Here is an 81,711-nt window from a genome sequence, read left to right as displayed (position 1 = left end):
GCCCCCTGCAACGCTTGACAACTATAGAAGGGTCAACAACTGCGAGTCAGTTGGGTCGTGACGTAACCGACAGCGGCCGGGAGCCGCGAAAGTCTAGACTGGTTCAATGACTACAGCAGCTAATCCGTCCGTTGGACTGGTCGGTTGGCGTGGCATGGTCGGCTCCGTCCTGATGCAGCGCATGCAGGAAGAGGGCGACTTCGCCAACATCAACCCGGTATTTTTCTCCACCTCGAACGCGGGAGGTGCCGCGCCGTCATTCGCCGACGGCGCAGGCAAGCTCGAGAACGCGTTCGACATTGAGACTCTTGCCAAGCTGCCGATTATTGTCACTGCCCAGGGCGGCGACTACACGAAGCAGGTCCACGGCGAGCTTCGCAGCCGCGGCTGGGACGGGCTCTGGATCGATGCCGCGTCCACGCTGCGCATGAACGATGACTCCATCATCGTGCTGGACCCCATCAACCGGGACGTCATCGACGCCGGACTGTCCGGCGGCGTGAAGGACTACATCGGCGGCAACTGCACCGTCTCGTGCATGCTCATGGGGCTCGGCGGCCTCTTCAAGAACAACCTGGTCGAGTGGGGTACCTCCATGACCTACCAGGCGGCGTCGGGCGGCGGTGCCCGCCACATGCGCGAACTGCTCAACCAGTTCGGCACCCTCAACAACGAAGTCAGCAGCGAACTGGACGATCCCGCTTCCGCGATCCTGGAAATCGACCGCAAGGTCCTGGCGACCCAGCGCTCCGGCGTCGACGCCACCCAGTTCGGCGTGCCGCTGGCCGGCTCCCTGATCCCGTGGATCGACGCCGACCTCGGCAACGGCCAGTCCAAGGAAGAATGGAAGGCCGGGGTGGAAACCAACAAGATCCTCGGCACCGGCAACGGAAAGCCGGGCAAGGACCACGTTGTCATGGACGGGCTCTGCGTCCGTATCGGTGCCATGCGCTCCCACTCCCAGGCCCTGACGCTCAAGCTGCGCGAGGACTTGTCCGTCGCCGAAATCGAGAAGCTCCTGGACGCTGACAACGAGTGGGCCAAGGTTGTGCCGAACACCAAGGAAGCCTCCATGGCGGACCTCACCCCGGTTGCTGCCTCCGGCACTTTGGAGATCCCGGTCGGCCGCATCCGCAAGCTCGAGATGGGCCCCGAATACATCAGCGCCTTCACCGTGGGCGACCAGCTCCTCTGGGGCGCTGCCGAGCCGCTGCGCCGCATGCTGAAGATCGCTACCGGCACCCTCTAGTAGTCCTGCTTTCACCAACTAACTCGCAGTTGATGTCGTTTTGAACGCTCATAACGACATCAACTGCGAGTAAGTTGGGTGCCTCAACGCTCCATGAAGCGCATGTACTTGGCGGCCTGGAGCTCGAAGGACCGTTTGGCCGCTGGTGTCAGGCCTTCCGGGGCGAACGGTTCGGGAACGACGACGGCGGTCCGGCCAGTGCCGCTGCGGGACCAGGTGCCCACCACTTCGCCGCCGGACACAATCATGCGTTTGAAGACCCCGTTGCCGCCCGGAACGACCTTCTGGAAATGCTCCGGCGGCAGGACAAGGCTGCGGTCCGTATACCCGAGAAGGAATTCATCGAACCCCGGCAAGGCGAGGATGGTCCGCGAGCCGGGAACGCCGTCGTCGAGCAATGCGGCCGTCTCTGGCGACAGCCAATAGGACGTTGCACCAAAGACGAGCTCAACGAGTTGGCTGCGAATAGCCTCGTGGGCTGCCCGGACCTCGGATTTGGGGATCTGGGTCCACCACGCGAAGTCTTGGAGCGTGGCCGGTCCGTGACTGCGCAGATACCTGAGCAGAAATTCGGCAATCCCTTCTTCCCGCCCCAAGATCTTGGATTCCGGAATCCACTCGTCGAAAGCCACGAACAGTTGCTGTCCAAGGGCTTTGCCCGCCGTCCCCGCCGGAGGTCCTTGGACCAGCCACGCGTTCTGGCACAGGATCCAGAGCAAATGGATCCCCCGTTGGGCCGCGGTCACTTGGCCCGCGGATTCGAAGATCTTGAAAAGTTCCTCGCGCGTGGCGCCCGGGCTGCCAGCGACGCGTTCAAGGGCAAGGTCCCGGCAGGCGGCGATGTCTGCCTTTTCGATGCCGAGTTCCCGGTGCCGTGCGGCAACCGAACGCATGGACCGCTCCGTGGTGATGCCCAGGATCCAACGCAAGTCCTGCGGCGGAACCAGGTGCAGCGTGCCCCTCATGGGCCAGGACCGGACCACGGTGCCGTTCTCCAATGCTTCCAGCACTTTCGAGAGGCCGGAACCGGGGACGCGCTGGCCCACTGCCCAGAACGCCGAGGCAAGATCCTGGGCCTGCATGGCACCCATCGTGGAGACGCATTCCTCCGGGCTGCTGAATCCCCCAAGCAATCCTTGGCTAGCGAGGCGCAGCCTGCCCATGACTTTGGGAGTGACCCGGATCTTCGCCGAAGCTGACATGGCCCCATCATAGGACGCTTGGCGGACAGCTTCGGTCCTCATTAGGACGCCCCAGGAACTCCCATGCCGCTCACAGGGGCCTACCAGCGGGCCCTCCTACGCTAGGGGAATGCTGTTCGGTGAGTTAGGTCCGCTGCTGCGGCCGCTCAGCCGGCGGTTAGCAGCCGCTGGTTGGTGCGCCGCCGCCGTCGGGCTTGTCTGCGGCCTGGCAATAGCGGTTGGTGCGGGGGTTCGACTGTCCCCGTCGATGCAGGCTGTCCAAGAGGTGGGACTTGCCGCCACCGGCGCGGCAGCCCTCCTCCTAGGCCTTGCTGCCGCGTGCCAGCCATCGTCCGATCGGCACGTTGACGACCCCGAATCAGGGTTCCAGACAAGCGCCAATGATCAAGTGCGCAGCTTCCTGCTCGCCGCCGTCGTCATGCTCCTGGGCGTGGCAGGCTTCGCGGCAGCCGGCTGGATTTCGCCCGGCGGTCCGTCGCCGCAGAGCATAGCGTTCAGCCAGATCTTCCTCTTGGGGGCCGCCAGCTGCGGGCTGACGTTCCTGTTGCTCAACAAGGTCCTCCCGAGCGGAAAGCGCTGACGCGCATAGCCCTCGGGTTCCTACAGGGCGAGGCCGATCAGTAGCGGTTCCGGGTGCAGTTCAATGCCGAAGCGCTCGACGACGCCGCGGCGCACCTCGCGCGCGATCGCCACCATGTCCTCTGCGCTGGCTCCTCCCCTGTTGGTGATGGCCAGGGTGTGTTTGGTGGACAGCGAGGCGCGGCCTCCGGACACGCTGGATGGATCGAGTCCGAAGCCCTTTCCGAAGCCTGCCTGGTCGATCAGCCAGGCCGCCGACAGCTTGACGAGGCCATCGTTTCCAGCCGGGTACTTCGGCGCTCCCTCGGGCAGCGATGCGGCCGCTGCGGCCGGGACAATCGGATTGGTGAAGAAGGAACCCGTGGAATACGTGTCCCTGTCCGAAGCGTCCAGGACCATGCCCTTGGAGGCACGCAGCCGCAGGACTTCGCGCCGGACGTCGTTGGAATACGCGCGCTTCCCGGCCTCGACTCCGAGGGACCGGGCCAGCTCCGCGTAGCGGATAGGCGCGCTCATGCGTCCGAGCGGCAGCTGGAATTCAACCGTCAGCACCACGTAACGGGGTGAGCCCTCGGTGGTGGTCTGTTTGAGGATGGAGTCCCGGTAGCCGAACTTAAGCTCGGAGTTGGTGAAGGTTTGCACGGCGTTGCGTTCCCGGTCCCAGGTACGGACCGCTGCGATGGTCTGGGACACGTCGGCACCGTAGGCGCCCACATTCTGCACAGGAGTGGCGCCGGTGGCTCCGGGGATGCCAGAGAGGGCTTCCAGCCCGGACCACGCATGCAGCACCGAGTGCTCCACGAGGGTGTCCCAGTTGTGCCCCGCTTGGACCACCACGGAAACGCCCCCGCAACTATCCTCCGAGTTCATGGTGAAGCCTTGCGACGCGATCTTGAGCACAGTGCCCGGGTATCCGGTGTCCGAGATCAGAAGGTTGGATCCCCCGCCGATGATGAGCAATTTCTCGCCCGCGGCGTCCGCCGAACGGACGGCATCGATGATTTCCCCTTCGGTGCGGGCCTCCACAAAGGTGCCGGCAGGGCCGCCAACGGCGGCCGTGGTCAGTTCGGAAAGCATCGTCTGGGTCACCGAACAAGCCTAGCGGGGATTGCCTGCGCTGGCCGACTCAGGGACGGGCTTCCGCAAGGCGGGCCGGCTCAGGGACGGGCCGACTCAGGGACGGGCCGGCTCAGGCGCGCGCTTCCGCGAGATGGGCGCCAGGAAAAAGCTCGCGACGAGCAAGACCAGGACGGCGAGCAAGGAATGCAGGATGCCGAAGTGCTCCGCCAGCAAGCCCAAGAGCGGCGGACCGCAAAGGAAGGCCCCATAGCCGATCGTCGAGACGACCGATACCCGGGCAGCTGCGTGCGCCGGATCGTCCGCGGCGGCGGACATGCCCACCGGGAACCCCAAAGAAGCCCCCAGCCCCCAGATGGCCAGGGCCGCGAAGGCGAGCCACGGCACTGGGGCGAAGACGAAGAGCGCCAACCCCACCACGGCAGTGGCCGAGCACCAACGCATCACGGGCACCCTGCCGAAGCGGTCCAGGACCACGGTTCCGGCAAAGCGGCCTACGGTCATAAACGTCACGAAGATTCCATAGCCGATGGCGCCGGCAGCGTCGGATTGCCCGTGGCCATCGGCCAACGCCAAGGCCACCCAGTCCCCCGCGGCGCCCTCAGCCAGGGCGAGCCCCAGGACGAGCAATCCAAGCAGCAGGGTCCGGCGTTCGCGCCATGCCCGGGCCACCATGCGTTTGCTGTCCAAAGGTTCGGCCGGTCCCTGCTGGCCTGGTTGGATGACGGGCAAGGGGCCGGTTGAAGGATCTTCGAACGTGTCTGGCTTTTCGGGTTTGAAGGCCTTAGAGGTACCTCGTGCAGTGGAATGGCGGGTGATGTCCGCGCGGAACCAGGAAGCAGCTGTCACCACGGAGACGGCCACCACCAGGCCGGCCGCAGCCAGATGCCAGAAGACCGGCAGTCCCGCGGCAGCGGCCCACGCGCCGAGCCCCGCGCCCGCAACGGTGCCGAGGCTGAAGGATCCGTGGAGGCGGGGCATGATGTGCCGTTCAAGGGCGCGTTCCAGTGACGCTCCCTCTACATTGGACGCCGTGTTCCAGCTGGCCGTGCCGAGGCCGACCACCATGAGTCCAAGCGCCACGGCCACCGGGTTTGCCAGCACGGACGTGCCAAAACCGGCGACCGCCAGGCCGAGGCCCACCATGGCGCCGCCGATCCGCGTGGTCAACCGTGATCCGAGCCGGATCACGATCACCCCGGATGCGGACACGGAGAGGAACGATGCCACCGTCATGCACATCAGCAGGAGGCCTACCGTGCCGGGCGTCAGGTTCAGGCCATCGCGGATCGCCGGCAAGCGGGACACCCACGACGAGAAGGCCAGGCCACTGGCGCCGTACGCGGTCACCACAGCAGTACGCCACCGCGACAATTCCGCCGCGGTGGCGCGAGGTGCAGATTGTTGCAGCCGGCTCAAGCGAGCTTCACAACGGCCTGGGACTTCATGAGGACCTTCTGGCCGGCGAAGGTGACGGTCAGGTCGATGCGCGCGGTGCGGGCTTCGGCGTCGAGCGCTCCCACCACTCCGGCGACCTCGATCACGGCACCAGGCTCGCTGGTACCGGTGGTATCGGCGACCAGCACCGGTTTGGTGAAGCGCGTCTGGTAGTCGACGACGGCGGCGGGGTCGCCGGCCCAGTCGCTCACCAATTGCACGGCGGAGCCCATGGTGAACATACCGTGCGCGATGACTCCGGGAAGCTCAACGCCGGTGGCGAAGGATTCGTTCCAGTGGATCGGGTTGAAGTCGCCGGATGCGCCGGCGTACTTGACCAGGTCCTGGCGCGTGACCTCGATGCTGCGGGTGCCGATTTCCTGCCCGACAGTAAGTTCTTCAAGTTTCATGCTCATGGTTACTGTCCCTCTCTGCGGACCAGGATGGACGAGGTGGTGGTGGCGACCCTTTCGCCGTCCACCGTCGTGATTTCCGAACGAGTCGTGATCATGGCCCCGCCGCCCATGGCGCGGACGCCGTCAACGTGCAGTTCGGCCCGCAACTGATCTCCGGCGACGATCGGGCGGTGGTGGGTGAAGCGCTGGTCGGCGTGAACCACACGGCTGAAGTCAATCCCGGAATCGGGGTCCTCGATCAGCTGGGCATCGGCCCGCTGGGCGACGATGATCGCGAAGGTCGGCGGGGCCACGAGGTCGCTGTGGCCCAGGGCCTTGGCGGCTTCGACGTCGAAGTGGGCGGGGTGGGTGGCCTTCACGGCCCGGGCGAACTCCCGGATCTTTTCGCGGCCGACGTCGTACACCTCTGCGGCAGGGTAGCTGCGGCCCTGCAAGTCCGGGTTAATAGTCATGCTCCAACCCTATCGGCCCGGGAGCCGGTACGTAGAGCCGGACAGCTACCCCGAGGCAGGCGGTCCGAACCATCTGGTGAGCGCGTCGGCAAGGCCCGCTTGGGTGCCGTCTCCAACCCAGGCCACGTATCCATCGGGCCGGATCAACACGGCGGCAGGAGGACTGACCTCGCCGAGTGCCGGAAGCTCCCACGCACCAAGGTATGTGGCATCTATCAGCTGAACACGGTCTGCCCAGGGTGTGATGTCGATGGTGCCGGGTTCGCCGAGGTTGAGGAGCGCCGGCCGGGCATCGTGCAGCAGGCTGAAGGCGCGAATCGGCCCGTCCGCGGTGACGAGGTCAAGATCGGGCATGCGTCGTCCGAGCAGCGGGTGCCCATTGCCGACGTCGTAATGTACGTCGAGGCCGGATTGCATCGCGGCGAAGCGCTTGCGCGGTTCCTCCATGCCGAGCAGCTCGGCCATGACCTCGCCCACAGCCTTCGTGCGGTCGTCCGGGCGGCGAAGCGCGACACTCGCCATCGTATTGCGCAGCACGCGGGCGGCCACCGGATGGCGCTCGGCATGGTAGCTATCGAGGAGGCTTTCCGGCGATGTTCCCTTGACCACTTGAGCCAGCTTCCATCCCAGGTTCACGGCATCCTGCACGCCGGTGTTGAGGCCCTGTCCGCCGTCGGGCGCATGAACGTGCGACGCGTCGCCGGCGAGCAGGACCCGTCCGTCGCGGTAGCTTGCGGCCTGCCGGGTCATATCGGTGAACCTGGAGATCCAGATAGGACTGTGGACCCCGTAATCCGTCCCGCATACGGCGATGAGCGCGTTGCTCAGGTCTTGGAGGGTCGGTTCGGTGGTGGGTCCGATGTGCTCTTCGGTCACCATGACCCCCACGGGCCCGCCATCCGCGTAGACCACCTTGCCGTCGAGAATCTTGTAATCCAGCTTGCCGAAGGAGTGGATGCCGAAGGCATTGGTGTGGACGCCCAAGGGCGGCTGCTCGGCCATCTCGACCTGGGCGATCAGGGCACTGGTGGTCGGATCCCATCCGGGGAACTCGATGCCGGCTGCTTTGCGGACCAGGCTGCGGCCGCCGTCGCACCCGACGAGGTACTCCGCGCGCAACGGCCCGCCGTCGGACAACTCGACGTCGACGCCGGTAGCGTCCTGCGCGAACCCGGTCACCTCGCGTCCGTAATAGATCGGCACGGTCAGCTCGGCGACCCAGCCCGCCAGAATGCGCTCGATGTGGTTCTGCCACAGCCCGAGCCCGTAGTTGTGCCGGGTGGGAAAGTCGCTGATGTCGAAACGGACGCCGCCGAACCCCGCGACCTGGGCTATTTGCCCCTCGGACAGGAAGCGATCAGCGATTCCGCGCTGATCGAGGACCTCGATGGTGCGTGAGTGCAAACCGCCTGCACGGGATCCGGCGAGATCCTGGTTGGGACGTCGCTCGACGATCGCGACGTCGACGCCGGCCAACGCCAGTTCGCCCGCCAGCATCAACCCTGTGGGGCCTCCTCCGGCGATTACCACCGCATGCTTGGTCATCGCCATGTTCCGCCAGGCTACTTCTTCAAGCCCTTGCGGACCTGCTGTCCGCGGACCACCATGCCTACGACATGCAGGACCAGGCCGAGCCCGATCACGAACAATGACGTCAGCGCAAGGCCTTGGTTATGGGAGGTGTTGCCGATGATCGTCAGGATGATCCCGACGGCGATAAGCCCCATCGCGCTGAAAACCAGCGTCTTGTAGGCGGTAGAGGCCGTGGCCCAGAATTCGTTCAGCACCCCCCAAGTTTAGGGCACTTGTCAGAAGCGTCGAGTCAGCACCCAACACCAACGAACGCCCGCTCACAAATAAGCGGTTGCGGGCGGACGCCCGCTCACCTATGGCCGCCAATCCACCAACGCTCGCGCAGATCATCTGCAGGAGGGTTTCGGGAATTGCCGTCAAAAGTGAGCGAGCGTCCTGAAAAAACCGGATGTAAGTGAGCTAGCGTCGGAGGGAGCCCTAGGGTCGGCGGGAGCCCTTAGAGGGAGGGCTGGACCCCGAAGGCAACGGCAAGCTTCATGATCTTTTCGGCGCGGCCCAGGCGCGGGAGGTCGGAGCCGTCGCGGATGACCCTGCCGTTGGCTTCGAAGTCGTTCATGAAGTCGGTGGCCCAAGCGACGTCCGACGGTGTGGGGCTGATGACCTCGTTGATGACCGTGGTCTGGTCGATGGCCAGGCAGAGCTTGCCGGTCATGCCCATGGTCACCGTAATGCCGGTCTGCTCGCGCAGGATGGGATGGTTGGTGCCGACGGTGGGGCCGTCGATGGGGCCCGGCAGGTTGCCCACGCGGCTCGCGACGACGAGCTTGGCACGCGGGTAGGCCATCGCTTCCGGCGTGGCGGCCATGCCGGTGTCCCGGCGGAAGTCGCCCGAACCGAAGGCGAGGCGGAAGGCACCCTGTGCGCGGGCGATGTGGTTGGCCTCCTCGATGCCGAGGGCCGACTCCACGAGCGGGATGACCGGGGTCTTGCCGTCCATACGGTGGAAGGACTCGGTGACCTGGTCCGCGGACTCGGTCTTGGCCAGCATGACGCCCAGCAGGCCGGGCGTGCCACGCAGTCCGGCGAGGTCATCGGCCCAGAACGGGCTCGTGGCGTCGTTGATGCGGACCCATGCCTGGCCGCCGGCGGTCAGCCAGTTGATGACGTTCTCGCGGGCAATGTCCTTCTGGGACGGGTCCACGGCGTCTTCGATGTCAAGGATGATGGCGTCCGCACGCGATGAGGCCGACTGGTCGAAAAGCTCCGTCTTCATGGCGTTCACGAGGAGCCAGGAGCGTGCAATCTCGGCGGGAATGTTGCGGGTGGACCGAATGGACTCGGCGGCGGTGCTAGACGTCATGTATCTACCGTATCCGGCCAGCCGCCGGGAACGCTAAGAATCGGGCACCGGTGTGAGCATCAATACGAACAAAACGATTGTGACAGGAGGCCCCGCCCCCAACTAACTCGCAGTTGTTGTCCTTATGAGCCGTCAAAACGACATCTAATGCGAGTTAGTTGGGTTTGGCGCGCTTTGGGGACCCCGCAGCTCAAACCAGCTCAAACCAGCTCAACCCAGCTCAACCCAGCGACGCAGGGCGAAATGTGTCCCCCTGTTGCCCGGAGTTGCGCGGGGATTTCGCCGGATTGCCCCCGGTTTCCCGGCGTTTCCGAGGGTTACTGCCGGGCTTCCCCTGACCAGTGGACATGCGCTTACATCGTTCCCACCGGCAGTTCGGTCTACTCCAGACCAGGTCCGGACCCACGAATTCCACTCCCCAGAAAGTAGCTCCCATGAAACTGCACCAGCCCCTGCTAAGCGTCGCGGCCGCCGTCGTACTTGCGCTGACGGTGACCGGCTGCGGCGGCAATGCCCAAGCGGGAGACCAAACAGCCGGTCAAGCCGAAGTCAAAGAACTCCGCTACCAAGGCTCGGCCAACAACGTCGGCCTCCCTGAGCTGGCGGCGGACCTCGGCTACCTGGGCGACATCAAACTCAACTGGGTAGGCAACACCACCAGCGGCCCCCAGGACATCCAGTCGGCTGCCACCAACCAGACCGACTTCGGCGGCGCGTTCGCCGGGGCCGTCGTGAAGCTGATCGAGGCAGGTGCTCCCGTGACCGCCGTCGTGAACTATTACGGCGAAGATGCCAAGACGTTCAACGGCTTCTACGTCAAGGCGGACAGCCCCATCAAGACAGCCAGGGACCTCATCGGCAAGAAGATCGCCGTCAACACCCTGGGCGCACATTCGGAAGCCGTCATCAACACCTACCTCAGCAAGAACGGCCTCAGTCAGGACGAAATCAAGCAGGTACAGCTGGTAGTGCTCGCGCCCAACGACACCGAAGAAGCCGTACGCCGCGGCCAGGTTGATGTTGGAAGCTTGGGCGGGGTCCTGCAGGACCATGCCGTTGCCGCCGGTGGACTGCGCTCGCTCTTCAACGACTATGAACTCTTCGGCACCTTTGCCGGCGGGCAGTACGTGCTCCGCAACGACTTCATCGACAAGAACCCCAACACGGCCCGGATCTTCGCTACGGGCGTGGCCAAGGCCATCAAGTGGGAGACCGAGACGCCGCGCGACCAAGTGATCGCGCGCTTCAAGAAGATCATCGACGCCCGCGGACGCAATGAGAGCACCGCGAACCTGCAGTACTGGAAGAGCCCTGGCGTCCCCGACAACGGCGTGATCAAGGACGAGGACTTCACCCGCTGGTCCGCGTGGCTGAAGAGCTCGGGGATCGTCAAGAACGACCTCACACCGTCGAAGTACTACACGAACAAATTCAACGATCTCGCAGCAAGCGCCCCAACCCCAAGTACCGCGAAGGGATAGTGATGACCGCCAAAATCAGCCTCCGAAATGTCACCAAGCAATTCACCGTCCGCCCCGGAAAAGGCGGCAGTGCCGGAGCGACAGGCAACCCAGGCGCGAAAGAGCCCACCACACTGACCGCCATTAGTTCCCTCAGCTTGGACGTGCGCGACGGCGAATTCCTCACCTTGGTGGGGCCCAGCGGTTCCGGCAAGACCACCTTGCTGGACCTCCTGGCTGGCCTGTCCACGCCCACCTCCGGCGAGGTATTGGTGGACGGCCAGCCAGTGACGGGACCCGGAAAGGACCGTGCCGTGGTTTTCCAGCAGTACGCACTCTTCCCCTGGCGCACGGCGTCGGCCAACGTGTCGATCGGACTCGAAGGCAAGGGAACCGACGGGCGCAAGCTCAACCGCCGCGAACGTGCTGCCAGGGCAAGCGAATACCTCAAGCTGGTTGGCTTGGCGGGCTTCGAGGACCGTTTCCCGCATGAGCTTTCGGGCGGCATGAAGCAGCGGGTGGCCATTGCCCGGAGCCTCGCCTACGAGCCCGATGTGCTCCTCATGGATGAACCCTTCGCCGCCTTGGACGCCCAGACGCGTGAACAACTCCAGGACGAACTCCTGCGGATCTGGCGGGCCACGGGCAAGACAATCGTCTTCATCACCCACGGCATCGACGAGGCCGTGTACCTTGGGCAGCGCGTCGCCGTCCTCAGCGCCCGGCCCGGACAACTCAAGGAAATCGTGGACGTGGACATCCCGGACCGCGACGGCGGGGACGACATCCGTTCGCACCCCGCCTTCGTCGAACAACGGCACAAGGTCTGGACCCTGTTGCACGACGAAGTCCGCCTTGCCCAGGATGCCGGCCATCGCAAGATCCTGCCCGACGGCACGGCCCCGGATGAAGTCCCGGGAACAACTCTCGAAAGGAGCGCGGCCTGATGACCACGACTCTCACGCAACAGCCCGCGGCGAGCGCCGCACCCAAGCAAGCTCCCGCCGTCGGGCACTCCGGTCCGGCGGAGACGGTGCGTTGGAGCACGACGGCGACTCTCGCCCTTGTGCGGACCGCAGCCGCCCGCGCCGGTTCCGGCCTGTGGAAGGCCGCGGGGATCATCGCCTTCTTGGCTCTCTGGGAACTCGGGCCGACATATCTGGCCAGCCCCTCGACCCGGGTATTCCTGCCGCCATTGCATGTGGTCCTGGAAGCATGGGGGAAGCTGTTCGAATCCGGCACCATCCAGGGGCATTTGGCCGCGAGCCTCACCCGTTCGGTGACGGGATTCGGCGCAGCCCTCGTGGCTGGCGTTACCCTCGGTTTGCTGATCGCCTGGTACGGGCGGCTCAATGCGGTGCTGAACCCGCTCCTGGAACTGTTCCGGAACACAGCCGCGCTTGCCCTGCTGCCTGTGTTCACGCTGCTGCTCGGGATCGGCGAGGAGTCCAAGATCAGCATCGTGGCCTACGCGGCGTTCTTTCCGGTCCTGCTGAACACGATCGCCGGGGTGAAGACGGCGGACCCGCTGCTCATCCGGGCCGCGAAGTCGCTCGGCCTCTCAAGCCTTTCGCTCTTCCGCAAAGTGATCCTGCCTTCTGCGGTGCCCACCATTTTCACGGGAATCCGCATGGCCGGCACGGCGTCCATCCTGGTGTTGATCGCCGCGGAAATGGTGGGGGCGAAGGCCGGGCTCGGTTACCTGATCGTGAATGCCCAGAGCAGTTTCCTCATCCCGGACATGTACGCCGGCATCCTCACGGTGTCCCTTCTGGGCTTGGCCGTGAATTTCCTCCTTGTAGCCCTGGAACGGCATTTCTCCCGCTGGCGGACCGCCGTCGGGAGCGGGTCCTGACCGTCAATCCATCCATCTAGTCACAACCAAGTCACAACAGAAAAGGAACAAAAATGTCCATCATTACCGAAACCAAACTCGAATTCGCCAAGCTCGGATCCCGGATCGGCGCCGAAATCCGCGGCTTCGACCTCAGCGGCGATCTCTCCCCGGAAACCGTGGGGCAGATCCGGGCCGCGCTCAACGAACACAAAGCCCTCGTTTTCCGGGAGGCCAACATTCTCAGCGACGAGGCCCAGGTGAAATTCGCCAGCCATTTCGGCCCGCTCACCACTGCCCATCCGACCGTGGCCTCCGTGGAGGGCGAAGAGAACGTCCTGCCCGTGGACAGCGAGAACGGTTCCGCCAACAATTGGCACACCGACGTCACATTCGTGGTCAACCCGCCGCAGGCTTCCACTCTGCGCAGCATCGATCTTCCGTCCTATGGAGGCGAAACCCTGATTGCTTCTTCGGCGGGAGCGTACGCCGACTTGCCGGACGAGCTCCGGAACTTCGCGGACACGCTCTGGGCGGTCCACACCAACGACTACGACTACTCGGTGCCGAAGAACCTGGAACATGAGAACGCCGATGAGCGCCGCAAGGAATTCACCCGCATCAAGTTCGAAACCGCCCACCCCGTGGTGCGTGTCCATCCCCTGACCGGGGAGCGCGGATTGTTCATTGGGGGCTTCGCGCAGCGCCTTCGGATCGTGGGGCTGTCCAACACCGAGTCGAAGGACATCATCCGCTTGCTCCAGGCTTACGTCACCCGTCCGGAGAACGTGGTGCGCGTGAACTGGGAGCCGAACCAGCTGGTGCTCTTCGACAACCGCATCACCCAGCACTACGCGCCGGACAACTACGACGGCCAGCCGCGCAAGCTCAACCGAGTGACCATCGCCGGCGACATCCCGGTGGGCGTGGACGGCAAGCCGAGCCAGTCGATCCAAGGTGACTCGAGCACCTACTCAGTTGTCGCGCCGCTGTAGTAGCACGCATGTGCTGTTGTAGCTGCCTTAGCCCAACTAGCTCGCATTTAATGTCGTTTTCAGGGCTCATAACGACATCTAATGCGAGCTAGTTGGGTTTAACGCGCTTTAGGGGAGCTTGCTGCCCCGCGCAGCCACCCACAGGCCATACCACTCGGCGCGCGTCATGGCTGCGGCAACGGCGGCAGCGTCCGCGCAGGCAGCGATCCGCGCCGGGTTGGAACTGCCGAGCACCGGGGAAATGCGTGCCGGATGCTTCATGAGCCACCCCAACAACACGGCCTCGGGAGTGACAGCCTTTGCTTCCGCAAGCTCGGCGACAAGAGCGGAAGTCGCAGCGTCCGCGGCAGTCGGGGCATCCGGCGTCGAGCCCGTGTACCGGCCCTGGGCGAGGGAACCGTAGGCCTGCAGCTCAATCCCCTGCGCGACGCAGTGTTCCAAAGTGCCGTGCGGGAAACTGTAGCCGAGGGCATCATCATGGTTGACCAGGACCGTGCTCTCGAGCCATGCCCGCCGGTGCAAGCTCATTTCCAGCTGGTTGGCCACGATTGGCACCTCCAGCCGGTCCTGCAGGAATGCGATCTGCGCGCCCGACATGTTGGACACGCCCAATTGCCGCACCTTGCCTTCCGCCATGAGTTGCCCGACGGCGGACGCCACCTCCGCGGGTTCCATCAGGGGGTCGGGGCGGTGGAGAAGCAGCACGTCGACGTAGTCGGTCCTCAGCCGGTCCAGGCTTCCACTGACACGCTCCAGGATGGCGTCCTTGCTCAGGTCGTAGTGTCCGTCGACCCCAGGCCGGCTTAGCCGGATTCCGCACTTGGTCTGGAGCTGGATCTTATCCCGCAGCCCCGGCGTCTGAGCCAGGACTTCACCGAAGACGGCCTCGGACTTGCCGCTGCGGTAGATGTCGGCGTGGTCGAACAGGGTGATCCCGATGCCCATGGCGGCCTCGATCGCGGCCGCGGCCTGCTCGATCTCGGCAGCTCCGTATTCGCTGCCTTCCCAGGGACCTCCAAGGCCCATGCAGCCGTAGATGAGCCGGCCCGCGGCTGTTTCACTTTGTGCAGTCATTTTCCAACTCTTTCACGTGCAGCTGGCCCGCAGTTGTTGTCGTTTACAGCCTTCAAAACGACGTTAACTGCGGGCCAGTTGGGTAGGGGGGTGCGGGTTAGCGCTCGGGGGCTAGACGATCCAGGCGGTCGTGTTTGCCGGGAGCTTGCCGCCGTCGAGCGGTGCGCTGCTCACGACGACGGTGCCTTCCGGAAGTGCCACCGGCTCGGTGCCGAAGTTCGTCACCGACTGCCAGCCGTTGGGCCGCGCGAAGTGCAGCACCGACTCGTTGCCGGAGGGGATCCATTCAAGGTCCTCGGCCGCCCGCAGTTCCGAACGCAGTTCCAGGGCCTTGCGGTACAGCTCAAGCGTGGAGCCGGGAACGTTGTCCTGCGCCTCCACTGCGTAGCCCGCGAACCATTCAGGCTGCGGCAAGTGGGCATGTCCCTCGCCGAAACCGAACGAGGAACCTTCACTGGTCCACGGCAGCGGGACACGGCAGCCGTCCCGGCCGACGTCCACTCCCGGGTTGCGGAAGAACGCGGGGTCCTGGCGCTGGCCGGCCGCGATGTCGCCGACTTCCTGCAGGCCAAGTTCTTCGCCCTGGTACAGGTACGCGGAACCCGGCAGTGCGAACATGAGCAACGACGCTGCGCGGGCGCGGCGCAAGCCGAGTTCGGCATCGACCTCGGCGGCCGAACCGCCGTCGAGCAGCCATTGCTTGCCGTCCTGGCCCAGGCCGTCCCGGCCGCCGCCCGCGGGCAGGCCGTAGCGGGTGGCGTGCCGAACGACGTCGTGGTTGGAGAAAACCCAGGTGGACGAAGCACCGGATGCCGCGGCCTCGCCGAGGTTCTTGGTGATAATCGTGCGGAACTGTTCGGCGTCGAAATCGGCCTGGAGGAGGTCGAAGTTGAACGCCTGGCCCAGTCCTTCGGGGCTGGCGTAGCGGGCGCGGCGGTCCGCGTGGACCCACGCTTCGGCGACGGCCGTCCGGGGCGGGTTGTACTCGTTGAAGACCTTGCGCCACTCGGCGTAGATCTCGTGCACCTCATCGCGGTCCCAGAACGGGTGCTCACCCAAGGCGTTTTCGCCTTCCTTGGGCAGCTCGGTCTTGGAGGGCAGGACCTCCGGCAGGTCCTTCGTGAGGGCATGGGCGACGTCGATGCGGAAGCCGTCCACGCCACGGTCGGACCAGAAGCGGAGGGTCTTCAGGAAGTCTTCACGAACCTCGGGGTTGTCCCAGTTGAAGTCCGGCTGCTCCTTGGTGAAGATGTGCATGTACCACTGTCCCTGGGTGCCGTCCGGTTCGGTGATGCGCTCCCAGGCCGGGCCGCCGAAAATCGAGTCCCAGTCCGCCGGGGGCAGCTCGCCGTTCTCGCCCAGGCCGTCGCGGAAGATGTAGCGTTCACGGGCAGCAGAGCCCTTCGGTGACGCCAACGCTTCCTTGAACCATTCGTGCCTGTCCGAGGAGTGGTTCGGGACGATGTCCGCGATCAGCTTGATGCCCGCAGCGTGCAGTGCGGCCGCCATCTCATCGAAGTCTGCAAGGGTGCCCAGCTTGGGGTCCACGTTGCGGTAGTCATCGACGTCGTAACCACCGTCAGCCAGGGCCGAGGGGTAGAACGGGCTCAACCAGACGGCGTCAATGCCGAGGGATTTCAGGTAAGGAACCTTGGCGGTAATGCCCTTGATGTCGCCCAGTCCGTCGCCGTTCGCATCCGAAAAACTGCGCGGGTAGATCTGGTAGACAGCCGCTTGGCGCCACCAGTTGGGATCGGCCATGCGCTCGGAGTCGTTGTGAGTTGCCATGGTGGCGGTGGAGGACAAAGGGAATCCTGTTCTGTGTCGACGCTTCGATGGATGGGACATTTATTTAGAATCTAAATTTAGTACCTCAAGTATTATGTGACGCATACCTACAGAAGGTCAACAGCCATGCCTGATATCGCGACTGCCACTCCGCAGATGCTCCGGCGGTTCAACGCGGCCACCGTGCTCGGGGTCATCCGTTCCTCCAACGCAGTGACCGTTTCGGAGCTGATGGACGCTACCGGACTGACCCGCGCCACCACCCTTTCCGTGTGCGAAGACCTCATGGCCCGTGGCTGGATCCGCGAGTTGGAGAACCAGCGCGATTTCGGCGCGTACCAGAAGGGCCGCCCCGCGCGGCGCTTCGAACTCGACGAAAGTGCCGGTTGCGTCTTGGGAATCGACGTCGGCGTCCTCAAGACCACTGTGGTGGTGGCCGATCTGCGCGGAAGAACGGTCGGTCGGGCCAGCGAGCCATTCCGCGGAAGGGAGATCGAAGCGGAGGAACGGATCGGGGTGATCAGCCAAACCGCGCTGCTCGCCCTCGAGGCTGCCGGAGTGGCGCCGGACCAAGTCCTGGCGGTGACGGTGGGGCTCGCCGCCCCGGTGGGCCGCGACGGAAACATCCTCGTCAGCCAGCCGTTCTGGCGCCTGTTCGACGTCGGGCTGAAGAAGGCCCTGCACGATCTCCACGGATGGGAGGTAGTACTGGAGAACGATGCCAACTTGGCGGCACTGGGCGAATGTTGGCGCGGTGCGGGCGGCGGCGTCCAGGACCTGGCCGTACTCCTGGCCGGGGAGCGTTTCGGTGCGGGCCTGGTGGAATCCGGCCGTTTGCTGCACGGTACTGCCGGGGGCGCGGGTGAAATGGCCTATCTGGACATGGTGGAGGGCGTGGGCTCCGCCGACGGCCTCGCCGCGCTTGCCAGGCTATGGGCGGCAGAAGCCCTGGCGGGAGAGTCGAAAACGACGCTGCGGACCGCGGCCGCGTCGGGCGGCGAGGTGACGGCCCAACACGTGTTCGCCGCTGCGGCCCAGGGTGACAAGGTTGCGCTGGACATCCTGGACCGGCTCTCGGACCGGCTGGCCCGGGTGGTCTCGACGGTGGCCATTTTGCTCAACCCGGAACTCGTGGTGATCGGCGGCGCGGTGGCGGATTCGGCGTCGGTCCTTCTTGAGCCTGCCGCCCGGAAGCTGGCCAGTTACACAGCCACTCCCCCGCGGTTGGCCGCGTCCCCTTTGGGCGATGCGATTGTGGGTATCGGCGCGGTGCGCCATGCCCTGGACCGAGTGGAGAAGAACTCCTTGGATCTGGTGTTGCGGCGGGCCTAGGCTCTTCGACGGCTTGACCGGGTTTCCCGTCGGCGCACTCGTCGGCGTCCTAGGCGCCCGGGGCTATTCCGGCATCGCCATCGTGCGGAGGTCCAGCTGGCGCAGGACCCTGTCCGCGACCTCGGGATCCATGCCGGGCTCGCTCCGCGCGGCGACCACTTCCTGGCGCGCGGCGTCGAGGGCGATGGTCTGGACCGCGATCGCCAGTTCCCTGCCGCGCTGTCGCTTTTCGGCGTCCGACTCGTTCTTCAATGTCCCGTCAAGCAACTCGGCATGCAGGCGGGTCATCTTTTCCTTGACGAGGGCCACCTTGTCCGCCGGCAACTCCTTCATCAGATCGTGTTCCTTCAGTGCGGAGATGGCGGCGGTCTGGGCGCGCTTGGCCAGGAGCCGCGCGGCATCCTTTTCGTGCGAACCGTCTTCGGATGCCTTGAGCACGCGCATGAGCCACGGAAGGGTCAGCCCCGGCAGCACCAGGGTGGCCAGCAGTACCGCGCAGGCGATGACCAGGATCTCGTGGCGGGCAGGGAAGTCGCCGCCCTCTGCGATAGTCAGAGGAAGGGCCAAGGCGAGGGCCAGCGTCGCGAGGCCGCGCATGCCGCACCACGTCAGGATCAGGACCTCCTTGGGCGAGGCCGGCTGCAGCAGGTTTTTCCGCTTGCGGGCCGAGATTGCCAAAAGCCCGAGCCAAGCGAAGCGGACAACGAACACGAGCACGCACACCGCCACGGCGGGGCCGATCATGCCATATATGGCCGCCCCTTCGTCCCGGATCACATGCCGGATCTCCAGCCCCACAAGGCCGAACGCCAGGCCCGTGGCGAGAAGTTCCACCACGTCCCAGAAGGCGGTGCGGGTGACGCGCTCGGCGGCGTCCTGGGACCGCGCGTGCCGCTGCGTTTCGAGGGCGGTGACCACGACGGCGATCACTCCCGAGGCGTGCAGCTCTTCCGCAAGGATGTAGGCAGCGAAGGGAATCACCAGGGTCACGGCGCTGCGGGCCACCATGGAGGTGACCAGCTGGGTGATGAGCCTCGTCAACCAGCCCATCGCAATGCCGACAATGACAGCAAGGGCAGCACCGATGACGAATTGGAGCACGACGCCGGCACCCAGCTTGGTGCCGGAAACTGTCGCCGCCACCGCGGCCTGGAAGATCACGATCGCGGCGGCGTCGTTGAACAAGCCCTCGCTCTGCAGCACGGTGATGAGCCTGCGCGGCATGTGGACGCGTCCGGCAACGGATTCAACCGCGACGGGGTCCGGCGGGGCCACCATGGCACCGAGTGCGATCGCCGCAGGAATGCCGATCCCCGGAATCATGAGCCACGCGGCACCGGCAACAACCGCCGTCGATACCACGACGAGCGCCACAGCCATGAGCAGAAGCGTCCGCCACCGGACCCGGAAGACGGCCCAGGAACTCTTCTGGGCGGTTGCGAACAGCAGCGGCGGAAGGAAGATCGGGAGGATCAGTTCAGGCGCAAGATCAAAGTCCGGGAAGCCCGGAATGAAGGTCATAGCCGCAGCCAGCAAGAGCATCAGCACCGGGTACGGGAGCCGCAAGCGGTCCCCCAGGCCCACGGCCACGACCGTTGCAAGAAGCAGTCCAACAATGAGTGCCAACTGGTCCATGTTCCCGATTTCCCCAGACGTCGTAGCGGCGGCGTCCCGGGCGCCTGCCGAGGGACTAGCCCTACCAACATATCCCGGCGGGGCGCGTTTAGGACGCGGTGAGAGCCTCCACCACGGGCATTGAGCCGTCCCTGAACTCGATGGTGCGGCGGACAGTCTCGGGCAGTTCCAAGACGGCGGCAGCCACCAAGGCAACATTGGCCCGTGAAGTTTCCGTCCCGGTACTCGGGTCCGCGGGGCTTACCTCAATGAGCGCAGACCCAGGATTGCTGGTCAGCGCACCCGGGCCAAGGATCGTCCAGTCGAGATCAGTAGCGCGCAGGTACTCGTCCGCCGCGGCTTTGGCCTCCGCGTAGGCGTAGAAGCTGTTGTCCTCGGGAACGCCGTGGCTGGGTCCTGCGCCGAAGTAGGACACCATCACATAGCGGGCCACGCCGGATTGTGCCGCGGCATCCATCGACCGGATGGCGGCATCCCTGTCTACGGCATAGGTGCGTTCCGGATTGCCTCCGCCTGCCCCCGCGGACCACACCACGGCGTCGTGGCCGTCAAACGCCGACGCGATCTCCGCCGTCGTCGAATTCTCGACGTCGAGCACCACCGGGGCCGCACCCGTCACTTCGACCTCAGGCGCGTGTTCCGGATTGCGGATGAAGGAAGTGACCGCGTGGCCTTCGTTGCTCAGGATGCGGGACAGGTGCAAGGCCACCTTGCCGTGGCCGCCGATGATTGCGATTCGACTCATGGACCCATTCTGTCGCAGTGGTCAAGCGCAGTGGCCAAGCCCGCCCGCAGACGGTGGATGAATTCCCGGAAAATCGCCGCTCCGCATTTGCGGAGCCCATTGCTGAATTCGTCAGTTCTCCGGACAAATCTGACTACTAATTACTAAGTAGACTTAGTTTAAACAAAATCGCCACCCTGGCCGGAAGGCCGGAAGTCCGGGCCTTGGGGGCACCCCTCCCGACGCCGAAGAAGACTTGCGAGTGTTTGGTGGCCGGCCGGAAATAAAAGCAAGTGGCACCCACTCGTGTGGAGCGAATTACCCATTCCTACACTCAAATCACCTGCAGCAGGAAAAGGAATACCTCATTTCATAAATCTCATTGATGGACTTATCCAAATAACCGGGTTACATCCCGTTGATGGATCTATTCGAAATGGGCGGACATGAGGGCTTCCTCAGTGCTGCGCATTTAAGCAAAAGGGTCTCAACGAGCGCCATCCCCTGCGCCTGCGTATCACTTCCCGGGGCCGCCAACCGGCCGGCCCCAGAAACGATGAGCTACGGGGATTCGACATGTATCAGCAGGAGTACAGACACGGCGGGATCAGTGGAGGCAGCGTCCTCGCCCTGATATCCGCGGGGGTAAGAACTGTCACCAGGTACAAGGCATCAATAGCCACTTGGGCAATTGTCGCGGTGGTCGCCATTGCGGCCGTGACGATGCAGAACTACACACAGGTCCTTGCCCCAGGCGCGAGCGCCGCAAACGCCACGCACGTCGGTTCGGGAGCCGGGATTGCCGCACCTTCCCCGGCGGTTGCCAGTCCGACGCCGGTTGACAGTCCCACGCCGGCACCGGCACCAGCCGCCGTCGCGCCGTCAGCTCCTGCAGCGGCGCCGGTCGCAGCCGCTGCTCCACCCGCTCCTGCTCCTGCGCCTGCTCCGGCGCCCGACACGAACGCCTACACGGTGCTCAGCGGCGACACCGTTGGCTCGATAGCCGCCCGATTCGGCGTCGACGTCGATGCGATGCTGGCAGCCAATGGGCTCAGCGCGTATTCCGTGATCGTGCCCGGCCAGGTGCTGAAGCTGACCGGGCCGCCGGTTGACGCGGCTCCGGCACCCGCTCCTGCACCGGCCCCCGCTCCGGCGCCTGCGCCCGCGCCCGCTCCTGCTCCGGCTCCGGCTCCGGCTCCGGCTCCGGCGGTGCGGACCATCTATGTTGCGGGCTCCGGCGGCCAGGCGGCTGTGGACAGTTGCATTGGCCCGATCCATTTCACTCCGACGGACGCCTATTCGCTTTTCATTACAGAACATGATTTCTGCGGCGGGTGGGCACGATTCTCGGGCATCGGCGTCGGCGAGAAGGTGAGCATTCCCGGTTACGGCACATACACCGTGACAGCTCGCGGCCAGGTGCCCCAAGGCGGGACGACAAACAACGTCGCAGCAGTATTCGGCGGCTTCCCCCGGGCGATACTGCAGACGTGCATCCCGGGCACCAACCAGATGCTGGTCATCGCGCTGAACTAAGGGCGCTCCCGTCGGCGCGGGCTGGGCGAGCGCCCTTCCTGACCCTCTTTGAATTTTAGAAGGCCCCGTAGAGGGCGTGTCGTCGGGGTGTTGCGCGGGATCGCTTCTCAAAGAAGGTCAGGAAGGGAGGCACCCGGGCTCCCTTCTTGGCTGAAAAAGCAGGCCGGAAGCTGAACGCTTCCGGCCTGCTTCTGCAAGGGTGGGCTTTCGATCTTCCCCACAAGACCTCGCTCAACAACCTCCGGTTTGGGAGACTGGATCAAGACCTGAGATTGGGGCGAACTTGGACGGACAGCAATGGATCTGGGTTGCGACGGTGCTGGTCGTCGCGGCGATAGTAGCCATTGTCATGGCCTTTGGCCGCCACTGACAGTCGCCGGTTGGTCGCGAATGCGTGCCGGACCTGGCCTTTCCGGACGGGCTCCGGCATCGTGGCCCGGAAGTGCCCGTGGCTCCGGGCGCGAGAGCTTCCTGTACTTCCGCTTCGAGCGCCACAGCACGAGCAGGTGGAGCGAGCACATCAGCACAACTGTGATGCCAACGAAGACCACAAGGTCAATGAGAAAGCGGCCAAAATCCACGAGCAGGGATGCCTTTCGGTCCGGACAACCTCCTGATCGTAGCTTGAGATGGCCGACAGACGAAACCGGCCCACTACAGGGTGAACCTCAAGGAAACACTAAGAAAAGATCAAGATTTCACTAAGACTGTCAGCTCGCGCGCCAACTAGGCGCCAGATGCTTATGGAAGAATCTGTTTTGCTCAGGTAACTGAGGCCCTGGCCGTGATCTTCAAGAAGCGCCGCCACCTGAGGATTGGGGGACACCCAAGTGGCGGCGCTTCTAAAAACTATCGGCAGGCTGCGCGCGCTCTCAGCTTTTCAGCAGGATCTTTACGAAATCTTTACGGCAAGTGCCCAGCAAACTTGCGGGCTTCGCGAAGGCACAGGGCAGCCTTCACTGGCCGACGGATGGGCTCCGGAGCGGACGGCTTCATCACCAAGCCCTTCCGTGCGCGGGAGATGCGGGGCAGTATCGCGCGATGACGCGCCGGCCGCTGCGCCCTGCACGCCCACCCAATGGGTTTCGTTCGTCGCTGCCTGGCAGGAAACTCAATCGAGGAAGACACTGAAGGGCCACCGGCATCACGGCCGATGACCCTTCAGGTTGTCCTGTGATTTGGAGCTAGGCGGGGACGTCGAACCGCTGGCCTTCCGGCTTGGACGGCAGGATCGTGAAGACGAGCAGCGCCAGTCCACCGAGGAACGGGACGAGGCCGATCAAGATCATCCAGCCACTGAAGTTCACATCGTGGAGGCGGCGGACAGTGAGGGCCAGAGACGGGACGATGACTGCCAGACCCCAGATGACCAGGAGGATGACGCCGACCATCGCCCCGGGACCCGGGACCATAGCTCCGGAGTCATTGACGGTGGCACCCGCGGAGCCAGCTACGGACATGACGATGTTCAGCACGGTGGTGACGACAACCGAGATGAGGGTCCACCACCAGTACTCGCTACGGCTGGCCCGGCCGGTGAACGTGGCGTACTTCTTGAAGAACCGGCGTGCTGCCTCGCCGATCGGTGCACCATAGTACGGGGCCCAAAGCGGAATGGCGCTGCCAAACTGGGTGGTTTGTTGCTGCTGGTACGACAATGGATCTCCTAAATAGACGAGTAAGTTCGAGGGTGATCGCGAGTTACGACGCGCCGTACCCACGTTGAGTTCCGTGCATAGGACTTGGACATCTTCGAAGGGCGCCGCCGCCTGAGAATTGGGGGAACCACAGGCGGCGGGCCATCTTTCTAGATGCGCACCACCCGAGAATTGGGGGAAACCTCAGATGGCGGCGCGTCCGAAACTATCGGCAAGTAGCGCCATTTCGTCACGATCTTTACGAAATCTTTACGGCAAGCACCCAGTGGCCTTGTGGCTACCGCCCAGATTTCTCCTCTAATTCACTTGGACCAACACCGGGCCCGGCCGGCCTAAGATGCAGGGGCGGGGGCTCCAAACGCGCGGAGGCCGTTGTTTGGTGTGCGCCGCGGGAGTGGTTACACCTTGGCGTCCATCAGCTAGCGCCGAAAACGAAAAACCCCCGGAATCTCGTGGATTCCGGGGGTTTTACTTGGTAGCGGTGGGGAGGCTCGATCTCCCGACCTCACGATTATGAGTCGTGCAATATATCCTTTTATCTGATGGATTGTTGCATCTCATAGTAGCCATTTCATAGCCACCCCACTTCTGGCAGCCACGATCATGGCTAAACCGCTGCGCCACGCAGCAGCGCATCAACAGCCCTCGCGGAGGACTGGGCGTCATGGGCGAAGAGTTGGGCGTACACGTCAAGGGTCGTGACGGCGGAGCTGTGCCCCGCGATTTGCTGGACCAACTTCACGTTGGCCCCTGCACTGACAGCGAGTGTGACAGCGGTTCGGCGAAGGTCATGAAAGACGATCTCAGGAAATGCTGGGTCGAGTTGTCTGCATCTCTCGACCGCGGGGTGGAATATCCGGCGCGCAAAGTTCGATGACCTCAACTCAGCGCCGGACGGCGATGTAAAGACCAAGCTGTCGGAGGCCATGTCCTTGACGTGCGCCTCAAGCTCAGTCGCGACTGAGCCAGGAATGGGCACTGTGCGGGGCTTTCGCCCCTTGGTCGTTTCCCGAAATTCCAACCGACCGTCTACGGGCACGAGCGTAGATCGAACGACCACCTGCGAGCTGTCGCCAAAGGTGAGCGCACCAGCCTTGAGGCCGGCTACCTCCGACCACCTCAGCCCAGTTGTTCCAGCAAAAAGAATCAGGAGCCTGTAGGCATCGTGGGATGCTCCCGCGTAGCGGCCTCCCGCAGCCGCCTGTTCCGCCAATGACCGCAGTTGGGCTGCCGTAAGGGCGGCAGGCTCCCGCGTGGGCGAAGGCGTGGGCACGTTGTTGATTGTCGCGTTACGTGCCGGGTTGGTGGCGATGTAGCCAGAATCAACTGCAAATTGAAGCATCCGGCCAAGTTGGCGGTACGCCCGCTGCCGCGCATCGTCCTTGGTGAACGTCTTCAGCCATTCATTAATTACGGTCAGGGTCACAGTCGCGAGGGCGCGGTTCTCGAAGTAGCTACGTATGTGGGATTCAAAAATCCGTCGGTAGCCTGCCACAGTCACAGGTGATAGGGGGCGGGCACCCCTCGCCCCTACGCGTTCGATGCGCCCTACCCATTCCAGGTAGAAGTCATGGAATCTGATCTTGCCACCCTTGCGGGTGTCCATGAGCGTGCCGCCCGCTTTGGCAGTTCTTATCTCCAGCTCATGGGCCTGCGCTTCGGCCTTCGTCCGGAATCGCTTGTACCGGCGTTTACCGTCGACGCGGTAATCGTGCTCGTACTTTCCGCCGGCAAGCTTTTTGATAGCCATTCCGACAGAGTAGCCAATAAGTCGCGCGTTCGCGAGACCCTTAGCGATCCAGTTTGCTGCTGACTGCACCGACCGCCCAAACCGGCGGATTGCGGGGAACTTGGAAACCTGCCTCCGATCTGGAGAATTTCCGGGGGGTAATTCCGGACAATATTAACAACGGCTTCTCCCCCGGGATCTCCACGGATCCTGGGGCTGAACTGGAGAGTCGTGTAGGCAACCCAACAAGGCCCGTTTCCAATCAATCATCTATCCCGCCGTAATACCCCATGCCCTTTTCACATTAGGAGTTTTGTTTGTCGAACAACAACCACAGCAACGTCGTAACCGTCGACAAGGCGTGGGAGCTGACCCAGTCGATCTATATGGATCGGCGGACGACCGCCCAGTTCATGGGTGTGAGCGAGAAGTTTTTGGCCACCCATCTGGCAGACGGGCCGAAGCGCTTGCGCGTCGGTTCGAAGATCCTCTACCGCCTCTCGGATGTGGAGCGCTGGATGCAGCACCAGGAAGTGACCCGTTGAGTCGTCCGGCGGCCGGCACGACCCATAGCTTTTCCGCCTTCGCTTGAGCTTCGGCGGCACCCCGCAATGAAGCCGACCCTCCATAGGAGCAAAGTCGCACCGCCCCCCTCCCAGGAATGAAGCGATGCTTGTCGGCTCCTGGACCGAATTCCCCCGGCCGCAAAGCGGACGGTCCCTGTTGCCCAACCAAGTCATGCTGCCGGTATCTCGACCATTTTTATCCCGTCCAATTCGTCATGCCCTTGTCGGGCGCGGATTTATCGAAGGAAGTCCATGAACCCAACCACCACAACCGCTGGCTACAGCCCCGACCGCGAACTGCCGGGAACTGCGCCCGACACATTGATGGCTGCAATGGCGGCCATCATCGAAGCCACAAAATGGCACCACCTGGACATCGCCGGAGGTGAGGTCCTGTGAGTTTTGGGCTGAACCCTTTCAAGGAACAGTGGCTTGACATCGTCGGCAGTGACACCGCGGTCAGCCCCGAGGCTTCGCTTGTGGCATCCACACTCGGGAGGTCGCTCGGGGTCGGACGCGTTGCCCTTACGAACTGGCAGTGGGTTAACGTCTCGCTCGGTCGCGAGAGAAACGATCCTGCAGTGTTTGTTAGCCTTCGTGAACTTGTGTCTGCCGACTACCTGGAACGCTATCTGGGAGACGGGCTGCGTGCCCACACACACGGGTGGCGTCTGACGCTTCCGGGGAAGGGCCACTGATGATCCCCGTCCCGGGCATACCGTCGCGTCCGCTGCAGTATCTCAGGGCGGTTAGGGAATCGGATCTCCCCACGGGAGCCCGCGCTGTCTGCTGGGCGCTTGCAAGCTTTGCCAACAACAACACGGGAAAGGCCTACCCCGCCGTGAAAACTCTGGCGGATGCTACTGGGCAGTCTGCACCCATCGTCTCCAAATACACACAGCTGGCTGAAGAGAGGGGCTATTTGCACAAGGATCGTCGTCACAACGGTTCGATCATTTACACCATCACCACCCCGGTCACGGAAGAAAAGCTGGGCGTCCCGGACGACGAGGCGTTTCCGATCGAGCCGCCCTTCGGGGAGGCGACGTCGTCACCTACGCAGCCAGCCCCCATGGAAAAGGGCGGCACCCAGGCGTCAGAAAACGCGTGGGGTACCCCGTGGTTATCGTCCCAGCCCTACCCCGGATTTCAGTCCACGTGGGACCCCGAAAATGTCGCTCCCTAACTACCTCACTTTTAACTACTCCACGTAGAACGACCCCAAGGGAGTTCTACCCTATGTGGAACTACCTCTCGACAACTACCCCATCGGCAACCGCGTCCGGGCCTTCACGATGGGGTCAGATCGAGGACGGCCCCTGCCTTAAGGGCAGGGCCATCACCGCGACGAGTTCCAAATCGGTAATGGTCCTGCCTTGGGGCAGGGCCATTCCTCCGGTCCGCAACCGGATCAACGATTCGGCTGGTCAAGGAAAGCGGAGCGCAGCGCAGCCCGGAGGGCGGAGCAAGCTCCGCAGTTAGGCCAACCATTTCTCGGGTTGCATCGCCTCGCGATTGCAACCATCCACATACAACAACCGAAGGGAAACCCGTGATCAAATCCATGCCCGGGCCCGCTGCCGATCCTCCTGAAAGCCTTCGGCAGGCGCGGACCTTTGACGCCATGAAGATGCATTATTTACAGCTGGGCCTTTGCGGGCCCTGTGCAGCCCAAGCGGCTTGGGGGCATCAGTTGGGATTCTCCAAGATTAAGCCGCCCTGTCATGAGTGCCAGCCTCTTGTCGACACTTTTCCTGTCAGGAGGCCAAATCAGTGGCATTCCAATAGTCCGCGCCGCGGGGCCAAGCCCTCGGCCTGGGTCCGTCCCTAGACGGGTCACTGGCGGCCTTAGGTGAGGAATTTCTGACAACGGTAGCGTTGCTGGGCGACCGACGGCTGTCCTTAACTAAGAGCGTCAATTAATGAGCACGTGGGGCTCGCCGAGTGGTTCGCCGTTTGGTTGCGGACATCGGTGCCGTTTACCCCGCGACCGTTGCGCCACGCCGCCGTCTCAAGGCCCTCTGTCTCCACCAGGTTCGCCGTAGGGGCCAACAGGTTGCTTCTTCGCAAGGGCTGGAAGCCAGAGTGGGCAGGTTGAAGATCTTAGGTCCCCGGCAGCGGGGAGCCGTCACAGGCCGCAACCGGACATCCGTTCCTGTTCCTCCGCACGCGCGTATGACGCATGTCCCACTTGTCTTCCGTTTCGCGGCGAATCGCCATGCGGCATTTGAACCCGCGACCACCTCGAATCGAGTCTCATTGTTAGGCACGTCCGCTCCCCTCACTCAGGAAACAACAATTCGGTCCATCTACTTGGATCGTTGCAAGCGCGCAAAGCTGCTGGGCGAGGTATGGACTGTCGACACTTACCGTAATGCCGTCGACCGGTCATCGCTGAAGGCCCCGGTAAGGAGAACCCTGCATGCCATGGTCGACAGCACCTCCGGCAGGCATACCACCATTGACAGGGCCAGCCTCTGCCTCCTGACGGGGGTAGCGTGGGAGGGAACGATCACCGAACACTGGCAACGGGCACGGGACGCAGGTCTTCTGACGAGTGCGGCAAGGTATAACCGGAGTTCGCTGCACACCTTCACAATTCCTGGGAGGGAACTTCCGGACCTTGATCCGGACGCGTCTTTGTTTTGGCCGCATGTGTGGACTGAGGCTGAAATAGCGTGGTGGGACGTCCTCGATAGCGGGACGTGGGCAGTGCCACCTTGGCGTGACGGACGGCCACCGTTCTAAAAACCCTACTCTAAATAAGGCGAGCCATAGCCGGAGGCTCGCGAGCCTTATTAGCCTTGACGAAAAACCGGGACGAGGCCGTGGCGGAGGGGCGCGAAGCGCTCCCTCCGCGGAGGCCGAGGACTAGGGCCCTGACGTCTGATTGTCCGTAGCGAGGGCCCTTAAGGCCCTCGATCTTCCCTTGACCTATCGAAGCCGAAGGAGCGAAGCGACTGAGGCTTCGATCCGGCGACCTCTTGTCACCCGAGGGGGCGAAGCCCCCGAGGTGCCGTACGGTCCTGGACTACTGATTCGGTTACCGTAAGGGAGGGCCTTAAGCCCTCCGTACCGTTCCCGCTTGTCACCCGTAGCGAACGAAGCGAAGCCGGGTGAGCTACGGCCTGGAGCCTTCGCTCGCCGGGCCAAAGGTCCGGCGCCATACCACTGCTGTGCCGTACGCCCTCTACCCGTGCATGGAGCGCAAGTGCAACCGGGTGCAGAACTCGCTGCCTAGATACTCTGAGTACGAGGAGGCGACCGGCCTCACCCCGATTTGAAAGCTCAAGGGACCAGGCTTCGACAAACTACAGCGAAGGCGGAATCCTGACGAACAGCCGGAACAATCTAGCCGTCTGGCGCGCCTAGCGGAGGAAGCCGCGGCGGATTGCTTGCGCGACGGCGGAAGCCCGGTCGGAGACATCGAGCTTGTCGTAGATGTGTTGCAGATGGGTTTTGACAGTCGCCAGCGAAATGTGGAGTTCGCCGGCGATTTTTTGACCTGAGTGCCCGTCAGCTGCTAAGCGGAGAATCTCGACTTCCCGGGAGGAAAGAACCGGCTTCTCTGGGACGTCCTGGCGGGTGCGAAGTTCCCGGGCGAGTACATCCTGGGCGAAGGGCGCAATGACTGTTCCGCCGGCGCCGACTTGAAGGACAGCGTCGGTGATCTCGCCAAAGGATGCTGCTTTCTCCAGGAATCCTCGTGCCCCGTGCGCGAAGGCCCGGTAGACAGTCGTGCTGTCCATATAGGCGGTCAGCACGAGTACGTTTGTCGGCGATCCTTCGGCGAATAATTGCTCCAAGACTTCCATGCCGTCGAGCACCGGAAGTTTCAGGTCCATGACCGCCACGTCGGGTTTCAATTTCCGGATCGCCTCGAGTGCGCTTCTGCCGTCCCCTGCGGATCCCACGACATCTATCTGCGCCACGGCCTCCCAGTTTCGTGCCAGTCCCTCCCGGTACACGGGGTGGTCGTCGGCAATGAAGACGGTGAGGATCCTCATGGCAGCGCCAATGCGCTGCGGACGGTTCGGGCGAAGTGGTGGATTTCGAAAGGCTTGGTGAGGTAGTCCCGGATTCCGCTGCCTTGCAGTTCTTTGATGCGGGCAGGCGTGGCATCGGCTGAGAGAACTATGACCGGGATTCGTCGTGTGCGTTCGTCGTTCTTCAGCTGCTTCATGACGTCGACCCCTGACATGTCAGCCAGGTTCACATCCAGGAGGATAAGTTGGGGAGAGATTTGACGTGCAAGGACGATCCCGGATCTGCCGCTCGTCGCGGAGACAAGATTAAGGTCGCCCATCCCGGCGATGATGTTCTCGACCAAGCGAATATTGGCGTAGTTATCCTCAATATGAAGAATAGTCGCCTCTGCCCCGCGGGGGATGACAACGGTTCCGATCCCGGACTCCGGCGCCCGGACTTCATCTTCCGGTTCGGGCCCGAGCCGTATCTCAACGAAGAAGGTCGATCCTTCTCCCGGAGCGGTGTGCTCGATGCCCAGCACACCCCCCATTTGCTCGACCAGCTTCCTGGAAAGCGCGAGCCCCAAACCCGATCCCTCGATGTCAGCCGCCTGGGCCAGACGGACGAAGGGCGTGAACAGCCGTTGAACGTCGTCTTCAGACATACCGGGGCCTGTGTCCGTGATGAAGAAACGAAGGGAGCCCTCTCGAAGCTCGCACCAGACTCGGACAGCACCTTGGGGTCTGTTAAACTTCACAGCGTTTCCGAGCAGGTTCAGGAATACCTGCCGGAGCCGTTGGGTGTCGGCCAGAATGTAGCGGTGCAAGGCCCCGTGCAGGTCGCTAGCGATTTCAATATCCTGTGCCGCCGCGAGCGGGCGGACGAGCTCAAGGGCCTGATGGATAGCTTCGATCGCTGGCACCGGGGTCGTCGCCATGCCCGGGGCGCCTGCTTCAATCCAGGTGATGTCAAGCACCTCGTTGACGAGTGAGAGCAGATGATTGCCGGCATCGAGAATGTGACCGGCGCTTTCGGCTGCTCTGGGCCCGAGCGGGAGATCCTGTAGCAACTGGGCGAAGCCCAGGATGGCATTCAGCGGCGTGCGCAATTCGTGGCTCATCCTGGAGAGGAATTCACTCTTCGACCGGTTGGCGCGTTCTGCTTCGTGCATGGCGTCGCGGGCCGCCCTCTCGGCGCGTTTACGGTCGGTAATGTCGGTGGAGATCGCCCCGAGCGCGTAAGGGCGCCCCGAATCACTGATCAGGGGGAACTTGATGGAGAGCCAGCGGCTGTCCTCATCGGGGTCGGCTCGGTCGCCTATTATTGCGAGCGGTTCTTCGACTTCAATGGAATCGCAGGTTCTGATCACCATGTTGTCGTTCTCGCGGTAGACATCCGCGACCGGTCCGGCGAATATATCGTGATCGGTGAGGCCGATGATTGATTCCGGGTTCATGCCGAAACGCCTAGCGAAATAATCGTTGACGAGGACGTACCGTCCGTCGAGGTCCTTGACGTACATCAGGGCGGTCGAGTTGTCCAGAAGATCTTTGAGCTGCTGGATAGTCGAATGCAGGTCACGCTCTGTGGATTCTTGGTCGGTCAGCGTTCTTAGCTGGGCGACGAGGTATTCACCCGGATCCCCAGGGCTGCTGAAGGTCCGGGCCCTGAGGCGGTAGGCACCTTGATGGTCACCCAGTTGGAGAGTGACGGTTTGAGGTTCGGAGGGCGTGGAGGCAGTGGAGGCCACCATGTGGCTGAGGGCCGTTTCTGAATCCGTTGTTGGACTTCCTCGGAGGAGGGCATCAAATTCCTTGTTGCCTTCAAGAAACACCAGCCCGCCGGCGTGCTCATTGCGGAATATGACAGTCGCCAGCGGCGCCGCGTCGAAGGCGGCCACCTTCAGCCTGTCGAGGCCTTCAGCGGAACTCACAGACACAGTCTTTCACAACGGCACGACACCCAACAGGGCCACCGGGGCGCTCCCATCCGCAAGCGGGGCCGGACCCGATTGTGTACCTTCTGCGCTCCCTTCAACGATACTGGGTCCAGGGAAACGCAGGGCCCCGGCGAGTTTGCCGTTCGGAGCCGCCGCAGAATGGGCAATCGAGGAAGTCGAGGGCGGAGCCGCAAGCTCGACAATCCTCATTTTTCAATTCCGGAACTATTCGCAGGGGAAGCGGACACTCTCTGGCTGGCCCATGCCACCTGCTGTTCACTAGAGCTATCCGCTTCATGGCAAGCTTCCTGATGTTTCAGAATGTTGAGTGGTTGGCTCGCCGTTCGGGCCTTCCTTTGACATCTCAATTCTTTCCCCGGACCAAGAGGGGCACATCCGCCGTTTGGAACGCCAAGAGATTGAACTTCCCTTCCCCGAAAGGATGATGCACCGCCCGTCTCATGGCCTTCCGCCGTACCAGACCGCTAGCCGGACTGACGTCGAGCACGTGCCGGATGAAGCAAAGGTAGGCCAGACAGACAGATTTTCGAGTTCCAGACTCGGTTGGTCGCCGGGGACCCTGACGGCCTTCAAAATTCCAGGGTCACCAAAGGAAGGAGCACCCGGTCACAAACGGCCGTAAAAGGAGATTTGTCCACGGCAGAGACCCAAATGGGCCTCATCCGGCCGAGCGATGGAGGCAGCCAATCCGCGGTTTGTAATTTCTACAATTGCCCCTCCGGATTCTTTTACTTCTGCCAGTGACAGAGACTTACATCACAGCGGAAGGTTGTTGCTACCCAACAACCCCTCCGGAGGGGCTGGAACTTAGGAACTGCAAGCCGCCGAATCAGGACTTTGTGAAGGTCGACGATTACGAGGGTGTGCGGCACGTTCCGGGCTCTAAGTTCAGGCGGCGCTTCCCCACCCGGATCCATGCCGTGACTATCCGTCTCCGTCCCGTTGCTTTTCTCTCCCGTAGGAGCATCCATGTCCGTTACACCCGATCAGACGACACCGTACTCGTCGTATGTTCTTCCCCCTCGGCAAAAAGTCAGGCGGTGGTCCCTCACAATGGCGTGGTGGGCCTTGTTCTCCGCTATGTTCTGGATTTACATCGCAGTAGCGTCCGCGGGCGCCGTCGGCGTTCCAAACACGATCATCGGCATGCTGTTGACCATCGCCACCTACGGCGTGATCAATATGGTGCTGACCAAATTTGCTGCAAGGACCGGGCTCTCCGTGGAGGAATTCTCCCGAACCCTTTTTGGGCTTGTCGGTTCAGCTCTGGCTACATTGATCTTCGCCGCAACTGCCATCTATTACGCCGTCTTTGAAGGATCAATTATCGCGGTCGCCCTTGAGAGCTTCTTCGGTGGCTCGAGAATCATGTGGTACGCCATAGTGGTGGCCTACGCCATCCCGCTAGTTGCCGGCGGGGTCCAGAACTGGCTGGACAAGCTCAACGGCTTCCTTCTGCCCCTGTATCTGGCCGGCCTGGTGGCCGTTGTTATTGCTGCCACAGTCATCCGAGGTGTACCCACCGATTGGATCGGCCACGCAGCAGTCGCTTCGCCCTTGCCTGGCTGGGTTACTTCTTACCTAATTTACATGGGCGTATGGGTCGTGATGATGTACACCTTCGATTACGCGCGCCTTGGCCGCCAGCAAGACGAAAAGTTCCACGGCACCGTTACCTTCGGCTGGGTCTTCTATGCGTTCACGTTCGGCCTCAACGGTCTCATCGGTATTTACATCATGAGCGCCTGGGGTCTGCAGGCCACGGAAACCGGCGTTGTCCAGGCTTTCATATCCTCCCTCGGCTTCTTCGGACTGCTGGTCATCTTCATCTCCCAGACGCGCATTAATACGGCCAATTACTATCTGGCATCCCTGAATCTGGGGGCTTTCATGGAGCGCGTCTTCAACCTCCGCCTTCCACGATTCGTCTGGGTGCTTGTCTCCGGCACCATAGCTTTCCTTTTCATGCTGACCGATGTGCTCTCGTACCTCCTCAAGGCTCTGGCGTGGCAAGGTGTCTTCGTCACGGCGTGGGTCGCCGTCGCCCTGGTATACATCGCTCTCCACCGCAACGCTCCAGGCGTCTTCCCCGAAGTCCGCCCCGAAATGCTCAAGCCCATCTCCGCTGGCGCAGTCGCCTGGCTCGTGGCCTCAGGAACGGGCATCTTCTTCACGGAGCAGACTGCTTCACCCTTGGCAGCCCAGTTCGCACCGCTGATCACGGTCGCGTTGGCCGGCGGCTTGTACTACGTCGCGCACCGTCTGCAGGCTTCTCCCGTCATCAGCGCCATTGATGCCGAAATACTGGCTGCAGATTCGCACGACGACAAAGCTGTGGCACACCTCTGATATGTAGGTCTAGTTGTCAATAGCCGCGAATGAGCGGCTCCTGGGTTGTGGTTCCGGGGGCCGCTCATTTTGTGTCGGTCGGGCATGGGCGGATTGGTGGGTGCGGGCCGATTTCGACAGGCAGTGTCAGGCCCCAGGATAATTAAGGCGACCGGGTGTGGTGGAGCTGCTTTGGTTGCGGCCAGAGCAGACCTGCGGCCCGGCGTCTGTGCTAGCCGTTTCGGGCGGGTGAAGTAGGGGCCGGGGTCGTTGTAGAGTTCGCCGGCTCTGAGCATGTTCCAGACGACAATCAGGATCGCCTGTTCAGCGGCCGCGAGGGCTTTCATCGGGCCTCACCCGGGCGCCAGTCGCCGTATTTTGCACCGAAGTGCATCTTCTTTCATCGCGACAGGGCCAACGCTGCGATTCCCAGGTGCTTTTGAAGTAGAGGTCTCGTTTCTGGTTTGTCGGGTTCTACGAAGTGGGTTGCCGTGTTCGGAGACACGCGTTGCCCGCTGACTGGGACTCGGCAGGAAGAAATGCTCATCGCCCCGGCACGGGACAACACCGAGATCAATTCCAGGTCCGCAATCGACCCCGAGGGGGAGGGAATCATCGGCTGCGAAGCAACCGTCCTCATGGATGCCGGAGCCTACAGCGGGGAAACCGGATTCCCGACCTCCATGATTTCGTACACTCTGGGCGGCGTCTACGAATTGGAAGCCGTTTGGCTAGCATCCCAGGCCATTTACACAAATATCCCCCCAGCCCGCTTCTTCCGCTCCCGCAATGGCGTATATAGCAGTTCTGCTCTGGAGCGCACACACACAAGCGATCCTTCGGACCGTCGGAATGGCCCTAACGGAGTTCAAGAAGCTCAACGTCGTCGTGACGGCCTCCCAGGGCCATTGGCCAGCGCAATGACGGCAACATCGTGGGGCCGTTCTGACCGACCACATCTATACCCTGAGTGCTGCAAGCACCACGTCCCGCCGTCACACCGTGGTGGATGGGCGCCTTCCGTACGGTCGGCCGTTCGGCGGAGCCAAGGTGGCGGGTGGCCGGTTCGCCTTTGTTGGTCCGACACCAGCACCGCGAACCTCACCCGGACGGCGGCGTCACAGTCGTTACCTCAGGTGCGGAAATCGGCTCCGGTTCGCAGATGCAGAGCATTCTGTAGAGCGTCTCCCACACACGGGGTCTCAATGTGACACGCATGGCATGTAGCGCGCCGCATGCGCCGGATTGCCCGGGGCATCGTCCGATGCGACCGTGACTTCCGGCGACACCGTTTCAAGGACCGCCCACAAGAAGACCTCGGAACTGCACAAATTTGCAGTGGACGTATCCGGGTCCCGGAAAGCTGCGCACCGGCGTTGTCCGCGTTGCGTTGCTGCACCGGAATTATCCGGACGGGTAGCCGGCTGCGAGGTCTGGCAGCCAGTGCGATCACCGCCGCGTTCGACCACGCCCTCGGCCAGTTCAGTCCCACGCACTGTCGACCGGCTCAGCAACAGCCCCAGGCCAAGAGCGGCCTTCGGCATCCAGAGTAAGTGCTCGCCATCGCCCGGGTTCGCTGAAATTTGTTTTGCAGGAGAACCCGATCATGCCATTTACTGACCGGGTGCACCGCTCGGCCACACGAAGCGTGCCGACGACAAATGTCGTCGAGAGTGGCAGCCTTTGGCTCAACTCGGGCTCACAAGTCTTGAACGCGCCCGGTCGAGCTGGATGTCAGGCCCTGCTGAGAGCGACGATGTCGTCGTGGTACGCAAGATAGAGGTTGGTAATCACCCTCGCATTTGAGAGCGAGCCCCCTATCAAGCTTTCAACCTTTTTCAACCGGTAACGAATGGTGTTTGGATGAACGAACAGGTCAGCGGCAACCCTGGCCACATCAAAGCCATCTGCCAGATACCTTATGAGTGTTTCTTTGAGTTCAACATCGACGTCTATATCTTTGACGAATGCTTGCAGCTTGCTCTTGTCCTTCGAGGACAGCCTTCGGGCGAGAAGCCATGTTGCTGGATCCACCTCATCCAGTCGCACAATACCGGCAGACAAACCGTGCTCTGAGTGGCCCGCGGCTTTTACTTGCAGGCGGGCAATTCCAGCGGCGGCTTCCGCCTCCCGAAAAGCCTCGGGGGTGGACACCAGATCCTTGTAGGGCTCCGACAAACCCACAACCACAGACCCTTCCAGCAATTCCAGCCAGGGATTGAGTGCAGAAGAGTCGGAGACCACAGCATGAAAGCCGGGAGGACTCTCCGGCGTCCGGCCGTTCTCGGCCAGCAGCAGCCCGAGCCCACTGGTTTCGGCCCGGCGCTGCAGCAGTTCGGGAAAAGCGGGATCCAGTGGTTCGTCGTCGACGTTCGCCGCGACGACGGCACGGACAGGCCCGTAGGGGGTGAACCGAAGTGCGCGCATGCGTTCCCATTGCCTGAACTCGCGGGCCACCGGGATACCGTCCTGGAGCATGGTCAGTAACTGCATGCTTTCGTGGCGCGCCCGGGTGTCTGAAAACTGAGCGATCCCCTGAATTGCAGCGAGGAGTCGCTGGGTGGTTTCCAACAGCAGGTCGCCCAAGTCGGTCAGCACCCTGTGGTTCATGCTTGCCACGGCCAATGTGTAGCCGACACCTTTGAGAACCGTGGGACGTGCCATGGCTGCCCACCGGCCGATTTCGATGGTACCGGAATCGTTCTTGCCGGAGCGGATCTCTTTCCACATCAAGTGGGTGGGACCGTCTCCAGATGACTCAACGATGGTCCCGGACTCGTCGTAGAGTACGGCGGTGCCGCGGCAGGCAGTGGCCAGCCTGGCTATGAGCGATTTAATCGGGTCTGCAGCTGAAATGCTCTGCAACAGGTCATTGCTCAGCCACAGGGCGCGCTTTTGCACATAGGCGTCAGGAGCGACCTGAGATTGATTGATGAAGTTCTCTATGCGGTAGAAGGGTACGTCCTTCGCTACCGTGTACAGCGGAAATCCGGCCTGCTTGCATGCCGCTACCAGCTGCGCGGGCACGTGATCAAAATAGACACCGACTCCGAAGAAGACGGCCGCCACGCGGGCCTCCCGCAATTCGTCAACCAGCTTCACGGCGAGTAGATGTTCCCGTTCCGCGTTCACAAACCTCAAACCAGTGGTCAGGAGGATGCTGTTCGGCTCGAGCCATTCGGCCGGGTTGTGGATATCGCTCGTGTGGGCACTGGTGATGACCGTGCCCGGGTTCCCCGGGACGACCGGTGACAGTCCGAGATGCCCTTCATTGACGACGTCGCTGAGTGTGACGGGTGGCTTGTCAGACATCAAGCCTCCTAGGCGAAATGGCGGGAAACAGCAGAACTGAAGGCTGCCTGTAATTTCTACAACAGACCTTCCCGATTATTTTACTTCCGCCAGTGACAGAGACTCACATCACAGCGGAAGGTTGTTCCTACCCAACCACCTATCTGGAGGAACTAGATGTCCAATGTCAGAGTCGCCGTCGACGTGGGCGGCACATTTACAGACGTTTGCATTTTTGACGAGGATACGCAGAGCATGCGCGTCACCAAGGTGCCGTCCACCCCCGCCGATCCCATGCTGGCGATCCTGAGCGGAGTCGAGCGCGCCGAGATCAACCTCGAAGATGTCACTCTTTTCTCGCATGGCACCACTGTGGCCACGAATGCACTGATCACCCGAAACTTTCCTGCCGCGGCGATGGTCACCACCAAGGGTTTCCGGGACGTCATCGAGATCCGAGACGGAACAAAGGACGATCTTTGGGATGCTTACAACGACGTAACGGGGCCCTACATCCGCCGCCGCGACCGATTCGAAGTCACCGAGCGCATCGATTTCGCCGGAAACGTCATCACCCCCCTGGATGAAGTCGAGGCACGCCGCCTGGCAGCCGTGCTGCGCAAGCGCGGCGTCGCAACAGTCGCCGTCTGCTTTATCAACTCCTACGCCAACCCGGAACACGAAATCCGTATGCGAAAGATTCTCGAAGAGGAGCTCCCTGACGCCACAGTGTCGACGTCGGCCGAGATCCTTCCCGAGATTTTCGAGCATGACCGCTTCAACACCGCGGTTTCCAACGCAGTCTTGGGGCCGCTGGTATCGGGTTACGTAAACCGTCTTGCGGATGAGCTCAAAGACGGAGGATACGACGGCGACCTGCTGCTCTTGCATTCAGGCGGCGGTTCCATGACGCCCCGCATGGTCAAGCGCTACCCAGTCCGCCTGGCGGCGTCCGGTATCGCTGCAGGAGCCATCGCGGCGAAGCACATTGCCCAGCAATGTGGCTATGAAAACGCTGTTGGTCTCGACATGGGTGGCACCTCCACAGACATCGCGCTGGTCTCCGATGGTGAACTTCGAATCACCAAGGAATGGCAAGTTGAATATGGTCACCCGATCGTCTTCCCCAGTATCGAAGTCCTGACCATCGGGGCGGGCGGCGGTTCCATCGCACACATCGACATCGCGGGTTCACTGCGCAACGGACCACAGTCCGCCGGCGCTGATCCTGGACCGGCCTGCTACGACATGGGCGGTACACAACCCACTAACTGTGACGCCAACGTTCTCCTGAACCGGCTCGGCTCCACCCTCGCCGGCGGCGCCAAGACGCTGGACCGGGGACTCTCCGAAGCAGCGATCAAACAGGTTATCGCCGATCCGCTTGGCATGAGCAAGGAAGAGGCTGCCCACGCGATCCTCCAGGTCGCGAACGCCAACATGGCTGACGCCGTTCGTCTCATCTCCATCAGGCGGGGCTACGACCCCCGGGACTTTGCGCTGATTGCCTTTGGCGGGGCAGGAGCCTTGCACGGCGCCGAGGTGGCCAAGGAATTGAACATTCCCACAGTCGTCGTTCCGCCGAACCCTGGTGTGACCTCGGCCATGGGATGCCTCCTGGTCGACATCCGCCACGATCTGTCCTCCATGTACACTGCCTTGGCTGCGGACGCCGACCCCGAAGACTTGGAAGAGCACTTCAGGGCGCTGGAGGCGGAGGCTTCGGCCCGGCTCCGGCACGAAGGCGTATCCGAGGAGAACTCGGTACTGCAGCGCATCATATCCATGCGTTACCAGGGACAATGGCGTTCCCTGGCCGTTAACATCGGCGCTGGAGAGGGCGCTCTTGAGGAAGCGATTCAAAGCTTCCATCAGCAACACGAGCGCGAATTCGCCTTCCACCAGGACGATCAGCCTGTTGAGATCTACCAGCTCCAGTTGTCAGCCATCGGCAAGACGCCCAAGCCAACATTCGTCCCGGCGAGGGTGCGGGTATCGGAGCCCGGCGAGCCCGAGTCCATTCGGCCCGTTTACTTCGGCGAAGACGGTTGGGTGGAGACCCCCGTATATGACCGCACGAAGCTCGGCGCCGGCGCCACGTTCGCCGGTCCGGCCATCATCGACCAACTGGACTCCACGACGGTTGTTCCGCCACGCACCACGGCTGAGATCGACGACTGGCTCAACATCCGAATCCACCTCACCGAATTCAAAGAGCAGCAGGAAGGCTAACCCCATGACCGACGTAGCCACAAGGCCGGATCTGCACGCTGCACATTCCGGCGTCCGTCAGGCTTCAGGGCTTGACCCTGTGACCTTCGAGGTGCTGAAAAATGCCTTCGTCACCAGCGTGGACCTGATGAGCGAGCAGATCCTCAGAACCTGCTACTCCTTCGTCATCTACTCCCGCGACTTCTCGTCCGCCCTGTGCGACGCCCGAGGAAATACTGTTATGCAGGGAAGCGGCGACATCGCGGTGCATGTTGGCACGTTGCACTTCCAGTGCAAGGCCATCATCGAAGAGTTCGGACAGGACATCCATCCTGGCGATGTCTTCGCCATCAACGACCCTTACAGAGGCGGAACCCACTTCAACGACGTCAGCTTCATCCGCCCGATCTTCTCCGACGGGGAAATCATCGCGTACGCCCAAAATAAAGGACACTGGGCCGACATCGGAGGCAATGTTCCCGGCTCCTTTGACGTGAACGCAAAGGAGCACTTCGGCGAAGGCCTGCGCATCACCCCGGTCCGGGTTTGGAGCAAGGGCACATTTCTTCACGACGTCGCGCAACTCCTCGTGTCCAACACCAGGGCTCCGCGACAGGCCATGGGTGATCTCCATGCCCAGTCAGAAGCTACGGCCGCGTGCGAACGGGAAATCCTTCGACTCGTGGGCAAGTACTCCAAGAAGACAGTCGTGGCCGCGATGCAGGAGACTCAGGACTACGTGGAAAGAATTGTCCGACGCCGGCTGGAGGATCTCCCGCAGGGCGAGTGGGAGACAACCGACTACATCGACTTCGATCCCGGCAAGGGCGAGGGCCTGGTCCCCATCAAGATCAAGCTGACCTTGGATGGCAAGGGGATCCACTACGATTTGACGGGCTCGGCCCCGGCCGTGGAGACGTTCCTCAACTCTGGTTACGGCACGACACACTCCGCTATCTACGCGGGCACCAAAACGTTCTTCCCGGACGTCCCGCTGAACTCAGGTTTCTACGCCGCGGTTGAAGCGATCATCGGCCCTGAGGGAACTGTTGTAAACGCCGGCTGGCCGTATGCCGTAACAGGCTTCTGCTCCGGCCCTTACGAAAAGCTGATGAACGGGATCTTCGAACTCTGGTCTGGCATCATGCCCGACCGTGCCATGGCCTGCGCCTTCAACCTTGAGTATCTCCTGGTCGGTGGCAGGGATGGCCGCACCGCCGACAACCCCTACTTCATGTGGTACGACTGGATGGCCGGCGGTTGGGGCGGGCGCGCCAGCAAAGACGGCTCGAGTGCCACCGCACCGGTGTTCGGCCCGGGTCTCGCCGTTCAGCCGGTAGAAGGCCAGGAGCGGCTTTCCCCGGTCCTTACCACCGTCCACCAGATTGGAATGGACTCCGGTGGCCCGGGTAGGTTCCGCGGCGGCCTCGGCATCGAGAAGGGCGGCATCCTAGTAGATGCCACCAACACCGTGATGAGCTACTGCTGCGACCGGGCGCGGTCCATCACTTGGGGCATCGAGGGTGGATTGCCTTCCATTCCACATGGCGTGTGGATGAACAAGGGCACGGAACAGGAGAGGTTCCTCGGTTCCAACTTCTCTGCTGTGCCCCTGATGTCCGGAGACTCTTTCACCAGACCGTCCGCGGGCGGCGGCGGATACGGCGATCCACTGGAGCGACCCTTTGATGAGGTTCTCGACGACGTCATTGATGACTACGTCTCGATTGAACGGGCAGCCAAGGACTACGGAGTGGTCGTTCGCGAGATCGACAAGGACCTGGACCTGTTCGAGGTGGACGAGCTTGAAAGCAAGAGCCTCCGCGAGCATATTCGGTCCGAAAGGCACGGCTGGCTGGCGACCGATCCTGTACTGATCGCCCAGCTGTACCGGGCAGGCGAACTGGATCTGCTAGACGTCATTCGGCGCCACGGAGTCATTCTGGATTGGGGCTCCGGGGAACTGTTTCCCGAAACAACCTCACAGTTCCGGGCAAGCATGCTAAGGCGCTCTGCCTCACACTGGGGCTGATAGCCCGAAATCCCCGAACCAACGGAATCGCCCGGCACCGAAAGGTGCCGGGCGATTCCGCAATCAGCAGTCAAGTTAGCGAAACGAGTACTCAGCATAGAACCGCAACAGGCGTCTCGGAACAGACAGCCGCTCGGCGAATCCGCGCGCTCTGTAACGGAGTGGCCATGTGGGCGGTCTTCGATCCCGCGTGATCGGCCTGTCGACGGGAGCCCTACTATGGATTCGAGCATCACCGCCGGGGCCTAGAATCCAGCGGCCGTGCGTTGGGCGCTGACAGTGACTTCCTTTAAGACCATGTCTCCTAAGCGGACTTCCACGACTTCACCGGTTCAGTTCTGCCTGTCCGGCGAGGCGGTATTGGAGCCCCTGTTCCGTTTGCTTGAACATCAGCGTTCCAGGAGTATGGCGTCGCCCTGCCATCCGCCTCCGCAAAGCGCTGCCGCCGCTCGTCTTGTACCGCGGGGATGAGTGCGTGTACTGCCGTGACTATAGAACCGGGCGCCAGACGCGCCGATTGGAAGGCCTCTTTGATCTCCCCCAGATCGAGGTCAGCCTCCCATGCTTCACGTTCAGGTACAGTCTGGATGGCCCTGGCAGGCTTGTCGGGAAATGAGGTATCCGCACCGGCGATTTGTGCATGGGCCCGCAAGACCGCCAAGATTGGCAGCCCGAGCAATTGGGCGGTCTCCCGCCAGGTGAACACGAGCGCTACAGCCCCGTCAATCAATGGTGACGCGTTCCTTGCCGTCGCCGTTCCCTCCAGAGAGAAAGCAGGCTGCAGCCGGGCAAGGGGCTCGCGCGAGGTGTCCGGTTGTCGATTGCCAGTGTCCCATGGCATCGTGCGTGAATGCGTCCGTCAGTCCTTCGTGTGCCGCGGCGTCAGAAACGTCCAACCCACCACATGGATTCCGGCGCGGGTCGGGGCAGGAGGCGAGGAACTTGGCTCATTGACTTCTGTCCCCGGCGACGACGACTGTCGCGTCACCTACGCAGAGCATCCTCGCGGCCTCGATAATCGCGGACATCCCGGAGAGGCAGACCTTGTTTACAGTGATCGCTGGAGCCGACAACGGCACTCCTGCAGCGACTGCGCTCTGACGGGTCGAGTTTTGACCCGTGCCTGACTGAAGCACCTGTCCCATGACGACGGCGTTCACCAAGAAGGGTCGATTCCGGCTTTGGTCAGCACGCCGCCAATGGCTGCTCCTCCCAGATCTACGGCAGATACGGTGGAGAGCTGACCGAGGAACCGGCCGTGAGCCGTGCTGGAGGCGCCGACGATCACGACGCCATCTGGACTGTCTTGGCAGGCGCTTTCATCTGGTTTCGTACGCGTACTCCGCAATCGAGGCGTTGGCTGCGTTGGCGTGTTCGTCCTTGGCCGCTCGATGGGATGTGCGTCACGACAGGCATGCCAGGCCAGTCGGGGGAAAGTTCGCACCAAGGACCATGCAGCGATCGATGTCACCGGGCGTTGCGGCAACGCCTTCGTCGAGCATTAGCTGGACCTCTTCGGCTAGCGCGTCTCTGACCCGACGGCGGATGCGGTCAGGGTCTGTTCCGTGCGGCTCCGAAGGCAGAGTCAAAGCGGTGGGGTGAACTGCGCCCTCTTCATCGAAGAAGCTGGGCAACCGTGCCTCGACGACCGAGGAAAGCGCGGCCGATCGGTGGAAGCGGTCCGGGTAGGCGCGATGCAGCGTATCAGAGATGTGCTGCTGAACGGCGGGGCCGATGTATCCGATCAAAGCCAGCGGTGTCATGGGCAAACCCCAGGGATCCAGGGCGCGGTCAACATCGAGCGGGTGGCTTCCCTTGTCGATCTCGGCGAGGACTTCCGAGAAGATCCGGGTCAAGATGCGATTTACGACGAATCCGGGTGTGTCCGAGACGTGAACTGCGGTCTTGTCGAGCTTGGTGGCGAGGTCTCCGGCATCCGCGACGGCTCTGTCTGACGCGAAGGGGGTGCGGACCAGTTCGAGCAGTGGCAATGCGGCCACGGGATTGAAGAAGTGGAATCCGAGGACGCGTTCGGGGTGCTTGAGCACCCCGGCCATGGCAGCAACCGACAATGAGGAGGTGTTCGTGAGCAGGAGCGCGTCCGGTGCGACTGACTCCTCGAGTTGTCGAAGTACAGCTTGTTTAGTGCTCAACTCCTCGAAGACTGCCTCGATGACAGCATCGCAACTTCTGAAGTCCGCAGGATCGGTGGAGCCATGGATGAGCCCTGAAATCTCTGCTGCTTCACCCGTCGCGAGTCGGCCCTTGGCTTCCTGGCGGTTGAGGCGATTGCGCATCTCATCAAGTGCATTGGTGACGCGACTTGCAGAGACGTCGCTGATGAGAACCGGAACACGGAGCTTTTCGGCGGCGAGCAGGACAAGTTGGGTCGCCATTCGTCCGGCCCCGACTACCCCAAAAGACTCGATGCTTCTCTTTGTCCCGGGACTGCTGGATGAATCATCTGAAGAGATGCGTGACAGTGTTTGTGACATGATCCTGGTTCCGTCCCTACCCTCGTAGGTAGACCGTAGTCGTGTGTGTAAAGAATTCCTTAGCCGCGGAGCCTTGTTCCTTGGGTCCGGAGCTGCTTTTCTTGGCCCCGCCAAACGGCACGTGAGGGTCTGAGCCTGCGGATTCCGAATTGATGTGAAGGATGCCTACGTTGAGGGCGTCAATCGCTTCCAGTGCTATGGCCATGTTGCGGGTGAACAAGGATGCGGACAGACCGAACTCGGAATCCTCCGCCCAAGCGAACGCTTCGTCTGTTGATGCTGCCCTACGGACTGCCAGTACCGGGCCGAATAGTTCCTTGCGCCACGCGATGTTCGCAGCGCCCACGTTTCCGCGAGGAAGTTCGAGCACCGTGGGTGCGAGAAAGGCGCCGTCCGTGCCGGCAAGAGGATTAGCCGAAGATGTCCCGGCGATGGCTTCGGCTCCCGTTTCCATGGCGATGGTGATGTCATTGAGAATCGACATGCGGGCTCCCTCGCTGACCAGCGGTCCCATGTGGACGGATGGTTCTGTGGGGTTTCCGGTCTGCCAGTTTTCGAGCCGGGCCTCGAAGCGCTCTAGGAACTCGTCGGCGATGGAATCGGCGAGGATGAGGCGGGACGTTGCCGTGCACTTCTGCCCCGTTGATCTGAATGCTCCGAAAAGCACCTGTTCCGCGGCCAGGTCAAGGTCTGCGTCTGGGAGCACCATGGCGGCGTTCTTGCCGCCCATTTCGGCTTGCATGGGCAACCCGCGCAACGCCGCCTCGGCGGCCAATCCACGTCCAATGCCTGGCGAGCCGGTGAACGTTATCCCGTCAAGACCCGGACTTCGCGCGAGGTCCGTGCCGATTGAGCCGGACCCAATGATCATGTTGAGGACGCCGGAAGGCAGGCCGGAATTGGCCAGAGCTTCGGCCAAACGCATCGCAAGGAGAGGGACGGTTGAGGCCGGTTTCCACACCACGGTGTTCCCGTACACGAGTGCCGGGGCAATCTTCCATGCCGGAATTGCAATCGGGAAATTGAAGGGGGTGATGACGCCAATTACGCCGAGCGGTTTCCGCGTAATGAGAATACGTTCGCCGCGTCGCGGTGAAGCGTAGTGCTCTCCGGCAACCCTGTCGCCTTCGTTGCCGTAGTAGCGCAGAATCTGTACCGCGCGCAGCACTTCCGCTGTGCCTTCCGCAAGTGTCTTGCCTTCCTCTCTCGAAAGTTCCAGACCCAAGCCGGACGCCTGCTCTTCCAACGCGGCGGCGGCGCGGATGAGCACGGCGCCCCGTTCATGAATCGGTGTGCGGCTCCATTCCGGCTGTGATGCGCGGGCTGCGCTCATCGCGCGTTCCAGATCGCTAGCCAGGGCCGTCTGCCCTTCGGCGACCAGTTCCTGCGGGCTGGCCGGATTCCGGGAGGCCAGGCGCTGCCCGTCGCCGACGACCCACCTGCCGGCTATCAGGAGCTTAAGCAGTGCGGGAGCCTCGACTTTGCCGGCGGATCCGGTGTTCCGTGCGGCGCTGCGTTCCGCGGCCATGGTCACCGGAAGGCACCTGTCCCGGTGAGCTTTTGGCCGAGGATCAGGGTGTGGACTTCATCTGTACCTTCGTATGTCCGCACAGATTCAAGGTTGTTGGCGTGGCGAAGGGGGGAGTAGTCGAGGGTGATCCCGTTTCCGCCGAGGATCGTTCGGGCCTCGCGGCAGATCTTGATTGCTTCCCGGCAGTTGTTGAGCTTGCCGACGCTGATTTGGTGGGGCTGCAATTTGCCGGCGTCCTTGAGCCTGCCGAGGTGCAGGGCGAGGAGGAATCCTTTGTTGATCTCCAAAGCCATATCCACGAGCTTCTGCTGGGTGAGCTGATAGCCAGCAAGACGCCGGCCGAACTGGAGTCGCTCCTTGGAGTAGTTGAGCGCGTCTTCGAAGGCGTCCCTGGCTGCTCCCATCGTGCCCCAGGCAATGCCGTAGCGCGCTTCGTTGAGACACGCGAAGGGGCCTTTGAGGCCAGTCACGTTCGGTAGGACTGCCTCGGCGGGAAGCCGCACCTCATGCAAGTTGATTTCGCATTGGATCGAGGCGCGCATCGAAAGTTTCGGTTCGATCGGAGTTGCCTTAAAACCCGGTGTGTCGGTTGGGACAACGAAGCCGCGCACCCCGGACTCCGTCTGGGCCCAAATGATGGCGACCTGAGCGACATTGGCTAGTCCGATCCAGCGCTTGGTGCCGTTCAGGATCCAGTCTTTACCGTCTCGGCGGCCAAAGGTGGTCATGGAGGAGGGGTCTGAGCCAGCGCTGGGCTCGGTGAGTCCGAAGCAGCCGATCGCCTCCCCGCCAGCCATCCGCGGGAGCCATTCGTCCTTCTGTTCGTCCGAGCCATGTTTGGCGATGGCCGTCATGGCCAGCGATCCCTGCACTGATACGAACGTCCGAAGCCCGGAGTCACCGGCCTCGAGCTCGGTTGCGGCGAGGCCGTATTCAACTGCCGACTGCCCGGCGCATCCGTGACCTTTGAGGTGCATGCCGAGCAGGCCCAGCTTGGCAAATTCAGGCACGATTTCGAGGGGAAACCTGGCCTCCTCGTACCACCTGGCGATGTTTGGTTTGATCTGCTCTTGGACAAACGCCCGGACCCGGTCGCGCAGGGCGAGCTCCTCGCCGCTGAGTAGTGTGTCGAACGAAACCAGGTCGGAAGGATCCACGGTGGTGGAATCGTGGATGCCTGCGGAAGTGGGGGCAAGGGTCATGATGGTCCCTCCTGGGCTTGGTGACTAGGGGTTGGTCTGCGCTTATAGATTGTCGTCAGTGTTCCCGGTCCTGGGGCTGCGTAGCCAGCTCAGTACGTTGTGAGTGTGTTCGCCGAGTGCGGGAGGTGCCTGGGTTCGTTGGGGCAGCGGCGGCGTCCACGTTATGGGGTGGCGGATCTGGTGCCCGACGATTGCGCCGTCGGCGTCGTGCACGGCGATCGTCGGAGCAAGACCCAGTTTCTCGGCGTACTCAAGGCCCTCTCCAATGCTGGCAACCCGCCCTGCCGGGACCCCGGCTGAAACCAGTTTGTCCTGCCATGTTTGGGCGCCGGCGACAGACAGCCCGGCTTCGAGCAGGGGGACGAGCTCTCGGCGGTACCTGACACGCGCTGAGTTTGTCGCGAATCGCGGATCAACAGCGAGCTCCGGGGAGCCGATTGCCTCGCATAGCCGCGCGAACTGACCGTCGTTGCCTGCAGCCACAGCCAAGGGATCGTCAGCAGTTGCCAACAGCTGGTACGGGACAATCGACGGGTGGTCGTTGCCCATACGCTTTGGCAGCACCCCCGCCCCCAGATACGCCTGGCCTTGGTTGGCCAGTGCGCCTTGAAGGCTTGAAAGCAGGTTGACTTCGACCCGGCGGCCCCGCCCCGAGGTGGTGCGGGCGGAAAGGGCGGCGAGGATGCCTATGGTGGCATCCTTGGCAGTCAGCACATCAACCAACGCAACACCCACTTTGAAAGGGTCCCCTTGGTGGTCGCCGGTGATGCTCATGAGCCCACCAAGGGCTTGGACGATGAAGTCATACCCCGGAAGATTCCGTCCGCCGCCGGAACCGAACCCGGAGATCGACGCATAGACGAGCCCAGGGTTCTCTTGCGCGAGTGCCTCATAGCCGAGGCCTAACTTCTCAATGCCGCCTGGTTTGAAATTCTCGACCAGCACGTCGGCCCGGCAGGCTAGCTCCCGGGCGAGGGCTTGATCGTCGGGGTTATTCAGGTCAAGGACGATCGATTCCTTGTTCCGATTCACGCTCTCGAAGTAAGTTGCCCCTGTCTTCGAGGACGGCGGGGACCACTGACGGGTGTCATCGCCGGTGCCCGGCCGCTCGACTTTGATGACCCTGGCTCCAAGATCTGCAAGGGTCATGGTGGCAAGCGGGCCTGCGAGCACGCGGGAAAAGTCTGCGACCAGGATCCCGGCGAGGGGGGCACTGGAGTCTGTTTGCGCGTTCATCGTTCTCCTGAGTGCCACCCTCCCGGAACACTCATGAGAGCACCGAGCGAATGGATGCCTCCAGCACGGCAAGTCCTTCGTCAAGAACGTCAGCCTCGATCCCGAGCGGCGGAAGCAGCCTGATTACGTTGCCGTTCGTCCCGCATGTCAATGTCAGTACGCCGTGGGTGTTGGCCTTCTTGGCCGCGGCGACGGCAAGGTCCCCGCGGGGTCCCGCGTCGTCTCCGAACTCGATGGCCATCATGGCACCCCGGCCACGAACATCGGAGACACCCTCCAAGGTCAGCAGCGGTTCGAGCCTTGCTCGAACCGCGGCCTCCACGCGTACGGCGTTCTCAAGAAGGGTGCCGTCTCCGAGGAGTTCGAAGACGGCCAGCGCAGCCTCGCACGCGACCGGGTTGCCGGCATAAGTTCCACCCAGGCCTCCGGTATGGACGGCGTTCATCAACTCGGCCCGTCCGGTGGCAGCGGAGAGCGGCAGGCCTGCTCCGAGTGCCTTTGCCGTGAGCGTGATGTCGCCGGCGATGCCCTCGTGTTCGGAGGCAAACAATTTGCCTGTGCGGCCCATACCGGCTTGGATTTCGTCGATGACCAGGACGATACCGTGGCGAGTGGCGATTTCGCGCAATCCGGCAAGGAAGCCTTGGGCGTGGACGATGAACCCGCCTTCTCCCTGAATGGGCTCGATGACCATCGCAGCGAAGGTCTCCGGCCCGTACTCGGCAAGAATCGCCTCTACGCCTTTGAGAGCGGAAGCGGGACCATTCGGGGAGCTGTGAGCCGGTGCAGTCGGACCCCGGAAGACAGATTCCGGGAACGGACCAAAGTTGAGCCGGTAGGGGTTCTCCTTGGCGGTCATGGCCATCGTGAGCTGGGTGCGTCCGTGGTAGGCCTCGTCAAAGACAAGGACGTTGGGGCGTCGGGTGGCGGCGCGGGCTATCTTGATGGCGTTCTCGACCGCTTCCGCACCGGTCGAGAAGAGGGCGGTCCGCTTGTCGAAGTCGCCGGGGGTGTTCTCGTTGAGCCACCGGCAAACGTCGACGAACGACGAATATTCCGTGACCATGAAGCACGTGTGCGTAAACCGCTCAAGCTGGGCGGCGGCACGTTTGGCAACCCGCGGGTTCGCTGCACCAACGCTCGTCACGGCAATGCCGGACGCGAAGTCGATGATGTGGTTTCCGTCAACATCAACGAGCATGGCGTTGAGCGCCCGGTCGATGAATATGGGCTGCGTTATGCCGAAGGCATCCGTAACGTGTCGACGACGCTCGGCCTCCAGCTCACGGGAACGAGGCCCGGGGAGTTCAGTGAGCAAGCGGCGGGCTGCCGCTTGGACGCTGGCAGGGTCATTGACGGGGCTAAGGGCGATTTCTGGCGTGACGGTCATAGGTCCTCCTCGTGTAGTAAATTCCACGATAGGGACGCACACTCCCGCTGTCTTTGGATGATCTATCCAGGATCAGAGGCATGCATGACGGAACATACAAACGGTCTTATGATTGGCGCATGATCACCCTCGCCCGACTTGTTGCAGCAGCACAACGCGACCTGGTGCCGTTCTGGCCGATCCCGCTCCCCCGCGTCGAGCTCTCCGGGGTTCACGTGTCCGAGCTCGAGGACCCCACAGTCTTCCTCTATGGTGGCGAGCTACTCCTGACCGTCGGACTCCAGCTGAGTGGCCTGGACAGCGCCACCCGCGCCGACGCTTGCACAAACTATGTTCGTCGCCTCGTCGACGGTGGAGTTGCCGCCCTCGGCCTTGGTCTTGGCTCAGGTCATGCCATGGTGCCGGATGAGCTTCGAGCTGCGTGCACCGAAGCCGGCCTTCCACTGCTGACGGTGCCCCGCGAATCACCCTTTCTTGCCGTTTCCCGAGCGTACTGGGAACTTGTTCGGCAAGGCGGGGAGGCGGAGCTAACGGCGCTGCTCGGGCTGCAGGTGGCCCTGACGCGCGCCGCGGCCCAGGACGATGCCGAACCGGAAATCGTCCGCGAACTCTCCCGTGCGCTCGGCACTTGGGTTGCTTATCTCCCGGAGGGCGACGGTTCACCCTCAACGGCCGCCACAAGCGGCGAGCTGCCCGCCGGCCTGCTGGCGGATCTGGTCCGAGAATCGGCCAACCTCCGGACGGCCCGGCAGGGAGCCACAGGAAACATCCAGCTCGCATCCGGAACCGCCGCCCTGTATCCCGTCTCCAGTGGCCCTGCCGCCTCCGGCTATCTCGCTCTGGGTCGAAGTGGTCAGCTTGCGGCAGCAGAACGCCACCTATTCCTGACTGCTTCGACCCTCCTCGCCGCAAGGGCGGCGGGCCAGCGGCACGCAGCCGCGGAACGCCGTCGCGCGGAAGGCATGCTTGCCGCGCTCGTTCTCGAAGGGCACGACGACGCCGCACGCCTGTTGGCCAAACAGATGGAGTCGGATCCTCTGCCAGAGACAGCATTCCTGGTCGCGCTCCCCCGTGTTGAGGGTCTGGCAGCACAATTGCATCAGTACGGTCTGGTGCTTGAACGGCAGGATGCCCTGTTCGTCCTCCAATCGGCTTCGGGCACCCGGCCCCTCCTCCCCGCGGGCGTCCGGGGAGCATGGGGTGGCCCTATGCCCTTGCGGCGACTACACGAAATTGCGGCCCAAGTCGCCGAGGTGGCCGCTTCAGCCCCGGCCGACCAGCTGGTGCGGGTCGGCCACGGGCTCGATCTGCCAACAGATGAATGGGTGGACAAACTTAGCGCACATCCGGGCAACTTGCTTGAAACCGTCCGCGCCTACCTTGCGCACCGAGGCCAATGGGAGGCGGCGGGGCGAGAACTCGGTGTCCACAGGAACTCGATTCGATACAGAATCGGGCAAGCCAGCGAACTCCTCGGCGCCGACCTGGACGATCCGGATGTGGCAGCCCAGTTGTGGCTGGCGCTAAGGGGACGAACGCAGAGCTCTGGCATGAGCTGAGGACGAATGGTGCCCCTACCCTCTTCGAGACGGGGCGCTTTCCCCTCGTAATCAGCTCACGCCGGAGCACGGGTGTCGGCAGGCCTTTGGAGCGGCATAGAGCATTGGGCGTTGTTCCCTCCTTGGCGGTGGGGCGGGGCGCATTTTCCGGTTAAGTACGCCCACGGGGGTTCGGGTGTTTCCCTCCAAATTTGACAGTTCGTACAAAGGTTTCATCGCTTTTTGACGTTTCGTATCATGACCGGTGGCGCGCGGATGCCTACGCTCGATGGACAGTCCTTTGTTGGAAACCTTCCATCTGGATAAGCATCTGTCCCCGGAGAGCGGTGGAAGCCGCACATCGCATCTTGCGAAGTGCGGCTGCACTCCATCGTTCCTCCCGTCATTGAGAGGACGATCGTGACGATCGAAGATATAAGCCCCGTAGCCGAAACAGCGCGCCGTACAAGGACTATCCGCGGTGCGGTCCTCGAAGCCATCGGGGCGAACCGCCCGTACACGAAATCCCGCCCCATTCGAGTGGGCGACGTGGAGCTTGAAGAACCGGGCCCCGGCGAAATCCTGGTGCGCATTGAGGCCGCTGGAGTGTGCCACTCCGATCTTTCGGTGGTCAACGGAAACCGGCCGCGCCCGGTTCCGATGCTGCTCGGCCACGAAGCCGCCGGGATCGTGGAGGAGCTGGGTGAAGGTGTCGATGGCATCTCGCTTGGCCAGCGTGTGGTAATGACGTTCCTCCCCCGCTGCGGGCAGTGCGCCGGATGCCGGTCCAACGGCAGGACGCCCTGCGAGAAGGGCACCGCCTCCAACACCGAAGGAACGCTGCTTGGCGGTTCGCGCAGGCTCTCCAGGGACGGGCAGACGGTGAATCATCATCTGGGAGTCTCCGCCTTTGCCACCCATGCCGTCGTTTCCCGTCGCTCAGTCGTGCCCGTAGGAGCCGACGTTCCGGCGCATGTTGCTGCACTGCTCGGCTGCGCACTCCTCACCGGTGGCGGAGCCGTCCTCAATGTTGCCAAGCCCGGTCCCTCCACCCGGGTGGCCATCGTCGGGCTGGGCGGCGTTGGCATGGCTGCGCTGATCACTGCCAAAGCCGTCGGTGTCGAGCACGTCGTGGGAATCGACACGATGCCTGCAAAGCTGGAAGCCGCACTCCGGCTCGGGGCAGTTGATGCCATGAATTCCGAAACAGCCATGGAACGCGGTGAGAAGTTTGACGCTGTCATTGAAGCCGCCGGGCATCCCCGCGCCCTTGAGGCGGCCATCGCCCTCACGAAGCCGGGAGGCATCACGGTAACCGTCGGGCTGCCGGCCCCCGGTCAACCTGCGTCGATCGATCCTCTTGCCCTGACTGCCGAGGCGCGTTCCATCGTCGGCAGTTACCTCGGCTCAGCTGTGCCGGCGCATGACATCCCGATTTACGAGAACCTTTGGCGCTCCGGGCAACTGGCTGTTGAGGGTCTCGTATCAGACACAATCCCGCTCGAGGAGATCAACCTCGCGATGGACACCCTCGACGGCGGCCACGCTCTGCGCCAGATCATCACCTTTTCCTAATCCATAAGACATCCCACCCCTGAGGAGAAAACACCATGTCATCCAAGAACGACCATGTTTATAGCGCCATTGTTATCGGGGCCGGTTTCGGCGGTCTGGGCCAGGGAGCCCAATTCGTCCAGGACGGTCTGGACGACTTTCTGATCCTCGAACGCGGGGCTGATGTCGGTGGTGTATGGCGCGAGAACACCTACCCCGGTGCCGCCTGTGACACCCAGGCGCTCGTCTATTGCTACAGCTACTTCCTTAACCTGAAGGTCTCCCGGATGTTCGCCGGGCAGCAGGAACTTCAGGGCTACCTGCGGTCTCTGGTTGAAGAGTTTGGCCTCGGAAAGCACATCCGCTTCAACCGGAACATCACGGCAACCGAATGGGACCAGGAGCGCCTCCTGTGGACCGTGCACACCACCGACGGCGCTCGGTTCCTGACCCGATCCGTCGTCGCAGCCTGGGGCCAATTGAACGAACCGAACATCCCGGCTTTCCCGGGCATCGAGTCCTTCGAGGGCGAGGCCTTCCACTCCTCCACCTGGCGCCACGACCTGGACCTGACCGGCAAGCGTGTCGCATCGATCGGCTCTGCGGCAACCGCCGTGCAGTATGTCCCCGAAGTGGCCAAGATCGCTTCAAACCTCACGGTGTTCCAGCGGTCCGCCAACTACATCCTCCCCCGCGATCAGTACGTTTTCAGCGACGAGGAGACTGCGGCGTTCCTGGCGGACCCTGAGATCTACCGTCAGAAGCGACAGGAGATCCACGAGTTCCGCGAGGCTGGGTTCGAACGTACCCGCCGGCACACGGCCGCGTCCGAGGAAGGCGTCCAGCAAGCACGGCAGCACCTCGAAGCGCAGGTTGCAGATCCTGAACTCCGTGCCAAGCTCACGCCTGACTACGATTTCGGCTGCAAGCGCATCCTCCGCAGCGATGATTTCTACCCTGCACTGACCCGCGAGAACGTGGAACTCGTGACCGAGAAGATCACAGAGTTCACGCCGAGGGGCATCCTCACCGCCGACGGCGTCGAGCACGAGTTTGACGTCATCATCTACGCCACCGGCTTCAAGAGCCACGCATTCCAGGGGTCGATGCGCGTCGCAGGACGCGACGGGATCCGCCTCGACGAGCGGTGGGGAAACGCACCGGAGGCATATCTCGGCATCACCGTTGACAACTTCCCCAATCTCTTCCTGGTCTACGGGCCGAACACCAACCTCAACCACAACTCAGTGGTGTCCATGCTGGAGGCCCAGCACCGATACATTTCCCAGGCCGTCGAATACCTCGCTGCCGATGAAACGCGGATACTGGAAGTCGACCGCAGCGTTCTCGACAAATTCAACGCCCACGTCCAGGAAGAGCTCGATAAGTCCGCCTTCTCCTCCGAATGCTCCTCTTGGTACAAGAACGAGGACGGCCGAGTCATCAACAACTGGTCCGGGACCGTTAACGAGTACCGGGCCCACACACAGGATCTCCAGCTCGACGACTACCTCCAGCTGGCCGAGACCGGTCCAGGCAAATGACCAACCACGATCCGTTCACCGGAAGGCCCGTTGCTGAGGACGCAGCCGCGGTCTTGGAGGGTTTCCGGGCCTCCGGTGGACGCTCCTTCCACACCTACACCGTGAGCGAAGTGCGTGACCTGTATGAGCGCAGTTGCGCCGCAAACGGCCTCATCGGAGACCCGCTGTCTGCCGTTTCCGACTTCAACGTCGACGACTTCGGCGTGCGCGTCTACGACCCTCAGGTCTCCCGAGGTCCCACCCCAGTCGTGCTGTTCCTCCACGGAGGCGGCTGGGTCATGGGAAGTCTCTCCACCCACGACGGGCTGTGCCGCAGGCTTGCCGCCCTGACCGGCCTGCCAGTCGTGGCTGTGGACTACCGGCTGGCCCCGGAGCACCCGTATCCGGCAGCCATCGAAGACAGCCGCGCCGCACTTCACTGGCTCTTCTCTGCAAGAGAGGTTCACGGCCTGGACATATCCAACGCCGTGCTGGTCGGCGACAGTGCAGGAGGGCAGATGGCCGCGGTCCTGGCCATCGAGAACGCGACAAATAACAGCCCCGTGCACGTCTCGGCCCAGGTCCTGATCTACCCGATGGTGGACCTGACCATGTCCACCCGCTCCTACGCGCGCGTCGGCGAGGGGTTCCCCCTCGTAGCGGACACCGTCGCCTGGTTCGCGGATACCTACTTGCCGGAAGGAACGGATCGAACACTGCCCGATGTCAGCCCCGCCCTCGCGCAGCTGCCCGCCGGGCTTCCACCGGCTTTCGTCATCACCGTGGACAACGATCCGCTTGCCGACGAGGGCGCGAACTTTGCTGCGGCCATGGCGCGGGCCGGGACGGAAGTGCACTATCAGCACCTCCCCGGATACGCCCACGGACTGCTGACTTCCGCAGGCCGTGTCCAGCGTGGAGAACAGAAAGTGGACGAAATCGCCGCTTTCATACGCCGCCGTGCACTAGTAAAGGTCACGGGAGGTGCAAGCGGTTTCGAAACGGTGTGCCGCTTCTAGCACCCGAGCGGCGGATTACCACGACTGCAACCAAGTACCAAGCGCTCACAGCGCAGACGGAAGGCTTTCCCTCAGGGGCCTTCCGTCTGCGTACTGGTCGCTCCTCATGCCGGGCACGAACAGTGCACGCTATCGGTTCAACCAACAGGCCCTAACCTTCGATACCGAGCATCTAAGGTCTCGTAGTCGCTTTCCATGATCAGACAGATCTCATTTCGAAGAGACGCGTCCTGCAGGAAGCCGGAGGATTGAGTCTTTCCGCTCCCGCCTCCGGCCCAGTCGAGCCGGTGCTCCTTCAACCAGAATCCGGCGCGACCGTCGTGGGTCTCGAGTACGTGACCGCCACCGGCCGTATGTCCTCGACACTCGAGGTGCCGATGACGGGGATGGGGTTCCTGACCTGTCGGCCTTGCGGGCCGACTGCTCGATGGAGGAGTGATACGTGCCGGGGCTCAGCCTGCTCTACCGACGAATGCAATAAATCATATTTAATCGCTTCTGAACCCGTACGGCACCCCAGGCGCTGTCACCGCCGGGCCGGGAGCTGACGTCGAAGGGGGTATACCCCCCTTGCAACGGACACCGCTGTAGCTGCAGCCTGGGCCACAGCGGATAATCCTTCTTGATTTCGAAAATAGAAATGAGCTAAAGCGACGGCTGGTATCTGATCGGAGGCAGCCGCGTAGGCCCACCCTATTTGGCCCGGCAGCACGGCAATTTCTCGCCCCAACGACCTTGGCGTCTTCGTCTTAGCGGGGGTGCATAGCTCTTTGAGAATTGGCCTCCAATCGCGAGGTGCCAGACCGGCGTAGGCTGGGGACCAAGAGCGACTATCGAGAGGATGGACAAGTGAGGCAGCCCCGTCAGCCACGCCCGCCACGGGAACCCCGGGTCAAGGAGACTAATAAGCTCACACCCTGCCCCGTCTGCGGCGCCCCGGTAGGCGAAACTTGCTTCCGCCTCGAGACTGGCAAGGAGCTAGGCAAGACCCACCGCACGATCGCAAGGGATGCCGCCCGGCGCGAGGGCAGGTTCTTGTGAAGGGCTCGGGCGGCTGACGGTACAGCCGGGCTAGCCTTGCCCGCGCCCGCTGTGGACCCACAGGGGGTGGAAGCTCGACTGGACGCGGCCCGTTCGGAGGCGGGCCCGAAGGCCCCTCGGCGTCCGCTTGTAGTTCTGGCGGTCCATATCCAGCGGCCACGCCAGCTAGCGTCTTGGCTTCCTATTGATATCTAAGAATCTGGACGACAGTCGAGCCGGGCTTCCGTCAAAGGCACTCCCGTCCGCGCAAGCGGATCCAACGCGGCGTCCACAGCGCGCGCAGCCCAGTTGCTTGTGCATCCTCACCGGATTCGCGTGCAGCGCGGGCACTAATTCAGGGCGCGTCCCGACCGGTGGTCTCCGGAAAGCGCAACGAGTTGCCCCCCCCCATCAGAAGGGTTGTGGCAGTTCGAGCCGCCTGACACCAGAGGTAGGCGCGGCATGGAAGCCTTGGCACGCTGGCAGGCAGGGTCGATCTGGCCCGTAGGACTCGCCGTAAGACATCGGGAATGCCGCCAGGGTGCTGCACAACGTTGGAACGGCAAATGCGCGGATTGACCCCAGAGGCGGGTGTTGGCACGGAGACGCGAGGGCGTCTCCTGCCCTGCGCGACATTGGAGAGACGCAGGTGCCCGATGGTCCGCTTGCACATGGGAGCAGACGCACAGGCGTCCGAGCGGGCGGCGGGACGATCTCGCGTGTGTCCTAGAAGCCGCGTGTGAGGATGCCGCCCTCAACCTGGAACGATTGGCTACCGGTTTCGATGCCGAGCCCCTTCAAAGGGACCGATTCGACCGGCACTACGGACCGGATATACCGGCGTGACGCTATGCGCCCACCGGGAATGACGCGTGCCTGCTTCCGCCCGATCCGGGCGATCGGCTTGCCGTCAGCGACCTGGAAGACCGCCACCGACCCCGACGTACAGTGGTCACGCACGCTGGGTTTGTATCCCAGTGATCTAGCGATCTCGACAAAACCTTCGATGATGCGTCGGTTCGTGTTGGTGAAGTGAATCTGTCCTTTCTTGGGTGTGACGCTCCCGTCCGAGTCGACCATGCCCTGCAGCAGGGCACGGCGCTGCTCGGTGCCTGCGAAGAGGTAAAGGTCCGGGACATGCTTATTGCGCAACACTCCGAGCGTTCGCAAGCGCTGGAACAACGATTGGTCGATGGCGTCGCGGGAGGGCTTCTTGATATTCCTTATGTTAAGAAAATGGGAAAGGTTGTAGTCGTAGTAGACGGAGGACATCGTTTCGTAAGGGCGCATTGTGCCCACCAGGAGCGAAGTTACTTCCTCTATGTCTTGGCGGCCTACTGCAATGGCGCCGTTGGCAGCGTAACCGTCACCGAGCCAGTAGCCGAACAAGTACGGATCGACGGGAAGGCCAATGTCGTCACTGAGGCGGACGCCGTTGGGGATGCTGATCGCGGACCGGCGGTTGCCTTTCATGCGCGCAAGCTCCTCGGCCGAGACGGTTACTTCGACGAAGCCGTCGTCGTGGCCGTTGCGGGTCTCGACGGTCCACCGGTGTGAGGCCGACACCGTGACCTCTTGACCGTCGTCGAACGTCACCTCGTAGCATTTGAGGTCCTTGAAGACGGGAGTCGCCATGACGACCCGTTGTGGCTTGCCTCGGCCATCATAGACGAAATGGCCAATAGTGAGATCGGCCAGCGACTTCCAGCCGAAAGGGGTGGCTATGCGTTGAGTGAGGGCCAGAAGGTCGGAAACTTGAGCCAGATTGTCAGCGCCGGGTTGTGGGCGGACCACAGGGGCACCAGGACCGTTGAAGTCAGCGAATCCAGGTTCGCTTCGGATCGTCTCCACCGTCATGTTGTTCGTCCTCTCACCCAGCAATCTTTCATGTATCACCAGTGGAGCAGACAGGACTGACATTATTGCGCTCGGGAGATGGGTCCGCCATGGATCCTGTCGAGACTCTGCGCGGGCGCGGACGCCGATACAACGAAATGCCGTTACCGGCGAGTCGATACTTTCCCACGTTTGCGCACGGGCTTTCCTGGGGGCACCAGTTCGGATTCCGACGACCAATGCCCTCTTGCTCCAGGCGCCAGCCGCTTGTCGACAGTTCCGTCCCTCAGGCACCATCCTCGGGGCCGCTGTGGGTAGCCTGAGGAGGGCATTTTCTAACGACGGTGGTGGCGCCCTGTCCTCCAATGGCCTTGGAACCTGAACTGTTAATGGAATGGCTCCTGCCGCGCCGACTACGCAGCCTGCATGGTGCATCGGCGGAGCTCGTCCCACCCCGACCGGATGGGACCCCCGGCGGCGCAAAGATCACGCTGCACGTGGCCCGCGTTCGTCCACGGTGGGCGTGGCGACGAACGGTATCCGGCTGGGTGTTTGCAATTGGTACCATCGAGGCCCAACCGATTGCTGGGAGTACGACGGCCCTGGCGCCGTCCGCCGGCCCGGGAACGGCCCCCTCCTGGAGGCACTTCATGGTGCCTGCGGAACCCCACCAACACTGGTGAGCGATTGTCGCCATGGGCCAGGTAGCACGGAGCCTCCTGGATTGCACCTCCGAACGGCCCCGCTTTTGCCCTAACTCATCCAGTGGCCAAACCAGCCATTCGTGTCCTGATCCCGTGTTTTCAGTGGGTCGACGACGAGACGGTAGCATGTGGGTGCGGAGTTATATAGGACAGGTGAGGCAGGAAATGGGAAGGCCCAAGGCACAGTACGGTCGCAGCTGCACTCGCTGCATGAGCACGCTTCCACGGCATGAGAAACCTCGCCCCCACTACGCCAACGGGCTCTGTGAAATGCACTACCGCCAGGAGCGACGCAAGAAGCCGGAATGCAAGGCCGCGGACTGCAAGGCACGACTAAAGCCAGCGCACTCCCGCCAAGGCTACTGCAGGATGCACGAGCACCTGCTGCTGAAGGAACCACTGCGCAAGCCGGAAGCCATCGACCGCACTCTCGACAACTTCCTTGCGGGTATCACGCCTACCCTCTCCGGCCTCCCGGGTTTGTTTGGGTGCTGGCCATGGACGGGGCGGCGTAACAAGGTCGCCCTCGGGTCGAGCGGGGAACCGGTTGGGTACGGAGTCATCAGCATCGGAAACCATGACTGGCTCGCACACCGCTACTCCTACGGAAATTTCATCGGCGGTCACCGCAATGGCCTGACACTTGATCACGTCTGCAGGAACTCGCTGTGCGTTCGCCCCGATCACCTCATGCCCATGACCCAACGCCGCAACAGTGAACTGGAACACCGGCGAGCACTGGACGATCCTGAAGCGGTCCTTCGGGACCTTGCGAAGATTCCGGAAATGCGTATGGAAACAATGCTGTGGGCGATGCTTAACGGCCTGCCTATTAGCCGTGCCACTCCTGGCGGCAAACCCTTCGCTTACGGGCTGGACGGCGAGCCGTTCAACCACAGGAGTGGCCCCGCCGAGTTCCCCGCCGTCGCCGAACTGTTCCGTACGTGAGCGGCACACATAGGCCCTCGTGGGCGTTCTGCCACCTGCAAACACCAGACCCCGCGCCTCAGGGGTCATACCGTCCGCACGGCAACCACAAAAGGGAAACCACGCTCGGCGGGGATGTCGGCCTGGTGTTCTCGGGCTACTTTTCCCAGATATGGAAACGCTGTCGGTGGAGCACTACTTCCATGGAGGAGACAATGGACCCCGACCTGATTCCCGAGGATCTTCCCGGCTACTAGACGCCACGTCCCATCTGCTCGCGGGTACGGCTACGCCCGGTGGGCTAGGAGATCCCCCGGCTGGGGGAGGGACTTCAGGACGGCTGTGACATTCCCGGAAACGGGGATTTCAGGATGGCTGTGACATCTCCCTTGCTGGGGGATTTCGGCTGTGACCTCCCCGCACGCGGGATTCTCGTGACCTGGCTTACGCCGTGTCCCGCAGGACCAGCCCGGCCCTGAGTATGTTCGTCGCCGCATTGACGTCGGCATCGTCCCGGTGCCCGCACGAAAGGCAGAGGAAATCCTTGCCGTTCCGGTTGGCCGCGTCCCGGTGCCCGCATGCACTGCAGGTCTGGGACGTGTAGGCGGGATCGACCTGGATGAACTCACGCCCGGCACTTTCAGCCTTGGCGCTAATCATGTTCAGGAAGATTCCCCAGCCTGCATCGAGAATGGATCGGTTGAGCCCGGTCTTTGCGCGCCCTCCGTTGGGTTCGTGGCCCCCGGCTCCGTCGGGCCGGGGTGCCGGCCGGCGGGTCATTGCGGCGGTGTTGAGCTTCTCGGCCACGATGATGTCGTAACCCTCCACGAGGCGCCGAGCCGCCTTGTGGAGATAGTCATGCCGCTGGTTTTGAGCCTTCCGGTATAGGGCGAAGACCTTACCCCACGCCTTGTAGCGGCGTCTCGACCCGCGCTTGCACCGGGCCACCGCCCGCTGGGCGGCGGCAAGCTTGGCCCCGATCGCCCTCCCATAGGCCGGGTTGTCAATCTTCTCGCCGAGCGACGTATACGCAAGGCCGTTGGGACCGGTGGCGAGGTCGATCCCAACCACGGCACCGGTCTTCGGCAGTGGGGCCTGGATAGTTCATCCAGCCGTGGTCCTTGCATTGCGCTTTACTCGTAGGATTGCTGTTGTCGTTGATCACCGACACCGTGCCGTCGGCGGAGTCGGTGACGTAAATGGTGTCTGTTCCCGGATCAATAGCTACCCCCTGAGCGTCTATAGCTCCTTGCTGGTCGCATTAATTCCGAGTTGTTTCAGGTGGTCTTGGATGGTTTCCGCCGATTCCGCTCGCATTACTAGCTGAAATGTGCCCTGCAGGTAGCTGATTTGCCGTTCATCGAGTGCCATGTAGAAGGCGCGGAATAGGTCAGCAAACCCGTCAGCGCTGTCTGCGCTGGCCAGGAGGTTGCTGGTGAACGAGAACGCAACTTGCTTGTCTTTGGCTGGAGTATCCACCTCGCCGCCGGTGGAGGGGGCTGGACCGCCGCCGGTCGAGGTCGTCGGTCTGGGGTCAGAGGTTGATTCTCCGCCAGCAGCCGGTCCACGGGTTACGGTGTCGGCCCCGAAACCTGCAGCTTTAGCTTGGCCCGCATCGCCGTAGTCGTTGTGTGCGGGCTGGGGCTTGGCGAGCCGGAGCCCTGTGCTGGCGAGGTTGACTTGGTGGGGCGATGTCACCGCCACTTCCGTACCGGCCCCGTCGACCACGGTCAGCGTGCCTTCGCTCACAGCATCATAGATGGCCTGCTGGAGATCACGGTCTCCGGCGTACAGCAGAGGCAGCCTTGGTGCGCTGTAGAACGCCGCACGGATGTCCGACAAGGTGCGCCCGTAGTCCTGATCCCGCAGGTTGTGCAACAACGCCTTGGAGCCGAACTGGGCAGAGTCGAAAACTTTGTCGCGCGCCGCGAGGCCCTTCCATACGATCGTGCCGTCGAGTGCAGTGAAATTGTCGTCCTCGAAGGTGAGCTGGTCGAGGTAGCGCGCTCCGTCGGGATCGGGCTGGGCCAGGTAGGCGACGTGCTGATAGGCCCGCTTGAGCGCCTTCTCCAATTGCTCGCGGGCATTGGCGAATTCCTTGGTACCGGTGGCCTTCAAGTCTTCATCGGCTTGGACCTCGGGTGCGGCGAGCGCCTTCTGCCTAGCTAGATACTCTGTGGCGACCCCGCGGACCAGACTGCGGCGCTGCGTGTTCACAACGGCAAACACCGCGCTGCTCGCCCACTGCACCGGCAGCTGCTGCGCTCCCTCCCCAAGTCCCATCGCAACGGTGAGCGCCTCGAGGGTGTCCGCCTCCATCCCATTGCGCAGGCTGTACTGCGCGGGATCAAGTACGATCAGCCGGGTTACATACGCGGTGTCCAGGCCTGCGGTCGAGAGCACCTCGGCCGGAGGTCGGTCTGATTCGGCCCTCACAAACTTGAGTTCGCGGAATGGCCCGCTGCCGGCGAGCTTCTGAGCGAATTCTGCGATTACCTGATCCCGTTCACCTTCGGTGATGGTGCGGCGGATGTTGTTGACGAGCATCCGGTGGGTCAGCCGCGTGGATAGCCAGTAACGGGCCGGTTTGTTGTTGCCCTGTCCCGGGACGATGTCGAGCGCGCTCATCCCCCGATCGGGATTGACCAACTCGTCGACCACGCTGTCCGCGTCTGTGACCGTGTAGCCTACGTCTGGGACACCGGTGGCGGCTTTAACCTCCGGTGCGCTGGCCCCGCGGCCGCGACCTGGTCGCAAGGTACCGACGATGCTGGCGAGGAAAATGAAGGTTGCCGCGCGTTCAGCGGCACGGGGGTTGGTCTCGTTCCAAACGCTTGCTGCGCGCTCGGCGTCCTGGCGTCGTGCTGTCCCGCTGCTGCTGTCGTGATTAACGACCTCGATCTCAGCCAAGCTGCGGTAGTTTGCGATGGTGCGCTCATCCTCGACGAGGCCGCTGCCCAGAATGGCTTCCCTGACCACACTGTCCGACAGCGGCAGGTCGCCTGGACCGATAAGAGCCGGTACCCACTGCCCTGCCTTGCCCCGCTCCTGCTGTGCATATACCGTGGCTGCGAAGATCCGGATCGTTGACCGCACGCGCTGGAAGCCGGTGACCTTGCTCCATTCCTCCTTAGCCAGACTCATGAGCATCGGATGGAACGGATAGCAAGCTGCAACGTCATCGGCCCAGCGACGCCGCCAGTCAGCCCCGATCGGCTCCCAGACGTGCTTGGTCCATGACTTGTCCCTCAGGACCTGCTCATAGAGATTGGCGGTTGCCGTGAGGACCTCCGCGGCGGGTTCGGCATCGAAGAGTCGCCGTCGCAGGATGTCAGCGAAGTCACCGACCTCGGTGACAGTGGCCGGCAGGCCGTTCCGCTCCAGCAGGCTGTTTAGATCGTCGCGGCGGTCCTGCGCTCCGCGAGACAGGGCCGTCTTGTCGGTATCCGATGCGATCATCACCACCAGCATGGCTACGTGCGGAACGTCGTTGATGACGTCCAGCAGGGCTCGCAGAAATGCGATGTCTTGAGCCGCCAGGTCGGGTTTATTTGCGCCATCCAACCCGTTCCCGATGTAGTCGAGAACCTCATCGACGATGATCAGTACCGGGCGGTTTACGGCTCGAATGGCCTCAGCGATCTTGTGCTTGTCGCTCCAGAACTGTTGGTAGCGCTCGAATAGCGAATAGTCCTTGGAGAAGAGCCGCCAAAGGAACCGTTCGTAGAGGTTGATAGCGGGGCCGTCGAGCTCCTTTACACCCGCACCAGGCGTCATGTTGTCGCATGGCAGCACAACCACATGCGGTCCGTTTAGGTCGCTGGCGAGCGCTCGGCCCATTTTGGCCTTCGCCCGGTCCGCGACTCTCTGGCCTAACTCGGTGCGCAGTAGGGCTTCAGGGTTGGCTGCGAGGTGGAATGCGCCAATGCACGCATGCGATTTACCGCCACCCATTCCTTGGTCGAGTCGGGTCACTGCTCGGGCCTTGAGGTAGTCGTCTCCGCCGCCAATGCGCACGGCGATCTCAGTGAGCAGGTCGGTGAGCCGTTCGGTGGGGTGGGTGATGTCGCCATAGTAGCCGGCATCAGCGTACGGTGGCCGGTCTCCACCTGTTCCGTGCACCGCCCGGAACAGCGACATCTGGACGTCGTCGATCTGACCGGTGGCGCTTAGAATCTCCTGACGGATCTTCAGGGCCTTCCACCAGGGCGTCACGCTCGTGCTCATAGTGGACCTCTCAACTTGCGCTCGTAGGGTGTAGTCATAGTCATCAGAACAGGCTTAGCTGTGAGTCGAGTCGCTTTTCTCGTGCGTTCTTGTAGTTGTTGGTGGCGACGGCCTCTGCGGCGTTCCCGATGCCCGACTTGGTCCGCAAGACTCGGGTGAACGCGACCGAGTCTGAGTCATTGTCAGGGAGCCGGTCAGCCAGGAACTGCACAGCAGCCCACAGATAGGGATCCTCTGGGTTCCGATCTGCCGCGACGAGCACAGAACCCATCGCTTCCAGTCCGTCCTCCGATGCGGCCGCGAGCGCGAGTGCGACGTCGATGACCGCGGAGTCGGCGTCGATCTTCCCATTGAACTGGTTGGAGGAGATAAATCGCACGCCCTTGTCTGCATCGGGTACGAGGTCCCGCACGGCGTCGAGATCGAGCGACGAAGCTAGTGCCTGCCAGCGCAACTCAGACTTTGCCTGTCCCTGGCGGCCGTAAAGCCGTACCCACCACAACACGAACCGCGTGCGGGCGTCGAAGGTCTCCAGCGGCTGGTGATTAATCTCAACTGCCATGGCCTCTTGAACGGCGGCTCGAGCGAGCGGCAGGAAGGTGTAGATGTCGACTAGGTCGCCCTTGACATCAAGAACCTGGCTGTATCGGCCGACCACTTCCATTGCTGGCCCTGCCGCGGCCATGAGCATGTCGGCCGGCGCCAAGCCCCACCTCTCCCAATCTGGGTAGCGACGCTTCACCTCTGCCTTTATCTCGGCTTCGACCGCACCCTTCCGTCCCACCGGTCTGTTCGGGGGAGCCGGCCGACAAGCCATCGTCAAGGTGGTCTGGATGTTGGCAGCGCCCTTCTGGCCTCCGCTCTCGGTGTTCGCCGGCCACGAGCCGGTCATAACTAGACCAGCCTGCTCGATGCTCGAAAGGAGCCGTTGCCACACCTCGGGTTCTCCATGACCAAACACGATGGTGACGATCCCGTCCTCGCGCACTACGCGTCGCATTTCCCGAAAAGCCATTCGCATGCGGGAGTCATAGAACTCTTGAGTGCGGTGGTCCGTTAGGCCTTCCTTTTTTGCCCGGAACTTCTTCACGATGATCTCGTCGGACTTATCCTGGGCGCCATGCTTGTCTGCGGTGAAGGCCAAGTCTGGTCGGGCAGTCGCCAAGGCACGTCGGGCCCAGGCGAAGAACAGATCCGATGTATCGGCGTACGCGATCATCTGGTCGTAAGGCGGGTCTGTGACCACCACGTCCACGTGAGCGGACGGGTACGGCATTGCCGTTGCGGAGCCTCGTGCCACATCCGCCGGACAACCAGGCTTTCTGGGCATGAGGTTGGCGAGCGTTGAAACGGTACCGTCAGTCATGGACTCCCAGCTACCGGCGCCCCCGTAGCAGGCGGTTTCAAAGAAGTCATACGAGAATGCGATCGAAGATTCGTTGATGAAGATTCCCGCTACTTCGAGGGTGCCCCGGTCTCGCGAGCGCAGCCATGCACCACGAGTGCTGTAACGCAATTTACGAACGATGGTCGCGGTGCAATACGACGCCAAAGCGGACGCATACTCGTCCGAGACGTGCCCCGTCATTTCCTGGTACATCGTATCGACAATTCGACATAGCCGGACGAACGATAATGACTGGCGGTCACACATTAGGTCGCCAAACGTATTCGCACCGTAGAGCGAAGGCTGGATGACGCTTCCATTGCCGGGTGCAATACCTTCGTCGGGTACAGCAGACAGTCCGTTGGGGAAGTCTGGCTCTGAGACAAGTTGATCGGCTGCGACTTCGGCCGCGGCGCGGTCTTCCGATGTTGCCGGATGGATCGTCTTGTCCTCGAGCACCACGGCCAGCAAGGCATCCCGCCCTAGACCTTCAGCTGCCATTCGTCGATGCTGAGCGGTTGGGTGAACGTTTTTGCAGAACGGGCAGATCGCGCTCTTGCCTTGAATCTTTCGGCCGTTAGCGTCAACGGCATTGACGAGCGTTGGAGTTGCTCGCGGAGGCCCGGGATGAATCTCGACCTCGAAGCCAACCCCGTCATCGGACGGTGAAATCCGCATGGCGACGCCACGATCGGCTTCCCCGTAGTCACCCCTCTTGGCACTGGGCTTCTTGAGTTCCAATGAGCCGACCAGTGGAAAACGTCGTCCGCACTCCGCGCAAGGCAGGGTGACGGCCCAGAGGTATCCCCAGGGGTTACTACGCCGCGTTACCGGATAGAACGGGTTCATCGCCTCCGTGAAGCGTCTTCCCACCTCGCGGAGAGTGGCCTCGACGTCTCGCAGTAGGCGTGGCCGGTCATCGTAGAGATTTGAATTGGTTACTTGGAAAGGGAGCTCTGGTTCGTGGTCCCAGTCTCGAAACGGAAAGTCGATGAGTGTTCCGCTGGCTAACGCCGCGACAGGAAGGTAGTCCAAGGCGAGGGCCCTAAATCCGAGGCGAGCAGCCTCCAAAGGGATCATGCCACGGCCGCTGAATGGGTCTAAGAGGGTCACGCCCTGGGGATTCGCCTGGGAGATCTCGCTCCTGATCTCTTCCCAGGATGAATAGCGACCAGTCATCGCCTGGCGTACAAGATCCTGGAGGCGCTTCTGCTCGACCTCATCTTCAGGCCAGGGCAGGAGGGAACAGATGACTGCGGCCTTGGCTTGAGCTACCGGGCGAGCCGCGAACCAGGTGAAGAGACTTCGCTCCTGGCTCCCGGACCCCCAACCCCGCGTGCTGTTGTCAGAGACTTCGGCGCTGGGGAACCAGCGTTCGATCATTCGGGTCATGCGTTGCTCCCGGGGGCGTTCTTGAGGCTGCTGCCGGCAACGCGGAAGATCGCGGTCCCGGTCATATCGGTGGCGAAGAGCGTGGCGGGGTCCTCGTAAGCGCCGAAGAACCGGCCCTTGCTGTCGGCACACTGGTCGACGACATAGAGCCAGTAGTCCTTGCGGTACTGCGTGGCGATGAGGACTTCGTTGCCGGTCATCCGGATGCCGTCGCTGCCGGCGTTACCGAGTACACCCTTGACCTCGACGTGCCGGATCTGGCTGTTGCGCCGTGCCTCGAGGTCGTAGCCGCGTCCCTCGGTGTGGACGTCCTCGACGACCCATCCGTCGTCCTCCAAGAGCTGTTGGATGTGCTTCATCGAGACGAGTTCGGCATCGATCTCCTCTGAGAGGCTGACGTCGGCTGCGGGGAGGGCCCGAATCCGACCGATTAGCTTTGGCTCGGTCAATTGGACGTTGCCCAGCCGTTCGAGCTCCTCAAGCCGCTGGGCGGTCTGGGTCTGGAGCCGGCGCCGCAGCGCGACGCGGTGATTCCTGTCTTGGATGCTCTCAGTGAGGTTCAGCGGGAGGTTTGTCAGGTCTTTTCGGGCCTGGGCGAACCAGTCGGAGCGAACTTTGCGGTGCTCGGCTATTGTGGCTTCGGCGACCTCTAGGGCCGTCTCGAGCGCTCGGCCCGCTCTGGCCGGATGGGCTCCTGTACCATGCTGATCGGTCGGCACCAGGTTGGCCAGCGTCTCCCATCGAACGGCCCGGGCATTCCCGCTGTCATCTACCTTGATCAGGGTTGCCCACACGCTGGCGCGCTGGCCGTCGCTCTCTGTCATGGTGGCTTCATAGGCGTACAGGTCGTACGGGGTCAAACTGGTCGGGTCGGCGGCCGCTCCGGACTGGTGAAGATCCTCAGTCAGGTCCCTTGCCGCTAGGTCAATTAGGTCGTTGAACCCTGGCTCGCCAGGACCCAGTGTGATGGTGTCGCCGACGTCGATGCTTTCCTCCGCCTCGCGAACGGCATCACCGCTGGTCGCAACGTGGACCTGGGAACCGCCTTCGAGGCTAGCGGGGAACTTTCCCGATGGGAGGGTAAGGCGCCGGAATCCCGGGCCCGCCGCGGTCGGCGCCACCCTCAGCACTCCCGCTTGCGCGAGCCGGTCGAGGTACGCCTCAACGATTGCCGGGTTGATCCGAGCGAACAGGTCACGCTGAAGCAGGGTCAGGGCGGCGACGGCATCGACTTGACTGGCCAGCCGCCGCTCGTTGTCGCGAACCTGCCGAGCCACTCGGGTGAAGTCCTGGGCTTGGATTGCCTTGGCGGCGTCTATTGCTTGCTGCTTCTTGGTTTCGTCGTTGCCATACAGGGCTGAGAGCCACTTGTCGTAGTCGACGCCGGTGATCTCGGCGACCGCGGAGAGGCTGTCGAACATCTGGCCGCGAAGCTCGTTAGCGGCCGTGACGAAGTTGTCCAACAGCCGTAGAAGGGTCTCGCCTTCGCGAGTGTCGGTGGCGACAAGGTTGTAGAGATAAACATCGCGGTGCTGCCCGACGCGGTGAATTCGGCCCATGCGCTGTTCGAGGCGGACGAGCGACCAAGGGATGTCGTAGTTGACCAGGACGTGCGCGGCTTGCAGGTCGATGCCCTCGTTGCCGGCGTCAGTGGTGACGATGACCTGGAACTCGCCCCGCATGAATGCCTTGCGCACCTCGTCGCGTTCGGGTTTGCTCTGCCTGCCCGAGTAGAGCTTAGCGGTAAATCCCTCGTCCTCGAGACGGTGGGCGATCCATTCGGCCGAGTCAGCGTACTCCGTGAACACCACAGCCTGCTCGCTGTTGCCGGGGTGGATGCCGTGCTTGACCAGGCAATCGTCGGTCAGTCGCTTCCACTTCGAAGGCTGCCAAGCCTGACTGCTGAGGGTGGCTTCAATCTGGTCGACGAGGGTTTTGATCGCGGAACGCTCTGCTTTTGTAGACGTCGACCCGGTGTGGACTACCTTTGCCTCGTCCACTTCGGTCTCGTCGCCTTGGCCGTCGCTTTCGGCGACAAGCGCAGCCTCGGCTTCACTCATCTCACCCATGTGCTGGTGGCGTCGTTTGAGGGTTTCGGCAAGGGCGTGCAGGCTCGAGGCGGCCCGCTTGCCGTACACCATTCGCGCTAGCGGCTGCGCTGTCGCCGGGAAGAACCGGTCGACCATCTCGAGTGATGCTTGGTAATACCCGTACTCAACAGCTGAGAGCGGGATGCTGTGGTTGTGAGCGGCGCGACCCTTGAACAGCCGGGTCTTCCCGTCGTAGTCAACCAGGTCCTCCTTCATTCGGCGTAGGAAGTGGATTGGTCCTGGCCGCAGAGCGCTGAGCTCAACGGTCGGATCGTTGCCAGGGTCTGGATAAATGCCGGGATCCACGAGGTGAAGCAGATGCCGGAAGAGCCACTCTTTACCTCGGTGCGGAGTGGCGGTCATGAGCAGCGCCCGCGGAGTGTTCTTGGCAAGCAGCCGCCCGACCTGATGGAAGCCCGCCGCAGTAGGGGTGAGCCGGTGAGCTTCATCGAAGACGACCAAGTCCCATCCGGCCTTGTCAGGCCGGATCGCGTCTTGCACCGCAGGGTTAACGGCCGATAGCTCGAGGGAGACCACCCAGAGGTCATTGGAATTCAGTGCATCCTCGCGGACCGTAGCGGAAGTGAGCTGCCGAAGACCGCCGCCAAGGAGTCGTTGGAAGTCGTCGACCCATTTCGTAGCCAAGTTGGCAGGGCACACGATGATGGCCCGCTTCACCAAGCCCAATCGCTGCATTTCGCGTATGTAGAGGCCCGCCATGATCGTCTTGCCGGTGCCCGGCTCGTCGGCGAGCAGGAAGCGCAGACGCGGCTGGGGCAGCATTGCACCATAAACAGCAGTGGTCTGGTGTGCATACGGCTTAAGAGGTGTCGAGGCCATCGCGCTGGTATCCGCGTTGGCTGCCGCTGCGGCCATCCAAAGGCTCCACATCGCTGCAAGAACTCGCGCAGATGGAGCGCGGCCATCTTGATGGAGCTCCATGACGCCCGCGGGACTCCCCACATCGAAGCGGTGAAGACTCCCCGATTCATCCCTTGCAAATATGACAAACTTACCCGAGGACTGGGGGACGATCATATCGACCGTCACGGGCCCTAAGCCCGGGTGCTCGGCCAATCGGACCCGGGCACCAGCTTGCGGCCAAGACTCAGACATGGGCATACCCGAACACGTCGTACTTACTTGGTGTAAAGCGGCAGGCCGGCATCATGAAGGCCCAAACGTTCCTGGGGAACTCCTCGACGCAGCATGTTTTAGCGGAAGCGGTCATCCCCTGTTGCCCTCCCTCGAATCTAGATGTCGCGCCATCAATCAACGCGTCGGCCAGCCACGCAAGGACAAAACAGTCAGGGGATTCTAGCTCCCAGCCGCATCGCCAGCCCACATCCAGCACTTTGTGAGGATATGGCAATTCGGGGTGGGGAGCAAAGTAGCCTGGCTCGGCCCACAAAAGTCAATAAGGCGGCGCAAGGCCGGGGCTTGAAGAAAGGCCGCCGCAGCGCATTGCCAGATCCTCACCCTGAAAGGCCAGCAGGGCTGCCGGCCATCGGCGGAAGAACCGGATACGCGATAATGGGCCCAGGTGTGGACGGTACGTGGTCTCCAAATCGACAGCCGATCTGATGGCTGCCTTCAACATCAATGAGTCTTATGTCGATGAGCTGCCGCCCTCCTATAACGTCGGCCCGACTGACACCGTGCCATTGATTTTGGACCGGAGTTCGGGTGAGGGCGCCCCGGTGACGAGGAAACTGGTGACGGCCCGATGGGGTCTCGTGCCTTCGTGGGCGAAGGACCCAAAAGGCGGCGCCCGACTCATCAATGCCAGGATGGAAACAGTCACAGAGAAGCCGTCCTTCCGGAAGGCCGCCTCGGCAAGGCGTGGATTGCTTGTTGGCGATGGCTACTACGAGTGGGATAAAACGCCGGGCGGCGGAAAGATCCCGACCTACCTGCATGGCGCCGATGACCAGATCCTTGGATTCGCCGCGTTGTTCGAGAAGTGGCCCGATCCGTCCCTGCCCTCGAACCACCCGGACAAATGGCTACGGACCGCGACGATCATTACGACGGCTGCCCCGGATGCTCTTGGGCATATCCATGACCGGACGCCGCCGATCGTGCCGCAGGCGATGTATACGGATTGGCTGGATGCGGCGACGACCTCCGAGGCCGACGTCCGGGCCCTGCTGGATTCCATGCCCGAACCGCTCCTGGTGCCCAGGGTCGTGAGCGACAGGGTGAATTCGGTGAGGAACAACCGCCCTGAGCTGATCCAACCAGCCGCTTGAGGCAGATTGCAGGAGGTGGTGGTGGACGACGTGGAGCCGAAGTCTTTTGAGCTCACGGACGAGCAGATTGCTATTCTGCCTCGGTCCATGGGAGGCCCAAGGCGAAAGTCGCCGCGAAGGCCGGCTGGCCCAAAGGTCGATCTGCCGGAGACGCCGATCCCCAACGAGCAGATGAGCGATGAAATGTGGGCGGCTTGGGACTGGCCTGCCGATCATGCCGCGCTGCCGTCCAATGCGCGGAAGGCGGCTTTGGCCCTGTGGCGCAGGGACGGGAACATCTGCCAGGTCTGCGGGCTGAAAGTCGACATCACGCTCCGCAACCGGCACCCAAAGATGGCCAGCCTGGACCACATTATTCCCCTGGGCCGCTACGCCCCGAAGTGCGAAACCGATCACCTGAACGTAGCCGCTTGTTACGTCGGCTTGGCAGGAAGAGGCGGCCAAGCGGTTCCGTTGGTGAGGAAGGGACTACACCGGAGTCGTCCACAGGATGACCGGACAACATCGCCAGATCGTTCCCGGACTATGCCGACGCCGGCCTCTGGAGGCTGAGGGTGCCGAGGTCCCATGCGTTGCTGGCTTGGAGGGACATGCCTCGTGGGCCGGTGCGGCGGGTGGTGCCTTCGATGAGCAGCAGGTTGGTGGAGAACAGGATGGGCGGGGCGACTTTTTCCTGGGCGTCGCTGAAGAAGGTGGCGTCCACGCAGCCGGTGCCGTCGTCGATGCTGATGAAGACGACGCGTTTGCCGCCGCGCACGGGCGGGGTCTGGGTGGCGACCCGGATCCCCGCGACGAGGACTTTGCTTCCGTTGCGCAGGTTCAGGAGGTCTTGGGCTTTGGTGACGCCGAGCCGGTCCAGGACAGGCTGGTAGAAGTCGATCAGGTGGTGGGTGACGTCCAGGGCCAGGATGTCCAGCTCTTCCCGCGTGATCTGCATGTCCGTCAGTTCGGGCATGCCGGCCTGGATGGTGGGTGCGTCGATGGCCGGGAGCGGGAGGGCGAGCTGGCCGGGGATGACCTGCAGCCGTTTCGCGGTGCGGGTTGCCTGGTTCCGGGCGGCGATCGCCGGGCGCGTCCGTTTGGACTGCCCGGTGTACAGAGAATCCAGGGCACCGACGAGGGCCAGGCTTTGCACGGTGGATGCTCTCAGCCGTGCCCGTTCTTTCAGGTCGGCCATGGAATCGAAGGGCCGTTCGGTGAGGATCCTGTGGATTTCCCTGGCCTGGATGCCTTTCACGTCGGCCAGGGACATCCGGATCCCCAGCCGCCCGTCGGGGGTCGGTTCGGTGACGTATTCGTCGGTGGAGCGGTTGACGTCCAGGGGCAGGATCGGGATCCCGAGGCGGCGGGCTTCGGCGACGAGCAGGCGCTTGGGGTACATGCCGGGGTCATGGGTCCAGAGGCCGGCCATGAACTGGACCGGGTAGTGGGTTTTCAGCCAGGCCGACTGGAACGTGGGTTTGGCGAAGGCGGCCCCGTGGGCGCGGCAGAACCCGAAGGACCCGAAGCCTTTGACGACGCCCCAGACCTTCCCGGCCACCTCGGGTGGGTAGCCACGCTCAGCGGCTTTCTCGTGGAAGAACCTCTCGACGCCGGGGAGGCGGTCCTCGTCGGACAGGAAGCGCCGGAGCACGTCGGCGTAGGCGAGCCCGCAGCCGGTGAACGTGTCGATGATCCGCATGAGTTGTTCGTGGAAGACCACGATCCCGTAGGTGCTCCTGAGGAAGGGTTCCAGGTCCGGGTGGAGCTGTTCGACGGTTTCCCAGCCGCCGCGCCGGTTCAGGAAGGGCTTGACCATCTCGGCTTGCATGGGACCGGGGCGGAAGAGGCTGATGTCGGTGATCAGGTCATCGAACACGGCCGGCTGGAGTTTGCCGACGAGTTCGCGCTGGCCCGGGGATTCGATCTGGAAACACCCCAGCGTATGCGTGGAACGGATCAGCTCGAAGGTCGGCTCGTCATCCAGGGGCACCGCTTCGAGGTCGACGGTTTCACCGGTGGTGCGTTTGATTTCGGCGACGGCGTAGGCCATGGCCGACTGCATCCTGACGCCGAGGACGTCGAGTTTGATCATGCCCATCGGGTCCATGTCGTGCTTGTCGTACTGGGACATGGCCAGGCCCATCCCGGACGGCTGGACCGGGGTACGGTCCAGCAGGGAGGTGTCGGAGAGGATCACCCCGCAGGGGTGCATGGAGATATGGCGCGGGAGCCGGTCCAGGCGCTCGGTGATGTCCACGAGTAGGTCCAGTTGCCGGCTGCCCTCCACGCGTTCGGCCAGGTCCCTCAGTTCGGGTTTCTCGGCCATGGCCTCGCGGAAGTGGGAGGCGGAGAAGCGCCAGAGGTTCTTGGCGATCCCGTCGATGTCCTCCGGGTCCATGCCCAGGACCATGCCGGCGTCCCGGGCCGCGCCGCGGGCACGGTAGCCGGACTGCATCGACATGAGCGTGACCCGTTCCGGACCGAAACGGGCGAAGATCTCATGGTAGATGTCGTGCCGTCTCGCGGATTCGACGTCGATGTCCACGTCGGGCAGGGTCCGGCGCCGGGTGCTCAGGAACCGTTCGAAGAGCAGGTCGTGCCGGATCGGATCCACGAAGGAAATGCCCAGGGCGTAGTTGACCAGTGACCCGGCCCCGGATCCGCGGGCAGCGGAGCGGATGCCCATGTCCCGGATGAGCCGGGCGACCTCTGCCACGGTCAGGAAGTAGGACGCGAACCCGAGATCGGCGATGGTGTCCATCTCCAGCCGCAACCGGGACTCCACTACCTCCGATGCAGGAGTACCGGCGCCCGTGTAGAGGGTGTTGACCCCGGCCCGGGCCCGTTCCCACAGCACGGTGAGGGGGTCGCCGCTGATGCCGATGATGGAGGCTTCGGGCATGACCGGCACACCCCACCCCGCATCACTGACCGGATCGATCCGGCACCGGTCCGCCAACGCCTGCGTCTCCGACAACAAGGCTTTGGCGGCCGCGGCGCCTGCCTGGCCGACCGCCGCGATCTCAAAGGCGAGGGCCTCCATCATGGGTCCGGGTTTCAGCCAGGCCTGGGCCGTGGGCTGGACCCCGGTCTCATCGAGCCGGCGCAACGCCCGGGCGGCATCCAGAATGTCCGCGGTGATCGCCCCGTCAGGAAGAACATACCGGACGGCATTGCTCAGCACGGCCGCAACCTTGGCCCTGCCGGCGAGGCGGAGCATCCTGGTGGCATGGGTGTGGCTGAACGGCAGCCCGGGCGCGGACAGGTGGGAGACGACCTCGACCCGTAACGCGTCCCTAGGCAGGACGGACAGCCACTCCTCCATCAGGGCCATGCCGTCGCCCCGGGTCCCGACCTTGAGCCCGACGTCGGACAACGGCCCGAGCAGCACGGTCCCCACCGGTCCGGCATCTGCAAGAACATGCTTCGCGATCTCCGCCCGGGTCACCGCGACGGTCTTGCGGGCGTGAGCGGCCGAGACCAGCCGGCACAGGGCCGCGTAACCGGCGCCCTGGTTGTGTCCGTGGGCCAGGACAACGACCCGCCCGCCCACGCTCCCGTCAGCGTCGAGGACGGCGAGTTCGACGCCGAGGATCGGATCGATCCCGGCCGCGACGCAGGCACCGATGTGTTTGGGGATCCCGTAGAGCCCGTCGCGGTCGGTTACGGCCAGGGCGTCCGCGCCCCCGGCCTTCGCCGCGGCCGCCAGGGTGTCAGGCCAGTCCACCCCGTAATGGGCGGAAAACGCCGATGCAGCGTGCAAATGGGTAAACATGATCTAGCCGAGGATGCGGGCCAGCACCCAATCAGCGTCGTCACGGACCAGCTCGAACACCCGCTCGGCCGAACGGCCGCGGCCGGATGCCGTGATCCGCCAGGTCTCCGTCTCGAGGACCGGCGCGCCGATGCCCTTCTGGATACGGGACTGTTCCACCCACCACGGACGCCTGGTGTAGAACCGCAGAGGCGTCTCGGTGCTCCGGTACAGCCGGTCCCGCCACTCAAACCCCAGAGGGCAGCCGTCCGGGGTCGTCCGCACTACCACACGCTCGTCAACATCCAGCACTAGAACACACCTTCTAATAGAAGAACTATCAATAGAATATGCGTTCTACACTACGTGCCGCCACGGACAGTTTGAGAGGTTTGAGGAAGGAAAGCGAACCCGTGAAGAGCTCTCGGGCGACCAGATCGATGCAAGTGTCGACGTCACCGTTTCGGCCCGGGCGCGCGAGGTCTGCTGTTAGTATTCCTGCGTGAGTGTCGACATAATCCGAGGAACGAATGCAAAGCCGGTTGCGACCGAAGCGCTAATTACAAGCTTCGAACGTCGGACAGACCTCACCGGACAGCTATGGACTGGCTATCCGCTTTTAGGAGGTAACGACGGGGCATACCCCGTGGATGCGGTTTTCATCTCACCTGACCATGGAATCGTTGCCATCGACTTGATCGAGGGAAATGACAGTGAGGGCTACGAAGACCGCCAGGAAGATCTCGTGCGGCTTCTTGGTTCGCGACTGATGCTCCAACGAACCCTCGTAAAGAAAGGGAAGCTAAGAATTACACCGGAGGCGTTGAGCTTCTCGGCAATCGACACGGTTCAACCAATTGATTCGAACGAAGACGGCTACCCGCTCTGCGGTCCTGCCACCCTGGACAAGACACTCGAAGATCTACGAGTCTCGCCGATTGACATAGACACTCTCGACAGCCTGACTTCCGCCGTGCAAAACCTGTCCGGCCTCAGGAGCGGGCGCACACCCAGAGTGCTAAAACAAAAAGACTCGCGAGGGGCAAAGCTGAGCAACCTGGAGAAGTCAATTGCCACGCTTGACAAACAGCAAAGTGAAGCCGTGGTCGCGACTATCGATGGGGTTCAGAGAATTCGAGGGCTCGCAGGTTCTGGTAAGACAATTGTTTTGGCGTTGAAAGCAGCTTACCTCCACGCCTACCATCCGGAATGGAACATTGCGGTCACCTTCAATGCTCGATCGTTGCAGGATCAGTTCGTGCGTTTGATAAGGCGTTTCTTCATAGAGCAAGGCGGCGAGGAGCCGGACTGGAACCGTCTCCGTGTAATGAACGCTTGGGGTGGCCGCGGACGCGAGGGAACGGGTATTTATGCTGAATTCTGCCGAAGCAACAACATCGACTTTTGGGACTTCCGGGGGGCTTCACAAATGTATGGAAGTCAAGGGGCGTTTGAAGGCGTATGTTCTGCCGCGCTGAAAGAAGTAGCAGATCCAGTTCCGTTTTTCGACGCGATCTTAGTCGACGAAGCCCAGGACTTCCCCCCAAGTTTCCTTCGACTGTGCTACGAAATGCTTGACGAACAGAAACGTCTTGTCTACGCCTACGACGAACTGCAGAATTTGTCCGGCAAAGGTATGGCCTCCACTGAAGAGATCTTCGGCGTGGGCCGTAACGGACGTCCACGAGTTGATTTTGAAAGTAATGGGGAAGCAAATCATGGTAGCCAACGCGACATAGTCCTTGAGAAATGCTATCGCAACTCTGGCCCGCTGCTTGTGACAGCCCACGCCCTAGGTTTCGGAATATACAGGGAACCGCCGGAAGCAGCCGACACTGGGATAGTGCAGATGTTCGACAAAGCAGACCTTTGGCACGACATTGGCTACGAATCATCGCTGGGTCCCCTCCAAGCCGGGCAGCGAGCGGAGCTAATCCGCACGAACAGGACAAGTCCACACTTTTTGGAGAATCACTCCAATCGATCCGACTTGATACAGTTCCACACATTCGCGAACGAAGAGGAGCAAAACTCTTGGGTGGCGGATCAAATCACGGCCAATCTGGGGGAGGACGACCTCAGGCACGATGACATCATGGTGGTGAACCCGAATCCCCTTACGGCGAGAACGAACCTCGGGCCCCTCAGAAAAGCGCTCCTAAGGGAAAATATTCAATCTCATCTCGCTGGCGTAGACACCTCCGCCGATGTCTTTTTCCAACGTGACCAGGACTCAGTCACCTTCACGGGTATTTATCGTGCTAAGGGAAACGAGGCTGGGATGGTGTATGTCGTTAACGCGCAGGAAGGTCAGGGCCAAAGTGCCAACCTGGCTCTGGTGCGCAACAGACTCTTCACAGCCATTACGCGGAGCAAAGCGTGGGTACGTGTCGTCGGTGTAGGCCCGGAGATGGAACAATTGAAGACGGAATTCGAGCGGGTTCGAGAGGCTGAATTTGCTCTCGACTTCATTTATCCCGATGAAGTTCAGAGAGCCAAGATGCGGATCCTCCATCGGGAGGTGAACGCCGACACTCAGAAGGCCATCAACAGCCGCAACACTTCCGCGAGGCTGCTCTTGGAAGATTTGCAAAGCAAGAGACTCTTCTTGGAAGACTTGGACCCGGAAATTACCGCCCAACTTCGTTCCATGTTGAGTGAACAAGATGACTAGAGGGCCAAGCGCTCGCGAAGTTTTCAACGAAACCCGCAATACGGTGCATAATCTCGTAGGTCTGGGACTGGCAGACGACTCGCGGGATCCAGTTCTGACCGTGAGAAACGGTCGTTCGACAATTCAGACACAGGTGCGCGTTGATGGAAGCGTCCTCCACGCGGATTCCTATGCGGCGCTCTATGAGGACCAATTCCTTCGCGGTGTTTACAACGCTCTGCTGCCTGATGGTGCCTTACTGCAAATGTGTTATGAGTTCGCCGGTAGAACACTTGCGTCCCACCGATTGGCATATCTCCCCTCTCCGGACTTGGAACCCTTCCAGAACGACCCTGAGATGTACATTCGGGAGGTTCCGTACTTGGACGTGGTCGGTCGCCAAGTAGTGCCGGTTCCACTGAGATTCGATTACGACGCCAGACCGGGAGTAGCTCAGGACGGCGCGCACCCGGTTTCGCATCTGACCTTGGGACAGTATGCACATTGCCGCATCGCGTTAACCGGGCCCGTTAGACCCTCGGTTTTCGCCGATTTCGTTGTTCGGCACTTCTATTCAGCCCCTGGCTACTCTCTGGCTCGTTTAGCCTCCGCAGAACGGGGTTTCTCCCCGACAATCACGACTGCCGAGGCTTTAGACACTCACCTGTCCATCATGCTGTAGAACAGGTTGCCGGCAACGGAGAGGCCAAAGTTTTGAACCCATGGCTTCGGAGGTCGGTGCCTTGGACGATCTGCCCGAGAACTGTAGGTGAGACCACAGCCTAGTCGGTATGCCGCGAGCATCTTGTACTCCCGCTCTCGGTGGGCTGGCCCGGGTCTTCGCGCCCATTGCGCCAAGATAAGGCCGATATCCTCGTCTAGATTGACGCCCGTGCCGCTGTTACCCGTCGAACCCTTCGGGATTTTGCGAATTGCACAACGCAGGCGTACACGTCATGGTTGTACCATCCCCGATGGGACGCGTGAGAAAAAGCGTGCACTTTTTGTGCCAGGGAATGGTGTTCTTCTGGCCACGGCACCCAACATCATGGACTGTCGACACAACTCACAGCGTTGTGTCCGAGGTCGGTACTTACGCGGTCCTATCACAAGACTCCGGGGCACTCTGCGGCGGTGTGTGTTCATGGTCAGCACAATGCTATCCACCTCGCTTCCACGAAGCCCTGACCAATCGCTTGTTATTGTCCAGTTTCCAGGCCAAAGACGTAGAGAGACAGAAACGTCAATCTGGATGCCGCCAGTTCTAACTCGCAGCTCGGAGCGCTGCTCGCACGGGCTCCGGGAGCGGAGTGTCGTCGGGACACGCTGGGCAGTCAAGCGGACATCCAGGACTATGGATACTAGGCTTGTCTGGTTGCCGCGTTGGGGCAGGCGAAGGAGACACATGGGCTTTGATACGTACCTCGACGTCGGGAATCGAACTGCTCTCATGTGGAGGAAATCCACAAGCTCGATGCCTCGACTGCTTTTTCGCCACCACCAAACACTTACGGCATCCGTGGAATCCCCCAATAACCCAATGCACAAATTCGAGGTCGAATACCGGGCCACGGCTGCCGACGTTCTGGACACTCTAAGGGATGGCGGCCTTGGGTGGGATTCCTCCGTTGCGACATACAGCACTGTCCGCCAAGGCCTCGTTGCAGAGTCCATGCTTTATGTCGCCGACAGATTTGCTCCCGGCCTATCGAGAGGAGCGGCCGGCGTTGTGCCAGCCGAGCGTGTCCCCGCGTCGGACGGTGTGGTCCGAGTCGAGCCGCAATGGGATGCTGCTGCCTGGGACAAGAAGCTCGCCGCCTTTCAAGCGCAGCCTCCGTCGGATGACTTGAAGGCCCTGGGGGAGTTGCTTGCTCTCCAGTGGCTGGACGACGACCTCGAGGAGGTGGTCATTTTCAAGGACATGGTTTACGACGGCCCCATCTCAGCGTCTACCTCGTTCATTTTCGAGATAATGGACGCTGCGAAAGCACGCGACCTCGACCAATATGCTGTCGCAAGAGCAGCGGAGTCATTTGCCCTGTTGTACACAGATGCCCCTTTGCTGGCCTGGCCGCTGTTGGTCTGTGTGCTTCTCTATCACCTTCCACCGGAAACTCCCGTCTCGTATGTTCTGACGGAGCACGCGCATCAGTTGGAGGTCTCTTCAGACGAAGGTGCCAAGGAATACCTGGACAACTACTGGCTAAGTTCCGCCGAAGGCCTCGTTTCCCAGGCGGGCATTCTCGGCCGCTTGTTTAGCGTGCTGGCCTCGTTCGACAGCAAGCTGGGTCGGGAATTCTGGTTTGCTCGGGCTGCGGAAGCACTTGGCAGGCTCGACGCCGTGAACGCAGACAAGGAGCAGTACTCCACGAAGGCCCGCGGAGACGTCCTGGAGACCCTTGTCGATGCCCTTCTGCGGACGGAGGAGCCCGAGCTCTCTGTGCTCCAGAAGAATTTCAGAACCAGCGAAGAAGAGATCGACGTCGTCCTAACCAATGGATTGACCCACCCATTTTGGACGGCGCAGTCAAGCGCCTACATGTTTGTCGAATGCAAGAACTGGGGTAGTCCCGTCGGCGTAAAGGAATTGCGCGTCTTCGAGTCGAAGATGCGTGATCGCGGCGCTGTCTGCAAAATCGGTATCTTTGTCGCGATGGGTGGTTTTGCCGAAACAGCACTCGAGCGCCTCAAAGTCCCCCAACGCGATCTGGGCGTGATTTTCGCCGTCACAGGCGACGATCTGCGGGAACTTGTTACCAAAAAGACCCGTCTCACGGAGTGGCTGCGCACTGAGGGTGCGATCCGCGCCCTTGGCAAGTGACCGGGACGAACAAACGCGGTGACAGAAACCACCATCGGGCAGTTTGATCCGGCTGCCGCCGGAGACCTCGAATGATGGTTATCAACAGGCGGACGCTGGCAGAGCTGAAGCTCCGGAGCGGGAGGGGACACCGATCAGCGCCTTTGTACCGCGCGGGTCGCAGGTTCGAATCCTGTCGGGGGCTCAGAAGGATTCCAGGCCGGGGCGGCCCTCAAACTCAGGATCAAGAGTCCCGCTGTCCTCGAGGTCGGTAATCTCTTTTGCCTTCTCAACCGAGAAAGCGAACCGGAGGCCGTTTTCGCGACCGGAGCAGCTGAGCTGGTCCTGATACTTGGCGACCACGTGGTACTCGATGCCGTCAAGCGATTCGCCGCCGATTCATTCACCGGCTGCATCGTGCACTGAGTCGATGTAGACCTGAGGGACCGCCTCGTCCAAGACGCGCCATGTGAAAAAGGACGCCTTCGGGGAGACTTCAAGTATCTCCCTGGACGTCCTCTGCAGGATCGGGGCACGTTCGAGCGATGGTGCTGGCAGGTGCTCCGCAAAGGTGGTCGTACCCGCGACCTCCAGGCAGGCACTGTAGCCGATCGTGACGGAAAAGACGCGCGGATCCCTCGGTTGCTCCGGCAGTGCAACTGCCGGCTGTCCCTCGCGTTTCCCTCGTTGCCGCCGCCAGGTCACCAGACCCAGCGGCCACCCTGTTGTTCTGGCGGCTCTCTGCCGCCGGGCCTGACTCTACCAAAGAGGGTCCCGGATGTCCGGCCTGCTGTGTCAGACGAGGGGGGCGCCGTGCACGCTTTCCGGGCGCCGTTCGGTGATACTCGATTTATGGTTATCCGCATCAGACTCAGCGACCGAAAGACTGCCGACAGCGATGATCCGCTTGGACGGTCATGGTACGGCTACGACCCCCAGGCGACACCGGCCCAGCTCTGGGAGAACAACCGCGCTGCGGCGTCAGTCACTGCACCCTGCGCGGACGCGTAGGCGGACGCCCGCGTATCCGCGTTCGCCCGATACTGGTCTTGTTGGGTCGCCTGTCATGCGGCGCATAGTTCCAGGAGTAGCTACACCGCTATCCGTAAGACCACTCCAGAAACGAAATAATCCCCCGACGTAGGCGGGATTTTCGGGGTAGCGGTGGGAGGCTCAATCTCTCGATAATGAGTCGCCCATCCGCCGACGACTACTACTCCGGCACCACTGTGATCCTGCGTCTAGCTGGCTATAGCTTTGTCAATGTTGTGTTCCCGGGCATGACTTGGCGGCACTGCAGCAGTTGCTGCGGAGCCTGGTGGTTGGCAGTCACGGGGGCGGGTGGTGGTCTGGGGCGACGTTTGCCCCGGTGGTGCGCCCATGCTGACGTATGCGACCTCGGCGGCATGCGCCGGGTCATCTGGCGTTGTTCGGGCTGCAGCAGGGGCGAAGGACCGGGCGCCAAGCTAGACACGGCGTAACGCGTGAGCGTCCGCCATAGCCCCGACGGCGTCTGATCCGGCCCTCCGTCGGTTCCAGCGTCCCACCACGGGACTGCGTTGTGAAGGGCGATCGGGGGGGTAAAGCACCTCCTTGCCGATGCGGCGGGTTTCCCGGGGCGCCTTGATCGTGCACCCCGGCTCCTCGCTGTCAACGTCGTTCGTCCTCGCTGCGCTGCGGGCGATCCACGTTGACCGCTTCGGCACGCCGCGGGCGGCGGGCAGCTATCCCGGGAATGCCCGCGGACTTTAGCTCAGGCCCACCTCGCCGGG

58 protein-coding genes and 2 pseudogenes (1 of these 60 running past the window's edge) are annotated in these 81,711 nt (G+C 62.4%); 27 read left to right on the top strand and 33 right to left on the bottom strand.

Features of this window, described 5'->3' with window-relative positions; translation table 11 throughout:
• Positions 1 to 106 precede the first annotated feature (106 nt).
• Positions 107 to 1,249 carry an aspartate-semialdehyde dehydrogenase gene (gene asd / locus QRN51_RS17250; protein WP_284755049.1) on the top strand — a complete coding sequence of 381 codons (1,143 nt, stop codon included), beginning with the start codon at positions 107 to 109 and terminating at the stop codon, positions 1,247 to 1,249.
• 83 nt (positions 1,250 to 1,332) lie between these two features.
• On the opposite strand, the gene QRN51_RS17245 is transcribed toward asd, so the two are convergent.
• Positions 1,333 to 2,451 (bottom strand): winged helix DNA-binding domain-containing protein, encoded by a 1,119-nt coding sequence (locus QRN51_RS17245; RefSeq protein WP_284991064.1) that lies wholly within the window; start codon positions 2,449 to 2,451, stop codon positions 1,333 to 1,335.
• A gap of 109 nt (positions 2,452 to 2,560) precedes the next feature.
• Between QRN51_RS17245 and QRN51_RS17240 the strand changes: the two genes are divergently transcribed.
• Positions 2,561 to 3,031, top strand: a complete 471-nt coding sequence (locus tag QRN51_RS17240) for a hypothetical protein (protein WP_284991063.1) — start codon at positions 2,561 to 2,563, stop codon at positions 3,029 to 3,031.
• Between the two features lie 20 nt (positions 3,032 to 3,051).
• Here the strand turns inward: QRN51_RS17240 and QRN51_RS17235 are convergent, their stop codons facing one another.
• From QRN51_RS17235 to QRN51_RS17205, 7 genes are all read right to left on the bottom strand, one after another.
• The gene (locus QRN51_RS17235) at positions 3,052 to 4,119 is read right to left on the bottom strand and encodes a UDP-N-acetylmuramate dehydrogenase (RefSeq protein ID WP_284991062.1); all 1,068 of its coding nucleotides are present in this window, start codon (positions 4,117 to 4,119) and stop codon (positions 3,052 to 3,054) included.
• Positions 4,120 to 4,203: 84 nt separating this feature from the next.
• A complete protein-coding gene (locus QRN51_RS17230; RefSeq protein ID WP_502870875.1) occupies positions 4,204 to 5,526 on the bottom strand; it encodes an MFS transporter in 1,323 nt (440 codons plus the stop codon).
• Positions 5,523 to 5,960, bottom strand: a complete 438-nt coding sequence (locus QRN51_RS17225; RefSeq protein ID WP_284991060.1) for a MaoC family dehydratase — start codon at positions 5,958 to 5,960, stop codon at positions 5,523 to 5,525. Before QRN51_RS17225 ends, QRN51_RS17230 begins: the two co-directional genes overlap by 4 nt.
• Positions 5,961 to 5,962: 2 nt before the next feature.
• Positions 5,963 to 6,412: an FAS1-like dehydratase domain-containing protein gene (locus QRN51_RS17220; RefSeq protein WP_284991059.1), complete on the bottom strand. Its 450-nt coding sequence runs from the start codon at positions 6,410 to 6,412 to the stop codon at positions 5,963 to 5,965.
• 45 nt (positions 6,413 to 6,457) lie between these two features.
• The gene (locus tag QRN51_RS17215) at positions 6,458 to 7,963 is read right to left on the bottom strand and encodes an FAD-dependent monooxygenase (RefSeq protein WP_284991058.1); all 1,506 of its coding nucleotides are present in this window, start codon (positions 7,961 to 7,963) and stop codon (positions 6,458 to 6,460) included.
• 11 nt (positions 7,964 to 7,974) lie between these two features.
• Positions 7,975 to 8,199 (bottom strand): DUF3188 domain-containing protein, encoded by a 225-nt coding sequence (locus tag QRN51_RS17210; protein WP_059387331.1) that lies wholly within the window; start codon positions 8,197 to 8,199, stop codon positions 7,975 to 7,977.
• Positions 8,200 to 8,441: 242 nt separating this feature from the next.
• Complete coding sequence (locus QRN51_RS17205; RefSeq protein ID WP_078108043.1) at positions 8,442 to 9,305, bottom strand: HpcH/HpaI aldolase/citrate lyase family protein; 864 nt, start codon at positions 9,303 to 9,305, stop codon at positions 8,442 to 8,444.
• 434 nt (positions 9,306 to 9,739) lie between these two features.
• Here QRN51_RS17205 and QRN51_RS17200 point away from each other — a divergent pair, with 434 nt between their 5' ends.
• The 4 genes from QRN51_RS17200 to QRN51_RS17185 are packed head-to-tail and all read left to right on the top strand — an operon-like array spanning position 9,740 to position 13,594.
• Positions 9,740 to 10,786 carry an ABC transporter substrate-binding protein gene (locus tag QRN51_RS17200; RefSeq protein WP_284991056.1) on the top strand — a complete coding sequence of 349 codons (1,047 nt, stop codon included), beginning with the start codon at positions 9,740 to 9,742 and terminating at the stop codon, positions 10,784 to 10,786.
• A 2-nt stretch (positions 10,787 to 10,788) separates the two neighbouring features.
• Positions 10,789 to 11,712 carry an ABC transporter ATP-binding protein gene (locus tag QRN51_RS17195; RefSeq protein WP_284991054.1) on the top strand — a complete coding sequence of 308 codons (924 nt, stop codon included), beginning with the start codon at positions 10,789 to 10,791 and terminating at the stop codon, positions 11,710 to 11,712.
• Positions 11,712 to 12,620, top strand: coding sequence for an ABC transporter permease (locus tag QRN51_RS17190; protein ID WP_284991052.1), 909 nt, complete (start codon positions 11,712 to 11,714; stop codon positions 12,618 to 12,620). Before QRN51_RS17195 ends, QRN51_RS17190 begins: the two co-directional genes overlap by 1 nt.
• Before the next feature lie 53 nt (positions 12,621 to 12,673).
• Positions 12,674 to 13,594 carry a TauD/TfdA dioxygenase family protein gene (locus QRN51_RS17185; RefSeq protein ID WP_284991051.1) on the top strand — a complete coding sequence of 307 codons (921 nt, stop codon included), beginning with the start codon at positions 12,674 to 12,676 and terminating at the stop codon, positions 13,592 to 13,594.
• A gap of 108 nt (positions 13,595 to 13,702) precedes the next feature.
• On the opposite strand, the gene QRN51_RS17180 is transcribed toward QRN51_RS17185, so the two are convergent.
• A complete protein-coding gene (locus QRN51_RS17180) occupies positions 13,703 to 14,668 on the bottom strand; it encodes an aldo/keto reductase (protein ID WP_284991050.1) in 966 nt (321 codons plus the stop codon).
• Between the two features lie 111 nt (positions 14,669 to 14,779).
• The gene (locus QRN51_RS17175; RefSeq protein ID WP_284991049.1) at positions 14,780 to 16,474 is read right to left on the bottom strand and encodes a glycoside hydrolase family 13 protein; all 1,695 of its coding nucleotides are present in this window, start codon (positions 16,472 to 16,474) and stop codon (positions 14,780 to 14,782) included.
• 108 nt (positions 16,475 to 16,582) lie between these two features.
• On the opposite strand from QRN51_RS17175, the gene QRN51_RS17170 reads away from it, so the two are divergent.
• Positions 16,583 to 17,788, top strand: a complete 1,206-nt coding sequence (locus tag QRN51_RS17170) for an ROK family transcriptional regulator (protein WP_284991048.1) — start codon at positions 16,583 to 16,585, stop codon at positions 17,786 to 17,788.
• Positions 17,789 to 17,851: 63 nt separating this feature from the next.
• Here the strand turns inward: QRN51_RS17170 and QRN51_RS17165 are convergent, their stop codons facing one another.
• Positions 17,852 to 19,423: a Na+/H+ antiporter gene (locus tag QRN51_RS17165; protein WP_284991047.1), complete on the bottom strand. Its 1,572-nt coding sequence runs from the start codon at positions 19,421 to 19,423 to the stop codon at positions 17,852 to 17,854.
• 88 nt (positions 19,424 to 19,511) lie between these two features.
• Positions 19,512 to 20,168 carry an NAD(P)H-binding protein gene (locus tag QRN51_RS17160; RefSeq protein WP_284991046.1) on the bottom strand — a complete coding sequence of 219 codons (657 nt, stop codon included), beginning with the start codon at positions 20,166 to 20,168 and terminating at the stop codon, positions 19,512 to 19,514.
• A 555-nt stretch (positions 20,169 to 20,723) separates the two neighbouring features.
• Here QRN51_RS17160 and QRN51_RS17155 point away from each other — a divergent pair.
• Entirely contained in the window at positions 20,724 to 21,683 is a 960-nt protein-coding gene (locus QRN51_RS17155; protein ID WP_284991045.1) for a LysM peptidoglycan-binding domain-containing protein, read from the top strand.
• Positions 21,684 to 22,867: 1,184 nt separating this feature from the next.
• Here QRN51_RS17155 and QRN51_RS17150 read toward each other — a convergent pair.
• Both QRN51_RS17150 and QRN51_RS17145 read right to left on the bottom strand, forming a co-directional pair.
• Positions 22,868 to 23,341, bottom strand: a complete 474-nt coding sequence (locus QRN51_RS17150) for a DUF805 domain-containing protein (protein WP_284991044.1) — start codon at positions 23,339 to 23,341, stop codon at positions 22,868 to 22,870.
• Between the two features lie 607 nt (positions 23,342 to 23,948).
• Entirely contained in the window at positions 23,949 to 25,091 is a 1,143-nt protein-coding gene (locus QRN51_RS17145) for a site-specific integrase (RefSeq protein WP_284991043.1), read from the bottom strand.
• A gap of 296 nt (positions 25,092 to 25,387) precedes the next feature.
• On the opposite strand from QRN51_RS17145, the gene QRN51_RS17140 reads away from it, so the two are divergent.
• The 4 genes from QRN51_RS17140 to QRN51_RS17125 all read left to right on the top strand — a co-directional run bounded on the left by QRN51_RS17140 (position 25,388) and on the right by QRN51_RS17125 (position 26,822).
• Positions 25,388 to 25,615: a helix-turn-helix transcriptional regulator gene (locus tag QRN51_RS17140; protein WP_284991042.1), complete on the top strand. Its 228-nt coding sequence runs from the start codon at positions 25,388 to 25,390 to the stop codon at positions 25,613 to 25,615.
• A gap of 273 nt (positions 25,616 to 25,888) precedes the next feature.
• Positions 25,889 to 26,035: a hypothetical protein gene (locus QRN51_RS17135; protein WP_284991041.1), complete on the top strand. Its 147-nt coding sequence runs from the start codon at positions 25,889 to 25,891 to the stop codon at positions 26,033 to 26,035.
• Entirely contained in the window at positions 26,032 to 26,334 is a 303-nt protein-coding gene (locus QRN51_RS17130; protein ID WP_284991040.1) for a hypothetical protein, read from the top strand. Before QRN51_RS17135 ends, QRN51_RS17130 begins: the two co-directional genes overlap by 4 nt.
• Positions 26,334 to 26,822, top strand: a complete 489-nt coding sequence (locus QRN51_RS17125) for a helix-turn-helix domain-containing protein (protein ID WP_284991039.1) — start codon at positions 26,334 to 26,336, stop codon at positions 26,820 to 26,822. The genes QRN51_RS17130 and QRN51_RS17125 overlap by 1 nt, the downstream gene beginning before the upstream one ends.
• Before the next feature lie 2,182 nt (positions 26,823 to 29,004).
• Here the strand turns inward: QRN51_RS17125 and QRN51_RS17120 are convergent.
• Positions 29,005 to 29,643: a response regulator gene (locus QRN51_RS17120; RefSeq protein ID WP_284991038.1), complete on the bottom strand. Its 639-nt coding sequence runs from the start codon at positions 29,641 to 29,643 to the stop codon at positions 29,005 to 29,007.
• Positions 29,640 to 31,538 (bottom strand): hybrid sensor histidine kinase/response regulator, encoded by a 1,899-nt coding sequence (locus QRN51_RS17115; protein ID WP_284991037.1) that lies wholly within the window; start codon positions 31,536 to 31,538, stop codon positions 29,640 to 29,642. The genes QRN51_RS17120 and QRN51_RS17115 overlap by 4 nt, the downstream gene beginning before the upstream one ends.
• 996 nt (positions 31,539 to 32,534) lie before the next feature.
• Here QRN51_RS17115 and QRN51_RS17110 point away from each other — a divergent pair.
• Entirely contained in the window at positions 32,535 to 33,914 is a 1,380-nt protein-coding gene (locus QRN51_RS17110) for a purine-cytosine permease family protein (RefSeq protein WP_284991036.1), read from the top strand.
• Positions 33,915 to 34,384: 470 nt separating this feature from the next.
• Complete coding sequence (locus QRN51_RS23390; protein ID WP_350224999.1) at positions 34,385 to 35,104, top strand: molybdopterin cofactor-binding domain-containing protein; 720 nt, start codon at positions 34,385 to 34,387, stop codon at positions 35,102 to 35,104.
• A gap of 523 nt (positions 35,105 to 35,627) precedes the next feature.
• On the opposite strand, the gene QRN51_RS17105 is transcribed toward QRN51_RS23390, so the two are convergent.
• Positions 35,628 to 37,205 carry a helix-turn-helix domain-containing protein gene (locus tag QRN51_RS17105; RefSeq protein WP_284991075.1) on the bottom strand — a complete coding sequence of 526 codons (1,578 nt, stop codon included), beginning with the start codon at positions 37,203 to 37,205 and terminating at the stop codon, positions 35,628 to 35,630.
• A gap of 156 nt (positions 37,206 to 37,361) precedes the next feature.
• Here QRN51_RS17105 and QRN51_RS17100 point away from each other — a divergent pair, with 156 nt between their 5' ends.
• Both QRN51_RS17100 and QRN51_RS17095 read left to right on the top strand, forming a co-directional pair.
• On the top strand, positions 37,362 to 39,416 hold the full coding sequence (locus QRN51_RS17100) for a hydantoinase/oxoprolinase family protein (protein WP_284991035.1): 2,055 nt from the start codon (positions 37,362 to 37,364) through the stop codon (positions 39,414 to 39,416).
• Between the two features lie 4 nt (positions 39,417 to 39,420).
• Positions 39,421 to 41,427, top strand: coding sequence for a hydantoinase B/oxoprolinase family protein (locus tag QRN51_RS17095; protein WP_284991034.1), 2,007 nt, complete (start codon positions 39,421 to 39,423; stop codon positions 41,425 to 41,427).
• Between the two features lie 389 nt (positions 41,428 to 41,816).
• On the opposite strand, the gene QRN51_RS23385 is transcribed toward QRN51_RS17095, so the two are convergent.
• The 8 genes and pseudogenes from QRN51_RS23385 to QRN51_RS17065 all read right to left on the bottom strand — a co-directional run bounded on the left by QRN51_RS23385 (position 41,817) and on the right by QRN51_RS17065 (position 49,281).
• Positions 41,817 to 41,945, bottom strand: a complete 129-nt coding sequence (locus tag QRN51_RS23385) for a hypothetical protein (RefSeq protein WP_350225001.1) — start codon at positions 41,943 to 41,945, stop codon at positions 41,817 to 41,819.
• Between the two features lie 236 nt (positions 41,946 to 42,181).
• Positions 42,182 to 42,268 (bottom strand): annotated as a pseudogene (locus QRN51_RS23380) (hypothetical protein); the annotation flags it as partial.
• A 106-nt stretch (positions 42,269 to 42,374) separates the two neighbouring features.
• Positions 42,375 to 42,715: pseudogene (locus tag QRN51_RS23375) on the bottom strand (thiolase family protein).
• 115 nt (positions 42,716 to 42,830) lie between these two features.
• Entirely contained in the window at positions 42,831 to 43,922 is a 1,092-nt protein-coding gene (locus QRN51_RS17085; RefSeq protein ID WP_284991032.1) for a 3-hydroxyacyl-CoA dehydrogenase family protein, read from the bottom strand.
• A 16-nt stretch (positions 43,923 to 43,938) separates the two neighbouring features.
• A complete protein-coding gene (locus tag QRN51_RS17080; protein ID WP_284991074.1) occupies positions 43,939 to 45,450 on the bottom strand; it encodes an aldehyde dehydrogenase family protein in 1,512 nt (503 codons plus the stop codon).
• Between the two features lie 2 nt (positions 45,451 to 45,452).
• Complete coding sequence (locus QRN51_RS17075) at positions 45,453 to 46,655, bottom strand: acyl-CoA dehydrogenase family protein (RefSeq protein WP_284991030.1); 1,203 nt, start codon at positions 46,653 to 46,655, stop codon at positions 45,453 to 45,455.
• Positions 46,656 to 46,697: 42 nt separating this feature from the next.
• Positions 46,698 to 47,891 carry a CaiB/BaiF CoA transferase family protein gene (locus tag QRN51_RS17070; RefSeq protein WP_284991029.1) on the bottom strand — a complete coding sequence of 398 codons (1,194 nt, stop codon included), beginning with the start codon at positions 47,889 to 47,891 and terminating at the stop codon, positions 46,698 to 46,700.
• Between the two features lie 31 nt (positions 47,892 to 47,922).
• Positions 47,923 to 49,281: an aminotransferase class III-fold pyridoxal phosphate-dependent enzyme gene (locus tag QRN51_RS17065; RefSeq protein WP_284991028.1), complete on the bottom strand. Its 1,359-nt coding sequence runs from the start codon at positions 49,279 to 49,281 to the stop codon at positions 47,923 to 47,925.
• Positions 49,282 to 49,400: 119 nt separating this feature from the next.
• On the opposite strand from QRN51_RS17065, the gene QRN51_RS17060 reads away from it, so the two are divergent.
• From QRN51_RS17060 to QRN51_RS23475, 5 genes are all read left to right on the top strand, one after another.
• Positions 49,401 to 50,840 (top strand): PucR family transcriptional regulator, encoded by a 1,440-nt coding sequence (locus QRN51_RS17060; RefSeq protein ID WP_284991026.1) that lies wholly within the window; start codon positions 49,401 to 49,403, stop codon positions 50,838 to 50,840.
• 399 nt (positions 50,841 to 51,239) lie between these two features.
• Positions 51,240 to 52,394 (top strand): alcohol dehydrogenase catalytic domain-containing protein, encoded by a 1,155-nt coding sequence (locus QRN51_RS17055; protein ID WP_502870874.1) that lies wholly within the window; start codon positions 51,240 to 51,242, stop codon positions 52,392 to 52,394.
• 35 nt (positions 52,395 to 52,429) lie between these two features.
• Positions 52,430 to 53,917 (top strand): flavin-containing monooxygenase, encoded by a 1,488-nt coding sequence (locus QRN51_RS17050; protein ID WP_284991025.1) that lies wholly within the window; start codon positions 52,430 to 52,432, stop codon positions 53,915 to 53,917.
• Positions 53,914 to 54,915 (top strand): alpha/beta hydrolase, encoded by a 1,002-nt coding sequence (locus QRN51_RS17045; protein ID WP_284991023.1) that lies wholly within the window; start codon positions 53,914 to 53,916, stop codon positions 54,913 to 54,915. The genes QRN51_RS17050 and QRN51_RS17045 overlap by 4 nt, the downstream gene beginning before the upstream one ends.
• Before the next feature lie 795 nt (positions 54,916 to 55,710).
• Positions 55,711 to 55,956 carry a zinc finger domain-containing protein gene (locus QRN51_RS23475; protein ID WP_502870873.1) on the top strand — a complete coding sequence of 82 codons (246 nt, stop codon included), beginning with the start codon at positions 55,711 to 55,713 and terminating at the stop codon, positions 55,954 to 55,956.
• 705 nt (positions 55,957 to 56,661) lie between these two features.
• On the opposite strand, the gene QRN51_RS17040 is transcribed toward QRN51_RS23475, so the two are convergent.
• Positions 56,662 to 57,792: an LAGLIDADG family homing endonuclease gene (locus QRN51_RS17040; protein ID WP_284991022.1), complete on the bottom strand. Its 1,131-nt coding sequence runs from the start codon at positions 57,790 to 57,792 to the stop codon at positions 56,662 to 56,664.
• An 893-nt stretch (positions 57,793 to 58,685) separates the two neighbouring features.
• Between QRN51_RS17040 and QRN51_RS17035 the strand changes: the two genes are divergently transcribed.
• Positions 58,686 to 59,423, top strand: a complete 738-nt coding sequence (locus QRN51_RS17035) for an HNH endonuclease (RefSeq protein ID WP_284991021.1) — start codon at positions 58,686 to 58,688, stop codon at positions 59,421 to 59,423.
• A 423-nt stretch (positions 59,424 to 59,846) separates the two neighbouring features.
• Here QRN51_RS17035 and QRN51_RS17030 read toward each other — a convergent pair whose 3' ends face one another.
• The 4 genes from QRN51_RS17030 to QRN51_RS17015 form a co-directional block, all read right to left on the bottom strand.
• On the bottom strand, positions 59,847 to 60,491 hold the full coding sequence (locus tag QRN51_RS17030) for an RNA-guided endonuclease InsQ/TnpB family protein (RefSeq protein ID WP_284991072.1): 645 nt from the start codon (positions 60,489 to 60,491) through the stop codon (positions 59,847 to 59,849).
• A 150-nt stretch (positions 60,492 to 60,641) separates the two neighbouring features.
• The gene (locus QRN51_RS17025) at positions 60,642 to 63,629 is read right to left on the bottom strand and encodes a DUF499 family protein (RefSeq protein WP_284991019.1); all 2,988 of its coding nucleotides are present in this window, start codon (positions 63,627 to 63,629) and stop codon (positions 60,642 to 60,644) included.
• Positions 63,630 to 63,672: 43 nt separating this feature from the next.
• A complete protein-coding gene (locus tag QRN51_RS17020; RefSeq protein WP_284991018.1) occupies positions 63,673 to 66,408 on the bottom strand; it encodes a hypothetical protein in 2,736 nt (911 codons plus the stop codon).
• Positions 66,405 to 69,374, bottom strand: coding sequence for a helicase-related protein (locus QRN51_RS17015; RefSeq protein WP_284991017.1), 2,970 nt, complete (start codon positions 69,372 to 69,374; stop codon positions 66,405 to 66,407). Before QRN51_RS17015 ends, QRN51_RS17020 begins: the two co-directional genes overlap by 4 nt.
• A gap of 680 nt (positions 69,375 to 70,054) precedes the next feature.
• On the opposite strand from QRN51_RS17015, the gene QRN51_RS17010 reads away from it, so the two are divergent.
• The gene (locus tag QRN51_RS17010; RefSeq protein ID WP_284991016.1) at positions 70,055 to 70,750 is read left to right on the top strand and encodes an SOS response-associated peptidase; all 696 of its coding nucleotides are present in this window, start codon (positions 70,055 to 70,057) and stop codon (positions 70,748 to 70,750) included.
• Between the two features lie 523 nt (positions 70,751 to 71,273).
• Here the strand turns inward: QRN51_RS17010 and QRN51_RS17005 are convergent.
• Together QRN51_RS17005 and QRN51_RS17000 are read right to left on the bottom strand one after the other, a co-directional pair.
• Positions 71,274 to 74,510: a DNA polymerase III subunit alpha gene (locus tag QRN51_RS17005; protein ID WP_284991071.1), complete on the bottom strand. Its 3,237-nt coding sequence runs from the start codon at positions 74,508 to 74,510 to the stop codon at positions 71,274 to 71,276.
• Entirely contained in the window at positions 74,511 to 74,798 is a 288-nt protein-coding gene (locus QRN51_RS17000; protein ID WP_284991015.1) for a DUF6504 family protein, read from the bottom strand.
• Between the two features lie 190 nt (positions 74,799 to 74,988).
• On the opposite strand from QRN51_RS17000, the gene QRN51_RS16995 reads away from it, so the two are divergent.
• The 4 genes from QRN51_RS16995 to QRN51_RS16985 all read left to right on the top strand — a co-directional run bounded on the left by QRN51_RS16995 (position 74,989) and on the right by QRN51_RS16985 (position 81,691).
• Entirely contained in the window at positions 74,989 to 77,160 is a 2,172-nt protein-coding gene (locus QRN51_RS16995; RefSeq protein ID WP_284991014.1) for a DEAD/DEAH box helicase, read from the top strand.
• Entirely contained in the window at positions 77,153 to 77,821 is a 669-nt protein-coding gene (locus tag QRN51_RS23370) for a DUF2290 domain-containing protein (RefSeq protein WP_350225000.1), read from the top strand. Before QRN51_RS16995 ends, QRN51_RS23370 begins: the two co-directional genes overlap by 8 nt.
• Before the next feature lie 858 nt (positions 77,822 to 78,679).
• Complete coding sequence (locus tag QRN51_RS16990) at positions 78,680 to 79,960, top strand: restriction endonuclease (RefSeq protein WP_284991013.1); 1,281 nt, start codon at positions 78,680 to 78,682, stop codon at positions 79,958 to 79,960.
• Between the two features lie 1,572 nt (positions 79,961 to 81,532).
• Positions 81,533 to 81,691, top strand: coding sequence for a hypothetical protein (locus QRN51_RS16985; RefSeq protein ID WP_284991011.1), 159 nt, complete (start codon positions 81,533 to 81,535; stop codon positions 81,689 to 81,691).
• 1 nt (position 81,692) lies between these two features.
• Here the strand turns inward: QRN51_RS16985 and QRN51_RS16980 are convergent, their stop codons facing one another.
• On the bottom strand, positions 81,693 to 81,711 hold the end of the coding sequence (locus QRN51_RS16980) for a transposase (RefSeq protein WP_284991010.1). 1,100 nt of this gene lie beyond the right edge of the window; only the last 19 of its 1,119 coding nucleotides appear in the window; its start codon lies off the right edge, out of view; its stop codon occupies positions 81,693 to 81,695.

This window comes from Arthrobacter sp. efr-133-TYG-120 (assembly GCF_030209785.1).
In the GTDB taxonomy this organism is placed as follows: Bacteria; Actinomycetota; Actinomycetes; order Actinomycetales; family Micrococcaceae; genus Arthrobacter.
This window is presented reverse-complemented; position numbering and strand designations above follow the sequence as displayed.

Excerpts from the sequence above, each read along its gene's own strand:
- QRN51_RS17070 (WP_284991029.1), bottom strand. The coding sequence starts at position 47,891 with ATGAACGCGCAAACAGACTCCAGTGCCCCCCTCGCCGGGATCCTGGTC.
- QRN51_RS17045 (WP_284991023.1), top strand. The coding sequence starts at position 53,914 with ATGACCAACCACGATCCGTTCACCGGAAGGCCCGTTGCTGAGGACGCA.
- QRN51_RS17165 (WP_284991047.1), bottom strand. The coding sequence starts at position 19,423 with ATGGACCAGTTGGCACTCATTGTTGGACTGCTTCTTGCAACGGTCGTG.
- QRN51_RS17205 (WP_078108043.1), bottom strand. The coding sequence starts at position 9,305 with ATGACGTCTAGCACCGCCGCCGAGTCCATTCGGTCCACCCGCAACATT.
- QRN51_RS17160 (WP_284991046.1), bottom strand. The coding sequence starts at position 20,168 with ATGAGTCGAATCGCAATCATCGGCGGCCACGGCAAGGTGGCCTTGCAC.
- QRN51_RS17195 (WP_284991054.1), top strand. The coding sequence starts at position 10,789 with ATGACCGCCAAAATCAGCCTCCGAAATGTCACCAAGCAATTCACCGTC.
- QRN51_RS17145 (WP_284991043.1), bottom strand. The coding sequence starts at position 25,091 with ATGGCTATCAAAAAGCTTGCCGGCGGAAAGTACGAGCACGATTACCGC.
- QRN51_RS17245 (WP_284991064.1), bottom strand. The coding sequence starts at position 2,451 with ATGTCAGCTTCGGCGAAGATCCGGGTCACTCCCAAAGTCATGGGCAGG.
- QRN51_RS17110 (WP_284991036.1), top strand. The coding sequence starts at position 32,535 with ATGTCCGTTACACCCGATCAGACGACACCGTACTCGTCGTATGTTCTT.
- QRN51_RS17135 (WP_284991041.1), top strand. The coding sequence starts at position 25,889 with ATGAACCCAACCACCACAACCGCTGGCTACAGCCCCGACCGCGAACTG.
- QRN51_RS17075 (WP_284991030.1), bottom strand. The coding sequence starts at position 46,655 with ATGACCCTTGCCCCCACTTCCGCAGGCATCCACGATTCCACCACCGTG.
- QRN51_RS17015 (WP_284991017.1), bottom strand. The coding sequence starts at position 69,374 with ATGGCCGCAGCGGCAGCCAACGCGGATACCAGCGCGATGGCCTCGACA.
- QRN51_RS17155 (WP_284991045.1), top strand. The coding sequence starts at position 20,724 with ATGTATCAGCAGGAGTACAGACACGGCGGGATCAGTGGAGGCAGCGTC.
- QRN51_RS17125 (WP_284991039.1), top strand. The coding sequence starts at position 26,334 with ATGATCCCCGTCCCGGGCATACCGTCGCGTCCGCTGCAGTATCTCAGG.
- QRN51_RS17050 (WP_284991025.1), top strand. The coding sequence starts at position 52,430 with ATGTCATCCAAGAACGACCATGTTTATAGCGCCATTGTTATCGGGGCC.
- QRN51_RS17095 (WP_284991034.1), top strand. The coding sequence starts at position 39,421 with ATGACCGACGTAGCCACAAGGCCGGATCTGCACGCTGCACATTCCGGC.
- QRN51_RS17080 (WP_284991074.1), bottom strand. The coding sequence starts at position 45,450 with ATGGCCGCGGAACGCAGCGCCGCACGGAACACCGGATCCGCCGGCAAA.
- QRN51_RS17020 (WP_284991018.1), bottom strand. The coding sequence starts at position 66,408 with ATGACCCGAATGATCGAACGCTGGTTCCCCAGCGCCGAAGTCTCTGAC.
- QRN51_RS17035 (WP_284991021.1), top strand. The coding sequence starts at position 58,686 with ATGAGCACGCTTCCACGGCATGAGAAACCTCGCCCCCACTACGCCAAC.
- QRN51_RS17215 (WP_284991058.1), bottom strand. The coding sequence starts at position 7,963 with ATGGCGATGACCAAGCATGCGGTGGTAATCGCCGGAGGAGGCCCCACA.
- QRN51_RS17180 (WP_284991050.1), bottom strand. The coding sequence starts at position 14,668 with ATGACTGCACAAAGTGAAACAGCCGCGGGCCGGCTCATCTACGGCTGC.
- QRN51_RS17100 (WP_284991035.1), top strand. The coding sequence starts at position 37,362 with ATGTCCAATGTCAGAGTCGCCGTCGACGTGGGCGGCACATTTACAGAC.
- QRN51_RS17060 (WP_284991026.1), top strand. The coding sequence starts at position 49,401 with ATGATCACCCTCGCCCGACTTGTTGCAGCAGCACAACGCGACCTGGTG.
- QRN51_RS17085 (WP_284991032.1), bottom strand. The coding sequence starts at position 43,922 with ATGTCACAAACACTGTCACGCATCTCTTCAGATGATTCATCCAGCAGT.
- QRN51_RS16990 (WP_284991013.1), top strand. The coding sequence starts at position 78,680 with ATGCACAAATTCGAGGTCGAATACCGGGCCACGGCTGCCGACGTTCTG.
- QRN51_RS17025 (WP_284991019.1), bottom strand. The coding sequence starts at position 63,629 with ATGAGCACGAGCGTGACGCCCTGGTGGAAGGCCCTGAAGATCCGTCAG.
- QRN51_RS17120 (WP_284991038.1), bottom strand. The coding sequence starts at position 29,643 with ATGAGGATCCTCACCGTCTTCATTGCCGACGACCACCCCGTGTACCGG.
- QRN51_RS17105 (WP_284991075.1), bottom strand. The coding sequence starts at position 37,205 with ATGTCTGACAAGCCACCCGTCACACTCAGCGACGTCGTCAATGAAGGG.
- QRN51_RS17240 (WP_284991063.1), top strand. The coding sequence starts at position 2,561 with ATGCTGTTCGGTGAGTTAGGTCCGCTGCTGCGGCCGCTCAGCCGGCGG.
- QRN51_RS17185 (WP_284991051.1), top strand. The coding sequence starts at position 12,674 with ATGTCCATCATTACCGAAACCAAACTCGAATTCGCCAAGCTCGGATCC.
- QRN51_RS17190 (WP_284991052.1), top strand. The coding sequence starts at position 11,712 with ATGACCACGACTCTCACGCAACAGCCCGCGGCGAGCGCCGCACCCAAG.
- QRN51_RS17220 (WP_284991059.1), bottom strand. The coding sequence starts at position 6,412 with ATGACTATTAACCCGGACTTGCAGGGCCGCAGCTACCCTGCCGCAGAG.
- QRN51_RS17040 (WP_284991022.1), bottom strand. The coding sequence starts at position 57,792 with ATGACGGTGGAGACGATCCGAAGCGAACCTGGATTCGCTGACTTCAAC.
- QRN51_RS17065 (WP_284991028.1), bottom strand. The coding sequence starts at position 49,281 with ATGACCGTCACGCCAGAAATCGCCCTTAGCCCCGTCAATGACCCTGCC.
- asd (WP_284755049.1), top strand. The coding sequence starts at position 107 with ATGACTACAGCAGCTAATCCGTCCGTTGGACTGGTCGGTTGGCGTGGC.
- QRN51_RS23370 (WP_350225000.1), top strand. The coding sequence starts at position 77,153 with ATGACTAGAGGGCCAAGCGCTCGCGAAGTTTTCAACGAAACCCGCAAT.
- QRN51_RS17200 (WP_284991056.1), top strand. The coding sequence starts at position 9,740 with ATGAAACTGCACCAGCCCCTGCTAAGCGTCGCGGCCGCCGTCGTACTT.
- QRN51_RS17225 (WP_284991060.1), bottom strand. The coding sequence starts at position 5,960 with ATGAGCATGAAACTTGAAGAACTTACTGTCGGGCAGGAAATCGGCACC.
- QRN51_RS17170 (WP_284991048.1), top strand. The coding sequence starts at position 16,583 with ATGCCTGATATCGCGACTGCCACTCCGCAGATGCTCCGGCGGTTCAAC.